Source organism: Lysobacter sp. CA199, from assembly GCF_052078715.1.
Lineage (GTDB): Bacteria > Pseudomonadota > Gammaproteobacteria > Xanthomonadales > Xanthomonadaceae > Lysobacter.
Window position 1 is genome coordinate 115344 of record NZ_JBQJIL010000006.1, and the last position, 113442, is coordinate 228785.

At 67.2% G+C, this 113442-nt stretch carries 98 protein-coding genes (2 of these 98 running past the window's edge); 49 read left to right on the plus strand and 49 right to left on the minus strand.

Annotated features, from left to right (window positions below; all coding sequences use genetic code 11):
• The 3 genes from glmS to ACTOWJ_RS11910 all read left to right on the plus strand — a co-directional run.
• A protein-coding gene (gene glmS, locus ACTOWJ_RS11900; protein WP_441334837.1) for a glutamine--fructose-6-phosphate transaminase (isomerizing) crosses the window boundary here: on the plus strand, positions 1-130 show its final stretch. It extends 1703 nt beyond the left edge of the window; the window shows 130 of its 1833 coding nt (coding positions 1704-1833); its start codon lies off the left edge, out of view; it ends in the stop codon at positions 128-130.
• Between the two features lie 246 nt (positions 131-376).
• Positions 377-1885, plus strand: coding sequence for a hypothetical protein (locus ACTOWJ_RS11905; protein WP_441334838.1), 1509 nt, complete (start codon positions 377-379; stop codon positions 1883-1885).
• 338 nt (positions 1886-2223) lie between these two features.
• On the plus strand, positions 2224-3564 hold the full coding sequence (locus ACTOWJ_RS11910) for a hypothetical protein (protein ID WP_441334839.1): 1341 nt from the start codon (positions 2224-2226) through the stop codon (positions 3562-3564).
• A gap of 75 nt (positions 3565-3639) precedes the next feature.
• Here ACTOWJ_RS11910 and ACTOWJ_RS11915 read toward each other — a convergent pair whose 3' ends face one another.
• From ACTOWJ_RS11915 to ACTOWJ_RS11975, 13 genes are all read right to left on the minus strand, one after another.
• Positions 3640-4401, minus strand: a complete 762-nt coding sequence (locus ACTOWJ_RS11915) for a YdcF family protein (protein WP_441334840.1) — start codon at positions 4399-4401, stop codon at positions 3640-3642.
• Positions 4402-4411: 10 nt separating this feature from the next.
• The gene (locus ACTOWJ_RS11920; protein WP_441334841.1) at positions 4412-5665 is read right to left on the minus strand and encodes a glycosyltransferase family 4 protein; all 1254 of its coding nucleotides are present in this window, start codon (positions 5663-5665) and stop codon (positions 4412-4414) included.
• 6 nt (positions 5666-5671) lie between these two features.
• Positions 5672-7291: a heparinase II/III family protein gene (locus ACTOWJ_RS11925; RefSeq protein ID WP_441334842.1), complete on the minus strand. Its 1620-nt coding sequence runs from the start codon at positions 7289-7291 to the stop codon at positions 5672-5674.
• A 29-nt stretch (positions 7292-7320) separates the two neighbouring features.
• Complete coding sequence (locus ACTOWJ_RS11930; protein ID WP_441334843.1) at positions 7321-9468, minus strand: bi-domain-containing oxidoreductase; 2148 nt, start codon at positions 9466-9468, stop codon at positions 7321-7323.
• A gap of 46 nt (positions 9469-9514) precedes the next feature.
• Positions 9515-10285 carry a hypothetical protein gene (locus ACTOWJ_RS11935; protein ID WP_441334844.1) on the minus strand — a complete coding sequence of 257 codons (771 nt, stop codon included), beginning with the start codon at positions 10283-10285 and terminating at the stop codon, positions 9515-9517.
• On the minus strand, positions 10282-11379 hold the full coding sequence (locus ACTOWJ_RS11940; protein ID WP_441334845.1) for a hypothetical protein: 1098 nt from the start codon (positions 11377-11379) through the stop codon (positions 10282-10284). The genes ACTOWJ_RS11935 and ACTOWJ_RS11940 overlap by 4 nt, the downstream gene beginning before the upstream one ends.
• 65 nt (positions 11380-11444) lie before the next feature.
• Positions 11445-12650, minus strand: coding sequence for an O-antigen ligase family protein (locus ACTOWJ_RS11945; protein ID WP_441334846.1), 1206 nt, complete (start codon positions 12648-12650; stop codon positions 11445-11447).
• Positions 12651-12665: 15 nt separating this feature from the next.
• On the minus strand, positions 12666-13178 hold the full coding sequence (locus ACTOWJ_RS11950; RefSeq protein ID WP_441334847.1) for an acyltransferase: 513 nt from the start codon (positions 13176-13178) through the stop codon (positions 12666-12668).
• 26 nt (positions 13179-13204) lie between these two features.
• The gene (locus ACTOWJ_RS11955) at positions 13205-14494 is read right to left on the minus strand and encodes an oligosaccharide flippase family protein (protein ID WP_441334848.1); all 1290 of its coding nucleotides are present in this window, start codon (positions 14492-14494) and stop codon (positions 13205-13207) included.
• Between the two features lie 31 nt (positions 14495-14525).
• Positions 14526-15782, minus strand: a complete 1257-nt coding sequence (gene wecC, locus ACTOWJ_RS11960; protein WP_441334849.1) for a UDP-N-acetyl-D-mannosamine dehydrogenase — start codon at positions 15780-15782, stop codon at positions 14526-14528.
• A gap of 105 nt (positions 15783-15887) precedes the next feature.
• Entirely contained in the window at positions 15888-18275 is a 2388-nt protein-coding gene (gene wecB, locus ACTOWJ_RS11965) for a non-hydrolyzing UDP-N-acetylglucosamine 2-epimerase (protein WP_441334850.1), read from the minus strand.
• Between the two features lie 622 nt (positions 18276-18897).
• The gene (locus tag ACTOWJ_RS11970; RefSeq protein ID WP_441334851.1) at positions 18898-21120 is read right to left on the minus strand and encodes a polysaccharide biosynthesis tyrosine autokinase; all 2223 of its coding nucleotides are present in this window, start codon (positions 21118-21120) and stop codon (positions 18898-18900) included.
• Positions 21121-21156: 36 nt separating this feature from the next.
• The gene (locus ACTOWJ_RS11975) at positions 21157-21567 is read right to left on the minus strand and encodes a low molecular weight protein-tyrosine-phosphatase (protein ID WP_441335099.1); all 411 of its coding nucleotides are present in this window, start codon (positions 21565-21567) and stop codon (positions 21157-21159) included.
• Positions 21568-22191: 624 nt separating this feature from the next.
• Here ACTOWJ_RS11975 and ACTOWJ_RS11980 point away from each other — a divergent pair.
• Positions 22192-23289 (plus strand): polysaccharide biosynthesis/export family protein, encoded by a 1098-nt coding sequence (locus ACTOWJ_RS11980; RefSeq protein ID WP_441334852.1) that lies wholly within the window; start codon positions 22192-22194, stop codon positions 23287-23289.
• Positions 23290-23527: 238 nt separating this feature from the next.
• Here the strand turns inward: ACTOWJ_RS11980 and ACTOWJ_RS11985 are convergent, their stop codons facing one another.
• Positions 23528-24175: a class I SAM-dependent methyltransferase gene (locus ACTOWJ_RS11985; RefSeq protein ID WP_441335100.1), complete on the minus strand. Its 648-nt coding sequence runs from the start codon at positions 24173-24175 to the stop codon at positions 23528-23530.
• A gap of 184 nt (positions 24176-24359) precedes the next feature.
• Between ACTOWJ_RS11985 and ACTOWJ_RS11990 the strand changes: the two genes are divergently transcribed.
• Both ACTOWJ_RS11990 and ACTOWJ_RS11995 read left to right on the plus strand, forming a co-directional pair.
• Positions 24360-24629, plus strand: coding sequence for a hypothetical protein (locus ACTOWJ_RS11990; protein WP_441334853.1), 270 nt, complete (start codon positions 24360-24362; stop codon positions 24627-24629).
• A 7-nt stretch (positions 24630-24636) separates the two neighbouring features.
• Positions 24637-25014: a hypothetical protein gene (locus tag ACTOWJ_RS11995; RefSeq protein ID WP_441334854.1), complete on the plus strand. Its 378-nt coding sequence runs from the start codon at positions 24637-24639 to the stop codon at positions 25012-25014.
• A 10-nt stretch (positions 25015-25024) separates the two neighbouring features.
• Here ACTOWJ_RS11995 and ACTOWJ_RS12000 read toward each other — a convergent pair whose 3' ends face one another.
• Positions 25025-25507: an anthrone oxygenase family protein gene (locus tag ACTOWJ_RS12000; protein ID WP_441334855.1), complete on the minus strand. Its 483-nt coding sequence runs from the start codon at positions 25505-25507 to the stop codon at positions 25025-25027.
• 209 nt (positions 25508-25716) lie between these two features.
• The gene (locus ACTOWJ_RS12005) at positions 25717-26655 is read right to left on the minus strand and encodes a LysR family transcriptional regulator (RefSeq protein WP_441334856.1); all 939 of its coding nucleotides are present in this window, start codon (positions 26653-26655) and stop codon (positions 25717-25719) included.
• Between the two features lie 164 nt (positions 26656-26819).
• Between ACTOWJ_RS12005 and pcaD the strand changes: the two genes are divergently transcribed.
• The 4 genes from pcaD to ACTOWJ_RS12025 all read left to right on the plus strand — a co-directional run bounded on the left by pcaD (position 26820) and on the right by ACTOWJ_RS12025 (position 29974).
• Positions 26820-27617 (plus strand): 3-oxoadipate enol-lactonase, encoded by a 798-nt coding sequence (gene pcaD, locus ACTOWJ_RS12010; RefSeq protein ID WP_441334857.1) that lies wholly within the window; start codon positions 26820-26822, stop codon positions 27615-27617.
• A 155-nt stretch (positions 27618-27772) separates the two neighbouring features.
• Entirely contained in the window at positions 27773-28021 is a 249-nt protein-coding gene (locus ACTOWJ_RS12015; RefSeq protein WP_441334858.1) for a hypothetical protein, read from the plus strand.
• Between the two features lie 136 nt (positions 28022-28157).
• Positions 28158-29414 carry a D-amino acid dehydrogenase gene (locus ACTOWJ_RS12020; RefSeq protein ID WP_441335101.1) on the plus strand — a complete coding sequence of 419 codons (1257 nt, stop codon included), beginning with the start codon at positions 28158-28160 and terminating at the stop codon, positions 29412-29414.
• A gap of 146 nt (positions 29415-29560) precedes the next feature.
• Positions 29561-29974: a VOC family protein gene (locus tag ACTOWJ_RS12025; RefSeq protein ID WP_441334859.1), complete on the plus strand. Its 414-nt coding sequence runs from the start codon at positions 29561-29563 to the stop codon at positions 29972-29974.
• Positions 29975-30172: 198 nt separating this feature from the next.
• Here ACTOWJ_RS12025 and ACTOWJ_RS12030 read toward each other — a convergent pair whose 3' ends face one another.
• Positions 30173-31042 (minus strand): endo alpha-1,4 polygalactosaminidase, encoded by an 870-nt coding sequence (locus ACTOWJ_RS12030; protein ID WP_441334860.1) that lies wholly within the window; start codon positions 31040-31042, stop codon positions 30173-30175.
• A 566-nt stretch (positions 31043-31608) separates the two neighbouring features.
• Here ACTOWJ_RS12030 and ACTOWJ_RS12035 point away from each other — a divergent pair.
• Complete coding sequence (locus ACTOWJ_RS12035) at positions 31609-33285, plus strand: sensor domain-containing diguanylate cyclase (protein WP_441334861.1); 1677 nt, start codon at positions 31609-31611, stop codon at positions 33283-33285.
• A 69-nt stretch (positions 33286-33354) separates the two neighbouring features.
• On the opposite strand, the gene pdxR is transcribed toward ACTOWJ_RS12035, so the two are convergent.
• From pdxR to ACTOWJ_RS12050, 3 genes are all read right to left on the minus strand, one after another.
• Positions 33355-34869, minus strand: a complete 1515-nt coding sequence (gene pdxR / locus ACTOWJ_RS12040) for a MocR-like pyridoxine biosynthesis transcription factor PdxR (RefSeq protein WP_441334862.1) — start codon at positions 34867-34869, stop codon at positions 33355-33357.
• A 12-nt stretch (positions 34870-34881) separates the two neighbouring features.
• Positions 34882-35505 carry a hypothetical protein gene (locus ACTOWJ_RS12045; RefSeq protein WP_441334863.1) on the minus strand — a complete coding sequence of 208 codons (624 nt, stop codon included), beginning with the start codon at positions 35503-35505 and terminating at the stop codon, positions 34882-34884.
• A 104-nt stretch (positions 35506-35609) separates the two neighbouring features.
• Positions 35610-35849 (minus strand): hypothetical protein, encoded by a 240-nt coding sequence (locus ACTOWJ_RS12050; protein WP_441334864.1) that lies wholly within the window; start codon positions 35847-35849, stop codon positions 35610-35612.
• Between the two features lie 214 nt (positions 35850-36063).
• On the opposite strand from ACTOWJ_RS12050, the gene ACTOWJ_RS12055 reads away from it, so the two are divergent.
• Positions 36064-36420 (plus strand): hypothetical protein, encoded by a 357-nt coding sequence (locus ACTOWJ_RS12055; protein ID WP_441334865.1) that lies wholly within the window; start codon positions 36064-36066, stop codon positions 36418-36420.
• A gap of 518 nt (positions 36421-36938) precedes the next feature.
• Here ACTOWJ_RS12055 and ACTOWJ_RS12060 read toward each other — a convergent pair.
• The 9 genes from ACTOWJ_RS12060 to ACTOWJ_RS12100 all read right to left on the minus strand — a co-directional run bounded on the left by ACTOWJ_RS12060 (position 36939) and on the right by ACTOWJ_RS12100 (position 47724).
• Positions 36939-38279 carry a neprosin family prolyl endopeptidase gene (locus tag ACTOWJ_RS12060; protein ID WP_441334866.1) on the minus strand — a complete coding sequence of 447 codons (1341 nt, stop codon included), beginning with the start codon at positions 38277-38279 and terminating at the stop codon, positions 36939-36941.
• A gap of 394 nt (positions 38280-38673) precedes the next feature.
• Positions 38674-40560 (minus strand): beta-galactosidase, encoded by a 1887-nt coding sequence (locus ACTOWJ_RS12065; RefSeq protein WP_441334867.1) that lies wholly within the window; start codon positions 40558-40560, stop codon positions 38674-38676.
• On the minus strand, positions 40557-41198 hold the full coding sequence (locus ACTOWJ_RS12070) for a 2-dehydro-3-deoxy-6-phosphogalactonate aldolase (protein WP_441334868.1): 642 nt from the start codon (positions 41196-41198) through the stop codon (positions 40557-40559). The genes ACTOWJ_RS12065 and ACTOWJ_RS12070 overlap by 4 nt, the downstream gene beginning before the upstream one ends.
• Complete coding sequence (locus tag ACTOWJ_RS12075; RefSeq protein ID WP_441334869.1) at positions 41195-42121, minus strand: 2-dehydro-3-deoxygalactonokinase; 927 nt, start codon at positions 42119-42121, stop codon at positions 41195-41197. Before ACTOWJ_RS12075 ends, ACTOWJ_RS12070 begins: the two co-directional genes overlap by 4 nt.
• Positions 42108-43583 (minus strand): N-acyl-D-amino-acid deacylase family protein, encoded by a 1476-nt coding sequence (locus ACTOWJ_RS12080; protein WP_441334870.1) that lies wholly within the window; start codon positions 43581-43583, stop codon positions 42108-42110. The genes ACTOWJ_RS12075 and ACTOWJ_RS12080 overlap by 14 nt, the downstream gene beginning before the upstream one ends.
• Positions 43580-44437, minus strand: coding sequence for a MurR/RpiR family transcriptional regulator (locus tag ACTOWJ_RS12085; RefSeq protein WP_441334871.1), 858 nt, complete (start codon positions 44435-44437; stop codon positions 43580-43582). Before ACTOWJ_RS12085 ends, ACTOWJ_RS12080 begins: the two co-directional genes overlap by 4 nt.
• 13 nt (positions 44438-44450) lie before the next feature.
• A complete protein-coding gene (locus ACTOWJ_RS12090) occupies positions 44451-45740 on the minus strand; it encodes an alanine racemase (protein ID WP_441334872.1) in 1290 nt (429 codons plus the stop codon).
• The gene (locus ACTOWJ_RS12095; RefSeq protein ID WP_441334873.1) at positions 45740-46516 is read right to left on the minus strand and encodes an SDR family oxidoreductase; all 777 of its coding nucleotides are present in this window, start codon (positions 46514-46516) and stop codon (positions 45740-45742) included. The genes ACTOWJ_RS12090 and ACTOWJ_RS12095 overlap by 1 nt, the downstream gene beginning before the upstream one ends.
• Before the next feature lie 14 nt (positions 46517-46530).
• Positions 46531-47724, minus strand: a complete 1194-nt coding sequence (locus tag ACTOWJ_RS12100; RefSeq protein WP_441334874.1) for a hypothetical protein — start codon at positions 47722-47724, stop codon at positions 46531-46533.
• Between the two features lie 233 nt (positions 47725-47957).
• Here ACTOWJ_RS12100 and ACTOWJ_RS12105 point away from each other — a divergent pair, with 233 nt between their 5' ends.
• From ACTOWJ_RS12105 to ACTOWJ_RS12120, 4 genes are all read left to right on the plus strand, one after another.
• The gene (locus ACTOWJ_RS12105) at positions 47958-48362 is read left to right on the plus strand and encodes a RidA family protein (RefSeq protein ID WP_441334875.1); all 405 of its coding nucleotides are present in this window, start codon (positions 47958-47960) and stop codon (positions 48360-48362) included.
• A gap of 46 nt (positions 48363-48408) precedes the next feature.
• Positions 48409-49767: a Gfo/Idh/MocA family protein gene (locus tag ACTOWJ_RS12110; RefSeq protein ID WP_441334876.1), complete on the plus strand. Its 1359-nt coding sequence runs from the start codon at positions 48409-48411 to the stop codon at positions 49765-49767.
• A 185-nt stretch (positions 49768-49952) separates the two neighbouring features.
• Positions 49953-51047 carry an arginase family protein gene (locus ACTOWJ_RS12115; RefSeq protein WP_441334877.1) on the plus strand — a complete coding sequence of 365 codons (1095 nt, stop codon included), beginning with the start codon at positions 49953-49955 and terminating at the stop codon, positions 51045-51047.
• Between the two features lie 7 nt (positions 51048-51054).
• Positions 51055-51516 (plus strand): RidA family protein, encoded by a 462-nt coding sequence (locus ACTOWJ_RS12120; protein ID WP_441334878.1) that lies wholly within the window; start codon positions 51055-51057, stop codon positions 51514-51516.
• 21 nt (positions 51517-51537) lie between these two features.
• Here ACTOWJ_RS12120 and ACTOWJ_RS12125 read toward each other — a convergent pair whose 3' ends face one another.
• Positions 51538-52281, minus strand: a complete 744-nt coding sequence (locus ACTOWJ_RS12125; protein ID WP_441334879.1) for a helix-turn-helix domain-containing protein — start codon at positions 52279-52281, stop codon at positions 51538-51540.
• A gap of 107 nt (positions 52282-52388) precedes the next feature.
• Between ACTOWJ_RS12125 and ACTOWJ_RS12130 the strand changes: the two genes are divergently transcribed.
• The 9 genes from ACTOWJ_RS12130 (at position 52389) to ACTOWJ_RS12170 (ending at position 63444) form a co-directional block, all read left to right on the plus strand.
• Positions 52389-53327 carry a 4-hydroxyproline epimerase gene (locus ACTOWJ_RS12130; RefSeq protein ID WP_441334880.1) on the plus strand — a complete coding sequence of 313 codons (939 nt, stop codon included), beginning with the start codon at positions 52389-52391 and terminating at the stop codon, positions 53325-53327.
• A 17-nt stretch (positions 53328-53344) separates the two neighbouring features.
• Positions 53345-54445: an NAD(P)/FAD-dependent oxidoreductase gene (locus tag ACTOWJ_RS12135; protein WP_441334881.1), complete on the plus strand. Its 1101-nt coding sequence runs from the start codon at positions 53345-53347 to the stop codon at positions 54443-54445.
• A 38-nt stretch (positions 54446-54483) separates the two neighbouring features.
• Positions 54484-54732, plus strand: a complete 249-nt coding sequence (locus ACTOWJ_RS12140) for a 2Fe-2S iron-sulfur cluster-binding protein (RefSeq protein WP_441334882.1) — start codon at positions 54484-54486, stop codon at positions 54730-54732.
• Positions 54725-56068: an FAD-dependent oxidoreductase gene (locus tag ACTOWJ_RS12145; protein WP_441334883.1), complete on the plus strand. Its 1344-nt coding sequence runs from the start codon at positions 54725-54727 to the stop codon at positions 56066-56068. Before ACTOWJ_RS12140 ends, ACTOWJ_RS12145 begins: the two co-directional genes overlap by 8 nt.
• A 64-nt stretch (positions 56069-56132) precedes the next feature.
• Complete coding sequence (locus ACTOWJ_RS12150) at positions 56133-57038, plus strand: dihydrodipicolinate synthase family protein (protein WP_441334884.1); 906 nt, start codon at positions 56133-56135, stop codon at positions 57036-57038.
• A gap of 1 nt (position 57039) precedes the next feature.
• Positions 57040-58626: an aldehyde dehydrogenase family protein gene (locus tag ACTOWJ_RS12155; RefSeq protein ID WP_441334885.1), complete on the plus strand. Its 1587-nt coding sequence runs from the start codon at positions 57040-57042 to the stop codon at positions 58624-58626.
• Complete coding sequence (locus tag ACTOWJ_RS12160; protein ID WP_441334886.1) at positions 58623-59837, plus strand: M24 family metallopeptidase; 1215 nt, start codon at positions 58623-58625, stop codon at positions 59835-59837. The genes ACTOWJ_RS12155 and ACTOWJ_RS12160 overlap by 4 nt, the downstream gene beginning before the upstream one ends.
• 292 nt (positions 59838-60129) lie before the next feature.
• Positions 60130-61425 carry an alpha/beta hydrolase family protein gene (locus ACTOWJ_RS12165; RefSeq protein WP_441334887.1) on the plus strand — a complete coding sequence of 432 codons (1296 nt, stop codon included), beginning with the start codon at positions 60130-60132 and terminating at the stop codon, positions 61423-61425.
• A 150-nt stretch (positions 61426-61575) separates the two neighbouring features.
• The gene (locus tag ACTOWJ_RS12170; RefSeq protein ID WP_441334888.1) at positions 61576-63444 is read left to right on the plus strand and encodes a DUF885 domain-containing protein; all 1869 of its coding nucleotides are present in this window, start codon (positions 61576-61578) and stop codon (positions 63442-63444) included.
• A 118-nt stretch (positions 63445-63562) separates the two neighbouring features.
• On the opposite strand, the gene ACTOWJ_RS12175 is transcribed toward ACTOWJ_RS12170, so the two are convergent.
• The 5 genes from ACTOWJ_RS12175 to ACTOWJ_RS12195 all read right to left on the minus strand — a co-directional run bounded on the left by ACTOWJ_RS12175 (position 63563) and on the right by ACTOWJ_RS12195 (position 68276).
• The gene (locus ACTOWJ_RS12175; protein ID WP_441334889.1) at positions 63563-64291 is read right to left on the minus strand and encodes a L,D-transpeptidase family protein; all 729 of its coding nucleotides are present in this window, start codon (positions 64289-64291) and stop codon (positions 63563-63565) included.
• 430 nt (positions 64292-64721) lie between these two features.
• Entirely contained in the window at positions 64722-65570 is an 849-nt protein-coding gene (locus ACTOWJ_RS12180; RefSeq protein WP_441334890.1) for a MurR/RpiR family transcriptional regulator, read from the minus strand.
• A gap of 113 nt (positions 65571-65683) precedes the next feature.
• Entirely contained in the window at positions 65684-66790 is a 1107-nt protein-coding gene (locus tag ACTOWJ_RS12185; protein ID WP_441334891.1) for a dipeptide epimerase, read from the minus strand.
• Between the two features lie 68 nt (positions 66791-66858).
• Complete coding sequence (locus tag ACTOWJ_RS12190) at positions 66859-66990, minus strand: DUF6053 domain-containing protein (protein WP_441334892.1); 132 nt, start codon at positions 66988-66990, stop codon at positions 66859-66861.
• An 11-nt stretch (positions 66991-67001) separates the two neighbouring features.
• Positions 67002-68276, minus strand: a complete 1275-nt coding sequence (locus tag ACTOWJ_RS12195) for a C40 family peptidase (RefSeq protein WP_441334893.1) — start codon at positions 68274-68276, stop codon at positions 67002-67004.
• A gap of 432 nt (positions 68277-68708) precedes the next feature.
• Between ACTOWJ_RS12195 and ACTOWJ_RS12200 the strand changes: the two genes are divergently transcribed.
• The 8 genes from ACTOWJ_RS12200 to ACTOWJ_RS12235 all read left to right on the plus strand — a co-directional run bounded on the left by ACTOWJ_RS12200 (position 68709) and on the right by ACTOWJ_RS12235 (position 78459).
• Positions 68709-70256 (plus strand): transglutaminase-like domain-containing protein, encoded by a 1548-nt coding sequence (locus ACTOWJ_RS12200; RefSeq protein ID WP_441334894.1) that lies wholly within the window; start codon positions 68709-68711, stop codon positions 70254-70256.
• 41 nt (positions 70257-70297) lie between these two features.
• Positions 70298-73267 carry a TonB-dependent receptor gene (locus ACTOWJ_RS12205; RefSeq protein WP_441335102.1) on the plus strand — a complete coding sequence of 990 codons (2970 nt, stop codon included), beginning with the start codon at positions 70298-70300 and terminating at the stop codon, positions 73265-73267.
• A gap of 79 nt (positions 73268-73346) precedes the next feature.
• Complete coding sequence (locus ACTOWJ_RS12210) at positions 73347-74939, plus strand: serine hydrolase domain-containing protein (protein ID WP_441334895.1); 1593 nt, start codon at positions 73347-73349, stop codon at positions 74937-74939.
• Positions 74878-75675 (plus strand): M15 family metallopeptidase, encoded by a 798-nt coding sequence (locus ACTOWJ_RS12215; RefSeq protein ID WP_441334896.1) that lies wholly within the window; start codon positions 74878-74880, stop codon positions 75673-75675. The genes ACTOWJ_RS12210 and ACTOWJ_RS12215 overlap by 62 nt, the downstream gene beginning before the upstream one ends.
• A 195-nt stretch (positions 75676-75870) precedes the next feature.
• Positions 75871-76914 (plus strand): serine hydrolase domain-containing protein, encoded by a 1044-nt coding sequence (locus tag ACTOWJ_RS12220; RefSeq protein WP_441334897.1) that lies wholly within the window; start codon positions 75871-75873, stop codon positions 76912-76914.
• 229 nt (positions 76915-77143) lie between these two features.
• Positions 77144-77611 carry a MarR family winged helix-turn-helix transcriptional regulator gene (locus ACTOWJ_RS12225; protein ID WP_441334898.1) on the plus strand — a complete coding sequence of 156 codons (468 nt, stop codon included), beginning with the start codon at positions 77144-77146 and terminating at the stop codon, positions 77609-77611.
• A 209-nt stretch (positions 77612-77820) separates the two neighbouring features.
• Positions 77821-78246: an organic hydroperoxide resistance protein gene (locus ACTOWJ_RS12230; protein WP_441334899.1), complete on the plus strand. Its 426-nt coding sequence runs from the start codon at positions 77821-77823 to the stop codon at positions 78244-78246.
• Positions 78247-78309: 63 nt separating this feature from the next.
• The gene (locus tag ACTOWJ_RS12235; RefSeq protein WP_441334900.1) at positions 78310-78459 is read left to right on the plus strand and encodes a hypothetical protein; all 150 of its coding nucleotides are present in this window, start codon (positions 78310-78312) and stop codon (positions 78457-78459) included.
• A 969-nt stretch (positions 78460-79428) separates the two neighbouring features.
• On the opposite strand, the gene ACTOWJ_RS12240 is transcribed toward ACTOWJ_RS12235, so the two are convergent.
• A complete protein-coding gene (locus tag ACTOWJ_RS12240; RefSeq protein WP_441334901.1) occupies positions 79429-80805 on the minus strand; it encodes a PepSY-associated TM helix domain-containing protein in 1377 nt (458 codons plus the stop codon).
• Positions 80805-82985 (minus strand): TonB-dependent receptor, encoded by a 2181-nt coding sequence (locus ACTOWJ_RS12245; RefSeq protein WP_441334902.1) that lies wholly within the window; start codon positions 82983-82985, stop codon positions 80805-80807. The genes ACTOWJ_RS12240 and ACTOWJ_RS12245 overlap by 1 nt, the downstream gene beginning before the upstream one ends.
• Positions 82986-83287: 302 nt before the next feature.
• On the opposite strand from ACTOWJ_RS12245, the gene ACTOWJ_RS12250 reads away from it, so the two are divergent.
• From ACTOWJ_RS12250 to ACTOWJ_RS12270, 5 genes are all read left to right on the plus strand, one after another.
• Positions 83288-83686 carry a DUF3224 domain-containing protein gene (locus ACTOWJ_RS12250; RefSeq protein WP_441334903.1) on the plus strand — a complete coding sequence of 133 codons (399 nt, stop codon included), beginning with the start codon at positions 83288-83290 and terminating at the stop codon, positions 83684-83686.
• Between the two features lie 285 nt (positions 83687-83971).
• Complete coding sequence (locus ACTOWJ_RS12255; RefSeq protein ID WP_441334904.1) at positions 83972-85036, plus strand: lipid A deacylase LpxR family protein; 1065 nt, start codon at positions 83972-83974, stop codon at positions 85034-85036.
• 277 nt (positions 85037-85313) lie between these two features.
• On the plus strand, positions 85314-86825 hold the full coding sequence (locus ACTOWJ_RS12260; RefSeq protein WP_441334905.1) for a HAMP domain-containing protein: 1512 nt from the start codon (positions 85314-85316) through the stop codon (positions 86823-86825).
• Positions 86822-87481: a response regulator gene (locus tag ACTOWJ_RS12265; RefSeq protein ID WP_441334906.1), complete on the plus strand. Its 660-nt coding sequence runs from the start codon at positions 86822-86824 to the stop codon at positions 87479-87481. The genes ACTOWJ_RS12260 and ACTOWJ_RS12265 overlap by 4 nt, the downstream gene beginning before the upstream one ends.
• A 645-nt stretch (positions 87482-88126) precedes the next feature.
• Positions 88127-88756: a LysE family translocator gene (locus ACTOWJ_RS12270; RefSeq protein WP_441334907.1), complete on the plus strand. Its 630-nt coding sequence runs from the start codon at positions 88127-88129 to the stop codon at positions 88754-88756.
• Between the two features lie 7 nt (positions 88757-88763).
• Here ACTOWJ_RS12270 and ACTOWJ_RS12275 read toward each other — a convergent pair whose 3' ends face one another.
• Positions 88764-89048, minus strand: a complete 285-nt coding sequence (locus ACTOWJ_RS12275) for a DUF4031 domain-containing protein (protein WP_441334908.1) — start codon at positions 89046-89048, stop codon at positions 88764-88766.
• 155 nt (positions 89049-89203) lie between these two features.
• On the opposite strand from ACTOWJ_RS12275, the gene gloA2 reads away from it, so the two are divergent.
• A complete protein-coding gene (gene gloA2, locus ACTOWJ_RS12280) occupies positions 89204-89593 on the plus strand; it encodes an SMU1112c/YaeR family gloxylase I-like metalloprotein (protein WP_441334909.1) in 390 nt (129 codons plus the stop codon).
• A gap of 12 nt (positions 89594-89605) precedes the next feature.
• On the opposite strand, the gene ACTOWJ_RS12285 is transcribed toward gloA2, so the two are convergent.
• From ACTOWJ_RS12285 to ACTOWJ_RS12295, 3 genes are all read right to left on the minus strand, one after another.
• Complete coding sequence (locus tag ACTOWJ_RS12285) at positions 89606-90550, minus strand: DedA family protein/thiosulfate sulfurtransferase GlpE (protein ID WP_441334910.1); 945 nt, start codon at positions 90548-90550, stop codon at positions 89606-89608.
• A 117-nt stretch (positions 90551-90667) separates the two neighbouring features.
• Entirely contained in the window at positions 90668-91900 is a 1233-nt protein-coding gene (locus ACTOWJ_RS12290) for an MFS transporter (RefSeq protein ID WP_441334911.1), read from the minus strand.
• 4 nt (positions 91901-91904) lie between these two features.
• Positions 91905-92510, minus strand: coding sequence for a TetR/AcrR family transcriptional regulator (locus tag ACTOWJ_RS12295; protein ID WP_441334912.1), 606 nt, complete (start codon positions 92508-92510; stop codon positions 91905-91907).
• A gap of 157 nt (positions 92511-92667) precedes the next feature.
• Between ACTOWJ_RS12295 and ACTOWJ_RS12300 the strand changes: the two genes are divergently transcribed.
• Positions 92668-93504 (plus strand): class I SAM-dependent methyltransferase, encoded by an 837-nt coding sequence (locus ACTOWJ_RS12300; protein ID WP_441334913.1) that lies wholly within the window; start codon positions 92668-92670, stop codon positions 93502-93504.
• Between the two features lie 336 nt (positions 93505-93840).
• Here the strand turns inward: ACTOWJ_RS12300 and ACTOWJ_RS12305 are convergent, their stop codons facing one another.
• A complete protein-coding gene (locus ACTOWJ_RS12305; RefSeq protein WP_441334914.1) occupies positions 93841-94287 on the minus strand; it encodes a carboxymuconolactone decarboxylase family protein in 447 nt (148 codons plus the stop codon).
• A gap of 103 nt (positions 94288-94390) precedes the next feature.
• Between ACTOWJ_RS12305 and ACTOWJ_RS12310 the strand changes: the two genes are divergently transcribed.
• Both ACTOWJ_RS12310 and ACTOWJ_RS12315 read left to right on the plus strand, forming a co-directional pair.
• Entirely contained in the window at positions 94391-95326 is a 936-nt protein-coding gene (locus ACTOWJ_RS12310; protein WP_441334915.1) for a LysR family transcriptional regulator, read from the plus strand.
• Between the two features lie 294 nt (positions 95327-95620).
• A complete protein-coding gene (locus tag ACTOWJ_RS12315) occupies positions 95621-95836 on the plus strand; it encodes a hypothetical protein (protein WP_441334916.1) in 216 nt (71 codons plus the stop codon).
• Positions 95837-96695: 859 nt separating this feature from the next.
• Here ACTOWJ_RS12315 and ACTOWJ_RS12320 read toward each other — a convergent pair.
• Positions 96696-97328: a nucleotidyltransferase family protein gene (locus ACTOWJ_RS12320; RefSeq protein ID WP_441334917.1), complete on the minus strand. Its 633-nt coding sequence runs from the start codon at positions 97326-97328 to the stop codon at positions 96696-96698.
• 3 nt (positions 97329-97331) lie between these two features.
• Positions 97332-98339 carry an XdhC family protein gene (locus ACTOWJ_RS12325; protein ID WP_441334918.1) on the minus strand — a complete coding sequence of 336 codons (1008 nt, stop codon included), beginning with the start codon at positions 98337-98339 and terminating at the stop codon, positions 97332-97334.
• Between the two features lie 343 nt (positions 98340-98682).
• Between ACTOWJ_RS12325 and ACTOWJ_RS12330 the strand changes: the two genes are divergently transcribed.
• The 5 genes from ACTOWJ_RS12330 to ACTOWJ_RS12350 are packed head-to-tail and all read left to right on the plus strand — an operon-like array spanning position 98683 to position 104120.
• A complete protein-coding gene (locus ACTOWJ_RS12330) occupies positions 98683-99138 on the plus strand; it encodes a (2Fe-2S)-binding protein (protein WP_441334919.1) in 456 nt (151 codons plus the stop codon).
• Positions 99139-99146: 8 nt separating this feature from the next.
• Positions 99147-101123: a molybdopterin cofactor-binding domain-containing protein gene (locus ACTOWJ_RS12335; RefSeq protein WP_441334920.1), complete on the plus strand. Its 1977-nt coding sequence runs from the start codon at positions 99147-99149 to the stop codon at positions 101121-101123.
• A 12-nt stretch (positions 101124-101135) separates the two neighbouring features.
• A complete protein-coding gene (locus ACTOWJ_RS12340; protein WP_441334921.1) occupies positions 101136-101300 on the plus strand; it encodes a hypothetical protein in 165 nt (54 codons plus the stop codon).
• A 46-nt stretch (positions 101301-101346) separates the two neighbouring features.
• Positions 101347-103530 (plus strand): molybdopterin cofactor-binding domain-containing protein, encoded by a 2184-nt coding sequence (locus ACTOWJ_RS12345; RefSeq protein ID WP_441334922.1) that lies wholly within the window; start codon positions 101347-101349, stop codon positions 103528-103530.
• 11 nt (positions 103531-103541) lie between these two features.
• Positions 103542-104120 (plus strand): hypothetical protein, encoded by a 579-nt coding sequence (locus ACTOWJ_RS12350; RefSeq protein WP_441334923.1) that lies wholly within the window; start codon positions 103542-103544, stop codon positions 104118-104120.
• Positions 104121-104252: 132 nt separating this feature from the next.
• Here the strand turns inward: ACTOWJ_RS12350 and ACTOWJ_RS12355 are convergent, their stop codons facing one another.
• The 5 genes from ACTOWJ_RS12355 to ACTOWJ_RS12375 all read right to left on the minus strand — a co-directional run bounded on the left by ACTOWJ_RS12355 (position 104253) and on the right by ACTOWJ_RS12375 (position 111347).
• Positions 104253-105149, minus strand: a complete 897-nt coding sequence (locus tag ACTOWJ_RS12355; protein WP_441334924.1) for a cation diffusion facilitator family transporter — start codon at positions 105147-105149, stop codon at positions 104253-104255.
• Positions 105150-105267: 118 nt separating this feature from the next.
• Positions 105268-108489 carry an efflux RND transporter permease subunit gene (locus ACTOWJ_RS12360; RefSeq protein ID WP_441335103.1) on the minus strand — a complete coding sequence of 1074 codons (3222 nt, stop codon included), beginning with the start codon at positions 108487-108489 and terminating at the stop codon, positions 105268-105270.
• Between the two features lie 40 nt (positions 108490-108529).
• Positions 108530-109558: an efflux RND transporter periplasmic adaptor subunit gene (locus ACTOWJ_RS12365; RefSeq protein WP_441334925.1), complete on the minus strand. Its 1029-nt coding sequence runs from the start codon at positions 109556-109558 to the stop codon at positions 108530-108532.
• A complete protein-coding gene (locus ACTOWJ_RS12370) occupies positions 109555-110880 on the minus strand; it encodes a TolC family protein (protein WP_441334926.1) in 1326 nt (441 codons plus the stop codon). The genes ACTOWJ_RS12365 and ACTOWJ_RS12370 overlap by 4 nt, the downstream gene beginning before the upstream one ends.
• 107 nt (positions 110881-110987) lie before the next feature.
• The gene (locus tag ACTOWJ_RS12375; RefSeq protein WP_441334927.1) at positions 110988-111347 is read right to left on the minus strand and encodes a hypothetical protein; all 360 of its coding nucleotides are present in this window, start codon (positions 111345-111347) and stop codon (positions 110988-110990) included.
• Positions 111348-111613: 266 nt separating this feature from the next.
• Between ACTOWJ_RS12375 and ACTOWJ_RS12380 the strand changes: the two genes are divergently transcribed.
• Together ACTOWJ_RS12380 and ACTOWJ_RS12385 are read left to right on the plus strand one after the other, a co-directional pair.
• On the plus strand, positions 111614-112672 hold the full coding sequence (locus ACTOWJ_RS12380; RefSeq protein ID WP_441334928.1) for a TonB family protein: 1059 nt from the start codon (positions 111614-111616) through the stop codon (positions 112670-112672).
• A gap of 259 nt (positions 112673-112931) precedes the next feature.
• Positions 112932-113442, plus strand: partial view of an alpha/beta hydrolase gene (locus ACTOWJ_RS12385; protein ID WP_441334929.1) — the 5' portion only. The gene runs 191 nt beyond the window's last position; only the first 511 of its 702 coding nucleotides appear in the window; it begins with the start codon at positions 112932-112934; its stop codon lies off the right edge, out of view.

Genomic DNA, 113442 nt, shown 5'->3' on the forward strand with positions numbered 1-113442 from the left:
CCACGTCGGCGTGCTGTCGCCGGTGGTGCATGCGATTCCGGTGCAGTTGCTGGCGTATCACGCCGCATTGGCGCGCGGCACCGATGTCGATAAGCCGCGTAACTTGGCTAAAGCGGTGACGGTCGAGTAAGGCGCGGCGAGGTCCATGGGCTCGTTTGGGCCCATCGATCGCTGCTTGGATCAGGAACGAAAGTGCCGAGCGCCGGCGCCATGGCCGCACCCGCGTCGCACTCATCCACAGAGCTGTGGGGCCGCGAGCACGGCTCATTTTGCTTACATCAGCCGGAGTAATCCAATGTCATGCATCGCGTCCCTTCACTCCACGCGTTTCGCAGTTCTCGCAGGTCTGCTTGCAGCGTCCGTTCCGGTCGCCGAAGTGTTCGCACAAACCGCACCGATCGACGGGGCGTTGGACGAAAGTTTTGGCGTAGCGGGTATCGCGACATCCGATGCGCCATTCAACAAGGACCGCATCGTCGATCTGGCGGTGCAGTCCGACGGCAAACTGCTGACCTTCGACATCGTCGCTGGAGTGGATCAGGACTGGCGGTTCTTGAATTGCCGTCTGTTCCGTTGGCAGTCCGACGGACGAATCGATACGGCCTTCGGCGAGGGCGGCGTGGCGTACATCAAGTTGCCGCGCGATTTTTCCGATTGGCACTCGTGCATAAACCTGGCCGTACAGAGCGACGGAAAAATCCTGGTGGCCGGATCGCTCAATGCCGGCGCGCTGCTCATCCGATATCACGCCGATGGCCGACTGGATGCCGACTTCGGCGTGGGCGGAGTGGTCACCGCGAATTTGGGCTTCGTGGTCGACACCTACGACATGGCCGTGGAGGCCGACGGCAAGATTGTGCTGGGTGTCAACAACCTCGACGATTCATTGGCCGTTCCGATACCGCTGATCGCACGCTTCCAAGCCGACGGCCAACTCGATCGCGGTTTCGGCACCGACGGGGTCGCCACCGCGCCGCCCTTGACCACTCAATACTGGACATTCGGCAAGAAGTTGAAGCTGCAGCCCGACGGAAAAATCATCGTGGTGGGCGCCATGAAGGGAGGCTTGGTCGCGCGATATTCAGCCGACGGCCGGCTGGATCCGGCGTTCGGCCAAGGCGGCATCGCCAGCGTTCCTTTCGATGAAAACGATCGGGTTCATGGCGTGGAATTGCAGGCCGACGGCGGCATTCTGACCAGCCATCTCCTTACCGTGAACGGTCCAGGCGTGGTGCTGCGCTACCGCGCGGACGGCAGTCTGGACAACGGATTCCAGTCGCCCACGCTGCAGGGCGGCGGTGCGCTGGTATTGCAAGCCGACGGCCGCGCTTTGGTGATGGACAAGTATTCCGAGCCGAAAGGCAACTGGCTTCAACGGATCAATCCCGATGGTTCCATCGATGCGGACTTTGTGGTCCCGCCTATCGACTTCGGTCCCAAGTACAACGCGCTGATCGACTTGGCCTTGCAATCCGACGGTCGGATCGTGATCGGCGCAGAGTTCGACACGATGGACGGGGGCCGCATCGGCCTGGCGCGTTTGCTCAATACGACGTATTGCCTGGCTGATCCGACCCGTCCCGAACGCTTCATCGGTTTCAGCGACAGCGGCTGGTTCTCGACGGCCGACGTGGACCGGCGCGGCGGCAAGATCGGTTTTGTCGGGCGCGGCAAGGTACAGTCCGATGCCGGGCGATGGCGCAGCCTGGCCGCCTCCGGCGCCACGCCGGATCTGAGTTACAAGGTGATTTCGGCGCTCAATGTGGGCGGGCCGTCCGGTTGGGGCTTCGCCAACATAGCACTCGACGGAAAAGCGAAGGCGCGTTACTCCGTCTTGGACACTCATATCGCCGGCCCGGGTTGCATGGCCGGGCCTGGACGGTGACGGCGCGCGAAATTCGATGGCAATCGCAGTGCGCCGGGCTGCGCGAGCGCACACTGACCGGGCCGGTGCTTTCGGCTGTGGCGATTGGCTTTTTGCCGGGCATCGGATCAATGCGCGCGCATCTGCCGCTGGAGTGCGTGCGCCGATTCGAATACCGGATGTCGATGCGCAGTAGGGTGGCTTGATCGCCTGGGTATCGATCCGATGTCACTGCTTCCGCGGCGAACATGGACGAGCGTTGTACGCGCTCGTCTATGAGTCCTGTATTCGTCGTTCGGCCGGCCACGCCGGACCTGACAGTGGAGCCAGAACCGTAGGCGTGGTCAGGTATCGGCCTTGTGTTCGCGCTCTGCGAGGTGCTGATGATGAAAATCCGGCCGCGGAATATCCGCAGATTGTCCAACCTGTACAAGTATCGTGCCCGCGTCCTCGCGGCGACCGTATTGCTGGGCGCGTCGCCCGCATGGGGGCAAGCCGGAGCGCTGGATCCGAGTTTCGGCGTGGGAGGTCGGGTGACGGTCGATGCTTCGGCGCAGTTCTTCGACATCGCGGAGGCCCTGGTCATCCAGAACGACGGCAAGCTGGTGACCGGTGGTCACATCCAAACCCTGAGTAGTCAGGTGGATTCAGCCGTTCTGACCCGCCATAACCCAGACGGCAGTCTGGATACCGGTTTCGGACAGGCGGGCATGGTCGTAACGATGTTGGGAAAGAGCCACAACAAGATTTCGGCGTTGGCGCTGCAAGCGGACGGCAAGATTCTGGCGGGCGGATTGCTGCTGACGAGGCAAAACTACGAAGCAATGCTTCTACGCTACAACCACGACGGAAGCCTCGATCCGACTTTCGGCGACGGCAATGGCTATGTCCTGCTGAACGTGGATTCCAAGCCGTTCAACGCTCTGGTCGTTCAGAACGACGGAAAAATACTCGCATTGACCGGCTGGCCATGGTGCTACGGCTGTTCGTCCAACGACATGCGGCTGGTCCGTTTTACCTCTTCCGGCATGCTCGACACCTCCTTCGGAACGCAGGGCATCGCTCGCGCGGATTTCGGCGGAGAGTTTGCCTTTGCCGAGGCGGTGGCCCTGCAGGCCGATGGGAAGATACTGGTGGCGGGCGGAGATTCGACCTACTTCGCTCTGGCCCGATTCGATGCGGACGGACATCTCGACCCTGGCTTCGGAACCAACGGCCTGGCCACCTACTCACTGGATCCGGAATTTTACCAGGCCTTCTCGGCGGTCGTGGTCCAGCCCGACGGAAAAATTCTGGCAGGCGGTTCGGACTCGCGCGGGAGCTTCCGTCGCTTCTCGCTTTTGCGGCTGCTGGCCGATGGCTCATACGATAGGAGTTTCGGCAATGGTCCGGGCTATGTGCTGACCCAGGTGGGCGAATATTCGGAAGCAACCTCGATGGCGCTGCAGGCCGATGGAAAGATCGTATTGGCCGGCGTGGGCAACCACTACGACGATTTCGCTCTGGCCCGTTTCAGTGCGCAGGGCGCTCTGGACCCGACCTTCGGCGACAACGGAACGGTCACCACGGATTTCGCCGGCAGCTACGACTATGTCAGCGGGATGGTTCTTCAGAGCGATGGAAAGATCGTCGTTGCCGGCCATGCACGCGACAGCGGCGGCGACGCAGAGATCGCGTTGGCTCGCTATCTTGGCGACTAAGTGCCCGGTCCCGGATCGGACCGCGATGCGGCGGCAGCCGCGTCGCGGGGTACGGGCCGCGATGAAATCCCGCGCTTAAGCGACGATGATCTCCAGCAGCCCCGCGTACTCGCGCAGTGCGCGTGCGCTGTACTGCAGCGCCTGCATCGACGGCTGCCAAGGCGATGCCGTGCTCAGTCGCGGCGGCGGTTCGGACGGCGCCAGCGGCAGGGCCGACAAGCGTTGATGTTTGAACCAGCCCAGTGCGCGCGGCATGTGCATTGCCGAGGTCACCACGATCACCCGCCGCCATCCGCGCTCGCCGGCGATGCGTGCGCTGTGCTCGGCGTTCTGGCGGGTGGCGCCGCTGCGCTCGTCCAACACCAGCGCCTGGTTGGGCACGCCGAGTTTGTTGAGCGCATCGGCCATGATCCGCGCCTCGCTGACGCCGCGGGTGCTGCCGCTCGGACCGCCGCTGAGCACGATCACCGGCGCGCGCCCGGCATGCCAGGCGCGCGCTGCGGTGGCGATCGGACTGCCGGCCAGATCGGGTGTTTGCGCATCGCCGCTGTCGTAGCGCGAGACCCGACCGATGTCCCCGCCCAACAGAACGATGGCATCCGCTTCGGGCATACCTTCGGCGGACTGACCAAGGTAGGCGCGTTGCAGCGAATCGCGCAGCGCGTCGGCGGCCGCGGGCATCGACCACAGCAACGACCATCCCGCCGCGGCCAGAAACAGCGCGACGCCGCTGCGGCGCCAGCGCGCCAGCCAGATCAGCGCCGCCAACAGCGCCACCGCGGCGGAGAGATTCAGCGGCGCGGTCAACCACGACAGGCCAGCGGCAAGAGGATTCATCGGCGGGATCTTACTTGGAAGTGCGCAGCATGCCGCGGGTGTCGTCGTCGAGCAGACGTGCCAGGGCATCGCTCATCAAGCCGGCCTGGCGATCGCGCGAATACGCCGGCGCCGCGGCGACGCTGGCGGCTCGCAGCCGCTGCATGCGTTGCGGATCGCCGGCCAGTTGGGTAATCGCATCCGCCATGGCCTGCGCATTCTCCGGAGCGACGCACAGCCCGCAGCCGGTGCTTTCGACGATCCGGGTGGCTTCTCCGCGCGGCAGCGACATCAGCGCCGGAATGCCCATGCCCATGCCTTCGAACAGCTTGGAGGGAATCACCCCGCTGAATACCGGGTTGTCGCGCAGCGGAATCAGCGAGATATCGCACAGCCCCCACAGCTTGGGCATCATTTCCTTTGGCTGGCGCGGAATCATGCGCACGTTCGGCAACTGCCGCTGCGCGACCAATTGCTCGACCCGCGCGCGCTCGGCGCCGCTGCCGGCGAAGAAGAACACGATGCGCGGATCGTGCTTGAGCCGCTCCGCTGCATCGACGACGGTTTCCAGACCATGCGCCATGCCGTGCGTGCCCAAGTAACCGACGACGAAGCGTCCGTGCAGATCGTATTGCTGTGCCATCGCCTCGTCGCGCGCGCACGGAACGTAGCGCTGCAGGTCGACGCCGTTGAGCACGACATGGATCTTGTCGGCATCGACGCCGCGATGGATCAATTCTTCGCGGAACGATTGGGTGACCGGCACGATCGCATCGGCGCTGCGATACAAGAACATCTCCAACCGTTCCAGCACGCGGATCGCCAGGCTGCGCTTCATCGCGCCGACCGCGGTGATCGAGGCCGGCCACAGGTCGCGCAGTTCGAACACGAACGGGCGGCGCTTGAGCCGCGCCAGCGCCCAGCCGCCGAGCGCGCAGAAGAACTGCGGAGAGGTCGCCACGACCACATCGTGACGGCGTTCGAACACGCCGGCCACGACCGACGCCGCCATGAAGCTCAGATAGTCCAGAGTGCGCTTGACGAAGCCTTCGTTGGCGGTGATGTAGGTTTTGACCCGCACCACGCGGATGCCGTCGATGGTTTCGACGCTGCGCCAATCGTTGCGGTAGCCATCGAACAACCGTCCCTCGGGGAAGTTCGGTGCGCAGGTGATGACCGTCACTTCATGTCCGGCACGCACCCAGCGCACTGCGTGCTCGTAGGTGCGCGTGGCCGGCGCGTTGCCCTCGGGCGGGAAATTGTCCGAAAGAAAAAGTATGCGCATGGCGACTCAGCAATCCCACAGGAACAAGGTGACCGCCTGTCCGGCGGAAGGGTCGATGGCGGCTTCGATCACCGTGCAGGCATGGGTCACGCCGAATCCGGGGTGATAGGTGCTCGGCGTGGTGCGTTCGGTGGCCGGTTCGATCCGCCAGCGCAGGTCGGGCGCGCCTTCGAGCTGGATCGTGTGGTCTTCCACGCGCGCATCGGGATGGATTCGGAAGCGCGAAACCGCCTTGACGAAACCGCCGTCGATGCGGTCTTCGATCCGCAACGCGCCCGGTTGCAGCACCCAGCGGCGGTGGTGCACCGCCCGGCCCTTCAAACGCCGATAGCCGTCGTGGCCGGCGGCGAGCCAGGCGCCGTCGCCGAAGCGGCCGTGTTCGACATCCAGCGGCCGCGCGCGCTGCGCCACGCGGAAGCTGCTCCACACCTCGGACGAATCGCAGCCGTCGATCTCGATGGTGTTGTGCGCCGCGGTCCCGCGCTGCCACAGGCGCTGCGGGCTGATGTCGTAACGCGAGGTGCCGGCATTGACCAGCACGCGGCGCCCGCACAGCGAGAGTTCGAAACTCAAGGTGTCGGCGTGGGCATGGCCGGGTAGATAGTCCGGACCGATGTCGCCCACGTCGGCGATCAACACCGCATCGCCGCATTGCAGCCGCGCGTAACCCGATTGCGGAAGCACTTGCAGCGATTGGTCCGACGGCGGCGTCGGCTCGATGCCGAGACTGCGCGCGTACGCCGATAACTCGGCCAGGTTCGGCGCGATGCCGAGCGCGGCGTCGTTGAAGAAGGCGATGCCGCCGTCGGGATGGGTCATCACGCTGAGCCAGCCGAGCATGGCTTCGGCGCGGTCGCGCCACAGCGCCACGTCGTCGGGCGACACCGCTTCGGGATACAGCCGCGCCAGCTGCAGCAGATCCAGCAGGTCTTCCAGCAGGATCGCGTGATACATCGGGCTGCGTTCGAAGTGGCCGCCGTCGGCCAGGATCTGTTCGCCGATCTCATGACGCAGCCCGTTCAGGCCCAGATCCAGCCAGCGCTTGGCCTGCGGCCCCTGGAAGAACGCGCCGGCGAATAGCAAGGCCTTGTAGTTCGCCCACAGATGGTTGCCGAGCAGATGCCGTTCCAGCCGGCCGCGCAGATAACGCACCTGGGTCGCCAGACTGTTCAGCGCCGAGCGCTCGCGCGACTCGTCGCCGAAGCTCTGGCCGCTGTTGCGCCACTTGATCCAGTTGACGATGCGCAGCGACAGGCAATACGGCTCCCAGCCATTGCCAGCGGCCGGCGGATTGTCGGCGATCCAGCGCGCGATCAGGTCGCGATGCCAATGCGTGCGCGACAACGCGCCATTGGCGTTGAGGTCGTCGAAGTAATGCAGGTTGTACAGCCACAGCTTGGGCAGCGCCGAGTTGTTCCAGTCGTTGCTAGCTAGCTCGCGTTCTTCGTTCAAGAACCGGAAGCGGTGCGCGCCGAGCATCGACGCCGGACGCGCGCAGGCGGACCAGCGGCCGTCGGTCGGCGTCAGCGGCGGCGCCGGCGCGTGTTCGATACGCGGGCGATGCAGCCGGTGCCAGGCGCGTCCGTAGATCTGCACCGGGCGCAGATAGCGTACGGTGTGCCACATGCGGGGCAGTCGCGAAGCGAAGCTCATGATCAGACCGATGCGTCCAGTTCGATGGTGACCCGCGCCACTTCCAGAATCTCGTCGATCGGAATCGGCGGCGGCGCTTCGCCCTGCACGGCGCGCATGAACGCGGCCGCACAAGCGTTCTGGCCCTTGTCCTGGCTCCAAAGATTCATTTTGGTAAAGCCCGGCCAACCATAGCCGCGCAGCTTACGGAAGTTGTCCAGCGCCAGAACGCGGCCGGCGGTGAACACTTCCAGACGTTCCTTCGGGAAGCTTTTGTGGCCGTTGGCCAGGTAATGCACGGTACCGAAGGAGCCGTCGGCGAAGCTCAGGGTGAAGCTGACCCGGTCGCTGCGGATGCCGCTGGACGCGCCGACCGCGGTGAGCTGGTGGCCGACGATCGGCGAGCCGGCGAGAAAACGCAGCAGGTCGACGAAATGGCAGGCCTCGCCGATCAGACGGCCGCCGCCGAGCTGCGGATCCTGGGTCCAATGGTCGGCCGGAATCGCGCCGGCGTTGACCGTCATCACGAACGACTTGGGTTCGCGTACGCCGGCCAGCAGCTTGTGCATCTTCTGCACCTGCGGGGCGAAGCGCCGGTTGAAGCCGACCATCAGCACCGGCGGGGTGCCGTACACCGATTGTTCGCTGTGCGCTTTCTCGATGGTCTGCAGTTCTTCCAAGGTCAGGCACAGCGGCTTCTCGACGAACACGTGCTTGCCGCGGCGCAGCGCCTTGAAGGTCAGGTCGGCGTGGCTGCCGTGCTGGGTCGCGATCACCACCGAGCCGACGCTGGCGTCGCGCAACAAGGCGTCGGTGTCGGTGCTGGCGTTGCGGAAGCCGTACTTCTTGCCGAAGTGGACGCTGCCCACGCCGTTGTTGGTGACCACCGTGTGCAGCTTTGCGCCGGACTTGACGAAGGCCGGGATCAACACGCGGCCGGCGTAGTTGCCGGCGCCGATGAAGGCGACGCCGGCGCCGTCGACCTCGGCTGCCACCTCGCGCACCGCCGGTTTGATCGGTAACGGTACCTTGCGCCGGATCAGATCGTCGGCCATCTCCTCGCCGCGGCCGTAGTCGAGCACGATGCCCAGCGAGGGTTCGCCGCCGCCGAGAACCGCATAGGCTTGCTCGGCATCGGCGACGCCGTAGCGGTGGCTGACCAGCGCGCTGGCGTTGACCGCGCCGCTGGACATCATGTCCAGAATCGCTTCGAAGTTGCGTTGCTCGGTCCAGCGTACGAACGCGACCGGATAGTCGTTGCCGCGCTCCTCGTAAGAAGCGTCGTAACGCCCCGGGCCGTACGAGCACGACACCTGGAACGACAGTTCCTTCTCATAGAAATCCGCGCGCGACAATTCCAGGCCGGTGACCCCGACCAGGACGATGCGGCCGCGCTTGCGGCACATGTGCGCGGCCTGCGACACCGGCTCGTTGCTCTTTGTCGAGGCGGTGATCAACACCGCGTCGACACCGCGGCCGCGCGAGAAGTTCTGCGCGGCCGCAAGCGGGTCTTCGCCATTGGACAGATCGACGGTTTCCGCGCCGTAGCTGCGCGCCAGGGCGAGCTTGGCCGGATCGAAATCGATGCCGAGCACACGGCAGCCGTGCGCTCGCAGCAATTGCACGGTGACCAGGCCGATCAGGCCCAGGCCGGTGACCACCACGGTTTCGCCGAGAGTCGGCTGGACCAGGCGGATGCCTTGCAGGGCGATCGCACTGAGCACGGTGAAGGCGGCGGCTTCGTCGTCGACGTTGTCGGGAATCTTGGCGCACAGGTTGACCGGTACCGCGACGACTTCGGCATGCTTGCCGTTGGAGGCCACGCGGTCGCCGAGCTCGAAACCGGTCACGCCCGGGCCGATGCCGATGACCGTGCCGACGTTGCAATAGCCCAGCGCCAGCGGCTGATCGAGCTTGCTGCGCACCGCGTCGATGGTGGGCGCCAGGCCGTCGGTGCGGATCTTCTCCAGCACCATGCGCACCTTGTCGGGTTGCTGACGCGCTTTCTGCAGCATGTTGGCCTTGCCGAACTCGACCAGCATGCGTTCGGTGCCGGCCGAGACCAGGGTGACGCGGCTGCGGATCAGCAGATGCCCGCGGCGCAGCGCGGGGGCGGGGACGTCGGCGACTTCGGTGCTGCCGTCGCGCAGGTTTTGCAGGACTTGTTGCATGGTGATTCCAAGGCGTTGGGAGCGGGGGAGGCGCGTGCTGGCGCGGTCAGCGCTTGGGCGCGGCCGACTGGGTCTTTTCGATGAAACTGCGGGTGACCGGAATCCAGTCGCGGTCGCCGCCTTCGATGCGCTTGCTCCAGATCACCGCGCCGTCGGTGGCGCGCTTGAGCTGGTCGAGCTGGAACTGCCAGTAATCGGCCGGGAGAAATTCGGCGCTGCGTGGGGTGATGTCGTGGTATTGCGGCCAGATGAAGGCCAGCACTGGCTTGGATGCGTCGATCTTCTTCGCCGCGGCGACCATGTTGTTCATGCGCCGGGTCCACTTCTCGCGATCGTCGTCCACGGTGTAGAGCGAGGGAAAGAACAGGTCCACCGACGGTGCAAGCTGTTTCGCGCGCTCGGGATCGCGAGCGCTGATCGCGCCGGGGAAGCCGTAGTAGCCGATCTTGCGGCCCGGCGCGGCTTCGCGCGCCCACTTCGCCAGGGTCTTGAGCTTGTCGAGATTGCGCGCCGAGAGTTCGGGGTCGCGGCTGAGGTTGATGTGCTCGAAGTCCAGCACCAACGGGCCGGGGTTGCTCAGATTCGCCTTGACCGCGTCCTTGAATCGTTGCTCGTCGGGCATGACGCCATTGCGCAACTCGGGCAGGTGCGGTTCACCGACCAGGTTGGAGCGCGGGATCGCCAGGTTCCGATCGGCCAGATCGGTGTACTTGGTGTTGTTGTACAGAACGAACGCCCGATCGCGCGCGTTCGCGCCGCCGATGGCGAAGGTGCCGGCGGCGAGCAGGGACACAAGCAAAGCGGTTGTACGGTTCATGCGGCCAGCCTCGTGCATTCGGCGATCACCCGCGCCATCGCGGTGTCCCAGGCCTCGTAACGCAGTTGGCGAAGGCCGGCGCGGCGGTGTTCCAGCAGCGAACGGTCCTCGGCGATCCGCAGCAACTGGCGCGCGAGCTGCTCGCCGTCGCCGTAGTCGCACATGAAGCAGGCCTGGTGCTGCTCGAATGGCGCGGAGGTGAGCAGGCCGGGGTTGGTGAAGAAGGGAATCTGCAGCGCCGCGCAGTCGAACCACTTGTTGGGCTCGGCCAAGCGGTTGATCTCCAGCGCCGGGTCGTAGAAGGCCAGCACCAAGTCCGCGCTGAGCAGCAGCGCCAGCGCGTCTTCGTTGCTGACGATGCCGCGATAGTTCGCGCCCATGCCCTCGGCCAGTCGCTGCGCGTCTTCGCCGAGTAAGCGGCCGGCGCCGACGAATTCGATCCGGCCGCCGGTGGCCTGGACCGCTTCGCGCATCATCCGGGCGCCGCGTTCGGGCGAAATCAATCCGCTGATCAGCACGCGCAGCTTGTCCTGGCGCGCGGGCATCGCCGCGGCGAGTTGGCGCGCGCGTTCGATCACCTCGGTGTGCGGGGTGTTGCGCACTACCCGGATGTTGTCGCTGTCGTTGTCGGTGGCCCGCGAATCGCCGGGCACTACGTGCAGTGCGGCGCGGCGGCCGACGAAGCGTTCGATCGCCTCGATCGCGCGCTTGACCGACGTCGGCCAGGCATAGCTCTTGGACAGCTTGTCGCGGTCGAGGAAGACGTACTGGCACCGGCGTACCGACGCGACGATCGCGCACGGCAGCGCCGCATCCAGGCGCGAGCAGAAATAGACGCCGGCGCGCGGTTGCGCGAACACGCGCAAGGTCAGCCACGCCACCCACACCGCGTAACCGAGCGCATTGACCGCGCCGCCGCCCCAGGAGCCGAAGCTCAGCAATACCTTGACCTTGGGCAGGGCCTGGGCCTGTTTGTCGCGGCTCCAGATCCAGAATTCGTACGGCACGCTCGCGCTGTCGAGCACCTTCGACAGTTTGCTCAAGTACGGATTCTTGAGGTAGGGATTGCCTTGGCCGAGGATGATCGCTTGCATGTAGGAACTCAGGGTTGCGGGAGGGTGGAGCGTTTGCGTGGAGCCGGACGTGGGGAGCGGGCCGTTCATAAGGGGTCGGACAGTCGAGGCCGTGCGCGCAGCGGCGGCGACGCGCGCACGGCCGGTTTTACCGTCAGCGCCGTGGACATCGCGAAGAACACGCACAGGTACAGTTCTTTCGGGCTGGTGATGTCGCCGCTGAACATCGCGTTGGCGAGCGAATACACCGCCAGCGCGCACAGGAAGGTCGGCACCATGTCGCGGCCTTGTCCGAGCTTGGCGGACTTGTACAGGCGGCGGATCGCATAACCGATCAGAGCGAAGAAGAACACGGTGAACACCAGGCCCGGTTCGATCAGGCTTTCGATCAGCAGGTTGTGCGGATACGGTTGCAGCGCGCCGCTGGCCTCGAACGCGCCGAAGCCCTTGCCGAACAAGGTATCGCGCAGCATGGCGAAGGAGACCTCGTACAAGTTCATGCGCAGCACGTCGCTACCGCTGTAATTGCTGACGAACAGGCTCGCCATGCGGTCGCGGACGCCGGCGGGCGCGAGAATGGCTCCCGCCACCCCCAACAAAACCATGGCCACGCCGGCAGCCCAGACCTTGCTCGACAACAGCAAGGCGCCGCGGTTGGTCAACACCAGCAACACGCCCAGGCCGATCACCAGTGACACGATCGGCCCACGCGAGCCGGCCAGTACCAGCGCCGCCACGCACGGCAGCAGCAGGCCGGCGCGCACCGCGCGATGGCGCGGCTGGGTCAGCAAGCGATAGGCCAGGTACATGATCGCGGTGCCGGCGGCGCGTGCGATCCAGATCGGGTTGCCGTCGCCCTGCATCAGGCGCTGCGCGTCGGTTTCCGCGCCCTTGTTGAAACCCAGCGCGGCGATGCTGAGGATGAAGCACAGCGCCACGTAGATCTTGACGAAGTTGTCCGCGGCCTTGCCGCGCATCACGAAGCAGGCGCAGTACGCGCAGAACACCAGGATCAGATAGAACTTCAGCTCCTTGGGGTGGCGCGCGAGATCGCTGTTCAGATAGGCGATCTGGGCGAAAACGATCAGCGTGACGGCAATCGGCAGCAGATACAGAAAACGGCTCACGCCCGAATACGACAACGACAACCCCCCCAGCACGATGGTCGCGGCGATCGCCGTGTACTGCACCAGATCGGTGTCGACGGCGAAGAACACCGAGGCCCAGGCCGACAGCAGGAACAGACCCAGGCAGGCCGGCGCCAGAAACAGTTTGGGGCTGGGGACGCGCATGTCGGCGGTTCGGGCTCAGTGTCCGCGACGCAGGGATTTTTCGACGTACTCGGTGACCGAGCCGACGATTTGGCCGGGATTTCCGATCACGATGCTCAGCGGCGGGATCTCGCCGCGCACCACCGTGCCCGCGCCGATGATGCAGCCGGCGCCGACTCGGGTGCCGGGCATGATGATCGAACCGGTGCCGACGAATGCGTGGCGGCCGATCGAGATCGGCCGGATCTTGCCTTGCGGCTTGTCGAACGTCAGCCCCATTTCCTTGGCGACGGTGTGGATCGCCCAGTCGTGGGTGAGGATGCGCACGTTGCTGGAGATCGTGCAGCCCTTGCCGAGCGTGATCAGCGAATAGTCGGTGCCGTCGAACCAGATCTTGGCCGAAAGATAATTCGGCGAGTGCTCGATGTTGGCGCCCTCCGAGCGCAGGTACCAGGCATACAGCTTGGTCACCAGTCCGGGCTTGATGAACCAGCCCAGGCGGATGATGCTCAGAACGACGGCTTTCTTGATCAGGCGGAATGCTTTCATCGAGGTGTTCTCATCAATTTCTGCTTTCAATTTCTTTCTGGCGCGGAGTTCCAGCGCAGTTCGCGGTGGTTGTACAAAGCGAAGGTGGCCAGCTGCAGGCACGAAGCGATCACGTAGGCGATCGCCACGCCGGTAGCGCCGGTGTGCATCTGCAAGGCCACCGAGGTGGCGCCGAGCAAGGCCACGGAGAACACCGCGTTGCCGGCCAGCAACACGCCGGGGCGGCCGTCGGCGGTGGCCTTGCGCATCAGGATCGTGGTCGGCGCGGTGGCCACGGCCGACAGCAACAGCCATTGCAGCGGTTCGACCGCGTGCGCGTAGGCGGGCGCGAAGCGCTGGATCAGCAGCGGCGCGGCCATCGCGAGCACGCCGGCGATGCTGGCGGTGACCACCACCAGCAAGGCGATGGAATGACGCAAGGTCGTGCTGGCCTCGGCGCGGGCGCCGCGCACGATCGCCGAGGACAGCAGCGGCAAAGTCGCGTTGGCGACCACGCCCATGCCGAACAGCAGGATCGAACGGGCCTGATTGCCGACCGCGAAGTTGCCCAACTGGGTCGCGCCGCCGGCGCTGTGCGAGAGCATCGCCATCGACAGCCAGATGCTCGGCATCGTCAGCAGACCCGACAGCGAGGACGGCAAGCCCAGACGCCAGACCACCGACCAATCCTCGCGCCGGGTCGACGACCACGCCAGAGGTTGTCCGTGTTCGCGCCGGTAACGTCGAAGCACCCGTTCCTGCCCCAGCACGATCAACCACTGCGCGGCGATGGAACCGTACACCGCCCAGGCGATGTCGCGTTGCAACGCCGCCAGCAGCATGATCGCGAACACCAGCGGCGCGGTGACGATGTTCGCCACCGCCTGTTGCTTGACCTTGTGCAGCGCCAGCGCCACGCCGTTCTGGATCGCGCCGACGAAACCGGTCAGCACCAGCAGCGCCGAGGAGGCGTAGACGCCGGCGAGTTCGGCGGAGCCGCCGATCTTGACCGCCAACGGATACGAACACGCCAGCAGCAAGGCCGAGAACAGCAGCGAGGCCAGCACCGCCGAACCGTAGGACACGGTCAACGCCGCCGACACCCGCGCGCTGTCCTGCGCCATCGCTTCGGCGACGATCTTGGTCGCCATCTGGCCCAGGCTCAACGCGCAGAACGTGGTGAACAACAGCGCGGTGGTCTGGATCAGGGTGAACTGGCCGAACGCGGCCGGGCCCAGATAATGCGCCGTCGCCAGCACGCCGGCGAACAGCGCACCGCGCGAGGCCATCGCGCTGATGGCCGAGAGACTGGCGGTGGTGATCAGTCGCCGGATCATGATGCAAGCGTTCCGCCTGAGCCGCGCCGGCTCAGATCCAGATGCCCTTGGTGTCGACCAGGCGCAGATGGGTCGGCGCGGCCTGTTCGCGGAACGGTTTGTGATCGACCAGCAACAGACCGATGTCGGCCTGGGCGCTGGCGGTCGGGAAATCGACCAGGATCAAGTTGGGCGACTGGATTTTCTCCGGCAATGCATCGATATGCGGCTCGACCGCGAGCACCTTGCCCGGATGGCGCGCGGCCAGTTCGATCGCGATGTCGAGCGCGGGGCTTTCGCGCAGATCGTCGATGTCGGGCTTGAACGCCAGGCCGAACACCGCGATGGTCAGGTCCTTGTCCTGCTTGCCGTCGGCCCTGGCGTCGGCGATGGCCGCGTCGACCTTGTCCATCACCCAGCGCGGCTTGCTGTTGTTGACCTCGCGTGCGGTGCGGATCAGGCGTGCCTCTTCCGGTGCGCTGTTGACGATGAACCACGGGTCCACGGCGATGCAGTGGCCGCCCACGCCCGGGCCGGGCTGGAGGATGTTGACGCGCGGATGGCGGTTGGCCAACTGCACCAGATCCCACACATTGATGCCGAGCTTGTCGCAGATGATCGACAACTCGTTGGCGAAGGCGATGTTGACGTCGCGGAACGCATTCTCGGTGAGCTTGCACATCTCGGCGGTGCGCGCGTTGGTCACGATGCACTCGCCGCGCACGAAGCTCTTGTACAGCTCGCAGGCGCGCGCCGAGCAGCGCGGGGTCATGCCGCCGATAACCCGGTCGTTCTCGATCAACTCGCGCATCACATGGCCCGGCAGCACGCGCTCGGGGCAATGGGCGACGTTGACGTCGGGGTTTTCGCCGTCGTGCTGCGGGAACTTCAGGTCCGGGCGCGCATCGGCCAGCCACTGCGCCAATTGCTCGGTCGCGCCGACCGGCGAGGTCGATTCCAGCACCACCAGATCGCCCTTGCGCAGCACCGGCGCCAGCGCCTTGGCGGCTGCTTCGATGTAGCGCAGGTCGGGTTCGTGATCGTTCTTGAACGGGGTCGGCACTGCGATCAGATACGCATCGGCCGATTCGGGCTGGATCGAGGCGCGCAGAAAACCGCCCGATACCGCCGCGCGCACCGCCACGTCCAGGTCGGGCTCGACGATGTGGATCTCGCCGCGGTTGATCGTATCGACGATCTGCCGGTTCACGTCGATGCCGATGACCTGCTTGCGCACAGCGGCGAAAGCGGCGGCGGTGGGAAGGCCGATGTAACCCAGGCCGATGACCGAGACGGTGTCGAAACTCATAAAGGCTCCAGTGATCCTCCGTGGGGGAGGGTGTTGCGTTCAAGGGTGTCGGTGAACGGACTACGCCCGCGCCGAAAGGCGCGGGCGTGGCTCCGGCGCGGGGACTCAAGCGGCGAGCAAGGAGTCTTCGCGATTGAAATTGGCCAGGGCCTCGACGATGCGCTGGCACGCCAGGCCATCGCCGTAGGGGTTATGGGCGAAGCTCATCGCCTCGTAGGCCTTGCGGTCGTTGAGCAGTTCGCTGATGCCGTCGGCGATCAGCTGGCGGTCGGTGCCGACCAGCTTGACCGTGCCGGCGGCGACCGCTTCGGGACGCTCGGTGGTGTCGCGCATCACCAGCACCGGCTTGCCCAGCGACGGTGCTTCTTCCTGGATGCCGCCCGAGTCGGTGAGGATGATGTAGGCCTTGTTCATCAGATACACGAACGGCAGGTACTCCAGCGGTTCGATCAGATGCACGTTGGTGATGCCGGTGAGCAGGCGGTTGACCGGTTCGCGCACCTGCGGGTTGAGGTGCATCGGGTAGACGATGTCGACTTCGGGGTGGCGCAGCGCGGCGTCGCGCAGCGCGTGGCAGATGCGTTCGAAACCGCCGCCGAAGCTTTCGCGGCGATGGCCGGTGACCAGCACGATGCGGCGCTCGGGCTTGAGGAACTCGAACTGCGCGGCGACCTGGATGCGCAGCGCGGGCGTGCGTTCGATCCGCACCAGCACTTCCTTGAGCGCATCGATCACGGTGTTGCCGGTGATGGCGATGCGGTCGGTCGGAATGCCTTCGTCGAGCAGATTCTGGCTGGACAGCGTGGTCGGGGCGAAATGCATCGCCGCCAGCGCGCCGGTCAGCTTGCGGTTGGCCTCTTCCGGCCAGGGCGAGTAGAGGTTGCCGGTGCGCAGGCCGGCTTCGACGTGCGCCACCGGAATCTGCTGGTAGTACGCGGCCAGCGTGGTCGCCATGGTGGTGGAGGTATCGCCGTGCACCAGCACCACGTCGGGTTTGAGGTCGGACAACACTTGCTTCATGCCGGTGAGGATCGCGGTGGTGACGTCGGTCAGATCCTGCTTGGGCTTCATGATGTTGAGATCGAAGTCGGGGTGGATGTCGAACAGGTTCAACACCTGATCGAGCATCTGCCGGTGCTGGCCGGTCACGCACACGCGCGCGTCGAAGCGCGGGTCCTGGGCCAGCATCTTCGCCAGCGGCGCCATCTTGATCGCCTCCGGACGGGTGCCGAACACGCACAAGGTTCTGATCACCCGGGCCGGTTGCGACAGCGCCACCCCGCTCGTCGCCACCGGCGCGAGCGGCGCGAATCCGCCGCTGGGTTCGGTGCGCGCATAGGCGGTGGCGGGCACCGGCGCGGTCTTGAGCGCGGTCGAGCCTTCCGGCGCGAACGCCAGCTTTCCGGTGGCCAGCTCGCCACCGGACAGTTCAGCGCTGGAGCTGCGCGAGCCGCCCGACAGCCGCTTGAGCTTGTCGCCGTGGGTCAGCGCCAGCGAGTACGCACCCATCGCCAGGAAGAACGCCAACAGGCCGACGGCCACCGGCAGATCGCGCAAGGCGTAGCCGACCGCGGTCAGCGCGCAGGCGATGCCGACGATGGTCATCAGCGCGGCCTTCGGTGAACGCTGGTGATCGAGCAGGATGTAGTGCAGGTGCTGGCGGTCGGGCTTGAACGGCGACTGGCCCTTGCTGACCCGGCGGTACATCACCGTCAAGGTCTCGAACACCGGCAGGGCGATGCACCACAGCGCTTCGGCCGCATCGATGCGCGCCGCGCCGGCGCGTTGGCTCAGATAGATCAGGCTCCACGCGGTCAGATAACCGATCAGCATGCTGCCGGCGTCGCCCATGAAGATCTTGCGCTCGTTCATGCCGCCCAGGTTGACGAACAGGTATGGGATCAGCGCGACGAACAGCAGCAACAGCAAGGGCAGCGCGGCCTTGGACAGCACGCCGCTGCGGTCGAACACGAAGATCGCGGCGATGCTGACCATCGCCATGCTGCCGGCCAGGCCGTCGATGCCGTCGAGCATGTTGAAGGCGTTGATCAGGCCGACCACCGCGATCACGGTGACCGGGACGCCGAGCCAGCCCAGGCGGATCGGCCCGGTGCCGAACAGATTGCCCAGATCGTCCAGGTACACACCGCTGCCGGAAATCATCAGGCCTACCGCGACGGTCTGCACCAGCAGGCGTGCACGCACGCTCAGGTCTTTCGCGTCGTCGATCGCGCCGGTCACCACGATCAACGCGGAGGTTCCGAGCAGACACAGGGCGAAGCGATCGCTCAGCCCCAGATAGAGCGCGCCGGCAAGCAGGCCGAGGAAGAAGCTGATTCCTCCGATGACCGGAATCAGGCCCTTATGCTGCTTGCGCGCATTCGGACGGTCGATCAGTCCGAGTTGGCCGGCGACGGGATACAGCGCCGACATCGCGATGCAGGTGATTGCGAACGCCAGGGCGCTCGCTATGACGAACTGTTCTTTCGACATGACCGTTGTTTCCAAGGAAAGTCTTCGGTAGACCCATCCGACGACCGCCCCCTTCGGTCAATCCTGTTTTTTTGTTGCCTGCTGCTATGCGATGTCCGTGGCTGGCGAGTTCCGGCGCTGCGACGACCGCATTGGTGCGATAGATCCGATCGTCTGTGAAAACACGATCCGTTTGTTCATTCTCGCGAGCTCCGACGCAATTGCGTTAGTGCTCGCAGCGGGCGGAATCGTGCCACTGTTCAGTTACTGAATACTGTGCGCTAGTAAGTCGTTTTTTGGCACACATAGCTGAAACGTGCGTGGCGTTCACGTGCGACACATATAAGAAATATTTACGTTCTCATGATCGTTGCGGCGTATCGCACGACAATCGGGATGCACAGCAGGATTCGTTTCACGGGCCGTACGATGGATATCGTCGCGCCCGGTCAATTTCCTTGAATCAGCGGTAAATACCTGGGAAACACGGGGGCGGGCGAGCCGGGCCGGGCGAAAAAATGTAGGCGAAACCGAAACCCGCGCCGCTGGCGAGAAAGTTGCGATTGAAATCGTCTTTCCGGCCGTGCCGCGCCGGCCCGACCGCATCCACGCGCCCGGACCGGTTTCAAGAGCCGGCCCGGTGTCAGGAATTGGCCCGGTACTCATAGCCGTAGGCGTAGTTGGTGTCGTGACGGCGTTCGACCGCGTTGAACACCGCGCCCTTGAGCTCGATTCCATTCTGGTCGAAACGCTGCATCGCCATTTCCAGTTCCTTGGGCGGATTCAGGCCGAAGCGCACCACCATCAGACTGGTGGCGGCATGCCGGCCGATGATCGCCGCATCGGTGACCGCGAGAATCGGCGGCGTGTCGATGATGACCAGGTCGTATTGCTGGGATGCGACTTTGAGCAGCACGCCCAGGTCCGGACGCATCAGCAGTTCGGACGGATTGGGCGGCGCTTCGCCGCGCGGAATGAAGTGCAGGCCGTCGATCGCGGTGGCGCGGATCGCGGTCTTCACGTCGATGCGGCCGCTGAGCAGGTCCGACAAGCCGTTGTGCGGCTGCTGGCCCAGCACCTTGTGCAGGGTGCTGCGGCGCAGGTCGCCGTCGATCAGCAGCACGCGCTGACCGCCCTGGGCGATCACCGCGGCCAGATTGGTGGAGACGAAGGTCTTGCCCGCGCCCGGGCTGGAGCCGCAGATCATCAGCACGTTGTTGCGCGCGTCGATGCGGGCGAAATGCAGCGCGGTGCGCAGGCTGCGCATGGCTTCGATCGCCAGATCGTTGGGCGCGTCCAGGGCCAGCAAGTGCGGCTTGTCGGGACGCGTGCCGTTGCTCTGCAGTTTGCGGCCGAGCTTCTGGTGATCGCGCTGGTAGTCGCTCATCGGGATCGAGGCGAAGATCGGCAAACCCAGTTGCTCGATCTGCTTCACGTCTTCGATGCCGCGGTTGAGCATCTGGCGCACGAACACCCAGGCCACCGCCAGCAGGCCGGCGGCGGCGGTGCCGAGCAGCACGATCAGCGGGCGCTTGGGTTTGACCGGTTGGTCCAGATCCACTACCGACGGGTCGACCACGCGGGCGTTGCCGACCGTGCCGGCGCGCGCGATGTCGAGCTGCTGGGCCTGATTGAGCAAGTTGGTGTAGGTCACGGTGCTGACCTGGACTTCGCGGGTCAGGCCCAGCAGTTCCTGCTGGGTCTGCGGCAGCACGCCGATGCGGTCGTTGAGCTGGGTTTTGCGCGATTCCAGTTCGCCCAGCTGCGACATCAGGGCCTTGTAGGCCGGGTGTTGCGGAGTGAAGCGGCGGCTGACTTCGGCCTGCTGCATCTTCAGCTGCGAGATGCTGGTGTCCAGCGCGACGACTTGATCTAGCAGCGACTGCGCGTCCAGGGTGATGTCGACGGTGTGCTTCTGCGTTTGATACGCGGCCAGCGCATGCTCGGCCTTTTCAAGATCGCGGCGCACGTTGGGCAATTGTTCGTTGACGAACTTCAGGCTGGTCGCGGCCTCGGCCGAATTGCGCTCGACGTTCTGCTTGGTGTATTGGCGGGTGATCGCGTCCAGCGTCGCCGCGGCCAGGTCCGGATCGGCGAGTTGGTAGCTCAGCAGCAAGATGCCCGAGTCCTTGGCCTTCTCGCTCACCGTCAGATTCCTCTGCAGCGAGCTGATGATCGCCAGGCGCGCGAGCTGGGTGACTTCAAAGCGCATGCCCGAGTTGGCGGCCATGGTCTTGACCTGCAGGCTCACACCGCCGCCCTTGGCGGTTTCGCCGACCTTGCCGCTGAGCAGTTCGATACCGTCTTCGTCGAACAACCGATAGGCGCCGGCGCTGCCGGCGATCAGGGTCATGGGCTTGGCGACCAGTTCGTCGGTCACCGTGAGCTGGGCGATCTGCAGTTCTTCGCCGCCCCAACCGTAGCTGTCCAGGCCGAGCCACGGCGAGGCCACCTCGCCGGCACGGGTGGGTTGGTAGCGGCGGGCCATCAGGTCGCCGAACAGCGGAAAGCGGAGCGGCTCGATCTGCACGTCCAGCTTGAGATCTTGCACGGCCTTGCCGACCACCGAGCGCGAGGTCAGCAGCGAGATTTCGGTCATCGCTTGCGGCGCCGAATCGGTCAGCGCCTGCGTCACCGCGGTCAGGCCGGGCAGGGAGGGCGTATTCGACTCCACCTGCACCATGGCCGTGGCCTGGTACACCGGCGTGGCGATCAGCGCGTAGCCGACCGCGAGCACGAAACCGATCGCGGTGACGCTGCCGATCAACCATTTGTTATCGAGCAGCGTACCTAGCAGTGCGGCCAGGTCGATCTCATCGTCGCTGTCGTCCTGATAGGGCGCGGGTGTCGTGGGGGCTGCCGACATGGATGCAAGAACCTTTGAAAAATGAAACGAAGCGCCTCACAAATAGGCCCTCCAGCTGCTCACCCCCGAGCTGATCAACTGATAGGCCTGTTCGAAGGCGCTGCGCGATTGCCGGTACGGATCCGGGATGCTGGTGTTGTCCAGCCATTTGCCTAATAGATAGGTCTTGCCTCGCGCATGTGGGGAAATGCGGAGCACGGCATCGATCTGCCATGGCTCCATCGTCAGCACCAGATCGGCCGCATCGATCATCGAGCGGTCGATCTGTCTAGCGACATGGGATTGCCCACTCAATCCATGTCCGTCCAGCACGGCCTGTGCTGTAGCGTCGATCGGATGGCCCACCAAGGCGGCCAGACCCGCGGATTCGACGGTGATATCCGGTTTTTCCTGGCGTAGCAGCATTTCCGCGGTCGGACTGCGGCAGATGTTGCCCACGCATACCATCAAAACTTTATTAAACACACGCTTTATGCCTCATCGTCGAACGACCGCGCATCATGAGGCGCACGAAGCGTGGCTCGAACGCAACGGCCGCGAATGTAAGAGTTGCACATGACAGGGTCAACATGAATGGCCAACGCATCAGTCAAGGCGTGACCCTCATCACTCGTTGCCGCATCCATCATTGCGAAATCGCTTGAAATTATTCGTTAAAGATATGTTTCTCAAGCAATTAGCTTGCCTAACGCAAGCTGTACCCCAGCGATGCGTGATGAGCGAAACGTGATCTGCGTCCATGTGCCTGGACGAAGAATGCGTGGCCGCTGGCTATACTTTTCGCACGGGGGCCGCACCAGTAACGTTCCAATCTACTGAGGATTCATGCGCCAACCGCATCTTGGTCGTCCGTCAACAGCGGTCGGCGCCTGCCCGCTTTCCACGACGCGATCGGCTCGGTCGCGGTCTTGCGCCGTGCGTGCCGGGCGGGTGCCCGCGCGCCGGGCGCGCGTCGGTGCCGATCGGCCAGGGTCGATCGTCGCGGTTGCGCAGCTTCCCTCGTACGGACGCTCGGCGCCACCGGTTAGTCTTTCCGCCCCACCCGCGTTCGCGATCTAGAGACGACCCACCATGAACAAGATTTCGCGCGCGCTGGCCGTCGCCGCCATCGTCGGACTCACCGGCTGCATGTTGGCGCCGGGGCAGTACATATCGCCGAGCCAATTCGTGCGCAGCGGCGTGGCCGACGACGGCCACATCCAGATGGTGACGATCACGCCGGAGTACCTCGCCGGCGAACACCGCTCGGAGATATCGGTGCCGGCCGAGTTGATGGCCTATCAGCCCGAGTCGTATCGGATCGGCCGCGGCGACACGCTGTACATCACGATCTGGGATCACCCCGAGCTGACCTCACCGGCCGGCAGCCAGCAGCAGGCCGCCGCGAACGGCCGCCTGGTGCGTCCGGACGGCACCTTGTTCTATCCCTATGTGGGCGTGGTGCGCGCCGAAGGCCTGACCATCGAGGAACTGCGCACGCTGCTCACCGACAAGATCTCGCGCTTCGTCGAAAGCCCGCAGGTCGATCTGAGCATCATCGACTACGGCAGTCAGCGCGTGACCTTGCAGGGCGCGTTCGTGAAGACCGATCGTCAGTCGATCACCGCCACGCCGCTGACGTTGGCGCAGGCGATCGGCGCGGCGACGGTGGATCCGATCCGCGCCGATCTGGCCGGATTCGTGCTGACTCGCGGCGGCAAGCAGTACCACTTGGATCTGGATGGACTCAATCGCGGCGAATCGATTGCCCAGGACGTCTATCTCAAGGCCGGCGATCACCTGTACATGCCTTACAACGACCGCAAGGAAGTCTATGTGGTCGGCGAGGTCGTGCGTCCGCAGGCGCTGACCTTCAAGACCACCGACATGTCGCTGACCCAGGCGCTGGGCCGCGCCGGCGGGCTCAATCCGCTGACCGCCAAGGGCGAGTCGGTGTACGTGATCCGCGGCGTGGAAGACATGAAGAAGCAACCGGCGACGGTGTTCCATCTCAACGCCAAGTCGCCGGCTTCGTATGCGCTCGCCAGCCAGTTCTCGGTGCGCGCCGGCGACGTGGTCTTCGTCGGACCGGCCGGCGTGACCCGCTGGAACCGCTTCGTCAATCAGCTGCTGCCGTTCTCCAACATCATCAACAACGCGGCCAATACCGACAACTTGCTCGGTCAGTAATCGCGCGCGGATCCGGCGCGTCGGCCGCCGATCGGTCGTCGCGCTCGCTTGGGATCAGTCAGGCGAACGCGCGGCATAGTTCGCGGGGATTCGCAATGACGCTTCGGCCCGGGCATCGATATGACGAGCCGTCACAGCGATAACATGCCCGGCGCCATCGCAATCGCCGATCGCGATGCGGGCGATTGCGGGATGTGACGATTCGCGCCTGCGTTGAGCGGCCGCCGCGCGCGGCGAGTCAGCGCTGAAGTTTCATCAGGCGGCCGCTGTGCACGGGGCGGCCTTCGACCGAGAAGCGGCTTTCGGTGGAGGTGAAGCCGTTGGCGAGCATCGCGGTGGTCCAGGCGCCGCAATTGCCGCGGCCCGGATCGGCGATCAGCACTTCGGCCGCGTCGGCGGCATACAGACCGACTACGTTCGACAACAGCGTGGCGTGGTTGCGCTCGTACAACACGTCGCTGCCGACGATGATGTCGAACTTGCCGAGCGTGGCGTCGAGGTCGTCGCGCCAGTCCAGATGCACGTAAGGCACCTTGATCAGATGATTGAGTCCGGCGTTGTGATGCAGAAAACGTTCGGCCAGCGGGTGTTGATCGGTGGCGGTGACGTCGGCGCCGCCGCGCTGCAATACCAGACTGCTCAACGCCAGGCCGCAGCCGATCTCGAGAATGCGTTTGCCGTGGATGTCGCGCTTGGCGATCTCGCTGGCCAGATGCACGCCGGTGGGCCACAGCTGTCCGAAGATCGCCCACATCGCTGGCGGCACGCCCGCGCGTTCGGCTTCTTCGTCGGGATCGTAGTACTGCTGTCGATCCTTGAGCGCGCGGATGCGATAGTCGAACTCACCGATCCGAAGATCGATGATGCGGGTCTGATATCGCAAGATGCCTCGAATGACGAAAGCGTCGTACAGGCAAGATCGCCGATGCGGCGTGAGAACGCGAGTAGCCGGGTCGCTCCTCCACGCTACGCCCTTTATGCGGATTTAGCGAGCTATTTCTGCGTGGCGGGCCGTTCAACGTGGCTGGTTGGATAGGCGCATACTGGTCCAACTATTGCGTGGAGCGGCTATGGACAATCACGTCGAATGGTTTCAATTCACTTTGTCCAACGGTCAGACCATCGGCCCGACGCCCTTGCGTTTGATCTGGATGGAAGCGTGCGGAACCACCAACGTCACCGTGCAACGCGCACATCGTTATCTGTTGGGCAAGCGCACTGCCGTTTACTCGCTGCGCGCCTCGCCGAGGCTGGGCAATATTCCGGTCATCGAAGCGCGGCTGCGCAGTTTGTTGTTGACTGCGCGGCTCGACAGCGTTCTTACCTTCGTATCGCACTGAGGTCACGATGCAGACCATGTTCGACATCGCCGTGGGTCGATGCGAATCGATCGACAACAAGACAGTGACGATCGAGCTCGACAGCGCCGTGGTGAGCCGGTTGGTGCCGGGGCATCCATGGCGCACTTCCGGCACCAGCCGGTTGAAGCTCGATATCGGCCTGTGCAGTCAGCGCCGGCCGCCTGCGGTCGGCGCAGAGACGTTTCTGCAGCGCGAAGCGCTGTTGAAGAATCCGACCGCGAGCCTGGATCTGCTGGGCGACGGAAACTATGCGCCGGTGCGTTTGAAAACGCTCGGCACCGACACCGAGCCGGAAGTGGTCGGCCCGGCGTCGAAGACGACCTGGGGCGATCGCCCGCGTTCGCGTTGGAGCAAGAACGGCTGACCGGCGCGGGTCAGACCAGCGCCGCGACGAAGCACAGCATGGCGATCAGCGCGGCCACCGCGCGCACGTGGTTCCAGCGCGTCCAATCGTTCGAGTACGCGCGCCAGTGCGCGGCGATCGCCGGGTCCTGCGCCGAGGCGGCGGCGAGCGCGTTGTTCATCGGCACGTTGAAGCGCATCGTCACCGCGAAGGTTCCCAGACAGTACATCGCCGCGCCCGCGCCGATGAGCGCCGCCGTGGGCGTGAAGCCGTCGATGAAGGCCGCCACGGCCAACACGATCGACCATAACGCCGTGCCCAGGAACACCGGCAAGAACCAGGCGTTGAGCACGACGCGGTTGATCGACTGCATCGCAGCGGCCGCTTCCGGCGCCGGTCGCTGCGCCAGCGCCGGCATCACGCAGATCGAGAACCCGTAGAAGAAACCCGCCATCAGGCCGGTCGCCGCTGCGGCGACGACGATGCCCAGGGTCAGCCATTGCTCTATCGCCATCGTCGCGCTCCTGGATGGGCCGTGCGACACCGTCTGCGGGCGCCACAACGGCGGTTGCTGAGGATCGCCGCGCCGCCGTCGTTCGCTGGCGATGGTCGCAGGCGGTTGCCGATGCGTGCGACCAGTACGGGCCGCGGTCGCATCATATAACCGTCGCTGCCCGGTTCGAGGGCTGCGTTCGGCAACGACCCGGCCGCGGCGCGCACGGCTCAGCGTTTGCCGCGACGGGCCGGCTTGGCCGTCGCGGGCGCGGTTCGAAAGGCCGGCGCTTGCGCCTGCAGATACGTCCACAGCCGATCGGCGACCGGGCCGTGCGCGCGATCGCGCCGACGCGCCGCGACCAGTTTTTCGGCGCGGCCGGGCAGGTAGCGACCGGCGATGGATTGCAGGCGGCCGTCGCGCAATTCTTCCTCGATAAGAAAGCGCGGCATATGGCCCCAGCCCATGCCGTGCAGAATCAGGTCCTTCTTCATCAACTGATCGGCCACCGTGCACTGGTGCGCGCCTTGCACGGTGAAGTGGTCCTGCGGCGGCGAGTGCCGCGCGCTGTCGCGCATCACGCACTGGGTCAGGCCGCGCATCTGTTCGGGACGGATCGCGCGGCCGAGCGGAAACGGCAGGAAGCCGGCGGCGACCACCGGGATCATCGGCACCTCGCATAGGTCGATCCACTCCAGGCGCGGATCGCTCGGGTCGATGCGATGCAAGATCAGATCGGCCTCGCCGTCGAACAAGCGCTCCCACGGGCCGGTCACCGCTTCGAAATGCAGATGCAAGCGCGTGCCGGGGCACTGCGCGAAGAATCGGCTCAGCACGCCCAGCGCCAGCGCGCGCGGACACAGATCGCCGATCACCACGTTCAGTTCGCTTTCCTCGCCCATCGCCAACTGCTCGGCATGGGTGCGCAGTGCATCGAGTTCGCCCAGCAGCGTTTGCGCGCGGCGATGCAGCGAGCGTCCGGCCTGCGTGGGCTGGACGCGATAACCGCTACGGTCGAGCAGACTCAGACCGAGCTGACGTTCCAGCCTGGCGACCGCGGCGAATACCGCCGGGTGCGAGCGATGCAGCGCGCTGGCCGCGGCCTGGAAGCCGCCGGCGCGAACCACCGCGTCGAAGCATTGCAGATCGTGCAGGGTGAACGCGCTCATGCGATTATCCGGTTAAATTACAAAGACTGTGCGATCTTTGTAATATCAAGCCGGGCCCCGCGCAACTAGCCTTTGTCCACGGCCGAGGCCGTTGCAGGAAAACCGCCAGGCATCGCGATCCGCGCGTGCCGCGGCTTCCCAAGCGACTCCAGCGAGGAAGCCCCATGAACGCCCTGTCCCATATCACCGTCGGCGACGGTGTCCGCATCGCTTACCGATTCGACGGCGACGCCGACAAGCCGGTGCTGGTGCTGTCCAATTCCATCGGCACCACCGTGCAGATGTGGGACGCGCAGATTCCGGCGCTGACCCGGCATTTCCGCGTCCTGCGCTACGACACGCGCGGCCACGGCGGCTCCGACGTCCCGGCCGGCGCGTATTCGCTCGACCGTTTGGGCCGGGATGCGATCGAACTGCTCGACGCGCTGCGCATCGAACGCGCGCATTTTCTCGGCCTGTCGCTCGGCGGCATGATCGGCCAATGGCTCGGCGTGCATGCGCCCGAGCGCATCGATCGACTGATCCTGAGCAACACCTCGGCCTATCTCGGCCCGGCCGGGCAATGGGACCAGCGCATCGCCGCGGTCCTGCAGGCGCCGGACATGCGCGAAACCGCGCAGATGTTCCTGGGCAACTGGTTTCCCGCGCACATGCTGCACAGCGCAGCGCCGGTCGTGGAGGAATTCCGCGCGATGCTGTTGGCGACCCGGCCGCAGGGTCTGGCCGGCAGTTACGCCGCGGTGCGCGACATGGACCTGCGCCGCACCATCGCCCTGATTCCGGTGCCGACCCTGGTGATCGCCGGCGAACACGATACGGTCACCGCGGCCAGCCACGGCGAGGCGATCGCCGCGACGATTCCGGGCGCGAAACTGCTGACCTTCCCGGCGGTGCATCTGTCGAACGTGGAATTCGGCGAGGCGTTCGAGAACGCGGTGATCGAATTCGCGTCGACGCGCTGAGCGCGCAGGCCGAGCCGGGCGCTGAACCCGGCAGCCGAAGCGCGAGTTGCATCTCAGTTCTCTCGATAAGTCGCGACACTGGCGTCCCGGCGTGGCTGCGCTCAGCCTGGCTGCGCTATCGTCGCTACCGGTCCCGTCCTTGCAGTCACGCCCCCATGACCGATCGCGAACGCCGCAAACACGCCGAGCGGATCAGCCCGGTCGGACTGCGCGCCGGCCTGACCGCCAAGCAACTCGAAGCGCTGGCCACCTTGGAACACTTCGGATGGACGCTGGAGTTCGTGCGCCGGCCGTTGTTTCAAGATCCCATCCCGGTGGTGTTCCGCGCCGACGGCAGCAAGTTCGTGGTGCTCGAAGCGGACGGCTCGCTCAACGAGCACCCCGATTTCAAGATTCGCGACTGATTCAAGTCTGCGACTGAGCCGCGGGGGCTGCGAGCCCGCGCCCGGCGGTGATAGCCTGCGCCACTGCGGCGCCACTGCGGCGCCACTGCGGCGCCCTGCGCGCCTGTCCAGGGCTGCTCGGCGGCGGGAGATTGGCATCAAAGTCCTGATTCTCGGCAGCGGCGTCATCGGAACCACCGCGGCTTATTACCTGGCCAAGGCCGGCCACGACGTCGAAGTGATCGATCGTCAGGCGGCGCCGGCGATGGAGACCAGTTACGCCAACGCCGGCGAGGTCTCGCCCGGGTATTCGGCGCCGTGGGCGGGGCCGGGCGTACCGTTGAAGGCGATCAAATGGTTGCTGATGCGGCACCGGCCCTTGGTGATCCGGCCCGCGCTCGACCCGGCCTTGCTGCGCTGGTGCGCGGCCATGCTGCGCAACTGCACCCACGCGCGTTACCGGATCAACAAGGGCCGCATGGTGCGCCTGGCCGAGTACAGCCGCGATTGCCTGCGCGAGTTGCGCGAGGACACCGGCATCGCCTACGACGCGCGTCAGCAGGGCACCTTGCAGTTGTTCCGCACCCAGCGACAGCTCGACGACACCAGCAAGGACATCGAGATACTGCGCGAATCCGGGGTGGCGTTCGAGCTGCTCGACCGCGCCGGTTATGTACGCCATGAGCCAGCGTTGGATCTGGTCCGGGACAAGTTCGTCGGCGCCTTGCGCCTGCCCGGCGACGAGACCGGCGACTGTTTCAAGTTCACCCAGAATCTCGCTGGGTTGGCGCAAGCGCTGGGCGCGCGCTTCCGCTTCGGCGTGAACATCCAGCGCCTGGAGCGCGAAGGCGGCGAACTGCGCGCGGTGCACACCGATGCCGGTGCGTTGCGGGCCGATGCGTACTTGCTCGCGCTGGGCAGCTACTCGCCGTTGCTGCTGGCGCCGGTGGGCGTGCGCATTCCGGTGTATCCGGTCAAGGGCTATTCGTTGACCTTGCCGATCGACGATCCGCGTTACGCCCCGGAGTCGACGATCATGGACGAGACTCACAAGGTCGCGGTGACCCGCTTGGGCGATCGCATCCGCGTCGGCGGCACCGCCGAACTGGCCGGTTACGACCATCGACTGCACGAGTCGCGACGGCGCACGTTGAGCCATGTCGTGTCGGATCTGTTTCCGCGCGGCGGCGATCCGTCCCAGGCCGCGTTCTGGACCGGTTTGCGGCCGATGACGCCCGACGGCACGCCGGTGCTCGGCGCCAGCGGCTTGGGCAAGCTGTTTCTGGCCACCGGCCACGGCACCCTGGGTTGGACGATGGCGGCCGGCACCGGCAGGGTGATCGCCGATCTGATCGGCGGACGCGAGCCGCAGATCAGCCTGGAGGGGCTGGGCGTGGAGCGTTACCGCCGTTGAATCGGGCGTTGAGCCGGCCGCCATGTCGCGGCGATCGCGCACGCGACACTGACGCGGCGTTGGCGAGCGCTTAACGCCCGCGCCCGCACCCTGGACCGCGCGCGCCGCATCGAGCACCCCAACTTCGCGCTCATCAGGAGAGAGCCATGAAACTGCATCGAGGCCGGTTGATCGATCACGTCCATCTGCGCGCGTCCGACCTGGATGCGAGCAAGCGCTTCTATCGCGCCGTGATGGCGTCGTTGGGTCTGGCGCCGGATTTCGTCGAAGCGCCGGATCATTTCTACACCGACGAGTTGTGGGTCGATCGCGCCGACGGCGAAGTCACGCGCGTGCATCTGGCATTCCAGGCGCGCGACCGCGCGACCGTGGATGCGTTCCATCGCGCCGCATTGGCCGCGGGCGGACGCGACCACGGCGCACCCGGCGAGCGCCGCTACCATCCGGGGTATTACGCCGCCTTCGTGCTCGATCCGGACGGCAACAACATCGAAGCGGTGTATCACGGCCCGACCGACCGTTCGGCGCCGTCGGTGACGATCGAGTTTCCCGATCCCTGACACCAACTGTCGCGATACAGCCGCGGTGCCCGCCTGCAGGAGCGGCGCGAGCCGCGACCGTGACATCCGGTTTACGTCGTATCTGCGATGTCGCGGTCGCGGCTTGCGCCGCTCCTACAGGGCCGCCGCTGACCGTGCCGGCCCTGTCCAAGAGCCGGTCGGTTGCGTCGCAGCGGGCGGCCAGCGCCTGCGCCGTGCTCAGCCGTTACGACACGCATCGCGCGGCAAGGCGTGCAGTTCTTCGCTGGCGTCCTTGAGCAGGCCGTCGAAGTTGGCCTTGTTGTCCTGCGGGCAGAAGTCCTTCACCCGGGTGCCGTTGGAGCGGTACTCGACCTGGAACACGGCCTTGTTGCGCGTGATGAATTCCTTGTAGCCGCCGCATTCGTCGAACTCGTTGCACTCTTCGTTGAGCGCCCAGTCGGCGAACGTCGCGGCGAATTCGGCCATTTCCGGACCGTTCTTCAGGCCCATCGACAGGCCGCGCGCATGCGCGGCGTCGACCAGCAGGCCCAGGTAGTGCAGCGAATCGTCGATGGTCAGTTCGAAGCCGGTGTCCTCGGTGTAGGAGTCGTCCAGGTCCGGTTCGACGCCGTCGCAGCCCTTGGCCTTGGCGACGTCCAGGCGCGCTTGCATGATCGGCATCAACGCGTCGGTGCGGCGCACGTCGATCCAGTTCTCGTCGGGAAAGCCGTCCATCGGCTTGCCGATCAGGCCGGGCACCTTGCGGAATTCGGCTTCGTCGGCGCGGCGGCTGTTGTAGCTGCCCACTTCGGTGTAGCACACCACGTAGATGCCCTTGGCCTTGAGCTGGGCGATGGTCGCCGCCGGGGTGGCGTCCAGGTCGATGTCGAGCATCTTCTTGGGGTTGGTCGAGCGGTCGAGCACCGTGGCGTTGACCGTGCGGCCGTCGAGCTGCCAGTTCCAGGTGGTGCCCGGGGTCAGCGGCTTCCAGACGGCCTTGGCAGCGGTCGTCGCCGGCGCAGCGGTCGCGACGGGCGAATGCGCGTTCGCGTTCGCGGCCAGCATCGCCAGGGCGAGTGCCAGGGCCGGTAGCGTGAGAGTCTTCATTGCGTCTCCAGAAAAGTAAGCGTGGATTGGAATGGCGGGTATGCGGGCCCGCGGCGACGGGGCCGCCGCGCGTTCGCGCCGCCGGTTCGCCGCGCGCCAGCGGCGGACCGGACCACGCGCGCTCGGCCGGTATCGGCGGATTCGCGCTGAGCGAAAGGGGGACGGCACGCCGTCGGGCGTGGTCGGTGCGCGCGCAGCGGCTCGCGCCGTGCGTCCAGTGTCTGCGCGCGCGACCTGGATTGCGCGGCGCGCGCGAGATACCGCGCCCGCGCCGGCGGCGCAGGCGCCGAGTCTGCGCGACGGGCCGCCGCGGCCCGGCCGCACTGTGGCCGGACCGACCGCGAAAGCATGGCCGGCCGGGCGGCGAGGAAAGATGTCCGGCTTCTCAACCTGACCATTGCTTACAATTGGCCGGCCGGGCCCGTCGGCGGGCTTTCTGTGACGCGGCCCGGTTCGCGGGGCCCGAATCCGGATGCTTGTCCGGCCGGGTCCACCCCCGGGACGGTAAGATCAGGCGCCTGGCGCGGGCCGAGGCTCGCGCCGGTTCCGTCGAAATGGCTAAGGAAATGGATCGGTCCTGGCGCCTTGTCTGGCAGGCCTTGCTGACCCTGCTGGGTTTGATCGCAGCGGGACTGGCCTGTGCGCAGCCGTTCGCCTTGGCTCAGTTGGATCCGTCCATCGATCCGCCGCCGGCGCAGGTGCTGGCCGGCCGGTTCGACCGAGGCTTCGTGCCGGTGGTCGGGAACCGGATTCTGGTCATGGACCGCGACGCGCACTGGTGGCGGCTGATCGCGACCGAGGACGTCGCGCCGACGCATTCGCCGCAGTTGGTGATGGACCAGCCGTACCGCAAGCGCGTCGACGTCTGGCGCCACGGCGCGGATCTGCCGGTGCGCCGTTCGGTGCACGACAAGCCGATCGACTTCAGCCATTCCTCGCGCTTCATGGTGTTTGCGCTGGATGGCGGATTGCGCCGCGGCGAGGAGATCTATCTGCGCGTGCAGGCGAGCGACCTGACCGAGTCCACGCTCAACGTGCAGGCGCTGGACGAGGTGCACCGGTTGGACATGAGCCACATCGCGCTGCGCAGCGTGCTGCTGACCGCGTTGGGGGTGATCGCGCTGCTCGCGTTCGGTTTCTGGGTCGGCCTGCGCGAGCGCGGCTATGTCTACCTATGCGTGACGCTGTTGGTGCAGACCCTGAATCTGGCCGTGGAAGGCGGCGAGATCCGCATGGTTCCGTGGTTCACCGATGTCCTGCCGGACCGGCGCAGCAATATCGTGCTGAGCACTGCCGCGGTGCTGGCGAGCGTGCGTTTCCTGGTGTTCTTCCTGGATCTGCGCGCGACCCAGGCGACGGTGGCGCGGGTGCTCAACGCCTGCAGCTGGCTGCTCGGCGGCCTGTTGCTGGTATCGGTGTTCCGCACCTGGCGGATCAGCGCGACCTTCGGCAATGCGGTGCTGCTGGTGGTGATCACCACCGTCGTCTACGCCAGCACCATCGCGATCATGCGCCGACAGCGCGAGGCCTACTTCCTGACCTTGGCCTGGACGCCGTTGGCGGCGGTATTGATCGTACTGGTCGGCGCCTATCAGCGCTGGTGGCCTGCCTATCCCTGGCTGGAGTACGCCTACCCGGTCGGATTGGTGCTCGGCGGCTTGGGCTTGCTGTTGGGGCTGGCGGCGAAACTGCAGCAATTGCGCCGCGACCGCGACAGCGCGCAACAGCGCGCGACCTACGACCGCCTGACCAGCGTGATGACCCGCGCGGCGATCGAGGAGGGCCTGCGCCAGGCCATCGGCGATGCGCACCGCAATCAGCGGCCGCTGACCGTGGTGTTCTTCGACATCGATCATTTCAAGCGCATCAACGACGAACACGGCCACAGCGCCGGCGACGAGGCGCTGCGCACGGTGGCCGAGCGCACCCGCGCCCGATTGCGCGCGACCGATCTGTGCGGCCGTTACGGTGGCGATGAGATTCTGGTCGGCCTGCCCGGCGCGCGTCTGGAGCAAGGGCAGGTGGTCGCCGAGCATCTGCGCCGCACGATCAGCGCCAATCCGCTGACCGTGCACGGCCGGGTGCTGCCGCTGAGCCTGAGCGTCGGCGTGGCCGAGCTGCGTCCGGGCGAGAGTTTCGATCAACTGCTCGAACGCGCCGATGCGGCGCTGTACACGAGCAAGGCCGGCGGCCGCGACCGGGTCACGGTGCAGCAGGCGGCGGTGGGGGATGTGGCGATCTGAGTCGGGTCGCCGGGCGGCGGTCGGTACCGCGCCCGCGCGGTTGCGGCAAGTCCGAAGCCGCTTGCGGCTTCAATCCGCCGCATCGGGCGCGATCGACGCCAGGATCGCCCGACGCACGATCGCCAGCCCCGCGCGCGCGTCCGCGCGGGTGGCGCCGGCGAAACCGAACACCAACCCGGCGCGTTCGCAGGCGCCGTACTTGCTCAGCGGATGGACCACCACGCCGGCGCGCGCGCAGGCGTCGGCGACGGCGCGATCGTCCAGGCGCCCGGCGAGTTCGCGCTGGAACAACGCGGTCACGTGCATGCCGGCGATGGCCGGGCCGAATTCGAGCAGATCCGCGAGCGCGGCGGCTTCGTCCAGAAACGCGATCCGCCGCTCGTCGTAGATCGCCCGGGTCTTGCGCAGATGCCGGCCCAGATGGCCTTCGTGGATGAACGCGGCCAACGCGCCCTGCATCAACAAGGCCGTGTGTCCGTCGGCGGCGTGCTTGGCGTCGACGAACGCGGCGATCAACGCTTCGGGGACGATCGCGTACGCGATGCGCAGGCCCGGGAACAGAATCTTGTTGAAGCTGCCGATGTAGATCACCCGGCCGTGGTCGTCCATGCCCTGCAAGGACGCGATCGGCCGGCCCTGATAGCGGTAGTCGCCGTCGTAATCGTCTTCCAGCACGTAGCCGTCGCGTTCGCGCGCCCACGCCAGCAAGGCCTTGCGGCGTTCGATCGACATCTCCACGCCGAGCGGATACTGATGCGCCGGGGTCACGTAGGCTAGGCGCGCGTCCGCGGCCAAGGCCTGTCCGGCGTGTACGTTCAATCCCGACTCGTCCACCGGCACCGCGACCACGTCGACGCCGGCCGCGCGCAGGCAATGCTGCACCGGTTGGTAGCCGGGGGTTTCGCACCAGGCCGTTTCGCCCGGATCGGCCAGCACCTTGGCGGCCAGCTCCACCGCCTGTTGGGTGCTGGTGACCACGAGGACCTGTTCGGGCGAGCAGCGCACCGCGCGCATCGCCGAGGCGTGTGCGGCGATCGCGCTGCGCAGCGCCGGCAGGCCGTTGCTGGCGCCGTATTCCCAGTACTCGCCGCCGGGCTTGGCGGCTTCGCGTTGGACCAGGCGGTTCCATACCGCGCGGGGAAACGGGTCGATCGGCGGCAGCGAGGGTGTGAACGCGATCGCCGAAGCGCCGCTGTAATGGCCGGGATAGGCGCGCAGGGCCTGCGCGCGTCGCGACAACCGGCGCGGCGAAGCGTCGACGGCCGGCGCGGCCGCACGCGCGGGCGTCAGCGGCGGCGCGTCGCGTTCGGGCAATTGCGCGGCGACGAAGCTGCCGGCGCCGCGACGGCGGACGATATAACCGTCGGCGACCAGTTGATCCAGCGCCCAATCCACGGTGTTGCGCGCCACGCCCAGATCCTGGGCCAGGGTGCGGCCGGAGGGCAGGCGCGCGTTCGGCGCCAGCGCGCCGCTGACGATGGCGGCGCGGATGCGCTCGCAGATGCGCGCGTAGGCGGGTTGGCCGGGCTCGGATTCCAGCCCGGCGACATCGACGGAGAACACCGAACCGGCATGTTTGGCCATGCCGCCATGCTACTAGGCCTTTACCCGGGTGTGCTCCATCCGCCAGTTGGTTTCCCAGGCCTTGCCGTCGAGCGAGAACGCCTGCTCCCAGCGCGCGTGATCGGTATCGATGCGGGTCCACAGGAAGCGGATCTTGATCGGCCGGCCCTCGTCGGTGTCGTCGCCGTAGAACGCGCCGCGATCGCCGTCGAAACCGCCGGCGACCGGCGGAAACAACTCGCCGGTGGTGTTGTTGATCCAGTACAGATACCAGCGACGTTCCTTGAGGTTGAACACGCGCACGGTCATGCCCTGCCAACCCTTGGTCGGGAATACGCCTTCGTCGATGTTGACCACTCCGCCCATGCGGCTTTCGCAGCGCAGCGAGGCCGGGAACTCGTCCCACTCGTCGCTGCCGACCCAGCGTTTTTTCAGGCGCTTGTTGGCGAAGGTCCAATCGCCGACGAAGAAATCGAAATCGCGCACATCGCCGGTCGGCAGGACGATGTCGGTGCCCGGCAGTTTCTTGACCGACGGCTTGCCGGCCGCGGCGGCGCGCGCGGTGGCGCCGGCCAAGGGCGCCAGGCTCATCGCGGCGGCGCCGGCGAGGGCGTCGATCAATATCCGGCGTCGGGCGGTGGAGGCGGGACGGGTCATGCGGGCGGCTCGCGGTGGTCTGGCAGCCACGATGCGCGCGCGGCAGGCCGGCCCGGAAGGGCCATTAACCGCGAACCGGTCAGGCCAGTTGCGTTCGCGCCGTTTCAGCGCGACGGTCGCCGGTGCCCGTCGCGCAGCATCTGCCGATGATGCGACTCGGCGCAGGCCGGGCCGCAGTACAAGCGTTCGGGCTCGCCGTCGAAGGGCTCGAAGCAATTCAAGTTGAGGCAGTAGCCCGCCGCGGCCGGGCGCACGCTCGCCTCGGCGCTCAGTCTGCGCGCCAGCAGCGATTGGGCGAGGTTGATTTCCTCGAAGTACTGGGCTTGGTCGATCAGGTCGCTCATGCGCTGGCTACGTCCTTGGTTCGCGTTGGGGAAGGCGACGCTGCGCGGTCGCCGTCGAGTCGGACGCAGCCTTTCACCTCGTCGTCGCACCGGACGAAACTGATCGGCAGCACAACGGAGTTCGCCGATGCGCGCGCGATTCATGGTCTGTCGCAGTATCTGATCCGAGGCTTGGCTAGGCTGACGATGCCGGCGAAACCGGCGGGAGGTCCAGATGAGATCCAACGACGTTTCGGTAAGCGACCTGGCGCACGACGCGCAAATTCACCGTGCCATGCAGGCGCTGCGTTCGGCGACCTGGTTCGCCTTGTGCGAAGGCGATCGCTACAGCGCGCTCGGGCGCAAGGCGGTGGCCAATTCGTTCTACAACCTGCTGCCGATGCTGGCGGAGGTGCGCAAGGCCATGGTCGATGAACCCATAGCCGAGCCCGTTGCGATTGAATCGGTCGCGGCGCAGGAGTCGGTGAACGTCGACGTCGCGGCGCCCAGCGAAGCGCAAGCGATGCGTTCGGCGCCGCCGCGTCTGCACTTGGTCAGCGGGCCGGCGATCGAGTCGGGCGAGACGAGCTGAGGCGCCATCGGTCTCGCGTCATCGCCGCCGCCGGCGGATATCCGCGCCGGCCAAGGTTTGCCGCGGGTCGATTTTCCAATCGCGAGCGACTGCATCGATCGCGCCAGACTCAATTTGCCGATAAGTTGCGTGCACTGAACTCGCCGCGTTCTTGGCCGCGCTATCGTCCGCAACGCATCCCCGGCTCGCCCTGCACCACCGCGCAGGCCGGCGCGCCGTATTCATCCATGCACTGACGCGCCGACGAACACGACCGGCACCGTTCGCTCTGGCATACGTAAGCGCCGCACTCGTTCAATTTCCCGTCGCGTACCGCGTCCTCGCCGCGCGGAGCGGGTTGGCACCGACGGCCGTAGATGCCAACCGGCGCGGCGCAGGCCTGCCTGTCGCAGAACTCCGAACCGCATTGCGCATCCGACGAACAGGCCGCGCCCAGACGGCGCGGCCCGTCGTGCGCTGCCTGCGGACCTTCATGGCCGCAGGCAGCGCACACAAGCAGCATCAGCAGTAGCAAGACCTTAGATACAGCCGGCTCCTTCCTTGCCCGGACCGCCATAGTAGAACCAGTTCCTCCAGTTCACGTCGGCGCTGTAGGACGGGCCCAGGCCGCTGTAGCACTTGGAATCGGTAACCGACAGCGCGCCGCTGTCCCACCACCAAAACGATTCGGGCGCCCAGTAGTAGGTCAGGTTGCGGAAGTACGCGGCATGACCGAACTGGGTACTGGCGAAGGCGCCGCTGCCCATGTCGGTGGAGGTCGAGGCAGGCGCGCTGCTGTCGAAGACTTCGCCGTACCAATCCAGGCGATCGGCCTTGTCGCGAATACCGGCCGCCGAGAACAAGGTGCCGCTGGCGCAGGGAGGCGCGGTAGCGCCTTTGCAATTGGGGTAGTAACCGGCCCATTGACCGGCGGCCTTGACCCACCAGTTGCCGCTGACCAGACGCACTTCGATGTCCACATCGCGCTGCGCGCCACCGGCGACGCTGTTCCAGGGGACCAGCGACATGCCCGGGGCCACGGTCGCCGACACTTGCACCCAGCCCTTGACCAGTGCGTTGTAGCCGCCGACCCAATCGCCCGACGCGCTGCCGTTGGTACGGAAATAGGTGAAGAACACGGGCTGCTTGGAGGGCGCGAACGAGGAATGCTCGATCTTGCCGGCCTCCACCGCCTGCATCGGTGTGCCGCGGATGACCGCGGCCTGGGCGATGGAAGTCTCATTGCCGACCGGCCCCACCGTGTCCCAGATATTGACGAAGCCCGAGGTGCCGTACACGTCGGCGAAGCGCTGCCAGACCACGTAGTAGCGGCTGTTGGCGGCAGGGCTCGGCTGCGGCGGCGCCTTGGTCAATATCTGCCGCGGGTCCAGCGGCAGGTTCTTGACCTCGCGCAGATAGCTGTCGACATCGAAGCGGACGATCGGCACGGTGCCCTTGGGGCCGCGGATCGACTCATCGAGCTGTACTTCGGTGAGGGCAGTGCTCGCCGGCGCGCCAGGCGCCTTGGATTGCACCGAGGCGAGATAGGCCTTGCCCTTGGGCGGCAGGCCCTCGGCATCGCTGGGCGGCGTGGCGATGACGCCATCGGCGACCTGCGATTCCGGCCGGATCCAATCGATGATCTGACCGGATTTCGTGCGCGTAGTCGCGACGGCCCGATAGCCGGACCGCTGATTCTCGAAGAATTGCACGATGCGAGTCTTGCGCTGCTCGTACTCCACGGCGCTCAACTGGGAATCCGGCGCGGCTTGCGCCGATGGACCGGTGGCGCTCGATGCCGCGGCCGCAGCGTCATGCGCTGGAGCGGCAAGCAGTGCGAGCAATGCGACGGCGATACAACGGGGGACTGAATAGGGCATGGCGGCTGATCCTTCTGCACGCTGAGGGGAAAGTTAGGTGTGCAAAGTCGCTGCACTTTCCAGACAACGGTGGGGGACATGGCGAGCGGACAGGCCTGTGCGAAACATTTCAGCGAAACAGCGCGACAGCCGTCGGAGATCCGCGGTGAGAACACCGGCCCATTGCGCGCGTTCATGGGAAGCGAATTTCGATCGTGGCGCTTTCTCGGCGTCGCGCTTGTTAGCGCGATGGATATCACGTTTTCAAGCCTTTTTATATCAAGGCCGGCTAGCCCAGCGAAACCGGTGCGAACGCGGCGCGCGGAGCAGGCAGCGATGAGTTTCGATCGTGCGCGTTCCGCGCAACCTGATCCGCCGCGCTGCCTGCTTCATTTTTGTTTCATCGAAGAAACGCTCAGCGTTTCCCCGGCTTCAACGCATCCGCCGCGGTTTCGTACACCGGATCGGCCAGCCCTTGCAGATGGCGCGCGGTCGCGCCGCCATCCACATCGAGCACCACCACTTCATTGCGCCCCTGTCGCAACCATGGCGCCGGCACGAGTAACGTCTGCTGCGGGCCGATCTTCCAGTAACGGCCGAGGTGATGGCCGTTGACCCAGACATGGCCTTTGCCCCAGCCGCGGGTGTCGAGGAAGGTGTTGCCGGTACGGTCGAGTGTGAACTGTCCGCGCCAGAACGCCGGGTCGGTGCGTGGCTGTGAGCGCTGCGAATAATGCAGGCGGCTCAAGTCCGTCAGCGGCAAGGGATAGTGGGTCCAATCGAACAGCTCAGTGGCGCCGACGCGGACCGAACGGGTGATGCCTTTGCGTTCCTCGTCCAGTCGGGCGCCGAAATTGATTCGGCCCATGTTCTCTACCAGAAGATCCAGGCGCGTGCCGGGCTTCAATGCGACATCGAGCTCGCGCTCGCCGAACCGCCGATCCAACGTCCCCAACGGTTTGCCGTCGCCCAGCACGGTGGCGTAATCGCGCACTTCGTCGATCACCAGCTTGCCGCTGGCGTCAGCCGGTACCGTGTTGCGATAGAGCACGAAGCCGTAGTTCTGATCCAACGCTTCCATACTGCGCGGCAGCTCGGCCTTCACCGGTCGGCTCAGCACAGGCAGCGCATCGAGCAGCGACACCGATTCGCGCAGTTCGAATCGCGGGATGGCGATCGTCGCCACGGCGGGTTCCGCTATCGGCGGCAAGGTCTCGCCCGATTCCAGATGGCGCCCGATCACTTCGCGCAGGGCGCGGTATTTCGGCGTGATCCGGCCGGCTTCATCGACCGGCGAGTCGTAGTCGTAACTGGTGGTGTCGGGTTGGTACGGCATCTCGCGGCTGTAGTTCGCGCCGGGCAGCCAACCGAAGCTCGTACCGCCGTGGAACATATAGAGATTGAACGAGATCTTGTTCTGCAGGAACCATTCGACCGTCGACGCCGCGCGCTGCGGCGGCGTGGTGTGGTGTTGTTCGCCCCAGTGATCGAACCAGCCGGCCCAGTACTCGCCGACCATGCGCGGCCCGTTCGGACGGAACTTGCGCAATGCCTCGAACGAACTCTTGGCGTCATCGACCTCGCCGTCGAAGTTGATCACCGCGGTCACGCCGGGCAACGGGCCGCCTTCGAAATAATGCGGGCCGGCGCCGTCGGAGGTGAACAGCGGCACGTCGAAACCGGCGTCGATCATCTGCCGCTGGGCGGTGCGCATGTAGTCGCGATCGCGACCGTAGGAGCCGTATTCGTTCTCGATCTGCATCATCAGGATCGGCCCGCCGCGGCTGCTCAGCAGCGGCGCCAATTCCCGATGCACGCGGCGCAGGTAGCGTTCGCCCGCGGCGAGGAAGCGCGGGTCCATGCTGCGCACGCGCAAGCCCGGCGTGCGCAGCAGCCAGGCAGGGAAGCCGCCGAAATCCAGCTCGGTGCAGATGTACGGGCCCGGGCGCACGATCACGTCGAGGCCTTCTTCCTGGGCGGTGCGGATGAAGGCGGCGATGTCCAGATTGCCGCTGAAGTCGAATTGCCCGGGTTCGGGTTCGTGCAGGTTCCAGAACACGTAGGTGGTGACCGTGTTCAAGCCCATCGCGCGCGCCTGGCGCAGGCGTTCGCGCCAGAACTCGCGCGGAATGCGCGGATAGTGCATCTCGCCGGAGCGGATCAGGTGCGGCTTGCCGTCGAGCATGAAGCGATCGCCTTCGATCGCGAACCGCGGCGAGGCGAGTGCTGGCGCGCTCGACAGCGCGAGTGACAGTGCCGCGCCGAGCGCGCAGGCGGCGATACGTAGGCCCAATCCGGTCATGTTTGCTCCCAGGCAGTGTTGAACGCATGCGCGGTGCGCGCGATTTGCTCCGGCGCGACGCCGGGCCGGTACAAGGTGCCGCCGATGCCGAAGCCGCTCGCGCCGACCTTGCGCCAGGGCGCCAGCTGATCGGCGCGGATGCCGCCGACCGGCAGCACCGCGGTGTCGGCTGGCAGTACCGCGCGCAGGGCGGCGAGCATCGCCGGCCCCAGCGCATCGGCCGGAAACAGCTTGAGCGCGTCGGCGCCGGCATCGAGCGCGGCCAGGCATTCGCTCGGCGTGGCGGCGCCGGGCAGGGCCAGCAGGCCGTTGCGCTTGGCGCAGGCGATCAGCGCCGGATCGGTGTGCGGGCAGACCATCAGCCGCGCGCCGATCCCGCTCAACGTCTGCACTTCCTCGGCGCGACGCACGGTGCCGGCACCGAGCAGGATCGAATCTCCGAAGCGCCGTTGCAGGCGGGCGATGCTCTCGAATGCGTCGGGCGAATTCAGCGGCACTTCGACGATGCGCCAGCCGGCGCCCCACAAGGCTTCGCCGACCGGCACCGCTTCATCGGGCGTGATGCCGCGCAGAATCGCGACGAACGGGGACCGGGCGAGCCAGGCGTGCAGTACCGCAGGTGTCAGTGGAATCGTCATACGTATCCGGCGGCTTGGGCGACGCGCCACAGCCCGTGACAGAACGCGGTGTCGCCTTCGATGATGTAGTGGGCGATGCCGAAGCGGCGCAGCGCCAGCGCATAGGTCGCGGCGAGTTGCGCGCCGCCGACGATCGCGACCTCGATCTGCGGCGCGCTGGCGGTGTTGGCGCCGAGGCATTCGTAGCCAACAAGGAGGCCGGAAAGGAACGCAGGCAGCTCTTCCACCGGAGCAGCATTACGCACATTGCGCGCCCTGACCCCGAACAACTGATGCAACCAGTCCGGCCGCTCGCGTGCCGTGTCCAGGCCATTGAGAAATCCACGTTCCGACCACGCACCGGCCGGCAGTCCGCGTCCAAGCAAACTGCGTTCGAGCAGCAACGAGTAGAGTTCCCCGGTCGGATAGGTAGAAAACCCGACCACGGCGCCCGCCTCCAAGCGCAACCACTTGCTGTGCGTCCCCGGCGCGACCACCCGCCGTGTTCCAGGCGGAACGCCGAGCGCCTGGGTTTCCTCGCCGCGCATGACATCGTCGAAACCGTCGCTGGGACCGCTGACGCCGGGCACGATCGCCGCGCGGCGATGCTTGAACCGCAGCGGCTGCAAGGCCGCGGCCAGGACCGCGGCGTCGGCCGGCAGCGACGCGTACGGGGCTTCCTGCCAGCCGCTGCGCGCGCCGACCATGCCGGCCAGCAGGATCGGCGCGTTGCCGTCGTCGAGGTCGACGCTGAGCAGTTCGTCCAGGGCGGCGGCGAAATCTTCCGCGCCGGACAACGTGGCCATGCCGCGCGCGCTCTGGCGGGTGGCTATGACGCCGCCGCGCGCGTCGAAGGCGTGCACGCGCAGATGGGTCGAACCCCAATCCACGCCGATCAGCGCGGTCGCGCCGCTGCCGTGCCCGTGGCCGCTATCGATGGCCATGACGTTCCTCCTCGCGGCGCAGCGTACGGCCGCGGCGTTCGCCGGTGGCCCGCGCGTCGCGCAATGCGCACGCGCCGGCGACCCACACCGCGCGGATGCCCGCGGCGGGTTGCTTGGGATCGGCGAAGCTGGCGCGATCGGCGATGGTGGCCGGATCGAACAGCACCAGATCCGCCGCCAGCCCCACCGCGATGCGCCCGCGTTGTTTCAAGCCGAAGCTGTCGGCCGACAGCGAGGTCATGCGCCGGATCGCTTCGGCCAGATGGAACAGGCCTTCGTCGCGGCAGTAATGCCCGAGCACGCGCGGGAACGCGCCCCACAGGCGCGGATGCGGGTGCGCGTCGTGCGGCAGGCCGTCGGAGCCGATCATGGTGCGGTCGTGGCTGAGCACGCGGCGCACGTCGTCCTCGCGCATCTGGAAATACACCGCGCCGGCCGGGTGCAGGCGGCGCGCGGCTTGTTTCTGATCCACGTTCCAGTCGGCGGCGATTTCGCTCAGATCGCGGCCGGCGTGCTCGGGATGCGGCACCGACCAGCTCACCAGGATCCGGATCACGCCGTCGACGTAATCCGGATCGAGCACGGTGGAGCCGGCGGTGTAGGGATAGGCGTCGAGCCCGACCCAGTGTTTGCGCCGGCGTTCGTCGATGCGCGCCAAGGTCTCTCGGGTGCGGCCCCAATTGTTCGGGCCGGCGCATTTGTGATGCGAGAGGATCACCGGCGTGCGCGCGGCCTCGCCGGCGTCGATGGCTTCATCGAGCGCGTCGAGCACGCCGTCGTACTCGTCGCGGATATGCGAGGCGTACACACCGCCGCGCGCGCCGCTTTCCATCGCCAAGGCGGTCACTTCGCTGTTGGGCGCGGCCTGGCTGGGCTTGTAGAACAGGCCGCTGGAGAAACCGATCGCGCCGGCGTCCATGGCCTGGCGCAGGTGCGCGCGCATGCGCTCGATCTCCTCGGCGCTGGCGGCACGCTGCAGGTCGGCGACTTCGGCGATGCGCAGGGTCGAGTGCCCGACCATCGCCGCGACGTTGACTGCCGGGCGCGCCGCATCGACCGCGTCGAGGTAGTCGGCGAACCGTTCGAAACGGAAGTCGCTTTGCCTGCCGATCAGCGACAAGGGCGCGGGCGGTTCGCGGTCGGCGCGCCAGGGCGCCAGACTGATGCCGCAGTTGCCGGCGATCACCGTGGTCACGCCCTGGCTGAGCTTGTTGAACACGCCTGGGTCGTCGAGCACGGCGCGATCGTCGTGGGTGTGCACGTCGATGAAGCCCGGCGCCAGCGCCAGGCCCTGTGCGTCCTCGCGGATGCGTCCGCGCAAGGCGTTCGGCGCGCCGATCGCGGCGATGCGCTCGCCCTGGATCGCCACATCGGCCCGATACGCCGGCCCGCCGCCGCCGTCGAAGACTTGCGCATCGGCGATCACCAGGTCGTACGCGGTCTGCGCGACGAATGCGTTCACGCGCGCCTCGGCGATTGGGTACGTTCCAGCTCGGCCTTGGCGCGCCGCGCTTTCTCCAGCACTTCGGGTTGCCGGCGCAAAGCCACCGCGATCGCCAGCATGTCGATCACTGTCAACTGCATCAGCCGCGATACGCCCGGCGAGTATGGCGTGGCCGCGCTGGAGGGCGGCAACAACAGCGGCACGTGCGCGTCCCAGCCCAACGGGGTGCCGACCTGGGTCAGCGCGATCACCCGGGCGCCCTGTTGTTTCGCGATGCGCACGCTGTCGTTGACCTCCGGGCTGCGTCCGGACAGCGAGATCGCCAGCAGCACGTCGCTGGAATCGAGCATGCCGGCGGCCAGACGTTGCAGATGGCCGTCGCTGTGCGCGGTGGCGGCGATGTCCAGGCGCAGGAAACGCAGGAACGCGTCCTGCGCGACCACGCCGGAGCCGGAGCCCACGCCGATGCAGCAGACCCGGCGCGCGCCGGCGATCAACGCTGCGGCGGCGTCCAGCGCGGCGGGGTCGGTGCGCTCGCGCACGTCCTGCAACGCCACCGAGATGCTGTCGCAGACCTTGTGCACCAAGGTCGCCGCGTCGTCGTCCTTGTCGATGGTGACCGCTTGATACGGCACGCCCGCGGCCAGGCCGTGCGCGAGTTGCACCTTGAACTGGCGCAGACTCTCGCAGCCGACAGCGCGGCAGAAGCGGGTCACGCTGGGCTCGGACACGCCCGCGCGCGCGGCCAGTTCGCTGATGCTGGCATGGATGGCGAAGTCCAGATCGGCCAGTACCACCTCGCCGACCTTGCGCTCGGCCGGCCGGAGCTTGTCGAGCGCGCCGCGGATCGCCGGAATGAGGTTGTCGGACACGTGAGGCGGCTCCTCAGAAGAAAGTGTTGATCGCGCCGACGACGCGGTAATGGTCGTCGGTCAGCAACATCAGCGGCCATTTGTCGAAGGTGGTGCACGGGTGCGAGATGCCGTTGGCGACCAGATCGCCCACTTGCAGCGGATGTTCGGCCGGCAGTTCCAGGTATGCGTGCTGGTCGTTCATCTTGACGATGCGCGCATCGCGCATCGGCCGCGGCGCGGGCTCGCCGGGGCGGTGCCAGCACAGCGGGCGCGGCAGATCGATGTCGTAGGACGCATCGCGTTTGCCCAGGGTCAACAACGCCAGCCCCGGTTCCGGCCGCGACTGCACCATCGCCCATACCTCCAGCGCCGGCTGCAGGCCGTGGCGGAAATCGGCGTCGTGGCGGCCGCGCATTTCCTGTTGCAGGCCGTGGTAGAAACCGTGGTCGGAAGTGAGATAGCAACCCGAGCGCAGCACCCGCCGCAACGGCCGCGACAGGTCGCTCAGTCCGGCGAAGGCGCGGGCGACGACATCGAAGTAGGCCGAGCCGCCGGCGCTGATGAGGATCTCTTCGCTGTCGAACAGTCCCTGCGCATCGCAAGCGCGGGTCACCTCGACCATCTGCGCCAGCAGCGATTCCACCCGTTGCAGATCGGCGGCGCGATCGGCGCCGACCCACAGACCTTCGTAACCTTCGATGCCGGCCAGGCTCAGATACGTGGCCGCATGCACCTCGCGCGCCAGCTCCAACGCCGCCGCCGCGCCGCGCACGCCGGCGCGCCCCGCGTCGGCGCCCAGTTCGATCAGCACCGGCAAACGCCGTTGCGGCGCGATCGCCTGCACGATGCGGTTCAAGCGTTGCGCCCCGGCGCTGGAATCGACCAACACCCAGGCCTGGAAATCGGGCTCGTCGCGCAGCAGCGCGGCCAGGCTTTCGATATCGGCCGGCGCCACCGGTTGATTGGCCAGCAGCACGCGCTTGACGCCGAAGCGATGGGCCACGCGCAACTGCGGAATCGTCGCCAGCGTTATGGCCCAGGCGCCGGCATCGAGTTGGGCCTGGAACAACTGCGGACTCATCGTGGTCTTGCCGTGCGGCGCGAGCAAGGCGTCGGCGCGTTCGACGAACGCGCGCATCCAGGCGATGTTGTGATCCAGGGTGGACTGGCGCAGCACCGCGACCGGGTACGACAAGCCGCCGTCGAGCACGTTCAAGCCCAGTCCGGCGATGGCGTCCTGACGCAACGGCTGTTGCAGGGCCAGACCCTTGGTGCCGGGATGCAACAGCTGCCGGTCCAGCGCGCGCAGTGCCTCGTTCATCAGAACGGCTCCAAGGTCAGTTCCGAGGCCATCACCCGGTTGCCGGCCATCAGTCCGCCGTCCACTGGCAGCACCGCACCGCTGATCATCCGCGCGTGCTTGGAGGCCAGGAACCACGCCGCGTCGGCGATGTCTTCGGGGGTGGCGAAATCGCCGAGCGGATACCACTTCTTCAGTGCTTCGAACACCTGCGGATTCTTGTCCGCGCGCGCTTGCCACGCCTGGGTCTTGACCGTGCCGGGGCAGACCACGTTGGCGCGCAGTCCGAGTCGGCCGTACTCGATCGCGATCGACTTGGCGTAGCTGATCAGCCCGGCCTTGGCCGCGCTGTAAGCCGGATGACCGAGCGCGGTCAGACCGTTGACCGAACCGATGAAGACGATGTTGCCGCGCGTGGCCTTGAGCCCGTCGAGCGCGGCTTCGACCGTGCAATAACTGGCGTGCAGGTTGAGGTCGATGTCGAGTTGCCAGGCGCCCGGCGCGGTGCCGGCCAGGCTCAGGCTCTGCGCGCTGCCGGCATTGGCGACGACCGCGCCGATCGGGCCGTGCGCCGCCACCACCGGCGCCAGCGCCGCGCGCAACGCGTCCAGATCCGACAGCTCGCTCGCCGCGGTCAGCACCTGGCCGTCGCCGAACTGCGCACTGAGCGCTTGCAGCGCGGAGGCATCGCGATCGTGGGCGAGCACGCGGTCGCCGCCGGCGACGAAGCGCTCGATCAACCCTCGCCCGATTCCACCCGCAGCCCCGGTAATCAACGTCAATCGGTTATCGCTCATGAGCCGCTCGATCCTCATCGATCCGACTGCAGCGTGCGGCCGAGCGCCTGGAGACGATCGCTGCGCAGCAGTCCGTAGTTGTAGAACGAAACATCGCCGATGCCGGCCGTCTTCACGGCCGCCAGCGCCGGCGCCAGTTCTGCGCCGTCGCCCAGGTCCGGCGGTCCGGGGCGCAGGATCGCACGCACACGCTTCGCATCGCCGACGCGTTGCACGGTATCGAACGCATCGGCAGCCACGCGCGCGGCGCTGGCTTCGTAGAACGGCACCTCGACGCCGTCGCAGGCGCGGGCCAGCGCGGCCAGCTGACTGCCTTCGAGCCAGGTGTTGGCGGTCGGGCGCTGCACGGTGGGAATCACCCACACCTCGCGGTCGCGCGGCACCGCGTCGCGGATCGCCGCGACCAGGGCGGTGACGCGCTCCTGCCGCAGCTTCAGATACGCCGCCAACTGCGCCATCTCCAACAGATCGGCCATCAACCACGCCGCCGCCTGATCCGGCGCGGCATCCACCGGCGCGGACAGATAAGCGTCGACCCGCGCCCGTACCCGCGCGGCCAAAGCGTCGGCATCCAGATCGGCCTGCATCGCCAGTCGCCGGCAATGCGCGCAGAAGCACAGGCCCAGCAGCGTGTCGAGCCACAGATTGCCGCGCACCTGGGCGAACTCGTGGTGATAACCGTGCGCGTAGGGCAGCCAGTTCGGCGTTTCCAGCACCAGTCCGCGCACAGGTTGCCGGGCGATGTCCGCGCACAAGGCCTGGGCATAGGCGAACACCGCCGGCGAAGACGGGCACAGGCTGTAGTGATAAGCATCGCCCCAGGCATTGCGCGCGACGTGCAGCGGATGGCGTTCGCCCAGACGGCTGTTGTGCAGCAGCACGGTCCAGGCGCGCACTTGCAGGCGGCCGTCGTCGGCCAGATCGGCGGCGACGTGGCGCAGCGCCGGGTCGGAGTGCGCGGCCGGAGCGATCTCGCCGTAACGGTCGCGATCGGGTTCGAAGTAAGCCGCACCGTCTTCGGGAAACACCACGCGTTGGCCGCGGTGGTGCGGGCTGATGAATTTGCCGGCGTGGTAGGCCAGGGCCAGGGTGACTGAGTTCAAGCCCAGCTCGACGGCCTGGGCGGAGAACTCGCGCGCGCCGCGCGATGCCACGTCCCAGGGATAGGCATACAGCGAGCGCACAGGGGTCGAGCGGCCGGCGGGCATCGGCGAATCCTTGTAATTTTAAAACATGAGGCGTCGGTCTGTTGCGCAAAGCTACCAAATTGCCTCATATATCGGCATTGTGCAGTGCAAAATGCATGCTGAAACTTTGTAAGATAATTTCATGGCGTGGGCGATCTGTCACCTCCGGGCGATTCCGCCGGTCGCCGGCCCGGTCGTTCGCCGCGCGGTTCGGACGTAATGGCCACCCCTTCAACGACTTACGAGATCTGCGCATGAGCGAACACGACGGCATCATCCGTTACGGCCTGGAGCCCAGCGGCGCGGGCGGCCAATCGCTGCCGTTCTCGCCGGCCGTGCGCGCCGGCGATTTCGTCTACATCTCCGGCCAGGTCGCGATGACCGAGCGCGGCGAAATCGAGCAGGGCGGGATCGAGGCGCAGACCCGGCGGACCATGGCGAACGTCCAGAAAGTGCTGGGCCTGGCCGGCTGCGGCCTGAGCGACGTGGTCAAGATCACCGTCTGGCTCGACGACACCCGCGATTTCTGGACCTTCAACCGCATCTATCGCGAGTACTTCGGCGAACACCCGCCGGCGCGCTCGTGCGTGCGTTCGCAAATGATGGTCGATTGCAAGATCGAGATCGAAGCCATCGCGTACAAACCCTTGCGGCGCTGAGCGCCGTCGTCCCCGACCCTCCTTCGCATTCCACCGAGGCACCTGCATGAACCGACGCGACTTTCTCGCCACTTCCGCCACCGCCAGCACGCTGCTGGCCAGCAGCGCGTTCACTCCGGCGTTCGCGCGCAAACGCGGCGCCAAGCTGCGCATCGGCCTGATCGGCGTGGGCATGCGCGGGCAGGTGCATCTGGCCGAACTGCTGCGTCGCGACGATGTAGAGGTGACCGCGCTGTGCGACATCGAGCCGATCATGCTCGATCGCTCGCTGGCGATGATCGCCAAGGCCGGCAAGGCCAAACCGCTCACCTACGGTGCCGACGGCGACAACCAGGCCTATGACAAGATGCTGGCCAAGGGCGGCCTGGACGGCGTGATCATCGCCACGCCGTGGGAGTTCCATGCCGCGCAGGCGATCGCGGCGATGCGCGCGCGAATCGCGGTCGGCTGCGAGGTGGTGGCCGGCATCACCCTGGACGATCACTGGGAGGTGCTGCGCGTCCAGCAAAGCACCGGCACCCCGTACATGCTGCTGGAGAATGTGTGCTACCGCCGCGACGTGCTGGCCGCGCTCAACATGGTGCGGCAGGGGCTGTTCGGCGAGATCGTGCACCTGCAGGGCGGTTATCAGCATGATCTGCGCGGGGTCAAGTTCAACAGCGGCAATCCCGATCAGCCTTACGGCAGCGGCGTGGAGTTCGGTCCCAAGGCGTGGTCGGAAGCGCGCTGGCGCACCGAGCATTCGGTCAAGCGCGACGGCGACTTGTATCCCAGCCACGGCATCGGCCCGTGTGCGATGGCCATCGACATCCATCGTGGCAATCGCTTCACCCACTTGAGCGCGTTCTCGAGCAAACCGCGCGGCCTGCACGATTACATCGTCAAGAAAGCCGGACCGGATCATCCCAACGCCAAGGTCAAGTTCAAGCTCGGCGATCTGGTCACTACCCAATTGCTGTGCGAGAACGGCGAAACCATCGTGCTGCAGCACGACACCTCGTTGCCGCGCCCGTATTCGCTGGGCTTCCGCCTGCAGGGCACCGATGGGTTGTGGATGGATCTCAACGATTCGATCCACATCGAAGGCAAGAGCCAGCCGCACAAGTGGGACAAGGCCGACGACTGGTTCGCCAAGTACGACCACCCGCTGTGGAAGCGCTTCGCCAGCGCCGCCGCCGACGCCGGCCACGGTGGCATGGATTTCTTCGTCATCAACGCCTTCGTCGAGGCGCTCAAGGCCGATGCGCCGATGCCGATCGACATCTTCGATGCGATCGCCTGGAGCGCGATCACGCCCTTGTCCGAGCAGTCCATCGCCGAGCACAAGACTTTGGAGTTCCCGGATTTCACCGGCGGCAAGTGGAAGGAGCGCAAGCCGATCTTCGCTTTGAACGATCGCTACTGATCGGGCCGCTCCAGAGGCGGGCCCTCACCCCAACCCCTCTTCCGTAAACGGGAGAGGGGCTTATCGGGCGTGGTCACCCTGCGGGTGACTGGGCGGGCGCCGTTCGTCTGTAACCCTTAAATTCGTATTGACAGGTTTGGCAATGCAGCCATAACCTTTAAAAACAATTTAAAGGGTTGCAAGCCATGCCTCCCTCATTCAAGCCCCAGCGGCTGAGCCGCATGTTGGCCGGCGGCGTGCTGCTGGCCGCGCTCAACGCCTGCGCGCAGTCGGCGCCCGCTCAAGCCGGAGCCGTCATGCCCGCATCGCCGTCGCATTCCAGTGCCATCGTGGTGATCGACGCTCCCAGCAATCTCGGCCTGCGCCCGCCGCGGCCGGGCGTGGAGCCGGGCGTGCGTCGCTTGCCGCAGGCCTTGCGCGCGGCCGGACTGGCGCGGCGCTTGCGGGCACGCGATGCGGGCGAGGTCGCGGCGCCCGCGTACTCGCCGGAGCCCGACCACGACATCGGTTTCCGCAATGGCGCCGCCGTTCGCGATTACAGCCAGACCTTGGCCGATCGTCTCTCGCCGTTGCTGCAAGGCGGCGAATTCGTGTTCGTGCTCGGTGGCGATTGCAGTGTGCTGTTGGGCAGCGGCTTGGCCTTGAAACAGCGCGGTCGCTATGGGCTGGCCTTCGTCGATGCGCACGACGACTTCTCCTTCGTCCGCGACCGCAAGCGTTACCAGGGCTACCTCACCGCGGCCGGACTCGATTTGGGCCTGGCCACCGGACACGGACCGAAGGCCTTGTCCGATCTGCGTGGTCAGTCGCCGTACTTCCGCACCCGGGACGTGGTGCATCTGGGGCTGGTGCTGGCCAAGGACGACAAGCGGGACTACGAGTTCGAAAGCTTCGAGCGCTCGGGCATCCACATCGTCGACGCTGAGGCGATTCGCCGTGACGGCGCCGACGCGACCGGCCGCGCCGCGCGCGAGCGGCTGGACGCGATGCCCACGCAAGGTTTCTGGATCCACGTCGACGCCGACGTGCTGGCGGCGCGGATCATGCCGGCGGTGGATTCGCCCACGCCCGAAGGCCTGGAGTTCGAACAACTGCGCGCGTTGCTCGCGCGGCTGTTGGCCAGTCCCAAGGCGGTGGGCATGGAGTTGACGATCTTCGATCCGGATATCGATCCCGACGGCGCCCTGGCCCAGCGCCTGGCCGATACGGTGGCGCAAGCGTTCGAGGACAGTGGCCGTTGGCCGCCCGCGCAATCGCCGTCCGCCGCGCAGGCACGTTGAGGCCGGCATGCAACGACGCGACTTTCTCGCCGGCGGGGCCGCCGCGGTGCTGCTGGTGGGCGGTCGCGCCGTCGGCGAAATCGCCCCGGCATCGGGCGAGTGCGACGACGCGTCCGCGCAGCCTGGTGCGCATGCGATCAGCGTGCATTCGATCAGCATGGGCTCGCGCCTGTTGTTCATCAGCGGACAGGTGCCGGTCGATGCCGACGGCAACACGCTCGCGCGCTTCAGCCCGCAATGCCGGCTGGCGTGGCGTAATGTCGAGGCGCAACTCGCGGCGGCCGGCATGGGGCTGCGACATCTGGTGAAGGTGACGGTGTTTCTGGCCCACGTCGACGACCGCAGGCGCGAGCGCGATATCCGTCGCGAACGCCTGTGCGGCCTCGCGCGCCCTTCGGTCAGCGTGGTGGTGACCGGGATTTACGACGAGGCCTGGCGGATCGAGATCGAAGCCATCGCGCTGGCCTGATCCGACGCCCGGCGTTCGTGCTCAGCGCGCGGCGCCGAACTCGCGATGAGACGCGCGGTACTCGCGCGGCGCCATGCCCACGGTGGCCTTGAACTGGCGCGCGAACGCGCTCTGATCGGAAAACCCGCACGCCAGCCCGACCTGGGCGATGCTGGCCTCGCCGCGCAATTCGCGCATCGCCGCTTCGATCCGCAGCTTGGTGATGGCCTGTTGCGGAGTGAGCTGGAACACGCGCTGGAAATGCCGCTCCAACTGCGCCACCGACAGCTTGGCGACCTGCGCCAGCGCGGTCACGCGCAAGGCGCTGGCGTAGTGTTCGTGCATGTGTTCGATGACCAGCCGCAGGCGTTCATAGGTGGGATCGCGCCCGTCGGGCGAGCCCAGATCGCGCGACAGGCCGACCAATCCGCGGCGTTGGCCCGGCAGTGGCAGCGGGCGTTTGCCGGTCAGGCACCAGCCGGGCTGGCGATTGGGATACAGATGCACTTCGAGTTGGTTCTCGATGATCTCGCCGGCCAGCACGCGCCGGTCCTGGATCGCGTAGCGCCCGCCCAGGCGCGCCGGAAACACTTCGGTGACCGCGCGGCCGATCACGTCCTCGCGGCGTTTGAGCCCCAGGCGCCGCACCAGGGTCAGATTGGCGTGGGTGTAGCGGCCGGCATCGTCCTTGACGAAGAACACCACGTCCGGCAGTGCGTCGCACAGCGTTTGCATGAGTTCGGCGTCGATGCTCGCCGCGGCGGGAGTAGCAGGCGCTGAGGGCATGGCGGGCTCGCGGGGGCTGGCGACGTTGCCCGGATTATGCCGAATTCCGCATCCGATGCCGGCAAGGTCCGCTAGACCCGGAACGGCCGGGCCGCGAGCATGTGGGCATGCACAGCCTCGACATCATCGACTCGCACACCGGCGGCGAACCGACCCGCGTGGTGGTCTCCGGATTCCCCGATCTGGGCGCCGGTTCCCTGGCCCGGCAGCGCGAGCGGTTCCGTGCCGAATTCGACCACTGGCGCAGCGCCATCGCCTGCGAGCCGCGCGGTTCGGACACGGTGGTCGGCGCGTTGCTGTTGCCGGCGCAATCGGCCGATGCCTGCGCCGGGGTGATTTTTTTCAACAACGTCGGTTACCTGGGCATGTGCGGCCACGGCACCATCGGGCTGGTGCGCACTCTGCAGCATCTGGGTCGCATCGGGCCCGGTTCGCACCGCATCGAAACCCCGGTCGGTACGGTCGGCGCGTATCTGCACGAAGACGGGCGGGTGTCGATCGACAACGTGGAAAGCTGGCGTCACGCCGCCGCGGTGCGGCTGGACGTGCCCGGCTACGGCGAAGTCGTCGGCGACGTGGCCTGGGGCGGCAACTGGTTCTTCATCGCCAAGGCCGGACGCGAGATCGCGTTGGCGCATCAGCGCGATTTGACCGCGTATGCCGAAGCGATCCGCCACGCGCTGGAAGCGGCCGGCGTCACCGGCGCCGACGGCGCGCAGATCGACCACGTCGAACTGGAAACCGCCGCCGCCGCGCCGGACAACCACGGACGCAACTTCGTTCTGTGTCCCGGACTGGCCTACGACCGCTCGCCCTGCGGCACCGGCACCAGCGCCAAGCTGGCCTGTCTGGCCGCCGACGGCAAACTCGCGCCGGGCGCGGTGTGGCGACAGGAGAGCGTGCTCGGCAGCGTGTTCGAAGGCTCCTATCGCCCCGGCGAACGCGGCGTACTGCCGACTATCACCGGCAGCGCGCACATCACCGCGTGTTCGCTGCTGCTGATCGACGAAGCCGACCCCTTCGCCTGGGGCATCGCCGCGCGTTGAGCGACGGCGTCTTCGGCATGAACCACTACGACCTCATCGTGATCGGCGCCGGCATCGTCGGCGCGGCCTGCGCCGAATGCGCGGCGCGCGAAGGGCTGCGCGTGGCGATAATCGAGCCCGGCCCGGTCGGCGGCGGCGCCACCGCCGCGGCGATGGGGCATCTGGTGGCGATGGACGACGATCCGGCAGAACTGGCGTTGTCGCGTTATTCGCTGGCGCTGTGGGAGCGTTTCGCCGATCTGCCGCAGGCCGAATTCAGCCGTTGCGGCACCTTGTGGGTGGCGCGTGAGCCGCGCGAACTCGACGGCGTCGCAGCCAAGGTCGCGCGGCTGGCCGCGGCCGGCGTGCGCGCGCGCCAGGTCGACGGCGATGAGTTGTATCGGCTGGAACCCGAACTCGTACCGGGTCTGTGCGGCGGCATGTTGGTGCCCGAGGAAGCGGTGGTGTATCCGCCACGCGTCGCCCTGCACTTGCTGGAGCTGGCGCAGGCCTTGGGCGCGGACGCGTTCATCGGCCACCGCGCGGTGGCGCTGACCGCCGCGGGCGCGCGTCTGGACGATGGCCGCGAACTCGCCGGCCCGGTGCTGATCGCCACCGGCTGCGCCTTGCCCGAGTTGCTGCCGCAGTTGCCGATGCGCGCGCGCAAGGGCCACTTGGTGATCACCGAGCGCTATCCCGGCCGCGTGCGCCATCAATTGCTGGAACTGGGCTACGCCGACAGCGCTCACGGCGACGCCGACAGCAGCGTGGCCTTCAACGTGCAGCCGCGGCCGACCGGACAGATCCTGATCGGCTCATCGCGCGAGTTCGGCGCGAGCGATCGTGCGGTGTCGATGCCGATGCTGCAACGCATGCTCGAACGCGCCTTCGCCTTCCTGCCGATGCTGCGCGAGTTGCAGGCGCTGCGGGTGTGGACCGGATTCCGTCCGACCACCGCCGACGGGCGGCCCTACATCGGCGCGGCCGGCGTGCGCGAAGACACTTGGGTGGCGGCCGGTCACGAGGGCCTGGGCGTGACCACCGCGCTGGGCACCGCGCAATTGCTGATCGATCAATTGCTGCAACGCGCGCCGGCGATCGATCCGGCGCCGTTCCTGCCTGCCCGGGTGCTGCGATGAGGGCACTGTTATGAGAACAGGCCGATGAGAGCAGGCCGATGAGAGCAGCACCGATCCGTCTGCGCGTGGACGGCGTGGCCGTCGAAGTGCCGGCCGGCGCCAACGTCGCCGCCGCGGTCGCCGCCGCGTCCACGCGTTTCCGCCGTTCGCGCGGCGGCGAAGCGCGCGCGGCGCTGTGCGGCATGGGCGTGTGTTTCGAATGTCGGGTGAGCATCGACGGCGTCGCCCACCAGCGCGCCTGCATGACGCCGGCGCGCGAAGGCATGCAGGTGCGTTGCGATGATTGAATCCTGCGACGTGCTGGTGATCGGCGCCGGCCCGGCCGGACTGGCCGCGGCGCGCGCGGCCGCCGCGCACGGCGTCGAAGTCGTGCTGGTGGACATGCAGGCGCGCGCCGGCGGCCAGGTCTGGCGTCACGACGTGCGCAAGCCCGAACGTTCGCCGGCGCGGCAGCGCTTCGCGCAGTTGCGGGCGTTGCCGAATCTGCGCTGGCTCGGCCAAGCGCAGGTGGTCGCCGCATCGCCGGGCGAGGTATTGCTGGAAGAAGCCGGGCTGGCGCGACGCATGCGATTCGGCGCGCTGGTGCTGGCCACCGGCGCGCGCGAACTGTTGTTGCCGTTTCCCGGCTGGACCTTGCCCGGCGTCACCGGCGCCGGCGGTTTGCAGGCGCTGGCCAAACAAGGCTGGCCGATCGCCGGCAAGCGCGTGCTGATCGCCGGCAGCGGCCCGTTGCTGCTCGCCGCGGCGGCGACCGCGCGCGCGCACGGCGCCGAGGTGCTCGGCATTTATGAACAAGCGCCGCCCGCGCAGTTGGCGCGGTTCGCCGCGCGGCTGTGGCGCTGGCCCGCGAAACTGGCGCAGGCCGTCGCGCTGCGCGCGCGTCTGGCCGCGGTGCCGTATCGCGGCGGCAGCTGGATACGCGCCGCGCACGGCGACGAGTGCGTGCGCGAGGTCGAACTGGAAACGCCGGCCGGACGCCGTCGCGTCGCCGTCGATCAACTCGCCGTCGGTTACGGCCTGGTGCCCAACACCGAACTGGCGACGCAACTGGGTTGCGCGCTGGACCACGCCACCGCGCATGCCTGCGTGCGGGTCGACGCGAATCTGGCCACCAGCGTCGCCGGCATCTTCGCGGCCGGCGAGGCCTGCGGCATCGGCGGCGTCGACTGCGCGCGGATCGAGGGCGCGATGGCCGGCCACGCGGCCGCCGGCGCGCTCGACGCCGCACGCGCGCTGCGCCCGCAGCGGCGTCGCGCGCGCGCCTTCGCCGAGTTGCTGCCGCGTCACTTCGCCCTGTGTCAGGCCGTGCGCGACGCCGCCACGCCGCGGACCTTGGTCTGCCGTTGCGAAGACGTGAGCCTGGCGCAACTGGATGTTCACCGCGACTGGCGCGCCGCCAAGCTCGCCACCCGCTGCGGCATGGGCAGTTGCCAGGGCCGCATCTGCGGCGCGGCGCTGGCCGAGTTGCGCGGCTTCGTTGCGACCGCTTCACCGCTTGCATCGACTCCGGCAGCGCTCGCGCACAGCGCGCGACCGCCGGTTTTCCCAACCCGGCTGGCCAGTCTCGCCGGGCTTTCTTATCCACCCGCGGCTTCGGTTCAAGAGTCCGGATCGCAGACCTAGCCGTCGAAACACCCGCTCCCCATTCCGCTTCCACCCGACCCACGAACCGCAAGGATCCAGCCTCATGAGCAATGCCCCGTTCTGGCGCGGCGTCATCCCCGCCATCACCACGCCGTTCAACGCCGACGGAACGATCGATCACGATTTCCTGGCCAAGCACGCCAACACGCTGATCGACGCCGGCTGCATCGGCATCGTCCCGCTGGGCTCGCTCGGCGAGGCGGCGACGCTGAGCTTCGAGGACAAGCTGGCGATCCTGCGCACTCTGGTCGGCGCCTTGAAGGGCCGCGCGCCGGTGATTCCGGGTATCGCCGCGCTGTCGACCGACGAAGCGGTGCGGCTGGCGCAAGAAGCCGAGAAGCTCGGCTGCGCCGGCCTGATGGTGCTACCGCCCTACGTCTACTCGACCGATTGGCGCGAGATGAAGGCGCACGTGAGCGCGGTGATCGCGGCGACCAAGCTGCCGTGCATGCTCTACAACAATCCGGTGGCGTACAAGACCGACTTCGCGCCGGAACAGATCGCCGAACTGGCCGGCGAATTCGCCAACTTGCAGGCGGTCAAGGAATCCTCGGCCGACGTGCGCCGCTTCGCTGCGATCCGTTCCTTGCTCGGCGATCGCCTGGACCTGCTGGTCGGCATGGACGATGCCATCGTCGAAGGCGTGGCGATGGGCGCCACCGGTTGGATCGCCGGTCTGGTGAATGCCTATCCCGCCGAATCGGTGCGCTTGTTCGAACTGGCCCGCGCCGGCGGGGCGCCGGCGGCGGCGGAGTTGTATGCGTGGTTCCTGCCGCTGCTGCGCCTGGACACGGTGCCCAAGTTCGTGCAGCTGATCAAACTGGTGCAGGCGCAGGTCGGCCTGGGCAGCGAGCAGGTGCGCGCGCCGCGTCTGCCGGTGCAGGGCGCCGAGCGCGAAGCCGCGCTGGCGGTGATCGCGCGCGCCAACGCGCAGCGTCCGGGGCTCTGACATGGGCGCGCGCGAACCGGTATTGATCGAAGGCCGCTGGCAGGCCTCGCACGACGCGGGCGGCGACTTCCACGCCTTCGATCCGACCCGCGCGGCCGCGTTCGGGCCGGCGTTCGCGATCTCCGGCGCGCGCGACGTCGAAGCCGCGTTGGCAAGCGCCAGCGCGGCCGCCGCCGCCTTGGCGGCCTGCGATCCCGAGCGTATCGCCGATTTCCTGTCGGCTTACGCCTTGGGCATCGAACACGACGCGGCCGAACTGGTCGCGCTGGCGCATGCCGAAACCGCGTTGCCGGCGCAGCCGCGGCTTGCGCAAGTGGAACTGCCGCGCACCACCGGACAACTGCGACAGGCCGCGCGCGCGGCGCGCGAGCGTTCGTGGACTCAACCGGTGATCGACACCGACGCCGGCCTGCGTTCGCATCTGGCGCCGCTGCACAAACCGGTGCTGATATTCGGGCCGAACAATTTCCCGTTCGCCTTCAACGCGGTCGCCGGCAGCGATTTCGCCAGCGCGATCGCCGCGCGCAATCCGGTGATCGCCAAGGTCCATCCTTCGCATCCGGCGACCAGCCGGCGTCTGGCGCAGATCGCGCATCGCGCGCTGATCGAAACCGGCCTTCCGGCCGGCGCGCTGCAAGTGCTGTATCACCTGGATTCGGAGTTGGGCCTGAAGCTCGCTGGCGATGCGCGCCTGGGCGCGCTGGCTTTCACCGGCAGCCGCGCGGCCGGTCTGGCGCTGAAGGCGGCGGCCGATCGCGCCGGCGTGCCAGCCTATCTGGAGCTGTCGAGCATCAATCCGGTGTTCATGCTCGAAGGCGCATTGCGCGAACGCGGCGACGCGTTGGCGCAGGAGTTCTTCGCCTCGTGCACGATGGGCGTGGGCCAGTTCTGCACCAACCCCGGCGTGGTGGTGGTGCCGCGCGGCGAGGCCGGCGACCGTTTCGTCGCGGCCGCGGCCGAGCGCTTCGCTCAGGCGCCGGCGGGGACGATGTTCTCGCACGGCGTGGTCGATCATCTGCTGGCCGGCGTGGCCGCGTGGCGCGAGGCCGGCGCGCGCGTCGTCGGTGGCGGCGCGCCCGCGCAGGGCGAGGGTTATCGCGTGCAGCCGGTGCTGCTGAGCGTGGACGCGGCGGCCTTCATCGCTGATCCGCGGATGCGCGGCGAGGCGTTCGGGCCGGCCAGCCTGATCGTGCGCGTGGACGGCCTCGATGAGGCGATGCGCGTCGCGCAGGCATTGGAAGGCAATCTCACCGGCACCGTCTACGCCAGCGACGGCGAACTCGCGGATTGGCGCCGGCTCGCCGACGCGCTGCGTCCGCGCGTTGGACGATTGATCGACGGCCGCATGCCGACCGGCGTGGCGGTCAGCGCGGCGATGAATCACGGCGGGCCGTTTCCGAGCACCGGCCATCCCGGCTTTACCTCGGTCGGTCTGCCCGCGGCGATCCGCCGCTTCGCCGCGCTGCATTGCTACGATCACGTGCGCGACGCGGCGCTGCCGGCGGAACTGCGCGATCGTAATCCCGGCGGTCTGGCGCGCTGCATCGACGGCCGCTGGATCACGGACGATATCGGAGCCCAGGCATGAGTCGCGCAAATCCGCAGATAGGCGGCCTGACCCTCGAACAGGCGCGCGCGCAATTGGCGCCATGGCGCGAGCGCGCGCCGGCGATCGACGCGGCCGAATACCAGCAACGCATCGAACGCGCACGCGAATGCATGCGTCGCGAGGGCCGCGACGCGTTGCTGATTACCGCGGGCACGTCGTTGCGTTATTTCACCGGCGTGCCGTGGGGCGCGAGCGAGCGTCTGGTGGCGATGCTGCTGACCTTGGATGGCGATCCGATCTTGATCTGTCCCGGCTTCGAAGCCGGTTCGCTTTCGCACGTGGTGAAGATTCCGGTCCAGTCGCGATTCTGGCAAGAACACGAGGATCCGTACGCGCTGGTGATCGATACCCTGCGCGCGCGCGGCGCCAGCCCCCTGGCCCTGGATCCGGCGGCGGCGTTCGCGATCTTCACCGGTCTGCGCGCGGCCGCGCCCGGCCTGGATCTGGCCGACGCCGGCGGCATCGTCGACGGTTGCCGCGCGCGCAAATCGGCGGCCGAGTTGGCATTGATGAAACAGGCCACCGCGATGACCCTGCAGGTGCATCGTCTGGCCGCCGGACTGGCCGAGGAAGGCGTCACCACCGCCACCTTGCGCCGCTTCATCGACGAGGCGCACCGCGCGCTCGGCGCCGACAACGGCTCGACCTTCTGCATCGTCCAGTTCGGTCACGCCACCGCGTACCCGCACGGCATTCCCGGCGAGCAATCGCTGCGCGAAGGCGAACTGGTGCTGATCGACACCGGTTGCTCGGTGCAGGGCTATCAGTCCGACATCACCCGCACTTACATATGCGGTCGCGCCGACGATGAGCAGATCCGGATATGGAACCTGGAGCAGGCCGCGCAACAAGCTGCGTTCGAGGCGGTGCGTCCCGGCGTCAGCGGCGAGGCGGTCGACGACGCCGCGCGCGCGGTGCTCCAGCGCGGCGGGCTGGGTCCGGATTACCGTCTGCCCGGATTGCCGCACCGCACCGGTCACGGTTGCGGTATGAGCGTGCACGAAGCGCCGTATCTGGTGCGCGGCAACCGCGTGGGTCTGGAGGTCGGCAACTGTTGTTCCAACGAACCCATGATCGTGGTGCCGCAGCGGTTCGGCGTGCGCCTGGAGGATCATTTCTACGTCACTGGCGAAGGCGCGGCTTGGTTCACCGAACCTTCGCCCGCGATCGACCGGCCGTTTGCCGATTGAGCGTCGCCGGGCGGCGCCACTGGCCGCCATCGCCATTCTGCGACGCCCTCAGGCTGTCATTCCCGCGAACGCGGGAATGACGATTGACAGAGGACGCTCGCCTTGGCTGAGAGAAGTCATGAGCGCCAGTTTGTGCATCTGCGCGCCCGGTCATGCTTTCCGCCCTGTCGCTGTATATCCCGGCACTGGCGCGACCAGACGGGATCGACGTTCTCTGGTCGGCGTCGCATTCGCCGGCCCACGGCCGAGCGACGCGACGCCCATCCCGAACACGCTTTCCAAGGAGGTTCGCATGTTCCGCTTCGTCCGCAAGATTCCTCGCTCCATCCGCCGTCTTACCGCCGCGCCGCGGTCGTGGTTGTCGGTTGCCGTGCTACTGTTGTCGTTGTTCGCCTCGGCGCTACCGGTACTCGCCGCGCCGACCGCCGCGGTGCCGAACGCGCCCAAACGCTTCGACCTGCCGGCGACCACTGGTCCGTATAGGGTCGGGACTTTCACCTTGCACTTGGTAGACCGTTCGCGCATCGACGGTTTCGTTGGCGGTCCGCGCGAATTCATGGTCACCGTGAGCTATCCGATCGCGCCGCATTCGCGCGGCACGCGCGCGCCCTGGCTCGAACCGGCGCTGGTGCCGGAATGGCGCGCCACCACCGAGCGCGATTACGGTTTCGCGCCCGGCGCAGTGGATTGGGCCAGCGCGCGCCGGCCGGCGATCGTCGACGCGCCGTTGCTGCGCCATTCGCGCGGTTGGCCGGTGGTGTTGTTCTCGCCGGGCTTGCAGTACTTCCGCGAACTCTACAGCGCCAGCGTCGACGATCTGGCCAGCCACGGTTATGTGGTCGCCTCGATGAGCCACACCCACGAGGCCTTCTACACCGCCTTTCCCGGAGGCCGGGTGGCGCGTGGGCTGGACTTGGTCGAGACCGTCGAATCGACCCAGATGTGGCTGGACACTCGGGTTGGCGATGCGCGTCATCTGCTCGATGCGCTGGCCTTGATCAATCGCGGCTTCAATCCCGATGCGGAACTGCGGCGTCTGCCGACCGGACTGCGAGGCGGAATGGATTTTTCGCGGGTGGGTTTCTTCGGCCATTCCTATGGTGGTACCACCGCGGCCGAAACGATGTTCTTCGACCGTCGCTTCGATGCCGGACTGGATTTCGACGGCCGCCTGTCCACCACCTACGGCCCGCCGCAGGATTTGCCGTACGGCCCGACCCGCGCCGCGCGCTTCGGCCTGGACCGGCCGTTCGCTCTGATCGGCGCCGAAGGCCACACCCATCTCAATCCGGCCGATCCGTCGTGGCCGGAGTTCTGGCGCAACCAGCGCGGTTGGAAGCGCGATGTGCACGTGCCGCTGGGCGTGCATTTCACCTTCAGCGATTTCGCCGCGATCCTGCCGCCGCTCGGCGATGCAGTGCCCGCCGGTTTCGCCGCGGGCACCTACGGCACCTTGCCGGCGGCCGAGGCGGTGGCCGGGACGCGTGCGCATGCGCGCGCCTTCTTCGATCTGCATCTGAAGGGACGGCCAACGTGGCTGTTCGACAGCGGCAGTCCGAGGTATCCGAACTTCCAGCCGGTGCCTTGAGGGCGGGAAATCCGGAGTCGGGAATCGGCAAGGCCGAGTCGTTTCGGCGTTCCGATTCCCGATTCGCGTTTCTAGCCCAAACGGCATATCCGCCGGCCGCGCGATTGCCGCATGATCGCTGGATTCCGTCCGCCACCGCAGAGTCCCGCGATGCTTTCGATCCGTCCCGTCTCCGCGCGCGCGCCGCTGGCCGCGCTGTCCGTCGCCGCTTTGTCGGTCGCCTTGTCGATCGGCCTGGGCCTGGCGCCGGCGTTCGCCGCCGAACCGGTCACCGCGCCGGTGCCGCCCGCGTCGATCTCCGCCGCTCAGCGCGATGCCGCCGAACGCTTCAAGGCGCTGTATACCCGCGAATGGAAATGGCGCCAGGCGCAATTCGCCGGCGGCGACGACGAAGACGTGCAGGGCCAGCCGGCCGCGCACCTGCCCAAGGTCGATCCGGCCACCCAGGCCGAGCGCGAGCGCTATTGGGCGCAGGTGCTCAAGGAGCTCGATGCGATTCCGAAGGGGCTGCTGAGCGGCGAGGATCCGGTCAATTACGAAGTGTTCCGCCAGCAGATCCAGAGCCTGTTGGCCAACCAGCGCCTGCGCAACTGGGAAATGCCGTTCAACAGCGACAGCGCGTTCTGGACCAATCTGGGTTTCACCGCGCGCCGGCCGATCCGCGACGCGGTCGGTTATGAGCGTTACATCGGACAGCTGCGCGACATCCCGCGCTACTTCGACGAGCAGATCGGCAACATGCGCGCCGGCCTCAAACGCGGTTTCAGCGTGCCGCGGGTGACGCTGACCGGACGCGATGTCTCGATCAAGGACGTCGCCGACGCCAAGCTCGAAGACAATCTGCTGTACACGCCGTTCAAGCAGATGCCGGCCAACCTGCCCGCGGCCGAACAGGCGCGCCTGCGAGCGGAAGCGGCCAAGGCGATCGACGAGTCGGTGCTGCCGGCCTATCGCAAGCTGCTGGCCTTCATGCAAGACGAGTACATGAAGCAGGCGCGCACCACCTTGGCGGCCGAGGCCATGCCCGAGGGCGACATGCTGTACCGCGCCAAGATTCGCGAATACACCACACTGGATCTGGCCCCGGCCGACATCCACCAGATCGGTCTGGAGGAAGTCGCCAAGATTCGCGCGCAGATGGACCAGACCATCGCCAAGACCGATTTCAAGGGCAGTTTCCCCGAATTCCTGCATTACCTGCGCACCGATCCCAAGTTCTATCCCAAGACCGGCGAAGAACTGTTGATGCGCGCCTCGTGGCTGGCCAAGCGTGTCGACGGCGAGATCGGCAACTACATCGGCCTGCTGCCGCGCCAACGTTTCGCGATCCGTCCGGTGCCGCCGGATCTGGCGCCGTTCTACACCGCCGGCCGTGGCGGCCGCGATGTCTACCTGCTCAACACCTACGACCTGCCGTCGCGCCCGCTGTTCAACCTGGCCGCGCTGACCTTGCACGAATCCTCGCCGGGTCATTCGCTGCAGACCTCGCTGGCGGCCGAACACGAAGGATTGCCGGACTTCCGCCGCTACACCTATATCTCGGCGTACGGCGAGGGCTGGGCCTTGTATTCGGAGAAGCTCGGCATCGAAATGAAGCTGTACGACACGCCTTACGATTACTTCGGCTTCCTGACGTATCAGATGTGGCGCGCGAGTCGCCTGGTGGTGGACACCGGCATCCATCATCTGGGCTGGAGCCGCGAGCGCGCTCAGGCTTTCCTGCGCGACAACACTGCGCTGAGCGAACACGAGATCGAGACCGAAGTCGACCGCTACATCGGCTGGCCGGGGCAGGCGTTGTCGTACTACCTGGGGCAGATGAGCATCGAGCGCTCGCGCGCCAAGGCCGAGCAGGCGCTGGGCGCCGACTTCGATATCCGCGCTTTCCACGATGCGATCCTGGCCCTGGGCTCGGTGCCGTTGCCGGTGCTGGAGCAGCGGGTGGACCGGTTCATCGAAGAGAGCCGGGTCAAGGCGGCGGAGAAGAAGGCCAAGACGGCGGCGAAGACGAAAAGCTGAGCTGCCCTCGATTGCGAATGTAGGAGCGGCGCAAGCCGCGACCGCGAAACCTCAGTTACGACGTAAGCGTGGTTTCGCGGTCGCGGCTCGCGCCGCTCCTACAGCGAGGCATCGGGGCTTACGGTTGCTCGGGCAAATCCCAGGCTCGCCACAACCGCTCATATTGCGCCCGCGGTAACAATACGAACACCGGCCGCGCCTGCGGCCGCAGCCAGGCCAGCAGCTCGCTCATCGCCGCGTCGTTCATCGCGGTGCAGCCGGCGGTGGTCTCGCCGGGAGATTTCCACAGGTGGGCGAAGATGCAACTGCCGGCGCCGGCGATGCGCTCGGGGTTGTGTTCGATCACGAAGCCCTGGCGGTAGCGCTGATCGCCGTCGGCGTGAAGATCGCGGCGCATCGGTTCGGTCGAGCCCTGGATCGCCTCGCTGCCGACCTCTCGTGCGTCGACGATGCGGTTGTACAGCGGCGAATCGTTGACGTCGATGCAATAGTCCGACGCGCTCATCGCCGCATACGGCAGCGCGGTGTCGGCCTGTTGCGCGTAGCCGAACGCGGTGCCGATGGCGAACACGCCGGCCGGCGCACGGCCGTCGCCTTCGCGCTTGAGCGGGCCGTCGTCGTCTTTCGGCGTGGCATGCAGGCCGCTGCCCCAGGCCGATCCGTTGCGGCCGATGCTGACTTCGATCGCGGTGCCGACCGCGCGCCAGCCGCCGCTTTCGCGCGCGTAGCGTTGCAGTCGGCCTTGTGTGGCGTTCCAGTCAGCGGTGGTCACCAGCACCAACTGCTGCGCCTGCGCCGGGCCGTCGGGGACACGAGCGTTGCCGAGGCTGGTACAGGCGCTGGTCATTGCGGCGGCGATGGCGAAGGCGGCGAATCGGAGGAAGGCGTTGGGACGGTGTCGGCCGGTTCGAACGGGTGGTGGTGCTGCGATCGGATCGAAGAGCGTGGGGGCTGAAGCCCCTCCCACAAAAAACTTCGGGGCTGAAGCCTCTTTCACAGGAGACTGTGGGGCTGAAGCTTCTCCTGCAAAAGACTTCGGAGCTAAAGCTTCTTTCACAGGAGACTTCGGAGCCGAAGCTTCTTCCACAAAAGACTTCAGGGCCGAAGCTCTTGCCAGAAAAGGATTCGAAGGCGACATCGGGTCTGCAGGCAGCTTCGGGGCAGCGAAATCTTTTGTGGGAGGGGCGTCAGCCCCGACGCTTTTCGATCCGCTCGCGACGATGGTCACCGTGTGCAACACATGCATCTCGCATCCTCGCCGGCTGTCGCGTCGTCGCTCAGGTATCGAGCATGTCCTGGATGCGCTCGGCATTGTCGTCGAGCTGACTGAGCCGGCCATGGCCGCGCTCGCACAGCAGGATGAAGATCAGGTCCAGCAGATGCTGCAACGCCGACATATACAGCAGCGGTTCGACGTGGGCGCGCTCGTCGTGAGCCGAGACCAGCAGCGAATAATCGGCGTGCGCGCGCAGCGGGTTTGGCGTGTGGCGGGTCACCGACACTACTTTGCCGCCGGTCTCGGCGAAGGTCCGCGCCAGATGGCACAGCGAGGTCTGCTTGCCCTGTTCGGAGAACACCAGCAGCACGTCGTCCTGGTTCGCGGTCGCGGTGCTGGCGGCCATCAGCACCGGATCGAAATGGTGCACGCACAGGATGCCGATCATCGCCAGCTTCATCGCCAGCGCGCGCGCCGGAATGCCGTCCTCGCCCAGGCCGATGATGAACACCCGGCGCGCCTGCTGAATCCGTTCGGCGATCGCGTCGATGCGTTCGGGCGGATTGATCAGCCGGGTTTCTTCCTCGGCGCGGGCCTTGCCGTGCCACAGGCGGTCGGCGAGGGCGGCGTGCGGATCGGTCGGCGCGGCCACCGCGGCGGCGCCATCGTCGTGGCCGTCGCCGCGCGCGACCGCTTCGCCGATCGAATACTTGAGATCGGGATAGCCCTTGAAGCCGAGCTTCTGGCTGAACTTGACCACGCTGGACTGGCTGATCCCCAGCGCATTGGCCAACTGCTGCGAGGAGTAGTCGCGCAACAGGTGCGCGTTCTCCAGCAGGTAGTCGGCGATGCGGCGTTCGATCGCCGACATCTGGTCGCGTTCTGAGCGGATCTTGAGCAGTGGCGACATCGGCAGGGGTCCAGTCCCGGGCGCGGCGGATGGCTACAGCGTAGCCGGCTTCGCGGCCGGCCGCGCGCGGTTCAGTGGGGCAGCATCAGTCAGGCATCGTCAGGCGACGGCGATCAGGCCGCCATCGGCGCCAGCGGCTCCAGGCCGCGGATTTCGCGGATGCCCAGGCCCGGGGCATCGGTGACGGTGATCTCGGATTCGTTGAAGATCACCCCGCCGTCGACCGGATTGAACGCGCACAGCGAGGGGCCGTCGAGGTCGACTTTGGTGATGACGTTGGACTTGGCCACCGCCAGGTGCACCGCGGCGGCGACCGAGATCGAGGTTTCGATCATGCAGCCGATCATGCATTCGACCCCGTACATCGCGCAGATGTCGGCGATTTGGATCGCCTTGGACAGGCCGCCGGTCTTCATCAGCTTGATGTTGATGATGTCGGCCGCGCGCATCCGGATCAGATCGATGACCTCGGCCGGGCCGAACACGCTTTCGTCGGCCATGATCGGGGTGTGGACGCGGTCGGTGACGTATTTCATCCCGTCCAGGTCTTGCGCCTTGACCGGCTGCTCGACCAGTTCCAGCCGCACGCCGGCGTCTTCCAGGGTCTGCAGGGCGTACACCGCCTGCTTGGCGGTCCAGCCCTGGTTGGCGTCCAGGCGCAGCAGCGCGCGGCCTTCGACCGCGGCGTAGATCGCCTTGACCCGTTCGATGTCGACGCCGATGTCCTTGCCGACCTTGATCTTCAGCGATTCGAAGCCGCGGTCGACCGCGGCGATCGAGTCGGCGACCATCTTCTCGATGTAGTCCACGCTGATGGTGAGGTCGGTGGTGATGACCGGATCGCCGCCGCCGAGCATCTTGTACAGCGGCGCGCCGTAGAGCTGGCCCCACAGATCGTAGACCGCGATCTCGACCGCGGCCTTGGCGCTGGAGTTCTTCTCGATCGCGCCCTGGATCAAGCCGGTGATGCGGTTGAGGTTGGCGATCTCCTGGCCGATCAGGCGCGGCGAGATGAACTTGCGGATCGCCTCGACGATGGAGCCGTGGGTGTCGCCGGTGATCACCGCGGTCGCCGGCGCCTCGCCGTAACCGACATGGCCGGTGTCGGTGTGCACGGTGACGACGATGTCTTCGACCGTATCGACGGTGCGCAGCGCGGTCTTGAACGGGGTCTTGAGCGGAACCCGCAGCATGCCGAATCGGATGTCGGTGATCTTCATGTGGTCGTTGGCTGGTCTTGTTTCGTCATGGTTCGGTGATGGGAGTGCGCGGGCCTGGGGAAGTTCAATCAGCTCGGGGCCACGAGGTCTTTTGTGGGAGGGCCTTCAGGCCCGACGCTCTTCGGCCAGATCGCGGCGGCTGAGGCAGTCGGGCCTGAAGGCCCTCCCACAATAGACTTCATGCATCTTCCTGATCGCATAAACCCTGGCCTCACGGACGTATACGTTGAATGCTGGTGATCCGGTCCACGGTCGGCTGTTCGCGGTTGAACAGCAGCGGCACCAGCGGAGTCACCGAGACGCCGTTGAGGTGTACGCGGGTCAGATCGCCGGTGCGGTCGCGGAAGGTGATGCCGGTGGTGTCGTGGATCACGTACGGCCAGCCGTCCTGGTGCCCGACCACCATCATCACGTGGCCGGGGATGTAGATCAGATCGCCGACTTCCAAGGTCTTGACGATCTTCAGCCGATCTTCGTGGCTCAGGCTCTGCGCCATTTCGATGCGGTTGTACGCGGGGCTGACCGCTTGGTCGCGGGTGTTGCGCGGCAGTTGCACGCCGAAGCTGCGGTAGATCTCCGAGACGAAGCCGCTGCAATCGCGGGTGTTGTAGGAGTGACCCCAGCCGTAGCGCTCGCCGAAGAATTTGAAGCCCTGGCGGACGAGGTTGGCCCGGGTCAGCGGCAGATAGTCGGCGGACACGTCCGCGGTGCGCGGCAGCAGCGCGGGAGAGAACTGCAGCCGTCCTCGATCGTCGCGGTACGGCAGTTCGATCACGTGCGAGGCATAGTGATGCTGCCCGTTGACGGGCTTGTCGCTCGGCCAGTCGGCCAACAGCGGCACGCGCACGCCCATCTCCAACTGCACGTCCGAGACCCCGGGCCGTTCGGGCGTATGCACGGTGCGCGCGCTGGCGCCGGTCACGACCAGGTACGGGGTCTTGCGGGTGTAGTCGAACACCGGTGCCTTGGCGCCCTCGGCGATGCGGTCTTTTTCGACCCAGGCCGCGTACAGCGGGCTCACCACGAACCAGTACTTGCCGTCGCCGCTGGCGTGCACGATGGCCACCGGCGTGCCCGGAAACAGCGCACTTTCCTGGAATCGGTCGATGTCGGTATCGCCGCGCTCGTTGAACACGCGCAGGCGGGTCGGGAAGGTGCGCAGATCGGCGCGGCGCACGACCATGCCGTAGCGGGTGTCCTGATCGGCGGGAATCGCATCGAGGGCGAGGTTGGCGCTCAGGTCTTTCAGTGTATCGGCGGCGATCGGCTCGCCGTGTTCGTCGTACAAAGGCTCATCGCGCGGCTGCGACATCGCCTCGATCCAGCCGCGCACCTGCGCCCGGCTCAGTGTGGCGGGCAGGCGTTCGATGTCGTGCACCGACGGGTCCAACTCGTGCAGGCGCCGGTTCTGTGCGGCGATCGCCTTGGCGTCGAGAATGGTCGCGTCGGGTCTGGCCTGCCGGCCGATCCAGTAGTCGGCGTTCAATTGCCCCTCCTCGATGCCAACCACCCCGGTTGACGGCACACCCGAGCGCGTTACATCGGCGGCCCGCGCTGTGGCAGCCGCCGAACACGCCAAGGCGGCAGCGAATAAAGCGGCTGTCAATAAAGATGCTGCACCGCAACGCGCGAGCGCGCCACACGGACGGGTGCGGGGGAGTACAGCGCAGCAACGGCTCAAAGCGGTTCGCATTGCGTCTTGCTCCGGCACACGCGCGGCGCGGCCGCGCGAGGTCTCAGGCTCAATGCCGGTCGTCCGGCACCGATCCGGCCGCGCGGTGGCGTCGCCGGGTCGAACCGCAGAATACATACTTCCTTGGAAAAATAGATAGGGAATAATTTATTGACCACAATCCTTCCACATGTTACACAGCGATGAACCGATGGCCCCGCGTGGGTGACACCAGGTATGGATCCCGTGACTGACCTGCTGTTTATCGCTCCCCGCGCGAGGGCCATCGTCTCGCTTGCAGGGCGCTGGCGGCCGCGCGCGCTGGCGCTGGGGCTGATCTTCGCGCTGCCGGCGCTGGTGTTGAACCTCAATGGTTCGATCGGGCCCGCGCATGCGCAGGCTGACCAACGCCAGCGCGCAGCCGACGAGCGCTTGAGCGCGATCGTCGCGCTGATCGACCGCGGCGACTTCGCCCAGGCGCGCACGCGCATCGACCAGGCGTTGAAGCAACCGCGATTGAGCGAGCCGCAACGCCGCGCGCTGGAGTTCCAGCGCGAGCGCATGCGCCGCATCCATCTGGACTTCAGCCTCGACCGCGTCCAGGCGCAGGCCAAGCTGCGTGCGCAGATTCCGGATTTGAGCGATGCGGAGTTCGACGGCTGGGATCGGCGCGGACTGCTCGAATCGATGAGCATCGACGGCGAGACGCGCTACTTCCAGCGCGCACCCTCGAATCTGTTCCGGCTCGACCCGCAGGCGCTCGCGCGGCGCCGGGCCGATGCCAAGCCCTTGAGCCACGGCCCGATGGAAGTGCTCAACGCGCATCACGCCCAGGTGCGCGACGCGGCGTTGGAGGGTGGCCATGGCGCGCCGCGGCGGGTACGCATCACCCAATCGTTGACGGTGAACGCCGATGCGGTGCCGACCGGCAAGACCGTACGCGCGTGGTTGCCGTATCCGCGCGCGATCGCCCATCAGCAGCAGGACATCCGCTGGCTCGCCAGCACGCCGGCCGCGCACGAGATCGCGCCAGAGTCGGCTTTGCAGCGTACCGTGTATCTGCAGCAGACCGCGAAGGCCGGGCAGCCGACCCGCTTCGAGGTCAGTTACGAGCTCACCGTGTTCGGCCAGTACCGCAGGATCGACCCGAAGCGGGTCATGAGCGCGCCGCTCAACAACGACACCCGTGCGTATCTGGGCGAGCGTCCGCCGCACATCGTCTATACCGATGCCTTGCGCAAGTTCTCGCGCGAGGCGGTCGGCGGGGAGACCGATCCTTACCGCATCGCCAAGAAGCTCTACGCCGCGGTCGACCGCATTCCCTGGGCCGGCGCGCGCGAGTATTCGACGATCACCAATATTTCCGACTACGCCCTGCACGCCGGCCACGCCGATTGCGGGCAGCAGACGCTGTTGCTGATGACGTTGCTGCGCCTCAACGGCATTCCGGCGCGCTGGCAGTCGGGCTGGGTGTTCGGCGACGACGGCTACACCAACATGCACGACTGGGCCTGGATGTACCTGGCGCCGTACGGCTGGGTGCCGGTCGACGTCACCACCGGGCGGTTCGACTCGCCCGATCCGCAGCTGGCCGATTTCTATTTCGGCGGCCTGGACGCTTACCGCATCGCTTATAACGACGGCTACGGCCGCGACTTCGTTCCGGCCAAGCGATTCGATCGCTCCGAAACCGTGGATTCGCAACGGGGCGAGGTCGAGTGGGAAGGGGGCAATCTCTACTTCGACCAATGGGACTACGACTACAAAGCGCAGGTGCTGACGGCGAAGGAATGACGCCCGCGGCATCGCTCACACTCATGGGGAGGAAGTGCGGAATGAAAGGCAAGACCTTGCGTAAGTCCGGGCTGTGCATGGCGATGGGGATCTGCCTTGCCACGATGGGGATGCCGGTGCTGGCGGCCAACACCGACGGCTCGCTGGCCGGCCGGGTGGCCGCCGGGGCCGAGGTGACGGTGCGCAGCGCCGATACCGGCTTCACCCGCACCGTGAAAGCCGACGCCAACGGCAACTACCGTTTCCCATTCCTGCCGATCGGCACCTATCAATTGCAGACCAGCAAGGACGGCGCGGCGATCGGTTCGCCGATCGATGTGGTGGTGAGCCTGGGCAATGAGGCCAATATCAATCTGGGCGATGCGACCAATCTGGGCGCGGTGCAGGTCATCGGCTCGCGAGTGATCTCGCCGGTGGATGTGCGTTCTACCGAGTCGGCGACCAATGTGACGCGCGAAGCGCTATCGCGCTTGCCGGTCGAACGCGATCCTCTATCGGTTGCCCTGCTGGCGCCGGGCCTGACCAAGGGCGATAACGATCTGGGCGGGATTTCGTTCGGTGGCTCCTCGGTGGCCGAAAACTCGGTCTACATCAACGGCCTCAATGTCACCGATTTTTACAATCGAGTGGGTTTTTCCTCGGTCCCGTTCGGCTTCTATAAGGAGTTCCAGGTCAAGACCGGCGGCTACTCGGTCGAGTTCGGACGCACTACCGGCGGTGTGATCAATGCGGTGACGCGGTCGGGCACGAACGAGTTCCAGTACGGCACGGAGTTTGTATGGGAGCCGCACTCGGCCCAATCCAAAGGCAAGGATCGCTACGCCAATGGCCGCCGCTATCTGACCTACAGCCACGATGACTACGACCGCTCCAGCCTGAACGCATTTGCCTCCGGTCCGATCATCAAGGACAAGCTGTTTTTCTTCGCCATGTACGAGGCGCGGGACTACCAGCCCAACAACACCGACGACCGAGGCACTACCTTGTCGAAGGGCGATGCGGACAACGGCTTCTGGGGCACCAAGCTGGATTGGCAGATAAACGACAAGAATCTGCTCGAATTTCTAGCTTTTTCGGATAAGGACGAAACGGTCACCAAGATCTACGATTTCGATGCCGATACTGGCAAGCGCGCGGGCAATACCGACACCACGTACTCGCATAGCGGCGGCAAGAATTGGGCGTTGACCTACACGGGCTATCTGACGGAAGCATTCTCCGCCAAGGCGATGTACGGAAAGAACGAGCGCAATCGCGCTACCAACAGCCTTACAGACATCAATTGCAACCGCGTTGTAGACAGCCGCGACGTTGATCTGGATATTCGCACCGGCTGCACCAACAGCTCGCTGGTCGAAGAGGCAGTGGACGATCGCGAGGCCATGCGCCTGGACTTCGAATGGTCGCTTGGCAACCACGTGCTGCGTTTTGGCGTGGACCGGGAGAAGAACACCTCCGAATATCAGCGTGCCTATCCTGGGCCCGGCGGCTTTCGCTACGACATCGTCCATCTCCAGCCCGGACGACCGTTGCCCAACCCTGGTGGCGGCGTGTCGCCGCCGAGCGGCGACTACATCCGCGCTCGCAGGCTCGAAGTGGACGGCACCTTCGAAACCATCAACAGCGCCTATTACATCGAGGACAACTGGCAGGTCACTCCGGATCTGATGCTCAACGCCGGCCTGCGCATGGAGGCGTTCGACAACAAAGACAGCGAAAAGCGCAGCTACATCAAGATCGACGACATGCTCGCACCGCGTCTGGGTTTCTCTTGGGATTTCAACGGCGATGGTCGCACCAAGGTATTCGGCAATATGGGGCGTTATTTCCTGCCGGTGGCGAACGTCATCAACATCAAGCAGGCGGGTGGCTTCCTGGATGAGCGAACCTACTATGCGTTCGGCGGCTACGAGGTTCGCACCGAAGGTGGCCGAGAGTACCTATATCCGATCCTCGGACCGCAAATCGGTCCCGTCGACAACTCCCAAGGCGATGGCAGTGTCGGCGATCTCCGCGGCGAGGTCGATGCCGATATAGATCCGGTCTACCAGGACGAACTGATCCTCGGCTTCCAGACCATGTTGGGCGAAAAGTGGTCGTGGGGCGCCCGCGGAATTTATCGAAAATTGCATAACGCCATCGACGATATGGAGATTACCTCCAATGGCATCGTCTGCGACGGTACGCCGGGTGAAGTGGGATTCGTGATGGCCAACCCCGGCAAGAATCTGAAGGTCTACACGGACACCAATTGCGATGGGGCCAATGACAATTACGTCAACATCGACACCTCGCGCGCGGGCTGGGCGATGTACGACTCCGACGGCAATTACGTGGGCGATCGCGGCTGGGACAAGCCCAAACGTGTGTATCGGGCGCTGGAATTCGTGGTCGACCGGGCATGGGACGACAAGTGGGAATTCAATGCGTCCTACACATGGTCGCAGACTCAGGGAAATGCCGAGGGTCCGGTGACCTCGGACTTCAACTTCGCCGATGCCGGCCGCACCGAGGCCTTCGACAACCCCTGGGTCAACTACGGCGCTTATGGTTATCTTCCCAATGATCGCCGCCATCAGATCAAGGCCCGCGGTACGTATGCGATCAACGACAATTGGCAGATCGGCGCGACCTTGAGCGCCCAATCCGGACGGCCGATCAGCGCGATGGGCACAGGCAATCCGTTCGATGAAACCACCTTCCACAGCTTTTTCATCTGCGTGGCGAACTGCGGTTCGGAGATTCCCTCGGAGAGGCTCTATCAGCTGTACGGTCGCGGTACAGTCGGACGTACGCCGTGGACCTACGACGTCGGCGCCAGCTTGACGTACCAGCGCAAGTTTGGCCGAGCTAATTTCAAGGCCAAGCTGGCGGTCTACAACCTGTTCAATCAGCAGCGCACGATCGAAGTGGATGAGGAAGGTCTCGGCGATCCCGACGCGACGTTCTTGCGGCCGGTGGGATTCCAGTCGCCGCGTTACGGCCAATTGACTTTATCCTTGAATTTCTAAGCACAACCGTTCTCTCGACCCTTGGTGGCCCTGTGACGCGGGGCCGCCCTTTCTCTACCTCGACAGGGCCCTTCCACCGATGCGACGCGACACAGTGCGGTGGACGGCCCTGTTTTTTTTCGCCATGGCCTGCGCGGCGACGGCCGCGCAACCTGCGGATCCGCGCCAGGCCGCGCTCGACCGCATCGTCGATGACGTGCAGGCGCGCTATCGCTTGCCCGGTTTCGCGGTGGCCGTGGTCGAGAACGGCGAGGTGGTCTATCGCCGCACGCAAGGCGAGCTGATCGCCGGATCGGGCCGCAAGATCGGCGCCGACAGCGTGTTCAAGATCGCTTCCAACACCAAATCCATGACCACCGCGACTTTGGCGCGATTGGTCGATGCCGGCAAGCTGCGCTGGGACGACCCGGTGACGAAGTACCTGCCGGACTTTCGCATGCACGAGGATTGGGTCACGCGCGAGATGCAAGTGCGCGACCTGCTGATCCACAACAGCGGTCTGCGCGCCGGCGCCGGCGATCTGATGCTGTGGCCGGAGCCCAATACCTTCACCCGCGCCGACATCCTGCACGGCCTGCGTTATCTCAAACCGGTGCACAGCTTCCGCTCGCGTTACGACTACGACAATCTGCTTTACATCGTCGCCGGCGAAGTGGCCGCCAAGGCCGGCGAACTGCCCTACGAAACGCTGTTGCGGCGCGAGGTGTTCGAGCCCCTGGGCTTGAAGCGCTGCCAGATCGGCGCCTGGGGCCTCGACGCGGTGGGCGATGTGGCGCAGCCGCATGCGCGCCACGGCGATCGTTACGTGCTGGTGCGCCCCGACGCGCCGCAGGTGCCCGCCACCACCATGGACCCGGCCGGCGGCGTGCGCTGTAGCTTGAACGACATGACCGCCTGGGTGCGCGCCTGGCTCGATCCGCAGGCGCGCGACAGCAGCGGCCGACCGTGGCTGTCGCGCGCGCAGCGCGAAGCGGTGTGGCGCGCGCAGATGCCGATGAACGTCTCGCAGCGTCAGCGCGACTGGTCGAACACCCATTTCGCCGCGTACGGCTACGGCTGGCGCTTGAGCGACGCGCAGGGCGCGTTCAAGGTCTCGCACACTGGCACCTTGATGGGCATGTATTCGCTGGTGACTCTGCTGCCCGAGCGCAACGGCGGCTTCGTGGTGATGATCAACGGTGACGCCGGCGATGCGCGCAGCGTGTTCGACCAGGTCTTGACCGATTACTTCACCGCGCCGCAGCGCCAGCGCGGCGCGGGCTGGTTCGCCGATGCGATCGCGCGCGAGGCGCAGTCGCCTTCGGCCAGCCGCGCGCCGGACACCTCCCAGCGCACGCCGGCGACGTCCGCGCAACTGAGCGGGCGGTTGGGCGTGTACCGCGATCCCTGGTTCGGCGAGGCCGAGGTCTGCGCGCGTGACGGAACGGTGACGTTCGCCGCACGCAAGTCGCCGCTGCTGACCGGTAAGATCGTCCGGGTCGGCCCGCGTCTGCTGGTCGATTGGGGCGCCGAGGAAGTCGATACCGAGGCCTGGATCGATTTCGCCGCGTTCGACGGCGCCAGCCCGAACTCCCAGGCCGCTACCTTCGTCATGAGCAAGGTCGATCCCGATGCGGACTTCAGCTACGACTTCGAAGACCTGGCGTTCGCGCGTATCGGCGATTGCCGTTGAGGTCTGCGCGCTCGGCGTGCTGATCGGCTGCGTCGCGGCCGTGCGTTCGCCGCAGGCCCAACCCGACACGGCGGCAGCAGGCGCCAAGCCCGTCGCGCCGGTCGTGTCGCCGGCGGCCGATGCGGCCGCGGCCGGCATGGTCGAGATCCGCGCCCTGGTGCCGGATCTGGTGCTGGACATCCGTTACGCCGGTACCGACAACTTCGTCGGCCGCGCCGTCGACGGATATCAGGCGCCGGCTTGCTACTTGCACAAGAGTGCGGCCGAAGCGCTGACGCGGGTGGAGCGCGCGCTGCGTGCGCAAGGCCTGCGTCTGAAAATCTACGACTGCTATCGCCCGGTGCGCGCGGTGCGGCACTTCGTGCGCTGGGCCGGCGATCTCGAGGATCAGACGACCAAGCCGCGGTATTACCCGAAGCTGGACAAGCGCGTGCTGCTGGGCGATTACATCTCGCCGACCTCCGGGCACAGCCGCGGGGCGACCTTGGATCTGGGGCTGATGGAGCGTTATCGCGACGATTACCGCGACTTGGACATGGGCACTGGCTTCGACTATTTCGACGAGTTGGCCCACACCGACTCGCCCAATGCCAGCGCGGCCCAACGCGCCCACCGCGAGCGGTTGCGCGCGGCGATGCGCGGCGAGGGTTTCGAGAACTACCCGCTGGAATGGTGGCATTACACCTACCGGCCGGAACCCACGCCGACGACGGCGTTCGATTTTCCGGTGAACTGAGCTGACGTGGCAGCGGTAGCTGGTTCTGTGTCAGAGGCCGATTCGATGACGGTGACGAGCATGGGCGAGGAACGGAAACGGCCGGGCGAGTGGGCCGCGCGGGTGTGCGGATGGCTGGTATGCGCGGCCTTGGCCGGATGTGCGAGCGTGGCGCCGCCGCTGGCGGATTCGCGTTCAACGGTTGCGGGAGGGAGCTTGAGCCCGGACGCTCTGGCTTCATCCGCTTCGGCCGAACTTGCCCGTCGGGTCGACGCGTTGATGGCCGATTATCAAGGCCAAGTGCCCGGCGCCAGCGTGCTGGTGCTGCGCGACGGCAAGCCGCTGCTGCGGCGCGGTTATGGCCTGGAGGTGCTGGAAAGCGGTCAGGCGGCGTCGTCGCGAACCAACTACCGGCTGGCTTCGGTGACCAAACAATTCACCGCCGCGGCGATCCTGCTGTTGGCCCAGGACGGCAAGCTGAGCCTGGACGATCCGATCAAACGCTGGCTGCCGTCGCTGCCCAAGGCGGCCGATGCGATCATGGTCCGGCAGATCCTGAGCCATCAATCGGGCCTGATCGATTACGAGGACGTGATGCCGGAGAGTTTCGACGCCGACGCCCACCAGATGCACGACAGCGATGTGCTCAAGGTGCTCGAAGGCCAGGACCGCACCTACTTCGCGCCCGGCAGCGGTTATCGCTACAGCAACAGCGGCTACGCACTGCTGGCGTTGACCGTTGGCAAGGCATCGGGTCAGGACTTCGCGACCTTCCTGCGCGAACGGATCTTCCGGCCATTGGGCATGCGCGACACCGTCGCTTACGAGCGGAGCGTGTCCGAACCGGCGCATCGCGCCTACGGTTACAGCTTCGAAGGCGGGCGATGGTTGCGCACCGACCAGAGTTCGACCAGCGCGGTGCTCGGCGACGGCGGCATCTACTCCTCGATCGACGATCTGGCCAAGTGGGATGCGGCGCTGTACGACGACCGCTTGCTCAGCCAGACCTCGCGCAAGCTCGCCTTCACCGCGCATACCCCGACCGACGTGGCCGATATCGGCTACGGCTACGGATGGCGCATCACCGGCGAGACCTTGTGGCATTCGGGCGAAACCATGGGCTTTCGCAACGTGATCGTGCGTTGGCCGCAACGCCGGTTGACCGTGGTGGTGCTGACCAACCGCAACGATCCCGAACCGTATCGCCTTGCATTGCGGATCGCCGAGGCGTACCTGCCGTCGAGTCCGCCCAGGCGGTAATGGCTCGAAGCGCCTGAAGAGGCGGCGCGAGCCGCGACCGCGAGACCCGCATAACGGCGCACACACAAACCGACACCGTCGCTTCGTTGTCGCGGTCGCGGCTTGCGCCGCTCCTACTGGGGCTGCGGCCAAGGACAGAAGGATTCGCGGCGCGGATGGAACGCTGTGGGCCGCGTTTCCCAGCGGCATATTCTTGCTATTAAATAGCGCGCTATGTAAATTGCACGACATGAACAAGCCACCCGCCACCGCCAAGCCGCCGCACGCCAGCTTGTTGCTCGACGACCAATTGTGTTTCGCCCTGTACTCGACCGGGCTGGCGCTCAACAAGGTCTACCGCAAGCTGCTGAGCAAGCTCGGTCTGACCTATCCGCAGTATCTGGCGATGATGGTGCTGTGGGAGCGCGACGGGATCACGGTGTCTGAGATCGGCGAGCGTTTGTTCCTGGACTCGGCCACGCTGACGCCGCTGCTCAAACGGCTGGAAGTCGCGGGCCTGTTGACCCGAACCCGCGCGGCCAGCGACGAGCGTCAAGTCATCATCGAGCTCAGCAAGAGCGGGCGCGCGCTCAAAGCCAAGGCCCAGAGCGTTCCGACCGGCGTGTCCTGCGCGGTGGAAGGCTGCAGCCTGGAACAGTTGACCTTGCTGAAGACGCAGTTGGAGACGCTGCGCACCCGCCTGATGCGCGATGCCTAGCCTTCCGGGATTTTGAAACCACGCTGCACGCGCCGACACGCTCGTGTCGCAGGGTGGAAACGGCGCACGACAATAGTTAATCCGTTAACGGCGCAACCGATCGCGAATTCGCTTCTGATTCCCTGTGACCCGCATCTCGTAACTCGTTACCCGTTGCCACCCTCTTTCCCCAGCTTCCGCCTCACTTACCACTCAACCGGAGCACCACCATGTCCATCGAAAAAGTCCTCTATACCGCTCACGCCCACGTCACCGGCGGTCGCGACGGCCGCGCCGTGTCTTCCGACAACGTGCTCGACGCCAAGCTGACCACCCCGCGCGAACTCGGCGGCGCCGGCGGCGACGGCACCAACCCCGAACAGTTGTTCGCCGCCGGTTACTCCGCCTGCTTCATGGGCGCGCTGAAGTTCGTCGCCGGTCGCGAGAAGATCGCGTTCCCGGCCGATGCGGCGATCGACGGCAGCGTCGGCATCGGCCCGATTCCGACCGGTTTCGGCATCGAAGTCGAACTGAAGATCTCGCTGCCGGGCCTGCCGCGCGAGCAGGCGCAGGAGTTGGTCGACAAGGCCCACGTGGTCTGCCCGTACTCCAACGCGACCCGCGGCAACATCGACGTGACCTTGACCCTGGTCTGAACTTGAAACGCGCGCGCCGTCGCGATACGACGGCGACGCAGGCGATAGTTCTTCGCGGCCCAGATGCGCAAGCGTCCGGGCCGCGTCGTTTATGCGAGCGCATCGACCGACGCCGCGGCCGCGATGCTGGCCACGCTGGCGACAAACCTGTGTCGCAGCGCCGAAGCAGGCACCCGTCGAATCGTCGATATGACGACCGGTGAGTTTGCGTGAGCTAGGTACATCACTCTGAATGCGCTCAGCAAAGAGTGAGAAAGCGTGAGTTTTGCGAGTGATTTCTGTTAATAGACTGCTAAGCGAACGCACAGACTCGCATCGGGGTTTCGTTTTCTCCTAAACACGAGCCGGATCGCTCTCTAACGCTGTCGAAATGATTTCGTCGCTGTCGGACGACTGGGCCACGCGCCCGGTCACCTCGTCGGCACGGACGCGACGCGGTGTGATGCCGTAATGCCGAAGGTTCTCGTCCTTCGACCGTCCCGCCCGTGCCCGAATTGGCTAACGGAGGATCGGTCATGCCTGCACGCAGCCAACGTCGTCTTCGCTTTCACCCGCTCAGCCTCGGCGTCGCGCAGGCGATACCTTTCCCGTCGCCAAGGCCAAGGCGCGCGGCGCACGTCCCATGTCCAAGACCAAGCGTGCCGCCTCGCGCGGCACCGGTAGCAAGGCGAAACCGCGCTGCGACTCGCCGCGACTCGCCGCCGCCACACCGCGAACCGCCCCTCCGTCGGGCGCGGTGACCCCGTCGGCGCCTTGGTGCGACGAGGCTTCGGCCCGGGCTCAGTAAGCCGGGTCGGTAGTGCATCAGTGCGGCGATTGGGTGGCGCTACTGGCTCCGGTACGCTGGACCGGAGTCAGTAGTCGCTTTGAGACTTGAACGGGGAGCTGTCCAGGCCGTCGCGGATCGCTAACAGGGGAATCCACATCGCCGCGCATGCGGCGATGTTTTTTTGGGGCGATGTTTTTTGAAGTCTTTTGTGGGAGGGGCTTCAGCCCCGACGCCTTTCGTTCCGATCGCAGTGCGATTCGGCGAGTCGCGAACGCACAGGCTCTGGTCGAAAAGCGTCGAGGCTGAAGCCCTCCCACAAAAGACTTCGAGGCTTTGTCGCCGAAGCCTCGGCCTCTTACAGAGCCTCGCGCCGCCCGCACAAATGCCCCTTTCGCAACAGCGCACGGCCGCATTTAACGCAACAGCGACACCAGTCTGGGAAAACGCGCGATTACCAGCCGGTCCAACGCGAACACCAGCAGCAACGATGCGCCCAGCAACGGAAACAACACGCCGCAGCCGAGCGCGATCAGCGCGATCGTGCGCAGCCGCGTCGGCGCCGGCGTGGCGGGTGCGCCCAGGCGGCCGCGCGGGCGCCGGCGCCACCACATCCACGTGCCGCTGCAAGTCAGCACCACGATGCCGATGCACGGCAACAGCATCACGATCTGGTTGGCGCGGCCGAAGTAATTGCCCATGTGCAGTTGCACGCCCAGTTCCACCGCCTGCGCGGCCCAGCCGTAATCGGCGAAGCCGGTGTCGCCGGCGATGCGGCCGCTGTAGCGGTCCACGTGCACGGTGCGCTGGCCCTGCGGCCGGTTCGGATAGACCACCGCGGTGTAGACGCCGTCTTCGCCGCGCGGCAGCGACAGGCGATAGTCGCCGCGCAGGCCGTGGGCGGCGAAAGCGCGCGCGGCGGCATCGATGCCGATGTCGAATCGCTGCGCGGCGTGCGCATTGCCATGGGCGTGGTGGGCATGCGCGGAGGCCGGCATCGGCGCATCGCGCAAGGTCCACGGCGTTTCGCCGATCGCCTGGGACAAGGTCGTCGCCGGTTTGGCCGGCGACGGTGCGTGATGGCGATGTTCAGACGGATAGCCGATGCCCAACTGTTGCGTTCCCGCGCGCAGCAGATCGCCCCACACGTTGGCCCAGGGCAGTCCGGTGAGGATCAGGAACACGATCAACGCCGCCGTCCACACGCCGACGCTCGAATGCAGGCTGCGCCAGAACGGCCGGCCGCGCTCGCGCCATTGCGGCGACAGCGCCCGGCGCCAGCCGCGTTCGCGCGGCCACCACAGGTACGTGCCGGTGGCGATCAGCAGCAACGCCCAGCACGCCGCCAGTTCGACGATGGCATCGCCGAAGCGGCCCAGCATCAGTGAGCCGTGCATGGTGTCGGCGAATCCGACCAGGGTGCGGGTATACACGAAGGCGCCGTGCACGCGCGCGCTGCCTGGATCGACGAACACGCGCAGCGGCTCGCCGCGTTCGGGCGTCACGAACACTTGCGCGGTGCGGCGCGGATCCGACGGCAGATCGATCCGGGTGACCTCGCCCGGGTAGGCCGCCCGCGCGGCGGCGATCAGCCGCGACAGCGGCAGGTCGGCCTGGCGTTGCGGCGCGAACCGCAGCGGTGCGTGCACCGCGTCTTCGATCTCGTCGTTGAACAGATAGATCGAACCGGTGATCGCCAGGATCAACAGTAGCGGCGCCACGAACAGGCCGGCGTAGAAATGCCAGCGCCACACCGTGCGGTACAGATGGCGGTCGTGGCGCGGCGGGTTCATCACAAGCTCCGCGAGTAGGTCAGTTCGACGCTGCGCGGCGCGCCCAGGTAAACCTGGGTGGCGCTGTAGCCCGACCAGTCGGCGTAGAACTCGTTGGCGAGGTTGCGCACGCGCAGCGTGTAGCGTCCGCTGGCGCCGTTCCAGTCCACCGCCGCGTCGGCGACGGTGTGGCCGCGCACCCGGTAGGTATTGGCGTTGTCGGTATAAAAATCGCCGACGTGGCGCAGGCCCAGGTTGAAGCCCAGCGGCAGCCGGTCGAGCCGGTACCAAGCATCGAGGCTGGCGGTGCGTTCGGGCACGTTGGACGGACGGTTGCCGCCGCGGTCGGCGCCGCCGGCTTCGCGCAGACGATCGAAGCGCGCCGACAAGCGCGCGAGGCTGGCGTCGATGCGCAGGCGCGCGCTGACCTGCGCGCTCAGCGACAGCTCGACGCCGCGCGAGGACTGGCGGCCGTTCTGCACGCTGATCTGCGGCTGCAGCGGGTCGCGGGTGAGGATGTCGTCCTGGCGCAGCCGGTACACCGCCGCGTTAAAACGCAGGCGCTGGTCCAGCAACGCGCTGCGCAGGCCCAGTTCGATCGAGTCGCCGTGGCTGAGGTCGAAGGCGTTGTTGCGCTGGTTGATGGTCAGAAACGAGCTGACCGGCAGCACCGCGCTGCTGTACTGCGCGTACAGCTGGCTGTCCGGACGCAGTTCGAACACGCTGCCCAGGCGCCAGGAGGTGGGCGAGAACTCGCGGCCGAAACGGCTGCGCAAGCCGCTGTCCAGATCCAGATTGCGCCGTTGCAGATCGATGCGTTCGTGGCGCAGGCCGCTCACCAGCAGCCAGCGCGGGGTGAGATTGAGCGCGTCTTCGACGAACACCGCCGCGACCTTGACCCGGGTGCTGAAATCGTTGCGGCCGTCGCTGAAGTTGGCCGGCGTGTCGGTGGGGAATCGGCCGCGTTCGCGCGCCAGCGCATCCACCGGCGCGGCGTGGCCGAAGCGGCGCAGGTTGAAGAAGTCGGTATCGCTGTATTCCAGCCCGGCCGAGAAGCGGTGGCGGCGGCCGGCCAGCAGGCCGTCGTGGGCGAGGGTGAAACGCTGGTTCCAGACCCGCTGATCGTGATGGATGCGCGCGGCGCTGCGTTCGAACAGGCCGGTCGCCGGGCGATAGCTGAAATCCTCGCTGTTGTCCCAGCGCCGGCGCGCGTCGTAGACGCTGGCCTCGTTGCTCAGGCGCCAGCGCTCGCCAAGCTGGTAATCCAGGCGCGTGCGCAGCCACCACGAGCGCGAATCCATGCGTCCGTCGCCGACGTTGTAGTTGCGCGCGCGCGCGGCCTTGTCGATCACCCAGCCGCTGGGGCCGCCGACCAAGTCGCTGGGTTCGGCGGCCACCGCGGCCGGTACCAGTGGGGTGCCGAAGTAGGCGGTGTCGAAATCGTCGCGCTGGTAGTCCAGTGCGACCTGCGCGCTGAGCGCATCGCCGGGCCGCCACAGCAGCGAGCCGCCCAAGGCCTGCGCGTTCGATGCGGTGCCGTCGACGTAGCCGTCGGAACGGTTGCCGCTGAGCACGCCGCGCACCGCCACGGTCGGGCTCAACGGCAGATTGCCGTCGAGTCCGAATCGCGCGCTGGCGTGACTGCCGTAACCGAGCAGCAGTTCGCCGCCGCGCTGGTCCAGGTCGGCGGCCTTGGGCACGAAGTTGATCGCGCCGGCCAGCACGCCTTCGCCGTACAGCACCGACGCCGGGCCCTTGAGCGCTTCCACGCGTTCGAACTGAAAGCTGTCCCAGTTGCGCGAGGAGAAGCCCGAACTGGTCAGTCGCACGCCGTCGCGCAGATACGAGACCGCGCCGCTGGCGAAGCCGCGCATCGAGGCGACGCCGGGCTGGCCGGGCAGGTTGCCGGCCATCACGCCGGGCATCGCGCGCAGGACCTCCACGCTGTCGCGCAGGCCGCGCGCCTGGATGTCGCCGGCATCGAGCACGTCCACGGTCGCGGGAATCTCGCCCGCCGACAGTCCCAGGCGGCTGGCGGTGACGGCCGCGGCGGCTTGCGCCTGCCCGCGCTGGCCGTGCACGCGCACCGCGTCGAGGTCGACCGCATCGGCGGCGGCCGCCCGGGCGATGGGCGCCGCGCCGGCCAGCAGCGCGGCGGCCAAGGCCGAGGGAATCAAAAGACGGGTGGTGCGATCGGGCATGCGAAGTACAACGCGGTAAGGGGACAAAGCGGGCGCGCGCCGGGGCCGCAAGGCGCGGCCGCGGACGATGGCGGGTAAAACCGCGGACTGCGTCCGCTGCGAACGGCGGATACGAACGCTTGCGAAGGCGCGGAAGCGCAAAATGCTAGGCCGGCCCGCGCGCGGGCGTGTGCGGCAAGTTGCCGCAGTGGCGCGGCCGCGCATCGGCGGCGCTGTTGCGATGCGGCTTGGCGAATCGGCGGCCACCGCCTAGCCTGCAGGCCTTGCCGCAGCCGCGTCCGCATCTGCCTCAGGAGAACCGCATGCCGACCATCGAAGGACCGTTCGAGGTCAAACTCAGTCCGCAGCCGGTGCACGACGCGGCCGAGGGCAAGTTCGGCCGGATGTCGATCGACAAACGCTTCCACGGCGAACTGCAGGCCGCCAGCACCGGTGAGATGCTCGCGGCGATGACGCCGGTCAAGGGTTCGGCCGGTTATGTCGCCCTGGAGAAGGTCGAAGGCACGCTGGGCGGTCGCAGCGGAAGTTTTCTGATGGCGCATCGCGGGCTGATGGATCGCGGCGCGCCCGATCTGATCGTGACCGTGGTGCCCGACTCGGGCACCGGCGAGCTGACCGGCCTGAGCGGCCGGATGAACATCGATATCCGCGAAGGCGGCGCGCATTTCTACCGGTTCGACTACCGACTGCCCGAGGGCTGAGCCGCCGAACCTGGCGCGACCCGGCGCGGCGCGTGGCCATCCGGCTCATCCGGCAAAGACGCTGTCATCGGTCTCAAGCACCATTTACGGGACAATCCGTCGCGACACTGCCGCCGCCGTCGCCGACGATCCGTGCGAACTTGTGCGCCGATCCGTAGTCGTGCCGCCAGTGCGATCTTGCATCGCCTGGCCGCCGTCGCGGTGCCTGGCGCGGTTTGTCCCGTGTCGCATCCCAATCGCCCGGTGCGCCTCGCGCCGCCGCGCCTAGTGCCGCTGAAAACGCCCATGCGCCCCAACGTTCTGTTCCTGTCCGTCCTGCTTGCCGGCGCCGCGCTGCAGGCCGGCGACGCCTTCGCCCAAGGCCGCGAGGCCTGCACCAACGGCAGCACCCGCCTGCCGCCGACGGTCAACCTGCGCCTGGACAACGACCTGTTCGGCGGCCAGGACCAGGGCTACAGCAACGGCATCCAGCTGACCCTGGTTTCGCCGAATCTGGCCGACTACACCGACGATCCCTGCATTCCGCGCCTCGCGCGCTGGGTCAACCGTCATCTGGACGCGCTGCAGCCGGCAGAAGGCTTCGAGCAGCGCAACATGATCGCGACCTTTTCCCAGGGCATCTTCACTCCCACCGATTTCAGCCGCCGCGACCTGATCAAGGACGACCGTCCCTATGCGGCCGCGCTGCTGATGGGCCTGGGCTACAACGCGCGCAACGGCGATTTCCTGCAGACCACCCAGTTGCAGTTCGGCATCGTCGGCCCGTCGGCGCTGGGCAAGCAGGTGCAGAACGCGGTGCACAAGGCGCTGGGCGACGAAACCTTCAAGGGCTGGGACAACCAGCTGCACGACGAACCGGTGTTCCGCATCGTCCACGAGCGCATGCACCGTTACTCGGCCGGCGACGCGCACAACGGCACCTGGGGCTGGGATGCGATCAGCCACTACGGCGGCAGCTTCGGCAATCTGGCCACTTACGCCAACGCCGGCGCCGAACTGCGTTTCGGCCTGCGCCTGCCAGACGATTTCGGCAGCACGCCGTTGCGTCCGGCCGGCGAGAACACCGCGCCGACCCAGCACTACAACACCGGCAACCGTCCGTTCGCGGCGCACGTGTTCCTGACCTCGGACGTGCGCTGGGTGCTGCGCGACATCACCTTGGACGGCAACACCTTCCGCAACAGCCACAGCGTGGACAAGCGCGCGTTCGTGGGCGAAGTCGGGTACGGCGTGGCGCTGATGCACGGGCGCTGGAAATTCGCGCTGGCGCGTTACCACGGCACCCGCGAGTTCGAAGGGCAAAAGCAGACGCCGGTGTTCGGAAGCTTCACCGTGAGCCGGGCGTTCTGAGGCCAGCGGCGCGCAGCGCGAAGTCCTCCGCGGACGCGCCCCGACTGGGGCTGCGAGGTTTCGTGGATAGGGTTTGGGCTCTGACGCCTTTGTAGGCCCCAACCGGCGCGAAGTATGAAGTCTTTTGTGGGAGGGGCTTCAGCCCCGACGCTTCTGTGGGGCGGGGACTTCGATGCTGCGCGGCTGCGTTGCGCCGTGCCGGGCATCGGGCCGGCGACGGGTCGCGACCGGGACGTTTGGCGGATTCGCTATGGCGATAACCTGGAATACTGACGCCATGAGCGAAACCGCCGTACGTCCGACGTCTGCTGCCCGTGCGCCGGCGCGGCGCTGGTGGAGCGGGCTGTTCTGGAAATGCCTGCTGTCGATGTTGATCGCTTGCTGGGTCAGTACCGGCCTGTTGTCGGTGCTGGGTCTGTACCTCACCCGGATCGAGGTGCGCGACAACATGGCTCCACCGGTATTGGAGCGCGCGATGCGGCGCGAACTGCAGCAACTGGGGCCGCTGCCCGAACTGTCCACGCTGTCGCGCGGCCAGTGCGAGGCGATGCTGCAGGCGCTGGCCGTGCGCGTGGTCGGCATGGACACGCGACGCTGGATGAGCTCATACAGCTTCGCCGGCGGCACCCGCGACGGCCGTATCGCGATCCGCTATCGCGACCGCGACGGTCATCTCTGCCAATACCCCAACCGGCCCAGCGCGCCGCTGGCGCAGGCATTGGAAGAAGCCCAGCATGAAGCCGCGACCACCCACAACGCCGCGCCCCGGCATAACGAACGCGAAGGCGACTGGATCAGCGTGGTGGCGCTGCCGTTGGCCGATGCGCCCGGCGCGAGCCTGACGATGGGCCAGCATTCCGGCGGAACGATAGCGACCTTCATGCGCGCGGACTCGGGCGACCTGGAAGGCCTGGTGATCTATCTGATGGTGATCAGCGCGATGTCGGCGGTGGCGGTGGCGACCTTGTTGACGCGCCGCATCGGCCACGCCGAACACGTCGCCGACGCCTGGGCCGCGGGCGAGCTGGACGCGCGCATCCACGATCCCGGACGCGACGAGTTCGGCCGCCTGTCGCAGCGCTTCGATCGCATGGCCGATGCCTTGAGCGAAGTGATCCAGGTGCGCCAGGCGCTGGCGGTCGCGGAAGAGCGCAACCGCATGGCGCGCGATCTGCACGACACCGCCAAGCAGCGCAGTTTCGCGTTGGGCTTGCAGCTCAGCGTGCTCGATCACCTCAACGAACGCGACGGCGGCGACGGCCGCGATCCGCGCCAGCGCGCGCTGATCAAGGCCGCGCTGGGCCTGACCGGACAGTTGCAGCGCGATCTGGCCGACGTGATCCAGCGCTTCTCGGCGCCGACCGTGGCCGAGCAGGGGTTGCGCAAGGCTTTGGAGGACACGTTCTCGCATCTGCTCGGCGGCAGCGAGATCGAATGGCGGCTGTTGCTCGACGGCGTCGCCGAGCGCGGCCTGAGCGGATTCCCGCAGCACGCCGGCCAATTGCTGCTGATCGCCACCGAAGCGGCCGCCAACAGCCTGCGTCACAGCGGCGCGCGCCGGATCGAAGTGGTGCTCAACAACTCCGGCAACCGCTACGGCTGGACCATCCAGGACGACGGCTGCGGTTTCACCATCAGCGAACACGAAGCCACCGGCATGGGTCTGGCCAACATGCGCCTGCGCGCGCGCACCTTGCCCGGCGGCGGTTTCCGCATCGCCAGTTCTCCCAGCGGCACGGTGGTGACGGTGTCGTTCACTCTCGAACCCGCGCAGGAGGTACCCGCATGAAGACCTCAGTGTTGTTGGTCGACGATCACGAAGTAGTGCGCAAGGGCATCCGCAGCCTGCTCAGCCTGACCGACGATTTCGAAGTGGTCGGCGAAGCCGCCGGCGGCGCCGAGGCGATCGAATTGGCGCGCGATCTGGCGCCGGATCTGATCGTGATCGATCTGATGATGCCCGACGTGGACGGCGTGCAGGCCATCCGCGCGATCAAGGGCCTGAGCCCGCGCAGCGCGATCGCGGTGCTGACCTCGACCGATCAGGACGATCTGGCCTTCGCCGCGATCGAAGCCGGCGCGCAGTCGCTGCTGTTCAAAAGCATGCTCGGCGACGAACTGCTGGCGACGCTGCGGCGCATCGCCGGCGGCGAGGCGGTGATCCATCCCTTCGTCGCCCAGCGCATCCTCAAGGCGGTGCGGCGCAAGCGCGAGCCGCGCGAGGATCCCTTCGCCTGTCTGACCGAGCGCGAGCTGGACGTGCTGCGCAAGCTCGCCGAAGGCGGCAGCAACGCGCGCATCGCCGCCGCGCTCAACATCGGCGAGAAGACGGTCAAGTCGCACCTGGGCAACGTGCTGGCCAAGCTGCATCTGGCCGACCGCACCGAGGCGGTCGCATTCGCGTGGAGGCGCGGATTGATGTCGGGCGAAAGCGACGCAGATTGAGCCTGCGCGCGCGGCCGGCGCGTTTCGTCCTGGGCCGCGTATCCGGCGCCTGCATGCTTGGGTTTGCATCGAAGGCGTCGTGCCGTGCACGGACCGCATCGCGGCGAGCGCGAGCGCGCGCAGCCGCGATTTCCTTGTCCATGGTGCGCCGAGGAATGAGCGCACGGCTTGCGCGCGCGTCTTCAGCCGCGCCCATGGGCGCGGTCGAAGGTAGGGAGGCAGGGCCTCCAGCACGTTTCATGAGGGTTGCTCGCTGCATCTCCAAGATCCCCTTCCCGAGAGGGGGTAGCCCGAAGCCGCGACGGTCCCCGCCGTCGCGGCTTCTTTTTTGGGCGTAGGGGTAAGAGCAAATCCCCTAGCCCCATTTTTCAAAGGGGGGAACTGAGCGCCGAGATCGGATGGATCTTCGCCAGGCCAATCGTTCGAGGATCGAGCGACGCCACTACATACCGCCACGACCTGTTCCCCCCTTTTAAAAAGGGGGGCTAGGGGGGGATTTGCTCTCGCTCTCGCTCTTGCCTTCGCCCCTGCTCCACAAACCCCACCCCACAGCGTTGCACCCGCGCCGCTGACCGCCGCGCCCGGCTTGAGCGATGATGTGCGTCCAGCGCGCGCCGATCGCGCGCGCTCTCGAGGAGAACGCGCATGTTCGAGTTGTCGTCGTTGTTGGCGTTCGCCGGCCTGGCTTTGGTGATGGTGCTGACTCCGGGACCGAACATGGTTTACCTGGTGTCGCGCTCGATCTGCCAAGGCCGCAAGGCCGGGTTGATTTCGTTGGCCGGCGTGGGCGTGGGCTTCTTCTTCTATCTGTTCGCCGCCGCCTTCGGCATCACCGCGCTGCTGTTCGCGGTGCCTTACGCCTACGACGCGCTGCGCATCGGCGGCGCGGCGTACCTGCTGTGGATGGCCTGGCAGGCGGTCAAGCCCGGCGGCCGCTCGCCGTTCCAGGTGCGCGAGCTGGCGCCCGACAGTCCACGGCGCTTGTTCGTGATGGGTTTGCTGACCAGTCTGCTCAATCCCAAAGTGGCGATGTTCTATCTGGCCCTGCTGCCGCAGTTCATCGATCCGCACAAGAGCGTGATGCTGCAGTCGCTGGCGCTGGGCAGTCTGCAGATCTGCATCAGCGTGGGAGTCAACGCCTTGATCGTCGCCGGCGCCGGCGGCATCGCGAATTTTCTCGCCGAGCGGCCGCGTTGGGTCGCCGCGCAGCGTTGGGTGATGGGCGGCGTGTTGTCGGCGCTGGCGTTGCGGATGGCGGCCGACGCGCGCCGTTGAGTCGCGCTCAGGGCGCGCGTCCGGCGGCCTGGTCGCGCGCGCGCTGGATGATCGCGCGCACTTGCGCGCGGTCGCGGTGACGCGAGATCGCCACCGCGCCCAGTTCGATCGCCCGCTCGCGCATCCGCGCGGTGACGTCGTAATGGCAGCCGCTGAGCTTGTCCTGGAACGAGACCCGCGGCTTGCCCAGCTTGTGCGCGAAGGCGTGCAGCTCATCGAGCGTGTCGGCCATCAGATGGGCCCAGCGCTCGCCGCGCCAGGGCCAGACGGCGTCGTCGACGTAGACGGTCATGGCGTTCTCCACGAAAACGGGCGGCGCGGCATACGCGTTGGAGCGGATTCCGGGGCAGGGGGCGGCCGCGATGCGGGCAAGGCACGGCGGATGTGCCGAGAATATCGGACAATCGGCCCATCGCGAGCGAACCCCCGCCGCTTGCCGGAGTCGTCATGCAGCTGTCGGCCATCCATCACGTCGCGATCATCTGTTCCGATTACCCGCGTTCCAAGCGCTTCTACACCCAGGTGCTGGGCCTGCGCGTGCTCGCCGAGGTCTACCGCGAGGCGCGCGGCTCCTACAAGCTGGATCTGGCCCTGCCCGACGGCAGCCAACTGGAACTGTTCTCGTTTCCCGAACCGCCGCCGCGGCCCTCGTATCCGGAAGCCTGCGGTCTGCGCCATCTGGCCTTCGCGGTCGAGGACATCGATGCCTGCGTGAGCGAGCTGCAAGGCCACGGCATCGCGGTCGAACCGGTGCGCGCGGACGAGTACACCGGCCGTCGCTACACCTTCTTCGCCGATCCCGACGATCTGCCGATCGAGTTCTACGAGCGCGGTTGACGCGCCCGCCGCTCAGGCCTTGATCACCGAAAACCCCTGCGCGCGCCAGGCCTCGAAGCCGCCGGCCAGCGGCCGTACCCGTTTGAAGCCGCGACGGTGCAGCTCGCGCGCGAGGGTGGCGGCGGACGCCTCGTTGGGGCAATCGCAATAGACGATGACCTCGTCGCGGCGTTCCGGCGGAATCCCGCTGAGATTGTCGTCGCTCAGCGAGGCGACGAAGATCGCGCCGGGAATCCAGCCCGAATGGTCGCGCTGTTCGTTCGAGCGCACGTCCAGGATGGTCGGGCCGCCGCCGTTTTCCAGCAACTGGCCCAGTTCGACGACCGAGATCCGCGCCATCCGCAACTCGCGCAGGAACAACTGCCGCTTGAGCAGCTTGTAGCCAACCAAGCCCGCGATCAACACGCCAATCAAGACCAGGCCGTACCGCCCCAACGTTTCCAACCCATCGAGTAAATCGTTCACCGCCCGATGAAACACCGCTCCCAAGGCCACCGCCACGCCCGCCCACAACAACGCGCCCAAGCCGTCGTACAGCGCGAAACGGCGCGGCGAGGTCCCGGTTTCGCCGGCCAGGGTGGTCGCGACCGCGGCGAAGCCCGGCACGAACTTGGCCACCACCAGCGACGGCGCGCCCCAACGCGCGTAAATGCCGCGGGTCATCAGCACGCAAGAATCGGGCGACAGCGAGACCTTGCACATCAGCCGCAGCAAGGCCGCGCCGATCCGGCGCCCACCCAGATACCACAGGCTGTCGGCCAACAAGGCGGCGAGCGCGGCGACCAGCAGAATCGGCAACACCGCGAGCCACAGCTCGGGCTGGTGGTCCACCGCGATCGCGGTGGTGACGATGATCGGCGGATACGCCGGTACCGGCAGGCCGCCCTGATCGAGGAACACGCTGACGAAGACCACGAGCAGGCCGTAGGTCTGAATCAGATGCAGCAGCGTGTCCATCGAAGCAATCCGTCGTGCGGCCGGTGCGGCCCATGCGCAGTCTCCGCGCGCCGGCGTCGCGCCGCAATCGCATGCCGGACACGCACTGTTGCGGCGATCGCGTTCGCGGGCCGCGGCTTATCCGGCGCGCGCCGGGGCGCCGTCGAGCGCGCGCAGTGGCGCGCCGCGCCAGGCCATCCAGGTCAGCGCGCCCAGCAGCAAGGCCGCACCGGTCAGCAGCGGCCGCGCGCCGACGTATTCGACCGTGGCGCCGGCCCCGATCATCGCCAGCGGCAGACTCGCCAGACTCAACGCCGCGACCGCACCGAGCGCATGGCTGCGCAAGGCCTGCGGCGCGCGCCGCATCAATTCGGCGTTCTCGATCGGCGCCAACGGCCCGGCGCCGAAGCCGGCCAGGGCGCCGGCGAGAATCCGCCACGACGGCGGCGCCAGCGCCAGGATCGCCACCGCCAGGCTCAGCAACGCGCAGCCGCCGAGGAACACCGCGCGCCGGCTCAGCCGATGGCCGTACAGCGCATAGCCCAGCGCGGCCAGCGCCGAAGCGCCGCCGGCTGCGGACAAAAACAGGCCCAGATCGATCGCCGCGCCGCCTTGGGCGCGGTACAGCGCCGGCATCACCACCGCCTCGATCGCGCCGAACGCCGCCACGAACGCGGTCGCCAATACCACCAGCGCGCGCAGCAGGCGCTGACTCAGCACGAAGCGCAGTCCGGCCATCGCACCGCGCCAGCCGCTGTGATCCAGGTGCAGGCGCCGCCGCCGCGCGCCCGGCAGCGAAACCGCGTCCAGGCACGCCGCGGCCAGCGAGCAGGCCGCGGTGAGGTACAAGGTGGGCGCCATGCCGAAGGCGGCGATCGCCACACCGGCCAGCGCCGGGCCGGTCAATGCGGCCAGACTCATCAGCATTTCGTCGAACGAGGTCGCCCGTTCCAGCCGCATTCGCGCCAGCCGCGCCAGTTCGGGCCGACGCGAATCGGCGGCGACCCGGGTCGGCCCGTCGAGCACGGCGCCGGCGGCGATCAGCAGCAACAGCAGCGGCAAGTTCAGCGCGTCCAAGCGATGCAACAGCGGCACCGCGGCGACGGTAGCGGCGCTGAGCAGGTCGCCGCATACCGCGACCCGGCGCGGCCCGAACCGCTCGACGATGGTGCCGCCGAACAGTACTCCGAGAATCAGCGGCACGATGCCCGCGGCCGCCACCAGGCCGGCCTGGGCCGGGCTGTTGGTGAGTTCGAGCACGAACCACGGCAACGCGACCATCGCCACCGCATTGCCGAGGGCGCTGAAAAAACCCGCAGCCAGGCTGCCGAGCAGGGGCCCGCGTCGCGGGCCGGGCGCGAGTGCGACCACGGCCTCAGCGCACGCCGGCCGGGCGCAGCCAGCGCTCGACCAACCGATGCAGGCTCGCGCGTTCGCGCTCGAGTTCGAAACCCGGATCGACCGCGGCGCGGAACAGCGCGCCTTCCAGCAACGCCAGCAGCCAGACCGCGCTGGACTCGATGTCCAACGTCGCATCGATCTGGCGCCCGTTCGCCGCATCGCGCAGCAGCGCGCCCAGGTCGGCCTTGATCTGGGCGTCGTCGCGCTCGAACAGCCGCGCCATGCGCGGATTGCGGGTGGCCTCGGCGGCGATTTCCAGCGTCAGCGCGCCGTAGGCGGGGGCCGTGGCCAGATCGAGGGCGAGATCGAGCAATTCCAGCAGCGCGGTGTAGTGATCCTCGCGCTCGCGCAACGCGGCATAGGCCCGGGCGGCCTCGTGCCGGTCCTGCTCGATCACCTCTTCGATGATCGCGTCCTTGCTGTCGAAGTAATGGAACAAGTGGCCCGGGCTCATGCCCACGCGTCGGCAGATTTCGGCGGTGCGGGTGGCGTGGAAGCCTTTCTCGGCGAAGCAGGCCAGGGCGGCTTCGACGATCTGCTGGCGGCGCTGGCGATGGCGGGCGGGGTCGACGGTGCGCATGACTACTCATTAATAGATCGACTGATCTATTAATAGCCCGGGGCCGCGGCGGCGTGATCCGCCATAAGTCGTAACCGACCTGCGACCTGCCGACACCGCGCGGCTGCCGCCGCGTACGCCTGGGCGTCACAACCGGGCCCGCACAATCGGCCGGCGGATGCCCAATGCATCCCTGGAGTTGTCGATGCGCCTGGAAGGCAGTCAGGAAACCCTGCTGATCACCCTGTACGCCAAGGCCGTGGACAATCGCGCCGCGCCCTCGATCCTGCACGACGCACTGGCCGACGACCTGGTGCGCCGCATCGACTACGACTTCGAGCGCTTCGGCCTGAGCGGGTACGACATCCGCGGTCTGGCACTGCGCTCGCGCGTCATCGACAACTGGACCCGCGCGGCGCTGCAAGCGCGCGCCGATACGCTGGTGCTGCATTTGGCCTGCGGGCTGGATTCGCGGATCTATCGGGTCGACCCGCCGTTGGACGTGGATTGGATCGACATCGACTTCCCCGCGGTGATCCAACTGCGCCGCGATCTGCTGCCGCAGCGCCTGGGCCGTTACCGCACCCTGGCGACCAATGTGATGGAGCCCGACTGGATCGCCAAGCTCGACAACGAACGGCCGGTGCTGGTGATCGCTGAAGGCCTGTTCCCGTATCTGGACGAACAGCACGTGCGCGAACTGATGCGGCGATTGATCGATCACTTCCCGCAAGGCGGGCAATTGCTGTGCGATGTCTACGGCCGCCTGGCCCTGCGCATGCTGCGCAATGCGCGGATGATCCGCGCCACCCGCGCGCGGATCGGCGAGTGGGGACGCAACGGCGCGGCCGAACTGGAGAACTGGCACCCGCGCCTGCAATTCGTCGACGAACCGCGTTACGCGGATCTGCCGGAAGTGCGGGCGCTGCCGTGGTCGCAGCGCTTGTTGTTCCGGATCTACGATCGCTCGCGTTGGCTGCGCGATCTGGGCGGCGTGGTGCGCTATCGGTTTTGAGCCGCTTGGCCTGCCGCGCCCATACGACCACCCCTGTAGGAGCGGCGCGAGCCGCGACCGCGCCATCTCAGTGACGACGAACCCTGCGCAATGCTCGCGGTTTCGCGGTCGCAGCTTGCGCAGCTCCTACAGCGGGTTGTCCGGCCCTCACCAGCCGCGCCCTTGCAACCGCCCCGGTAGGAGCGGCGCGAGCCGCGACCGCGCCATTTCGGCGACGACGAACCCTGCGCAATGTTCGCGGTTTCGCGGTCGCAGCTCGCGCAGCTCCTACAGCGGGTTGTCCGGCCCGCATCGGCGTTCGCCTGCCACCGCTGAGCCGATCGAATCGCCGACCGCTTAGCCCGCCAATGCCGGGTCGGGTTTGCGGAACGCGATGCCGAGCCGGTTCCAGGCATTGATCGCGATCGCGGCGTAGCTCAACGACACCAGGTCTTGGTCGTTGAAGTGTTCGCGCGCCAGCGCGTAGATCTCATCGGATACCGGCGCCCGATCGACCAGGGTGATCGCTTCGGCCCAAGCCAACGCCGCGCGTTCGCGCGCGCTGAACGGACCTTCCGGCCACACCCGCAGCAGGTGCAGACGGCGGTGGGTCTCGCCGCGTTCCACCGCTTCTTCGGTATGCACGCGGATGCAGTAAGCACAGCCGTTGATCTGCGAGACGCGTACGTTGACCAGATCGATCAGCGAGCGCTCCAGACCGCTTTTCTCCACATACCCGCTCAGGCCGGCGAGGGCGCGCGAACCTTGCGGGTTGATCTTGTTGTAATCCAGACGGGCGGACATCGGGGGCTTCCTCAGATGAAGCGTCGTGCGACGCGATGAGGTCAGGTTAGGATGTTCATCGCTGAAATACATTCCGCTACCAACGCAAGCTGAGTTTGCATAGATGAACAACGCAGCGATCCCGCCCGGCCTGGCCTGGGACGACTACCGCTTCATCCTCGCGGTCGGGCGCGCCGGTTCGCTCAACGGCGCGGCCAAGCGCTTGGCGGTGAGCCATCCCACCGTATTCCGTCGCATCAACGCGATCGAGCGCGCGCTCGGCGCGCGGCTGTTCGAACGCGCGCGCGAGGGCTACACGCCGACCCCGACCGGCGAGGAAGTGATCGCGGTGGCGGCCGAGATCGAAACCCGGATCGGCGCAACCGAGCGCCGCCTCGCCGGCCTGGACGCGCGGCCGACCGGCAAGGTCCGCCTGACCACGGTCGAGCCCTTGCTGCAGGGCCTGCTGGTGCCGCTGCTGGCGCGGTTTCGCCAGGCCCATCCGGGGATCGTGCTGGAGGTGGTGACCGACAACGCGCTGCACGACCTGGGTCGCCGCGAAGCCGACCTCGCCCTGCGTCCGGGCAGCAAGCCGCCGCCGGATACCCTGATCGGGCGCAAGCTGGCGCGACTGGCCGCCGCGGTCTACCGGCCGCGTTCGCTGCGCTTGCCGCGCGGCGCCGGCCCGGACGATCTGGCCCAGATGGACTGGCTGATCCCCGACGGCAGCCTGGGCGACATCGCCATGGCGCATTGGTTGCGCCGAAAACAGTACGACCGGCGCGCCGTGCTCAGCGCCAACAGTCTGCTGGCGCTGCGCGACGCGGCGGTGCAGGGCATGGGCCTGGTGATGCTGCCGTGCTACCTGGGCGACGCCGAGCGGCACCTGGTGCGGGTCGGCGATCCACCGCCCTCGGCGGCTTCGGACCTGTGGCTGCTGAGCCATCCGGACCTGCGCCGGACCGAGCGCATCCGGGTATTCGCCGACGCCCTGTGCAAGGGGTTCGCCGCCTTGCAGCCGCGTCTGGACGGGGCCTTCGGGCCGGCCCGGCCGGCGTAGGTGCCCGGCAAAGCACTGAAAACAGCTTCGAGGGGGCTAGCGAGCGCGGGATATTGCAACCGTGAAGCAGGTCCACATGAACAAATGACATGACAAGTCCACAGTTACTTTTGAAACCTGTGACGCTTGGCACATCAGATTAGGAAAAATCCTACACGCTTACGGGCACTCCGGCGACGGTTTCCTGTTCACGCAACAAGCATCTTTTAATCGCTCCGACGGCACTACCGAGTCACAGGTCCGCATAGACGGACCTCCCCGACCGGGCCGGCTGAACTTTTACAAGGATGACCCATGTTTCGCGTCGAACTGAAGCAGCGTGATGGCAGCGACGACAGCGCGCTGGCTGTGGCGATTGCAGAGATCGCGCAGGAGTACCGCAGCGCCGAGGCGGCGCTGAAGTCTGTGCTGCCGCAGGCCCGCAAATACGCCGCGCATGCCCCCAAGGGGCTGTGGCTGCTTATCTACGATGCCGATTCGCAGCCCGTGTTTGGCACGCTGGTTCCCTAGGGCCAGCGTGCGGTTTGCGTCGCCCGGCTGACAGGAGTCTGGCCGGGCGGCGCGGGCCAACCGCAGAGGTGAACGCAAGCGCTACCGCCGAAGCGATACAGCCCGGCGCTTTTGCGCGTCCAACCGAAACGACGAAATACCACCGAGCCTACCGAAGCGATAGGCCCCGCCGCTGTCGCGCATCCGTCACTCGGAGTGTCCTGGCTTCGGCTGTGGCGCTTGCGTTCGTCGTTTCGGTTGGTCGCGGCTCGCGCCGCTCCTACAGCGAGCGGTCGCAGGGCGTGGCCGTTCAGTGATGCAGCGTGCTTGCCTAAGTGGCGAATCAATCCATCCCCACGCGAATCCGTTACCCCGAAAGCCCCTGTAGGAGCGGCGCAAGCCGCGACCAACCGAAGCAACGAAATACCACCGAGCCCACCGAAGCGATAAACCCCACCGCTGTCGCGCATCCATCACTCGGAGTGTCCTGGCTTCGGTTGCAGCGCTTGCGTTCGTCGCTTCGGTTGGTCGCGGCTCGCGCCGCTCCTACAGCGAGCGGTCGCGGGGCGTGGCCGTTCAGTGATGCAGCGTGCTTGCCTAAGTGGCGAATCAATCCATCCCCAAGCGAATCCGTTACCCCGAAAATCCCTGTAGGAGCGGCGCAAGCCGCGACCAACCGAAGCAACGAAATACCACCGAGCCCACCGAAGCGATAAACCCCACCGCTGTCGCGCATCCATCCGAAGCGATAGGCCCCACCGCTGTCGCGCATCCATCACTCGGAGTGCCCTGGCTTCGGTTGCAGCGCTTGCGTTCGTCGCTTCGGTTGGTCGCGGCTCGCGCCGCTCCTACAGGGAGCGATCGCAGGGCGTCGCCATCGTTATGTGGCGTATCTGTCCGCCAGCGGGTCGATCCATCCGCGCGCAACGGCTTCGTCGAGGTCGGCCGGGGTGTCCAGGTCCAGTTCGAGATCGGGTGCGTCCAGACGCCACACGGTGCCGACGGGCTGTCGCACCAGGGCCGCGCCGAAGCCGCGATCACCGCGCAGCGCGGTCGCCTCGCGCCATAACTCCGGGGCGATCAGGGCCGGGACGCCCAAGGCCTGCCGATGGACGGCGGCCGCACAGCCCGCCGCCGCCGCCGCCGCGCCGCTGACCAGGGCGCACAGATGATGGGCTTCCAAGGCCGGTTGATCGCAGCCCAGCACCAGGATCGGACCGGTGAACGGCGGGTCGACGTCGAGCGCATCGGCCGCGGCGCGCAGGCTGCTGGATAAGCCCTGTTCCCAGTGCGGATTGAACACGCTTTGAACCGCCAGCCCGGTCAGTTCGTTCTGCAGGCGTTCGCGGTTCGCGCCGAGCACGACCACGGTGCGCGCCGCGCCGCTGGCCAGCGCCAGCCGCGCGGCGCGGCGCAGCAGGGTTTCGCCCTCGCGGGTCAGCAGTTGCTTGGGCCGGCCCAGACGCCGGCTGGCGCCGGCGGCGAGCACCACCGCGGCGTGAGTGGCGGCCATGGCTCAGTGCCGGCCGCGCAGGTGTTGTTGCAACTCCGCGGCTACGCTCAGCGCGATCGCTTCCGGCCCTTCGCCGCTGAGCGGCAGGCCGATCGGCGAATGCAGGCGCGGTTGCAACGAGGCGTGCGCCGCCGCGGGCAGCACTCGGAACAGATCCTCGCGCCGACGCACCGGCCCGAGCAGGCCGACGAAGCCGATGTCCTGGCCGGCGGCGCTTTCGGCCAGGTGTTCCAATGCTTCGCGATCGAGTTCGAAATGGTGGTGCATCACCAGCGCCGCATCGTGCGGGCGCGCGGTCGCCAGCGCCTGCGCCGGGCTGCGCGCGTGCGCGTGATCGGCCAGCGCGCCCAGCCCGGCCCAACGCGGGCGTCGTTCGACCAGGGTGGTCATCCAGCCCAGATTGCGCAGCAGCGGCAGCAGGGTCGGGGTTTCCGGGCCGCCGCCGAACACCAGCACCGACGGCGGCGCGGCGATCTCCAGTTTCCATTCGCCGTCCGGCCACGGCGAGGGATTGACCGGCAAGGTCCAGCGCATGCGTTCCTCGCCGACCGCGGCCGAAACCGCACCGCCGCTGCGCACGTCCAGGCGCAGATCGCCGTGGCCGCGCAGCCACTCGTCGACCAGCGCCGGCCAGTCGCGCAGCGCCGCCAGCGGCAGCAGGGCCAGCCGCAACCGGCCGCGGCAGCCGACCGCGGAACCGGCGAACAGGTCCTCATCGCTGCGGGTGTCGATGTCCATCCACTCGATGCCCTGCGACTGCGCCGCTTCGGCCGCGCGCAGCTCGATGTCCGGCTCGATGCAACCGCCGCTGAGCCAGCCGACCTGGCCCACGCGCGCGCCGAACAGCGCCAGCGCTCCGGGCCGCACATAGGTCGATCCTTCGGTGTCGAGCACCACCGCCAGGGTCGCCGGATCGCCGCGCTCGGCGGCGGCGGCGCTGGCTTCGATCACCGCGCGCACGCCGCCGGGGGCGGTGCGCGGCGGCGGGGACGGTTCCGGCGAATCGGCCATGGGGACGTCCGTGGGCGGTGGATGGATCGAGTCTAGACCGATCGCGCGGCCGCCCGCACGCGCGCGCCGGGCGACCGACGTTCTTGCAGTTTTGGGCAAGCCCGAATGACTCAGCGTATAGCGCGATCGGCTTAGCCCAGGCTCGATCGCGAAAACCGGGGCCGGCTGGCGTTCGTTGAAGACGCGCGCTACGGGCGGGGAGCGTGGAGTTTTCGGCAAGCGCGCGCGTCGCGCGGCAACTGGACCGCCGTCCTGCATCGTCGACCCCTACCTATGGCGATGTGGTCAGCGACACCTGGCTGGCGTAGGCTCGACGGACCCCAGCCGCCGCGAGGGAAACCGAATGAAGCTCAACGTCAACGGCACCGATCACGAGATCGATGCCGCGCCGGACATGCCGCTGTTGTGGGCATTGCGCGATCTGATCCATCTCACCGGCACCAAGTTCGGTTGCGGCATCGCCCAATGCGGCGCTTGCACCGTCCACGTCGACGGTTCGCCGCGGCGCTCGTGCGTGACGCCCGTGTCTTCGGTCGAAGGCAAGAATATCCTCACCATCGAAGGCCTGTCCGCGGACGGCAGTCATCCGGTGCAACGCGCCTGGGCCGAGATCGACGTGGTCCAGTGCGGTTACTGCCAGTCCGGGCAGATCATGTCCGCGGCCGCGCTGCTGGCGAAAATTCCCAAGCCCACCGACACCGATATCGATCAGGCGCTGTCGGGCAACATCTGCCGCTGCGGCACTTATCCGCGCATTCGCGCCGCGGTGAAGCGCGCGGCCGATATCGGCAAGGGCTAAGACCCGCGATGGCCGAGCTGTCACGCCGCGATTTCCTGCGTTCCGGCGCCGTGCTCGGTGGCGGGCTGGTGATCGCTTTCGCACTGCCGCAGAGCCAGCGCTTCGCGTTCGCGCAAACCGCGCCGGCCACGCCGCCCGCCGCCGATCCGGCGGCGCTGGACGCGCCGGACGCGTTCTTGCGCATCGGCGACGACGACAGCGTGACCGTGCTGATCAACAAATCCGAAATGGGCCAGGGCGTATGGACCACGCTGCCGATGCTGGTCGCCGAAGAGCTCGATGTCGATTGGGACAAGATCCGGGTCGAACACGCGCCCGCCGCGCCGGCCTACGCGGCGCTGCCGGAACGACAGGCGCAGCTCACCGGCGGCTCGGGCAGCACCCGCTCGGAGTTCGAACGATATCGTCAGGTCGGCGCCACCGCCCGCGCCGTGCTGATCGCCGCCGCCGCGCAACGTTTCGGCGTGGACGCCGCCGCCTGCCGCACCGAACGCGGCAGCGTCATCGCCGGTACGCAGCGCGCGCGCTACGGCGAACTCGCCGCGGCGGCCGCGCGCCTGCCGTTGCCCAAGGCGGTGACGCTGAAGGATCCCAAAGACTGGACCGTGATCGGCAAGCCGACCAAACGCCTGGACAGCAAGGAAAAGATCACCGGGCAAGCCAAGTTCGGCATGGACGTGCAGTTCGAGGGTTTGCTGACCGCGCTGGTGGCGCGCGCGCCGGTGTTCGGCGGCAAGGTGAAATCCTTCGACGCCGCCAAGGCGCGCGCAGTGCCGGGCGTGCGGGATGTGGTGCAGGTGCCCAGCGGCGTCGCGGTGATCGCCGATCACTATTGGGCGGCCAAGCAAGGGCGCGATGCGCTGATCGTCGAATGGGATGCCGGCCCCAACGCGGGCCTGGATACGGCTGCGCTGGGCGAACGTTTTCGTCGTCTAGCCGATACCGACGGCAAGGTCGCCGCGCGCTCCGGAGACGTCCAGGCCGCGCTCGCCCGCGCGACCGGTACGGTCGAGGCCGAGTACCTGGTGCCTTATCTCGCGCACGCGCCGATGGAGCCGCTGAACTGCACGGTGCGGATTACCGACGGCGGTTGCGAGATATGGACCGGCACCCAGTTCCAGTCCGGCGATCAGCGCGCTGCGGCGAAGGTGCTCGGCATCGAGCCGGCGCGGGTCACCTTGCACACCATGTTTCTGGGCGGCAGTTTCGGCCGGCGCATTTCCTCCGATCGCGACTTCGTCACCGAAGCGGTGCACGTCGCGCAGGCCGCGGGACGCCCGGTCAAGACGGTGTGGACGCGCGAGGACGACCTGCGCGGCGGCCACTATCGGCCGATGTTCCTGCACCGCGCGCGGATCGCACTCGATCGCGACGGTCATCCGTCCGCGTGGCGGCATGTGCTGGTCGGCCAGCCGTTGTTCTCGCCGACGCCCGACGGCATCGACGGCGCTTCGGTCGAAGGCGTCGCCGACTCGCCGTATCTCAAGGGCGTGCCCGATCATCGCGTCGATCTGCACGCTCCGCGCGATGTCGGTATCCCGGTGCAATGGTGGCGTTCGGTCGGCCACAGCCATACCGCGTTCGTCATGGAAAGTCTGATCGACGAACTGGCCGACCTGGCCGGACGCGATCCGGTGGCCTATCGTCGCGCGTTGTTCAAACAGCATCCGCGTCACCTGGGCGTGCTCGAGGCCGTCGCCGAACACGCGCGTTGGGAGCAGCCGCTGGCGCAAGGTCGCGCCCGCGGCGTGGCGGTGCACGAATCCTTCGGCAGTTACGTCGCTCAGGTCGCCGAGGTATCGGTGGACGGCGGCGCGATCGTGGTCCACAACGTGGTCTGCGTGATCGACTGCGGTGTCGCGATCAATCCCGAAGGCGTGCGCGCGCAGATGGAGTCGGGCATCGCTTTCGGCTTGAGCGCCGCGCTCGGCGACAAGTTGACCTTCAAGCACGGCCGGGTCGAGCAATCGAATTTCCACGACTAACCGGTGCTGCGCATGGATCGCGCGCCTCGGATCGAAGTGCATGTGATGCGCAGCGCGGAGAAATCCGGCGGCGCCGGCGAGCCCGGCACGCCACCGATCGCGCCAGCGGTCGCCAATGCGGTCTTCGCCTTGACCGGACAGCGGCTGCGAGAGCTGCCACTGCGCTTGTCCTCATGAGCCGGTGCCGCTGCCAGGTTCCGGTGAGCTTGCAACGGAGGTTCCCGTGAACGCCGTGCCATCCAACTCCCGTCGGAAATTTCTCAAGAGCGGCGCACTGATCGGCGGCGGTCTGGTCGTCGGTTTCGTCGTGCCCGGCGCGAAACGCTTCGCCCAGGCCGCGCCCGCGCAAGCCGCCGCGGTATCCACCGGTTTCGCGCCCAATGCGTTCTTGCGCGTGGGCGAGGACGACACTGTCACCGTGCTGTTGTCGCATTCGGAAATGGGCCAGGGCATCTGGACCGGCCTGGCGATGCTGATCGCGGAAGAACTCGACGCGGACTGGTCGAAGATCAAGGTCGAACACGCGCCGGCCGCGCAGGCGTATGCGCACACCACCTTCGGCATGCAGATGACCGGCGGCTCGACCAGCACCTGGTCCGAGTTCGATCGTTATCGTCAGGCCGGCGCCACCGCGCGCGCGTTGCTGGTCGCGGCGGCGGCGGCGCGTTTCGGCGTGCCCGTCGATCAGGTCCGCACCGAGAAGGGCGTGGCGATCGCCGGCGACCAGCGCGCCGGTTACGGCGAACTGGCGGCCGCCGCGGCCAAACTGCCCGCGCCGAAGACGCCGCCGACGCTGAAGGACGCCAAGGACTGGAAGATCATCGGCAAGCCGACCAAGCGCCTGGACGGCCCGGAAAAAATCGACGGCCGCGCCAAGTTCGGCATGGACGTGCAATTCGAGGGTTTGTTGACCGCGGTGGTGGCGCGCGCGCCGGTGTTCGGCGGCACGGTCAAGTCCTTCGACGCGAGCAAGACCCGGGCCGTGCCCGGCGTGCGCGACGTGGTCCAGGTGCCCAGCGGCGTGGCGGTGATCGCCGATCACTACTGGGCCGCCAAACAGGGCCGCGATGCCCTGGTGGTGGAGTGGGACCTCGGCTCGCATGCGGGCCTGGACACGGCCAAGCTGCGCGAGGAATTCCGCGCGCTGGCGGCCACGCCCGGCGTGATCGCCAGTCAGGCCGGCGACGTCGCCGCGGGCCTGGCCGGCGCGGCCAGGACCTTGGAGGCCGAGTACAACGTGCCGTATCTGGCGCACGCGCCGATGGAGCCGCTCAACTGCACGGTCAAGATCGAAGCCGACGGCTGCGAGATCTGGACCGGGACCCAGTTCCAGACGATGGACCAGAAGGTCGCCGCGGAGATCACCGGGCTCAAGCCCGAGCAGGTACGCATCCACACGATGTTCCTCGGCGGCGGTTTCGGCCGGCGCGCGACCCCGACCTCGGATTTCGTCCGCGAGGCCGTGCACGTGGCCAAGGCCGCCGGCAAGCCGGTCAAGACGGTGTGGTCGCGCGAAGACGACGTGCGCGGCGGCTACTATCGGCCGATGTATCTGCAACGCGCGCGCATCGGCCTGGACGCGCAGGGCGTGCCGGTGGCGTGGCAGCACGTGCTGGTGGGGCAATCCATCGTCGGCGGCACGCCGTTCGAAGCGGTACTGGTCAAGAACGGAGTCGACGAGACCTCGGTGGAAGGCGTGGCCAATTCGCCCTACATCACGCCGCTCAAGGATCATCGGGTCGATCTGCATTCGCCCCAGACCGGGGTTCCGGTGCTGTGGTGGCGCTCGGTGGGCCACAGCTACAACGGATTCGTGATGGAGAGCCTGATCGATGAGCTGGCGTATGCGGCGAAGAAAGATCCGGTGGAGTATCGGCGCGTGTTGTTGAAGGAGTACCCGCGTCATTTGGCGGCGCTCGATCTGGTGGCCGACAAATCCCGTTGGGGCTCGCGTCCGCCGCCCGGACGTGCGCGCGGCGTGGCGGTGCACGAATCCTTCGGCAGTTACATCGCCCAAGTGGCGGAAGTGTCGCTGGTCGACCGGCCCGGCGGCGGCAAGGACATCCGCGTGCACCGTTTTACCTGCGCGGTCGATTGCGGCCTGGCGGTCAATCCCGACGGCGTGCGCGCGCAGATGGAATCGGGCATCAACTTCGGCCTGGGCGCGGCGCTGTACAGCGCGCTGAGCCTCAAGGACGGACGCGTGCAGGAATCGAACTACCACGACTACCGCGTGCTGCGCATGGACGAGGCGCCGGAGATCGAAGTGCACATCGTGCCCAGCGTCGAGAAGATGGGCGGCGCCGGCGAACCCGGCACCGCGCCGGTCGCGGCGGCGGTGGCCAACGCGGTGTTCGCGCTGACCCAGCAGCGGCTGCGCGAGCTGCCCTTGCGATTGCAGGCTTGAGGAGACCATCGATGCGCGCATCCGCGATCGCCTTGTCCGTCGCCGCCCTCGCGCTCAGCGCCTGCGGCGGTTCCAAGATCACCCCGGAACAGACCGAGAAAGCCGTGGCCGCGTTCGCCACGGTGCAGAAGGTGTTCCAGCATCCGCGTTGCCAGAACTGCCATATCCCCGGCGATCAACCGCTGCAGTTCGACGCCGGCCTGCCGCATGCGATGGGCGTGGTGCGCGGACCCGAAGGCAAGGGCGCGGCGGGCCTGCCGTGTTCGACCTGCCACGGCGAAGCCAACCTGCCCGCCAGCTACGGGCCCAACGCACCGCCGGGCGCGCCGCATTGGCAGTTGCCGCCGCCGCAGCACAAGATGGCCTGGATCGGTCTGCCGGCGCCGAAGCTGTGCGAGATGATCAAGGACAAGCAGAGCAACGGCGGCCGCGATTTCGCCGCGTTGATCAAGCACGTCAGCGAAGACAAGCTGGTGCTGTGGGGCTGGGAGCCCGGCGGCGAACGCAAGCCGGTGTCGGTGCCGCATCCGGAATTCGTGGCGGCGTTCAAGACGTGGGCGGCGGCGGACGGGCCTTGTCCGAAAGGGTAATGAAGCCAGCTCGCTGTAGCGCGGCACCCTTGTAGGAGCGGCGCGAGCCGCGAGCCGCGACCGTGCGCTTACGTCGTATCTGCGGTGTCGCGGTCGCGGCTTGCGCCGCTCCTACAGGGGGCAATCGCGGCTTCAGTGCGGCGCATCGCACGCATCCCCGCAATTCTCGCTCTCGATCTGCAAGGTGCAATGCTCGATGCCGTAACGCTCATCGAGCAGCTTGCTCAGTTGGCGCCGCAAGGCTTCGCCGTCCGTGCCCGGAGCCACCACCAGGTGAGCGGTCATCGCCGGGGTGCTCGAGGCCAGCGACCACACGTGCAGGTCGTGCACGTCGCGCACGCCATCGGTTGAGGTCAGCAGCGCACGCATCGCATCGAGGTCGATGTCCTTGGGCACGCCTTCCATCAGCACGTTGCCGGCCTCGCGCAGCAAGGTCCAGGTGCGCGGCAACACCCACAGGCCGATCAGCACCGCCAGGATCGGATCGACCACGGTCCAGCCGGTGAAGCGGATCACGATCGCGCCGGCGATCACCGCGATCGAGCCGAGCATGTCGCTCCACACCTCCAGGTAGGCGCCCTTCATGTTCAAACTCTCGCCGCTGCCAGCGCTGAGCAGTCGCATCGCGATCAGGTTGATCACCAGTCCCAAGGATGCGATCACCAGCATGCCGGTGGTGGCGATCTGCGGCGGCTCACTGAAACGGCCGACCGCTTCCCACAGGATGTAGGCGGCGACCGCGAACAGCATCAGGCCGTTGGCCATCGCGCCCATCGCCTCCATCCGCGCGTAGCCGAAACTGCGCTTGGCGTCGGGCGGTTTGCGGCTCAGGCGCACCGCGGTCAGCGCGATCATCAGCGCCACGGTGTCGGTGCCCATGTGCGCGGCGTCCGACAGCAAGGCCAGACTGTTGGTGAGGAAGGCGCCGATCACCTCGGCGATCAGGAAACCGCCGGTCAGGCCCAGGGCCCACCAAAGCGGCTTCTCGTGACGGATCGCGGTCGTGCCGTGGTCGTGTCCGCTGCCCATGTCGATTCTCCGTTTGTGCGGGCCGCCCCGCGCCAGCGACGGCCCATTCAAGCGCACCGCACGTGAGCGGGACGCCTTCGAAGCGGACCGCCGGGCGGCGGTCCGCGGTGGCCCGGGCTCAGTGCGCCGGGGCCGGTCGGGACGGTGCCTGCAAGGCTGGCGGATCGCGGTCGCGTTCGCCGGCGTCCTTGCGATGCAGCCAGCGGTACAGCACCGGCAACACCAACAAGGTCAGCAGGGTCGAGGAGACGATGCCGCCGATCACCACCGTCGCCAGCGGCCGCTGCACTTCCGAACCGGCGCCGACGTTGAAGGCCATCGGAATGAAACCCAAGGACGCCACCAGCGCGGTCATCAGTACCGGCCGCAACCGGCCCAGCGCGCCGTCGACGATCGCGTTGTCGAGCGGGTCGCCTTGTTCGCGCAATTTGCGGATGAAGGCGATCATCACCAAGCCGTTGAGCACGGCCACGCCCGACAGAGCGATGAAGCCCACGCCGGCGGAGATCGACAACGGAATCCCGCGCAGCCACAACGCGATCACCCCGCCGGTCAACGCCAACGGCACGCCGCTGAATACGATCGCCGCGTCCTTGACCGAGCCGAAGGCCATGAACAACAGGGCGAAGATCAGCACCAAGGTCACCGGCACCACGATCGCCAATCGCTGGCTGGCCGAGATCAGTTGCTCGAACGTGCCGCCGTAGCCGATCCAATAACCTTCCGGCAGTTTCACCTGCGCGTCGATGCGTTGCTGCAACTCGCCGACGAATCCGCCCAGATCGCGATCGCGCACGTTCGCGGTCACCACGATGCGGCGCTTGCCGTTCTCGCGGTTGATCTGATTGGGGCCGAGGATCGAACGGATCCTGGCCACCTCGCGCAGCGGCACCGTGCGTGGCGCGCCGGCGAGCCAGGTCGCATCGCGGCTGGATTCGTCGCGATCGCCGCTGGCGGCCGGCAGCGGAATCGGCAGATCGGCCAACGCGGCCGGATCCTGACGCAATCCTTCCGGCAAGCGCACCACCAAGTCGAAGCGGCGGTCGCCTTCGAACAATTGCCCGGCGACCTCGCCGCCGACCGCGGTCGCCACCGTGTCCTGCACCGCGACCGGATTGAGCCCGTACACCGCCAGCGCGCGCGGATCGGGCTCGATGCTCAGCATCGGCAGGCCGGTGACCTGCTCGGTCTTGACGTCGGCCGCGCCGGGCACCTGCTTGGCCACCGCTTCGATCTGCTGCGCGACCTTGAGCAACTGCTGCAGATCGTCGCCGTAGACCTTGACCGCGACATCGGCGCGCACCCCGGAGATCAACTCGTTGGTGCGCATCTGGATCGGCTGGGTGAACTCGAAGTTGCTGCCGGGCAGGGTGCCGGCGATGGCCTGGATCTCCTCCATCAGCGCCGGCTTGGGTTTGCCCGGGTTCGGCCACTGATCGCGCGGCTTGAGCATCAGGAAGGTGTCGGCGACCGACGGCGGCATCGGATCGCTGGCGACCTCGGAGGTGCCGATCTTGCTGAAGACGCGCTCGACCTCGGGCATGGCCATGAACGCCTGCTCCATGGTCTTCTGCATCGTCACCGACTGGGTCAGGCTGGTGCCGGGGATGCGCATGGCCTGCACCGCGACATCGCCTTCGTCCAGGCTCGGGACGAACTCGGTGCCCATGCGCGTGGCCAGCAAACCGCTGACGATCACCAATGCGGCGGTACCGGCGACGACGATCGTGCGGCTGCGCAGCGCCCAAGCCAATGCCGGCTCGTAGCGGCGCTTGATCCAGGCCATCGCGCGATTCTCCTTTTCCGCGACCTTGCCGCCGAGGAAGATCGCGACCGCCGCCGGCACGAAGGTCAGCGACAACAGCATCGCGCCGGTCAGCGCCAGCACCACGGTGATCGCCATCGGGTGGAACATTTTCCCTTCGATGCCGCTGAGCGCGAAGATCGGCAGGTACACCGCGGTGATGATGCCCAGGCCGAACAGGCTCGGGCGGATCACCTCGGCGGTGGCCGAAGCGGTGAGATCGTGACGCTCCTCGTCGGTCATCTGCCGGCCGAGCAGATGCTGTTGCTCGCCGAATCGGCGCAGGCAGTTCTCGATGATGATGACCGCGCCGTCGACGATCAGGCCGAAATCCAGCGCACCCAGGCTCATCAGATTGCCCGACACGCCGCCGCGGACCATGCCGGTGATGGTGAACAGCATCGCCAGCGGAATCACCAGCGCGGTGATCAGCGCGGCGCGGAAATTGCCGAGCAGCAGGAACAGCACCGCGACCACCAGCAAGGCGCCTTCGACCAGGTTCTTGGACACGGTGGCGATGGTGCGATCGACCAGCGAGGTGCGGTCGTACACCGCATTGGCGGTCACGCCCTTGGGCAGGCTGGCGTTGGCCGCTTCGAGTTTGCTCGCCGCCGCTTGCGAGACATCGCGGCTGTTGGAACCCACCAGCATGAACACCGTGCCGAGCACGACCTCGTGGCCGTTCTGGGTCGCCGCGCCGCTGCGCAGTTCCGGGCCTTCGCCGACCTGGGCGACGTCGCGGATCCGGATCGGCACGCCGTCGCGGCGGTCGAGCACGATCTCGCCGATCGCTTCGATCTTGGCGATCTGTCCGGGCACGCGCACCAGGAATTGCTCGCCGTTGCGTTCGATGTAACCGGCGCCGACGTTCTGGTTGTTGGCCGCGAGCGCGGCGACCACGTCGCGCTGGGTCAGGTTCAGCGCGCGCAGCCGCGCCGGGTCGGGGGTGATGTGGATCTGCCGCGCGTAGCCGCCGATGGTGTTGACCTCGGTGACGCCGGGCGTGTTGCGCAACTGCGGGCGGATCACCCAATCCTGCAGCGTGCGCAGATCGGTCGCGGTATAGGCCGATCCATCGGGCTTGCGCGCCTTAGGGTCGGCGTCGACCGTGTACATGAATATCTCGCCCAGGCCCGTCGCGGTCGGCCCCAACTCCGGTTCCAGGCCCGTGGGGATCTGCGATTTAACCTGCTGCAGGCGTTCGGCGACTTGCTGTCGGGCGAAATACAGATCGGTGCCGTCCTTGAACACCACGGTGACCTGGGACAAACCGTAGCGCGACAACGAACGCGTGTAGTCGAGCTTGGGCAAACCGGCCAGCGCGGTTTCGATAGGGAAGGTGACGCGCTGTTCCGCCTCCAGCGGCGAGTAGCCCGGCGCCTGGGTGTTGATCTGCACCTGCACGTTGGTGATGTCGGGCGTGGCGTCGATCGGCAATTTGCCGAAGCTCCACACGCCCAGGCCGATCAGCGCCAAGGTCAGCGCCAGCATCAGCCAGCGGTGGCGGATGGCGAAACGCAGGATGCGTTCGAGCAGACCGCCGTTCGGGTCGGGCTGCGGCGGGTTGGGCACGGACTCAGTGTTCATGCGACGCCCCCGCCTTTTCGATGTCGGCCTTGATCAGAAAACTCTGCTCGACCACCACCTGTTCGCCGGCTTTCAAACCCGACAGCACTTCGGCGCGGCGCGCATCGCGGCGGCCGAGCTTGACCGGGCGCGCGCTGTAGCGTTCGCCTTCGCGCACGAACACCACATCGCCGTCGTCCATGCGTTGCAGCGCGGTCAGCGGCACCGCCAGATTCACCGGCTGCTGTTCCACCGTGACCCGCGCGCGCACCGCCGAACCCGGACGCCACAGGCCGTCGGCGTTGTTGATCGACGCGCGTGCGACCGTGCTCTGGCTGGCGGTGGCCGTGCCGGGCAGGATCCGGTCGAGCGTGGTCTCCACGCCGTTGTCGTCGCCCATGCGCATCACGGTGACCGGCAGGCCCGGACGCAGATGCGAGGCGTCGGCGCCGAACACGTGCAGATCCACCCACAGCGTGGACAGATCGGCGATCTCGAACAGCGGCGTGCCTTCGACCGCGACTTCGCCGACCGCGGCGTTGCGCGCCAGCACCACGCCGGAGATCGGCGCGGCGATGCTGTAGGTGGTCAGGCTCAGATTGCTGTCGATCGTCGCCAGCGTTTGTCCGGCGCTGACGCGGTCGCCGACGTTGGCGCGCAGCGAGCGCACCGGTCCGGGATAACGCGCGGTGATTCGCGCCACCCGGCCTTCCAGCGGGGTGATCAGGCCTTGCACTTCGTGTTCGTCGGCGATAGTGCCGGGGCCGGCGGCGGCCACGCCGATACCGGAGCGGCGCGCGATCTCGGCGGCGATGACGGTGCTTTCGGCCTTGGCCTCGTCGGCCTCGCCGTTCTCGCCGTGGCCGGCTTCGCCTTCGGCGTGTTCGTGAGCGGCCTGGCCTTCGTCGGCGTGGTCTTCAGTGGAGCCGACGCTCTGGCCGGGCTTGGCCGCGGCGTTCGCGGTTTTCTCGTTCGAGCCGCCGCAGGCGCTCAGGCTCAGGGCCAGCAGGCCCGCGGCGATCAACAGTTCGGGCTTCATCGGTTGGCTCCTGCGGAATTAGGCGAGGCGGCGAGAAGGGATTCGCCGGTGAGACGCTGGATTTCGATCAGCGCCAATTGCGCGTCCAGCGCGGTGTCCAGGCGCTGCTTGCGCACGGCCACGCTTTCGGCTTGCAACAGGGCCAGTTCCAGATAACTGATGGCGCCGGCGCGGTAGGCGTATTCGGCGGCTTTCTCCGCGCGTTCCAGGCGCGGCAGCACGTCGTCCTTGAGCTTCTCGACTTCCAGCGCGCCGACCCGATAGCGGCCGTGCGCTTCGACCAGGGTCGAATACAACGACAAGCCCTTGGCTTCGCGTTCGGTTTCCAGCACCGCCAACTCGGCCTGCGCGCCGCGGATGCCGGGCTCGGCGCGCGCGCGCGCGCCCAGCGGCATCGACACGCTGCCGATCAGCGCCATGTCGCCGCCGTCCTGCAGGCGGCGCACGCCGACCTGCCAGCTCAGATCCGGCGTGGCCTGGCTTTGGGCCAGGCGCACGCGCGCTTCGCCGATCCGGCGCGCATCGTTGAAGCGCGTCAGTTCCGGAGTGCGGTCGAGCAGCGACGACAACGCCGTCGCATCCTGGATCGCCGGCAGGGCGTAGGGATCGCCGGCCACGGTGGCGAAGCCCGGATCGCGTTCGCCCCACAGCGCTGCCAGATGTTGGCGCGCGACCAGCAGGGCTTGTTCGTTGCGGATGCGTTCGAGTTCGGCGCGGGCCAGCGCGGTCTGCGCGGTCAGCAGACCGGATTCCGGCGAGGCGCCGGCTTCCAGGCGCTGCCGCGCGGCGGCCACGCTGCGCTTGCGCTGACCGATGTCGAACTGGGCCAGATCGATCCGCCGTTGTGCGGCAACGATGGCCAGATAGCGCCGCGCAGTTTCGGCCAACAGGTCCATGCGCCGCGCTTCGCGATCGACCGCGAGCGCATCGATCCGGCTTTGCGCGAACGCGCGTCGCGCGTCGAGCTTGCCGCCACGTTCGAACACCGAGGCCAGGCTGAGCGTGATCTCGGCGCCTTGCACGCCGCTGACCGCGCCGGTGCCGAGCGCGTTGTCGACCGCCACGCCGGCCACCCAGGCTGGTGTCTGCGCGGCGATGTCGCGTTCGGCCTGCAGCACCGAGCGTTGGCCGCCGAACACGCGCAAGTCCGGATGGCTGTCGCCGATGCGCGCATAGGCATCGTCGAGGGTGAACACCGAACCGGCGCGCGGTGCGGCGGTTTGGATGCCTGGAGGGGAATTTGCAACTAGGGGCGACTGCGCTTGTGCGGAAAAGCACAGCGCAGCCGTCAGCACGGCCAAAGCCGCCGGACGCAACCACATGGGGGTATCTCCTGAATCGCTGAAGACGCCGGCGCGGTCGCAATTGCGATCGCACGCGCGCGGCGAGGACGGGCGTCAGCCCGGGCCGGTACGGGGCCGGCGGCGGATCAGGCGATGGGTGGGCGGAACGGCACCACGGTCGGGGTGGGCACGAACGCGATCGCGCGGCCGGGCAGCGGCTGGGCGGGGGAGGAGATCAGCAGTCCCAGCTCGATGCGCGGCATCAACGCAGCCTGCATCGCGCAGCAGTGGCTCAGATGCCACTGGGTATCGCCGCAGCCGTCGGGATCGTGCTGCGGCTGGCCTTCGGCATGGCGTTCGTCGTGCTCGGCGGCGAGCGCCGCCGACGGCGACAGCTCGGCGATCTCGCTGGCGAACGCCAACACAGGCTTGACCAACATCACGGCGATCAGCACGCCGAAGACGAGGTAGCGCAGGACATTGACGAGGGCGGACGGGCCGGGCATACGGCGATGATAGGAGGGGCGTGCTGCGCAATACAATTTCAGGCACCTGTTTTCTGTTCAGCTCGCGCGTTGCGGATGCGATCGGCCGGATTGTGCATCGCGCCGCCGCGCCGCTGCCGCCATAATCCGCGCCGCGCGGCAGGAGGCCTGGCAGCGTGGACGCGCTTCGTCCACCAGGATAGGCAAGGGCGGTGCAGTACCCACGTCACATCCTGTGCCTAGCCTGCGCGCGGATTTCGCAGTTCCGCGGTACAGGGGGTTGAGCAGTGAAGGTTGTGACCAAGCCGGGGCGCATCGTCGCCGCCGGCCTGTGGCTGGGGGCGCGTGGAGCGGCGTTCGATCGGGCCGTCGCCAGCCGCGCCGTCGTGCGCGCCGTATTGGGCGCGGGTTTGTGCGTGGTGCTGAGCGCATGCGGCTCGGCCGATCCGGCCGCCGCGCGGTCCGACGCGGCCGCGGCGGCTCCCGCCGCGACCATGCACGACCCGTTGCCGCCGGCGCTGGAAGAACTCGATGTCGGCGGTCTGCGTTCGCGCGCCGCGCAAGCGCTGCGCGAACAACGCATCCATACCCCGGCCGGCGACAGCGCGGTGGACTACTACCTGGCGCTGCGTGACAAGGAACCCGGCCAGATCGACGTCATCAACGCGCTCAGCGAATTGCAGCCGTACGTGGTGATCGCCGGCGAACAGGCCTTGCTCGACGACGATCTGGGCGAATCGGAGCGCTTGCAGCGATTGTTGGCGCGGATGGACCCGCAGGCGCCCGCGTTGCCGCGTTTGCGCGAAGGCCTGCGCGCCGCGCAGGCCGCGCGCGAGCGCAAGGCGCGCGAAGAGACCCAGCGCCTGATCGTCGAACGCACCGACACCGCCGCCTTGCGCGCTTCCACCGTGCAGCGCGAGCGCACCGCCGCGGCCAACGCGGCGATCAAGGCCGAAGCGGCGGCCAGCGCGATCGCCGCCGACGAAGCCGCGGCCAAGGCCGAAACGCCGGCCACATCGGGCGCGGCTCCCGTCGCGGAGCCGGCCGCGCCCACGCCCACGGCGACCGCGCGCAACGCGCCGGCCCGGCCGACGCCGCGGCTGATCGCCGACGCGAGCCCGCGTTATCCCTTGTCCGCGCTCAACCGGCGGATCGAGGGCCGGGTCGAAATCAGCTTCACGATCCTGCCCGACGGCCGCACCGGCGCGGCCCGGCTGGTCGCGTCCGAACCGGCCGGGGTGTTCGACGAGGCCGCGCTGGCGGCGGTGGCGCGGCTGCGCTTCGAGGCCAGCGGCGAAGCGCATACGGCGCGGCGCACGCTCAATTTCAAGCTGCCCTCGCGCTGAGGTCGGGAGCGGCGGCTTCGGGCGCGCGCGGTCGATCGGTGGTCGCGGGCGCGGCTTGCGCCGCTCCTACAACCAGCGAGCCAGCGTCCGAAGCCCCTGTAGGAGCGGCGCGAGCCGCGACCACGACACATACAAACGTCGAAAACCCGAGCCCCGCAGCGCAGCCGACCGCCACCCAAAACCCGCCATCCAGCCCCGCCGCACAGATCCGCCGCGGCCAACTTGGCGCGGCGCGCGCACAACGGCCACAATGCGGCGCATGGAGACTTCCCTTACCGCATCCCCCGAACTGCTCGACGCCGTCGTGCACGAAACCGGCCCCGCGCCGACCTGGAGCGTGCTGTGGCTGCACGGCCTGGGCGCCGACGGCCACGACTTTTCCCCGATCGTGCCCGAGCTGGTGCGCAAGGACTGGCCGGCGCTGCGCTTCGTGTTTCCGCATGCGCCGGTGCGCGCGGTCACCATCAACAACGGCCTGCGCATGCGCGCCTGGTACGACATCCGCGACTTCCAGGACCTGGCCAACCGCGCCGACGAGGCCGGGGTGGACGAGTCGGTGCAGCAGGTCGAGGCGCTGATCGCGCGCGAAGCCGAGCGCGGCATTCCCGCGCAACGGGTGTTGCTGGCCGGGTTTTCTCAAGGCGGCGCCATTACCTTGGCGACCGCGCTGCGGCGCAAACAGGCGCTCGGCGGCCTGATCGCCCTGTCGACCTATCTGCCGATGGCCGACCGCCTGGTGCGCGAAGCCACCGCGGTCGCCCACACCCAAC

What these genes read in the sequence shown, in the direction of transcription:
- ACTOWJ_RS11915 (WP_441334840.1), bottom strand. Translation starts at nt 4,401, where the DNA reads ATGAATCCTCTTGCCGCTGGCCTGTCGTGGTTGACCGCGCCGCTGAAT.
- ACTOWJ_RS11920 (WP_441334841.1), bottom strand. Translation starts at nt 5,665, where the DNA reads ATGCGCATACTTTTTCTTTCGGACAATTTCCCGCCCGAGGGCAACGCG.
- ACTOWJ_RS11925 (WP_441334842.1), bottom strand. Translation starts at nt 7,291, where the DNA reads ATGTGGCACACCGTACGCTATCTGCGCCCGGTGCAGATCTACGGACGC.
- ACTOWJ_RS11930 (WP_441334843.1), bottom strand. Translation starts at nt 9,468, where the DNA reads ATGCAACAAGTCCTGCAAAACCTGCGCGACGGCAGCACCGAAGTCGCC.
- ACTOWJ_RS11935 (WP_441334844.1), bottom strand. Translation starts at nt 10,285, where the DNA reads ATGAACCGTACAACCGCTTTGCTTGTGTCCCTGCTCGCCGCCGGCACC.
- ACTOWJ_RS11940 (WP_441334845.1), bottom strand. Translation starts at nt 11,379, where the DNA reads ATGCAAGCGATCATCCTCGGCCAAGGCAATCCCTACCTCAAGAATCCG.
- ACTOWJ_RS11945 (WP_441334846.1), bottom strand. Translation starts at nt 12,650, where the DNA reads ATGCGCGTCCCCAGCCCCAAACTGTTTCTGGCGCCGGCCTGCCTGGGT.
- ACTOWJ_RS11950 (WP_441334847.1), bottom strand. Translation starts at nt 13,178, where the DNA reads ATGAAAGCATTCCGCCTGATCAAGAAAGCCGTCGTTCTGAGCATCATC.
- ACTOWJ_RS11955 (WP_441334848.1), bottom strand. Translation starts at nt 14,494, where the DNA reads ATGATCCGGCGACTGATCACCACCGCCAGTCTCTCGGCCATCAGCGCG.
- wecC (WP_441334849.1), bottom strand. Translation starts at nt 15,782, where the DNA reads ATGAGTTTCGACACCGTCTCGGTCATCGGCCTGGGTTACATCGGCCTT.
- wecB (WP_441334850.1), bottom strand. Translation starts at nt 18,275, where the DNA reads ATGTCGAAAGAACAGTTCGTCATAGCGAGCGCCCTGGCGTTCGCAATC.
- ACTOWJ_RS11970 (WP_441334851.1), bottom strand. Translation starts at nt 21,120, where the DNA reads ATGTCGGCAGCCCCCACGACACCCGCGCCCTATCAGGACGACAGCGAC.
- ACTOWJ_RS11975 (WP_441335099.1), bottom strand. Translation starts at nt 21,567, where the DNA reads ATGGTATGCGTGGGCAACATCTGCCGCAGTCCGACCGCGGAAATGCTG.
- ACTOWJ_RS11980 (WP_441334852.1), top strand. Translation starts at nt 22,192, where the DNA reads ATGAACAAGATTTCGCGCGCGCTGGCCGTCGCCGCCATCGTCGGACTC.
- ACTOWJ_RS11990 (WP_441334853.1), top strand. Translation starts at nt 24,360, where the DNA reads ATGGACAATCACGTCGAATGGTTTCAATTCACTTTGTCCAACGGTCAG.
- ACTOWJ_RS11995 (WP_441334854.1), top strand. Translation starts at nt 24,637, where the DNA reads ATGCAGACCATGTTCGACATCGCCGTGGGTCGATGCGAATCGATCGAC.
- ACTOWJ_RS12000 (WP_441334855.1), bottom strand. Translation starts at nt 25,507, where the DNA reads ATGGCGATAGAGCAATGGCTGACCCTGGGCATCGTCGTCGCCGCAGCG.
- ACTOWJ_RS12005 (WP_441334856.1), bottom strand. Translation starts at nt 26,655, where the DNA reads ATGAGCGCGTTCACCCTGCACGATCTGCAATGCTTCGACGCGGTGGTT.
- pcaD (WP_441334857.1), top strand. Translation starts at nt 26,820, where the DNA reads ATGAACGCCCTGTCCCATATCACCGTCGGCGACGGTGTCCGCATCGCT.
- ACTOWJ_RS12015 (WP_441334858.1), top strand. Translation starts at nt 27,773, where the DNA reads ATGACCGATCGCGAACGCCGCAAACACGCCGAGCGGATCAGCCCGGTC.
- ACTOWJ_RS12025 (WP_441334859.1), top strand. Translation starts at nt 29,561, where the DNA reads ATGAAACTGCATCGAGGCCGGTTGATCGATCACGTCCATCTGCGCGCG.
- ACTOWJ_RS12030 (WP_441334860.1), bottom strand. Translation starts at nt 31,042, where the DNA reads ATGAAGACTCTCACGCTACCGGCCCTGGCACTCGCCCTGGCGATGCTG.
- ACTOWJ_RS12035 (WP_441334861.1), top strand. Translation starts at nt 31,609, where the DNA reads ATGGATCGGTCCTGGCGCCTTGTCTGGCAGGCCTTGCTGACCCTGCTG.
- pdxR (WP_441334862.1), bottom strand. Translation starts at nt 34,869, where the DNA reads ATGGCCAAACATGCCGGTTCGGTGTTCTCCGTCGATGTCGCCGGGCTG.
- ACTOWJ_RS12045 (WP_441334863.1), bottom strand. Translation starts at nt 35,505, where the DNA reads ATGACCCGTCCCGCCTCCACCGCCCGACGCCGGATATTGATCGACGCC.
- ACTOWJ_RS12050 (WP_441334864.1), bottom strand. Translation starts at nt 35,849, where the DNA reads ATGAGCGACCTGATCGACCAAGCCCAGTACTTCGAGGAAATCAACCTC.
- ACTOWJ_RS12055 (WP_441334865.1), top strand. Translation starts at nt 36,064, where the DNA reads ATGAGATCCAACGACGTTTCGGTAAGCGACCTGGCGCACGACGCGCAA.
- ACTOWJ_RS12060 (WP_441334866.1), bottom strand. Translation starts at nt 38,279, where the DNA reads ATGCCCTATTCAGTCCCCCGTTGTATCGCCGTCGCATTGCTCGCACTG.
- ACTOWJ_RS12065 (WP_441334867.1), bottom strand. Translation starts at nt 40,560, where the DNA reads ATGACCGGATTGGGCCTACGTATCGCCGCCTGCGCGCTCGGCGCGGCA.
- ACTOWJ_RS12070 (WP_441334868.1), bottom strand. Translation starts at nt 41,198, where the DNA reads ATGACGATTCCACTGACACCTGCGGTACTGCACGCCTGGCTCGCCCGG.
- ACTOWJ_RS12075 (WP_441334869.1), bottom strand. Translation starts at nt 42,121, where the DNA reads ATGGCCATCGATAGCGGCCACGGGCACGGCAGCGGCGCGACCGCGCTG.
- ACTOWJ_RS12090 (WP_441334872.1), bottom strand. Translation starts at nt 45,740, where the DNA reads ATGAACGAGGCACTGCGCGCGCTGGACCGGCAGCTGTTGCATCCCGGC.
- ACTOWJ_RS12095 (WP_441334873.1), bottom strand. Translation starts at nt 46,516, where the DNA reads ATGAGCGATAACCGATTGACGTTGATTACCGGGGCTGCGGGTGGAATC.
- ACTOWJ_RS12100 (WP_441334874.1), bottom strand. Translation starts at nt 47,724, where the DNA reads ATGCCCGCCGGCCGCTCGACCCCTGTGCGCTCGCTGTATGCCTATCCC.
- ACTOWJ_RS12105 (WP_441334875.1), top strand. Translation starts at nt 47,958, where the DNA reads ATGAGCGAACACGACGGCATCATCCGTTACGGCCTGGAGCCCAGCGGC.
- ACTOWJ_RS12110 (WP_441334876.1), top strand. Translation starts at nt 48,409, where the DNA reads ATGAACCGACGCGACTTTCTCGCCACTTCCGCCACCGCCAGCACGCTG.
- ACTOWJ_RS12115 (WP_441334877.1), top strand. Translation starts at nt 49,953, where the DNA reads ATGCCTCCCTCATTCAAGCCCCAGCGGCTGAGCCGCATGTTGGCCGGC.
- ACTOWJ_RS12120 (WP_441334878.1), top strand. Translation starts at nt 51,055, where the DNA reads ATGCAACGACGCGACTTTCTCGCCGGCGGGGCCGCCGCGGTGCTGCTG.
- ACTOWJ_RS12125 (WP_441334879.1), bottom strand. Translation starts at nt 52,281, where the DNA reads ATGCCCTCAGCGCCTGCTACTCCCGCCGCGGCGAGCATCGACGCCGAA.
- ACTOWJ_RS12130 (WP_441334880.1), top strand. Translation starts at nt 52,389, where the DNA reads ATGCACAGCCTCGACATCATCGACTCGCACACCGGCGGCGAACCGACC.
- ACTOWJ_RS12135 (WP_441334881.1), top strand. Translation starts at nt 53,345, where the DNA reads ATGAACCACTACGACCTCATCGTGATCGGCGCCGGCATCGTCGGCGCG.
- ACTOWJ_RS12140 (WP_441334882.1), top strand. Translation starts at nt 54,484, where the DNA reads ATGAGAGCAGCACCGATCCGTCTGCGCGTGGACGGCGTGGCCGTCGAA.
- ACTOWJ_RS12145 (WP_441334883.1), top strand. Translation starts at nt 54,725, where the DNA reads ATGATTGAATCCTGCGACGTGCTGGTGATCGGCGCCGGCCCGGCCGGA.
- ACTOWJ_RS12150 (WP_441334884.1), top strand. Translation starts at nt 56,133, where the DNA reads ATGAGCAATGCCCCGTTCTGGCGCGGCGTCATCCCCGCCATCACCACG.
- ACTOWJ_RS12155 (WP_441334885.1), top strand. Translation starts at nt 57,040, where the DNA reads ATGGGCGCGCGCGAACCGGTATTGATCGAAGGCCGCTGGCAGGCCTCG.
- ACTOWJ_RS12160 (WP_441334886.1), top strand. Translation starts at nt 58,623, where the DNA reads ATGAGTCGCGCAAATCCGCAGATAGGCGGCCTGACCCTCGAACAGGCG.
- ACTOWJ_RS12165 (WP_441334887.1), top strand. Translation starts at nt 60,130, where the DNA reads ATGTTCCGCTTCGTCCGCAAGATTCCTCGCTCCATCCGCCGTCTTACC.
- ACTOWJ_RS12170 (WP_441334888.1), top strand. Translation starts at nt 61,576, where the DNA reads ATGCTTTCGATCCGTCCCGTCTCCGCGCGCGCGCCGCTGGCCGCGCTG.
- ACTOWJ_RS12175 (WP_441334889.1), bottom strand. Translation starts at nt 64,291, where the DNA reads ATGACCAGCGCCTGTACCAGCCTCGGCAACGCTCGTGTCCCCGACGGC.
- ACTOWJ_RS12180 (WP_441334890.1), bottom strand. Translation starts at nt 65,570, where the DNA reads ATGTCGCCACTGCTCAAGATCCGCTCAGAACGCGACCAGATGTCGGCG.
- ACTOWJ_RS12185 (WP_441334891.1), bottom strand. Translation starts at nt 66,790, where the DNA reads ATGAAGATCACCGACATCCGATTCGGCATGCTGCGGGTTCCGCTCAAG.
- ACTOWJ_RS12190 (WP_441334892.1), bottom strand. Translation starts at nt 66,990, where the DNA reads ATGCGATCAGGAAGATGCATGAAGTCTATTGTGGGAGGGCCTTCAGGC.
- ACTOWJ_RS12205 (WP_441335102.1), top strand. Translation starts at nt 70,298, where the DNA reads ATGAAAGGCAAGACCTTGCGTAAGTCCGGGCTGTGCATGGCGATGGGG.
- ACTOWJ_RS12210 (WP_441334895.1), top strand. Translation starts at nt 73,347, where the DNA reads ATGCGACGCGACACAGTGCGGTGGACGGCCCTGTTTTTTTTCGCCATG.
- ACTOWJ_RS12215 (WP_441334896.1), top strand. Translation starts at nt 74,878, where the DNA reads ATGCGGACTTCAGCTACGACTTCGAAGACCTGGCGTTCGCGCGTATCG.
- ACTOWJ_RS12225 (WP_441334898.1), top strand. Translation starts at nt 77,144, where the DNA reads ATGAACAAGCCACCCGCCACCGCCAAGCCGCCGCACGCCAGCTTGTTG.
- ACTOWJ_RS12230 (WP_441334899.1), top strand. Translation starts at nt 77,821, where the DNA reads ATGTCCATCGAAAAAGTCCTCTATACCGCTCACGCCCACGTCACCGGC.
- ACTOWJ_RS12235 (WP_441334900.1), top strand. Translation starts at nt 78,310, where the DNA reads ATGCGCAAGCGTCCGGGCCGCGTCGTTTATGCGAGCGCATCGACCGAC.
- ACTOWJ_RS12240 (WP_441334901.1), bottom strand. Translation starts at nt 80,805, where the DNA reads ATGAACCCGCCGCGCCACGACCGCCATCTGTACCGCACGGTGTGGCGC.
- ACTOWJ_RS12245 (WP_441334902.1), bottom strand. Translation starts at nt 82,985, where the DNA reads ATGCCCGATCGCACCACCCGTCTTTTGATTCCCTCGGCCTTGGCCGCC.
- ACTOWJ_RS12250 (WP_441334903.1), top strand. Translation starts at nt 83,288, where the DNA reads ATGCCGACCATCGAAGGACCGTTCGAGGTCAAACTCAGTCCGCAGCCG.
- ACTOWJ_RS12255 (WP_441334904.1), top strand. Translation starts at nt 83,972, where the DNA reads ATGCGCCCCAACGTTCTGTTCCTGTCCGTCCTGCTTGCCGGCGCCGCG.
- ACTOWJ_RS12260 (WP_441334905.1), top strand. Translation starts at nt 85,314, where the DNA reads ATGAGCGAAACCGCCGTACGTCCGACGTCTGCTGCCCGTGCGCCGGCG.
- ACTOWJ_RS12265 (WP_441334906.1), top strand. Translation starts at nt 86,822, where the DNA reads ATGAAGACCTCAGTGTTGTTGGTCGACGATCACGAAGTAGTGCGCAAG.
- ACTOWJ_RS12270 (WP_441334907.1), top strand. Translation starts at nt 88,127, where the DNA reads ATGTTCGAGTTGTCGTCGTTGTTGGCGTTCGCCGGCCTGGCTTTGGTG.
- ACTOWJ_RS12275 (WP_441334908.1), bottom strand. Translation starts at nt 89,048, where the DNA reads ATGACCGTCTACGTCGACGACGCCGTCTGGCCCTGGCGCGGCGAGCGC.
- gloA2 (WP_441334909.1), top strand. Translation starts at nt 89,204, where the DNA reads ATGCAGCTGTCGGCCATCCATCACGTCGCGATCATCTGTTCCGATTAC.
- ACTOWJ_RS12285 (WP_441334910.1), bottom strand. Translation starts at nt 90,550, where the DNA reads ATGGACACGCTGCTGCATCTGATTCAGACCTACGGCCTGCTCGTGGTC.
- ACTOWJ_RS12295 (WP_441334912.1), bottom strand. Translation starts at nt 92,510, where the DNA reads ATGCGCACCGTCGACCCCGCCCGCCATCGCCAGCGCCGCCAGCAGATC.
- ACTOWJ_RS12300 (WP_441334913.1), top strand. Translation starts at nt 92,668, where the DNA reads ATGCCCAATGCATCCCTGGAGTTGTCGATGCGCCTGGAAGGCAGTCAG.
- ACTOWJ_RS12305 (WP_441334914.1), bottom strand. Translation starts at nt 94,287, where the DNA reads ATGTCCGCCCGTCTGGATTACAACAAGATCAACCCGCAAGGTTCGCGC.
- ACTOWJ_RS12310 (WP_441334915.1), top strand. Translation starts at nt 94,391, where the DNA reads ATGAACAACGCAGCGATCCCGCCCGGCCTGGCCTGGGACGACTACCGC.
- ACTOWJ_RS12315 (WP_441334916.1), top strand. Translation starts at nt 95,621, where the DNA reads ATGTTTCGCGTCGAACTGAAGCAGCGTGATGGCAGCGACGACAGCGCG.
- ACTOWJ_RS12320 (WP_441334917.1), bottom strand. Translation starts at nt 97,328, where the DNA reads ATGGCCGCCACTCACGCCGCGGTGGTGCTCGCCGCCGGCGCCAGCCGG.
- ACTOWJ_RS12325 (WP_441334918.1), bottom strand. Translation starts at nt 98,339, where the DNA reads ATGGCCGATTCGCCGGAACCGTCCCCGCCGCCGCGCACCGCCCCCGGC.
- ACTOWJ_RS12330 (WP_441334919.1), top strand. Translation starts at nt 98,683, where the DNA reads ATGAAGCTCAACGTCAACGGCACCGATCACGAGATCGATGCCGCGCCG.
- ACTOWJ_RS12335 (WP_441334920.1), top strand. Translation starts at nt 99,147, where the DNA reads ATGGCCGAGCTGTCACGCCGCGATTTCCTGCGTTCCGGCGCCGTGCTC.
- ACTOWJ_RS12340 (WP_441334921.1), top strand. Translation starts at nt 101,136, where the DNA reads ATGGATCGCGCGCCTCGGATCGAAGTGCATGTGATGCGCAGCGCGGAG.
- ACTOWJ_RS12350 (WP_441334923.1), top strand. Translation starts at nt 103,542, where the DNA reads ATGCGCGCATCCGCGATCGCCTTGTCCGTCGCCGCCCTCGCGCTCAGC.
- ACTOWJ_RS12355 (WP_441334924.1), bottom strand. Translation starts at nt 105,149, where the DNA reads ATGGGCAGCGGACACGACCACGGCACGACCGCGATCCGTCACGAGAAG.
- ACTOWJ_RS12365 (WP_441334925.1), bottom strand. Translation starts at nt 109,558, where the DNA reads ATGAAGCCCGAACTGTTGATCGCCGCGGGCCTGCTGGCCCTGAGCCTG.
- ACTOWJ_RS12370 (WP_441334926.1), bottom strand. Translation starts at nt 110,880, where the DNA reads ATGTGGTTGCGTCCGGCGGCTTTGGCCGTGCTGACGGCTGCGCTGTGC.
- ACTOWJ_RS12375 (WP_441334927.1), bottom strand. Translation starts at nt 111,347, where the DNA reads ATGCCCGGCCCGTCCGCCCTCGTCAATGTCCTGCGCTACCTCGTCTTC.